A 115343-nucleotide genomic window follows, 5' to 3' on the forward strand; every position below is an offset into this window, starting at 1 on the left:
ACGACAACGACTGCAGGAGAGTCGAATTGAGGCCTTTAAAGAGTATAGAAGCGACGTGATTCAGGGCAAATACCCTGAACCCCGCCACGTGGTCGGATCGGATCCTGAAATCTCATTGCAGGTGGTTGAACTTTTGAAGAAAGACCGTTAAAGCCGAGAGTAAGTTAGTGGGCCTCCCATTTTTTACATGTGTCGATGTCCTGAAACATGGGGAGCACCCAACTGACAAGTCTACCAAAACGATAACAACAACATCGCTGGTACCTTTTGTCCGTAGTTGTTTCACCGCAATTTTTAGCGCAAAAAATTTCACCAAATTGGCCGAGATTAGTATGGCCTTAACTAAGGCATGATTTTAATTTCATAGGACATTTCTTTCGGAGATAGCTTTGTCATGCCCAAGTTTTCATTCTTTGGATCAAAGAGCGCCAAAAAAACTAATGAAAACTATGCTGAGCTTTGGGAGCTATTGAGCCGTTACGCTGGTGTCGGGTTGTGGGACGCAGTGCTTGTAGGTGGTGATCCCATGGCGCCTGAGAGTAAGTGGCGCTGGTCACGCGAGTTCAGAAGGCTTCTCGGATTTGGTCCAGACGACTTCAATGGATTTCCTGACATTGTAAGCTCTTGGGCGGACCGTTTGCATCCGGAAGACGTGGAGCCGACATTTGAAGCGTTTGGTGCATGTCTTTCCGACGCCTCCGGCAGTACCGGCTATGACGTCTCTTATCGCTTGCAAATGAAAAACGGCTCTTATCGTTGGTTTCGTGCCATTGGTGGTGTCGCTCGCGGGAACTCCGGTGTCGCAGAGCGCGCCTGTGGCGCGTTAATTGACATTCACGCAGAGAAGAATTTCTTGGAAAGATCTGCTCTTCTAGATCGCTTTTCTGGTGTAGGTCTTTGGGATGCGGTTTTGATGAACGGCGACCCAATGGCTGCGGAAAGCAAATGGCAGTGGTCAGAAGAGTTCCGGTCGCTTTTGGGCTATGATCCCCATGATGTTGAAGGATTTCCGAATGTGGTTGGGTCTTGGGCCAATCGATTGCACCCTGATGATGTTGAACCAACCTTTGATGCCTTCGGAGCGTGTTTGAATGACGCATCGGGTGGCACTACTTATGACACGACCTATCGTCTTAAGGTGAAAGACGGCTCCTATCGCTGGTTCCGAGCAATCGGCGGCGTTTCACGTGGCAACTCCGGGATTGCGGAGCGCGCTTGCGGCTCTCTTATCGATATCCATGAACAAAAAGCCGCCCAACTCGAAGCAGAGCGTCAAATGAAACTGCACGAGAAAGTCGGGCACGTTGCTGCATCATTGTCAGCGGAAGTTGGCTCTTCCGCAACCAATGCAGCGCGAGATGTTCAGGCAATTGCGTCTTCTACCGAAGAGCTCGCCGCATCGATTGCTGACATAGCAAATCGTGTTAAGCAATCTGCAGATGCATCAGCAAAAGCGTCGAGCAACGCGAGCGAAACAGCTGACATAGTTCAAGCGCTTGGAACGTCCGTAGAAAGAATTGGTGAAGTACTCCAACTCATCGACGGAATTGCAGAACAGACAAACCTTCTTGCCTTAAATGCCACTATCGAAGCCGCAAGAGCGGGCGAAGCAGGAAAAGGATTTGCTGTTGTAGCCAGCGAAGTAAAGCAGCTCGCAAGTCAATCTGCTCAAGCAACGCAGGAAATTGCCGGTCAGATAAATGAAATACAGGCTGAAGCAAGCAAAGCAGTGATCGCGATTAAAGATATTACAGAAGTCACTACATTTGCCCAAGAAATTGCATCGGGCATTTCTGACGCCGTTGCACAGCAAGATGAGGCAACTCAAGAAATCGCTCGAAGCGTACAGCTAGTTTCGGAGCAAACCAGCCAAGTATCGAGCACAATCGAGATTAAAACAGAAGATATTCAATCAAGCTTAAATGAACTAAGCAGCACAGCGACGGCGAGATAGGTTTAATAGGCTACGACCAGCTCTCCTGAATGACCGCGTTTTGCGTTAGAATTGTCCGCAATAATTCTCCTCGCTGGAACGGAGTAGAATGGGGAATTTGAGCAGGAAAGCGTCCGGATGAAGAAGTCTGTCGTGAACTTATCGCTCGACAAGGAGATGCTTCAGAACGTCGTCAACCGAAGTGTATGGTCCACCCTTTCATTGTAAGGACCTTTTATGGTGGCGACGCAGTGTATGTAAATGCATCCATCCTCTCACGCGTGGGCTTGTTTACTGATGCCCATGAGCGTTGGCTTTACTCCAGTGGAACATTGTTTAGGTACAAGTCCGAGCCACTATGAACGCGATGCATCACCTGTTGTACGACTTGATGGGCTTCATTGACCCCGACAAATCGCATCTTTGTCCCTGAAGTATCAGTCCGGTGTGACTGTTCTACCGGGGTTCGCTAATGAGGGATAGTGTCCGCCTAAGTTAATTGGACACTACGAGACCAAGATTAGCGAAGCGGCGTAAACGCAGCAAGTAGTCGCACGACGAGAAGCGCATGATCTGTGAGCAGACGTGTTTGCCAGGTGTTTCAGTGGTTCAGGTCGCGCGGCGGTAGGACGTAAACCCGAACCAGGTTTTCAACTGACTGAAAGGTCCGAGGCTGACACCAAACCCTAAGATCAGAACCAGACCTATTCTTGCCGATCGAGGTCGTGTAGCCTGTTAGCGCTGAGACGTTTTGCGATGCTGCGCATGGCGAAATGGTCTTTGAATTGGTGGGCAGTCACCGTCTTCGGATTACCGGTTGCTATGACCCCGATGCACTGGCCTAGTCGATCGGGCAGCTGAGCACATGATCCCAGTTCCCGCTCAAACCAAGGTCAGGCTTGCCGCCGAGGTCACTGACAAGCACAAAGGCTTCAACGGCCTGTCCGCCTTGGCTGAGAAGGTTCTTCGCGAAAATCCTTTTTCCAGCCATCTCTTTGTGTTTCGTGGTCGCCCGGCCGATCTGCTGAAGATTGCGTGGAGGAATGGCCAGAGTGCGAGCCTATTCTCAAAACGTCTTGAGAAAGGTCGGTTCGTGTGGCCGTCGCCCGCCGATGGCAAAGTTTCCGTCAACCCGGCGCAGCTCTCGATGTTGTTAGGGGGATCAATTGGCGGATGCCGAACCGGGCATCGCGACCGCTGACAGTGGGTAACATCTCTGCAAATCCAGCGCCAGAGGATTCACATCGCAAAGCTGATCGGGTATACACCGGGCCATGCTGGACGAACCCAAATCGCTGCCCTCTGATCCCGCTGAACTGCGTGTCACGGCGGAAGGTCTGGCCGAGTTGACCAAAGCGCAGGCCCTTAAAATCGCCAAGCTTGAAGATCAGCTTTCGGTTCATCGTCGTTACTGTTCTGACGCAACGTCCGCGACCGCCGATCAGCTCGCACTGGAACACCGCTTGGAGGAAGAGGAAACGGCGGCAGCGCAGATTACCCCTCCAGATAGTGAGGGTATTGCCGAGAAGAAGGCCAAGCCCTTACCCCCCAAAACTGCCACGCTTCGAAGAAGTGCTGTCGCAGGGTCAGGAATGCACCTGTGGGGGGTAAGCTTAGCAAAACTGACGAGGATGTAACGGAAGAGTTGGACTACATCCCCGGAGGCTTCATCATGAACCGTATCTCGCGCCCCCGCTTGGCCTGCAGTGGTTGCGAGACGATATGCCAATCACCTCTGGCCGAGGCCATTGGCCGACATGTTCGCGCCGGACAGGCCATCTTCGCGTATGATACGCCCACCAAGATGCAGGTGAAGGGCAAATGCGCGACGGCACGCATCTGGACCTACGTTCGGGATGAACGGCCATGGGGTGGCGATGATCCGCCCGCCGCATGGTAACGGTTCAGCACCGACCGCGAAGGCAAACACGCCGACGGTTACTCCGGATTCAACCAGCTCTATAAGTCCGGCAAAATCCAGGGAGTCGCCTGTATGGCGAATGTGCGGTGGAAGTTCGCAGATATCTTCAAGGCCAGCGGGCTGGAAGTTGCCGAAGAAGCGATCAATCGGATCGAGGAGCTAATTCCAAGGCGACAGGAAGAACGGAGTAAGAAGTAGTCGATGTCAGTTAGGGCATATCGCATGATCGGAGCTCCTTCATGGAGCTTGAATCACACTATCTGTCCTTCGTTCAATGTCTGCTTCGTTGCTAGAACCAGACCCTGTTCTCTCCGACCGGATCGTCTCAAGATGACACGAAGCCGCCATTCGATGCCGTTGGTACGAAGTAACGCTCAGCGAGACTGAGCGCTCTTTCGCTGCAATTTCACCAAGGTCTGCTCTAGCGACGGACAGATCCAAACGCGTTACCTTGCAAGTTTGTCAGCCCGATGTTTCGGCGACACATTTAAGTCGATATCAGGAACGAACTTCAAAGGTCTCTTAGAAATGATTGCACGCGACCTAGGCACGTTTCTGCGGCGTCGGCATCGTAGTCTAACAAGTTGCGATCCAAGAAATAGTGACCAACGCCCTTGTATCGGAACATGTCGCAGGCGGTCATTTCGTCGGCCAGCCAGCCTTCGAAGAACACTTCATCATCAAACGGGTCAGGCTGCGCGATATGTGCTTGAACCGGCAAACCGGCCTTAGGCGGTTTTGCCCACGGCGCAACGCCTGCAAAGAGTAGTGCGCCTTTCATATCTGGTCTCGACGCCGAAAGCTGCCCGACCAGGAACGCACCAAAAGACACGCCGGCCAGAACAGCGGTGGTGGGGGCGATCTTCAACGCCTCAAGTGCACGTTTCCGAATGAGCTTGTCGCCTACCGCTTCTTTAAGCACGAAACCATCCTCGTAGGCCTCAGTTGTCTGACCGCCAAAGAGGTCCGGCAACGACACGATATGACCGTCCGCTTCAATTGCTGCTGCGATCTCGCGTTCCGCGGATCTCAGTCCAAGAATGGAATGAAAAAGCACTACGTGAACCATATTGGTCCTCCTCGATTTTCACGAGCCTGCGGCAGGGCATCACATGATCTGAACGGGCACAGGTGCGAAGCTATCACAGATTGCGGTTTAATTCCTTTCTTGCTATATAGCGAAGTTCAAATATAATAAAAGCATGGAAACACTAGATACAGTCTTCAAGGCTCTCTCTGACCCTACCCGGCGCGCAATCTTGGCGCGCTTGGCCCACGGTGAAGCTACTGTCGATCAAATCAGCGAACCTTTCGAGATGTCGCAACCCTCGATTTCCAGGCACCTCAAGGTGTTGGAAACGGCCGGCCTGATCTCGTCACGCGTCGAAGGCACTGCGCGACCAAGAAAGATCGAGGCGAAACCATTCATGGCCATCAGCGATTGGCTGGAACAATACCAAACCGTCTGGGAAGCAAACTTCGCACGACTTGACACTTTGCTTTCTGAGCTTGTCGAGAAGGAGGCCGATCACTGAAACCGCTAAAGATGATCACTCCGACCGAAACGACAATCGAGATCATCCGCAGTTTCGCAGCTCCGAAACACCTTGTGTGGCGCGCGCATGTCGAGCCTGATCTTGTACGACAGTGGTTGACTGGTCCCCAGGGTCATACGATGCCTGAATGCGACATCGACCTGCGCGTCGGAGGGGCTTATCGCTATGTCTGGGAATGGCCCGATGGTCGAATGAGCGCCAACGGTATCTATCGCGAGATTGTGGATGGTCATCGAATCGTGTGCACAGAGGTCTTCGACTTCGTACCGGATAGCCAGACACTCGTCGAACAGACCTTCACAGAGGACAACGGACACACGACCGTCACGATGCTGCTGCACTATGAAAGCAAGGAAACGCGCGATCTCGTGCTGCAATCACCGATGGATGAAGGTCTTGAGGCAAGCTACACTAAACTCGACGTGATGCTGCCTGAGACTGTTTGAGGTTGTCGGTTTGACATGAGGGCTTCAGATGTCATCGCAGCGCTGGAGGAAGTGGCGGACAGCGCCAAGATCGACTATGTCGCCAAATTCTTCCGAGGAGACGACCCGGACACCCAGATTATGGGTGTTCCGATGCCCAAAGTATTTCCAATTGCGAAGGCGTACACCGATTTGCCGCTCACGGAAGTCGACGCGCTTTTGGATGACCCTCGCTACGAGGTCCGTATGGCGGCGGTCTCCGTCATGGATTTTCAGGCCCGAAAGAAGCGGTTGCCCGATGAAAACCGTAAAGCCCTGTTTGATCTCTACCTTCGTCGTCACGACCGGTTGAACAATTGGGACTTCGTGGATCGTGCCGCGCCGCATGTCATAGGAGGATACCTGCTCGACAAGGACCGGTCATTGCTTGACCGCTTGGCCCGATCCAAGAACCCACACGAGCGCCGCACAGCAATCGTCAGCACATTTGCCTTTATTCGCAGAGGGGATGTGTCTGATACCTTTCGCATCGCTGGACTACTCGTCGACGACGAAAACACGTATGTGCAAAAGGCCATTGGGTCTTGGACACGAGAGGCCGGAAAGAAAGACCCGGCCGCGTTGATGGCGTTCCTTGAAAAGTACAAAGATCGGTTGCCGAGAACAACGATGACCATCGCAGCCAAGCACCTGACGATTGAGCATCGGGTGTCCTTGGGAATGAAAGCTCGGAGATAGAGCATTGCCCTCCAAGTCTTCAGAACGGGTCATCAGGTTTGTCGATGCCTTACCCTTGTGCAGTGACATGCGCGTCCTTGAAATCGGATGCGGGCCCGGAGTTGCGGCTCGGGAGGTTGCACGGCGAGTCGGCGGCGGATTTGTGCTCGGCATTGATCGCTCCGAAAAGGCGATATCAACGGCGCGTCGCTTATCAGTCGAAGAAATCACTTCGGGGCATCTGGGGTTCAGAGTGAGTGCGATCGAGGCGTTCGAGCGCGGAGACAACGAGCCACGTTTTGATCTTTGCTTTGCAATGCGAGTAGGTGCGTTCGACGGACGTCATCCCGAAATCGGAGCTCAGGCAATGGTCCGGATAAAGTCGTCCCTGCGTACCGGCGGACGCTTCTTCATCGACACAGGAGATCCACTGAAGGAAGTAGATCTGTGATCCCGTTTTCTGGCCTAAGTGCTTTTGAGTGTGACTATTCTGCCAATCGCCGCGCATCCGACTGATCGAGCGCGTTAACGTTCATTTGCTCCTTTGCCGTCGATGATATTGTCGCGGAACTTCTTGATTCGACTGATCCGTGTATCCGATTTCTTTGCACCGTTCAGGCTAATGACATAGCTCTTCTGCCGTCCACGCGTCAGAGCGTGGAATGCTTCGGAAAGCTCAGGATCGGTGTCGAGCACATCAACCAGCTCCTCGGGAAGGTTTAGCTCGCTGTCATCCTTCGGAGGCTTTTTACCCGCTTCGGCAAAGTCCTTTGCTTCGTTCAGGTACGCGAAGACAACACTTTCAATTTCTGCTGGACCTTCGTTCGATGTGAAGCGGATCATGTCAGCATGTTGGGTGTTTGGTCCCTGCTTTTCCAATACGCCTGCGGGGTCTGCGAGCAGTGCTGCATTGAAGAAGCTGAGACGAAAATTGTGCCGAAATGCCCCAATGATTACAATGTTGCGATCCGCGTGCATGTAGCAGGGGTGACCCCATTTGACTGTCTCTTTCAGACCGGCCCGGAGGCAGATAGCGCGCAGTTTTGCGAGACCTTCTTTCCAAGCCTTTGTTGAACACGTTGAGGTATCGAAGCGCTCACACCGTCCGCAGCCCTTCTCAAAATAGTCTTCGATATCTGAGATCATCATCCACAAAGCATACCACAAACTACGTCCATACAGGCCGTCGTTCGCTGCACCCTCCAAAAGAAGAGCGGACTTACCCGACTATTGGAGACAGACAAGCTCCTGCATCTAGGTTAGCCTAGTTCAGGTGAGCGCGGTTTTACGCGGCAGCCGACCCTGGCCCGAGTCAAGTGCGGATCGATTTGCACCGACAACATTCAAAAACCGTGCAAATTTTGATACAGTCACCGCATGGATTCAGGGATGACACGAAGGTCAGTTGTCGCGCAGTTGGGCGCGGTCACCTCGCTGTTGAGCATCGGCAGCAGCACGTCCGCATTCGCAGGGTCGGCCGGTCGCGAAATCGAGCGTCTGGTTTCAAGGATTGACGAGCTATCGGGGTCACTGCGCGGTGCCCGGATGTCGATAGACGACTGGCGGTCCGGCATTGGTGAATTGCTGTCCGCAGTGCCCGAGACGGACCTCATGCAAGGGATAGATTTCGATCGCCTTGCGTCCAGAATCGGTTTTGCTGATCTGGGTGTCTCAACAGCTCGGATCGATTTTGGGACCCATGAGGCCAAAACATTGCATTTCCTGCCGAAGCTGTTCGCGGTCGATACGGGCAGGTCTATCATTCCGCACGGACATTCGAACATGGTCTCGGCCCATCTGCCACTGACAGGGAGATTTCGGCTGCGCCAGTACGACCAGGTGTCACGCGATGAACGCACCTTGAGCGTTCGACCAACAGTAGATCGGCTGATCCGTGCGGGCGATCTGTCCTCCATCGGTGAGGATGACGACAACGTGCACTGGTTCATCGCGGAAGAGCCGTCTTACACATTCGACGTCATTGTAACTGGCCTAGATGACAGGGCTGAACAACCTTACGAGATTTTCAATATCGACATGGAAACCGCAAAGCGCACCACGGACGGATTGCTCCGTGTACCCCGCATGTCTGTGTCCGACGCCCTGAGCAAGTACGGCTAAAGCCCACAAGTCGATGCTCGAACCGGCATCATGGCGAACTCGTACAGCTTCTTGATACAACGTGCCGGCCCTATCGCAATTCCGCGCAGCATGCTGCAGTCGAGGTATGGGCCGAAGCGGTGTTCATCCATTCGTTTGCCGGCATCGGCTTAAACCGATGCCGTCGCTTGCCGTCCAAGGTCTCAGCGTCAACACTCAGTCAAGTCATCAGACCAATCTGTTGCTGACCTCGACAAGATTGTCGTCCGGATCTCGAAAATACACCGACATCAACCGGCCGACGGCCCCCAGTTTCTCTGCAGGCCCTTCAACGATAGCGACGTCGCATGAGTTCAGTTTCTCGATAACGTCTTCGATGGGCGTATCGGTGATGAGGCAAAAGTTACCACTGCCGGGGACGGTCATTTTCGCCAACTTCGGTGCGGTGAGCGCGTCCTGAAGGCTGATCTTGCTCGACCCAAAGTGGAGAGACCACTTGCCCGGGCGTTCTTCGCGCGCCGTCATGCCGAGCACGTTTCGATAGAATTCAAGAGTTGTGTTCACGTCTCGGACGCACAGGACGATGTGATCGAAATCATAGATGTTCATGCGCAAATTCTACCTTTGTGCAATCTACCTGTACAGCTATGCCCCCTAACTCTAAGTAAGAAGCGATTTTTGAATAGCTGACATTCGCGCAGAGTGCAGCGTTGGTTAAGATGGACTCACTCGAGACCTTCACTGCACAACCAACCGATGACGGCTATTTAGGTCTGGCAACAATGTAGGATCGACAGCTAAAGTCCGGGCTACCGACAAAACCGGACATTACCGTTTATGAGTAAACGGCCTAAGCTATCGGCCCGAACCATGATTGGAAAGCTATGGCATTCGAATTGTACGCAGGCGGGTCACGCTTGAGCATCAGTCACTCTGAAGAGTACATTCTGCAATCGGCATATCAAGCACCTGAAAAGTACCCTGAACTTACAAAGATTTGGGATCAGTACTATGATGACCCGGTTATCGATCACAAGCGTTCTAATCGCATAGTCCACGAGCTTATCGAACTACTCTCAAGTGCGGTCGATCCTGATCCTGGATTGTCTCACAGCATACTGAGGTTTCTGCCTTTTTTTAGCAAAGCTTATACGCGCTCGCTCAAAATTCAGTGCAAGAGCGATTAGTAGTCTGGGCTGCAAGCGGCCAGTGAAGCTTCGGTGAACAGATCAATCTGTTTGCAATGCTTTTCGGAATTGAAAGTTTTATAAGGCTTGAAATCCGTCCCCCAATCGAGAGAGATGTGCCTTTTGACGAAAGCTTTGCGTCGTCAGAGAGTTAGCTATACCGCTCCTATTGCGATCGCCGATATGGTTTTCTTCTATTCTCGTTGTTGCTGAAACCAGCTAGTTTTTGCTGCTCAGTAACGAGTCAAACACCGGGATGTGATTTCGACATCAAATAAGTAAATCCATCTTCACGTAATTGTAAAATGTATTATTTTTTCGATTTTAGTTACTACATCGAGTTCACAGCGCTCGTGAAGGCAAATATCGTTAGTGTATTTAGACTACAAGAGGGCTGTATATAATTGTATAATCAGGTAAAAGGAGAAATGAAATGCGTAGTATAAAGAAAATTGCGTCCTCAGCTCTAACCGCAACTTTCGTGTCCGGTGCACTTATCGGCAACGCTTTCGCTGAATTCCCGGACCAGACCTTCGGCGATGGAAATGGCAACCAGCCTGTCTCTATTCAACAGATGAAAATCGCGAATGCAAAGGCCCTGCGCGCTGCCGGTCGTTTGAGCGTCAGCAAGAACACTGTCAATCATTCAGCTTTCGCTGACTTTCCTGATCAGACTGTTGGTGATTTGAACGGTGCAAACCCGGTTCCCGTTCGCAAGGTGTTTGCCGATACAGAACAACCTAACGTGCCGATCAGCCAATTTGAGGGCGACTGGAATGGTACTTCGAGAGTTGGCTTCCCGCGGCAGTAACAAATACGCGCTAACACGTGAGTTTTCTAAGAAAGGGCCGTGCTTTATGCACGGCCTTTCTTATGCCAGATTGAGGTAAATCTTAATAGATAGAGCGGTTGCCGCTCTACCCACCCAATGCGTTTTATTGGAGGGTCGCAGGGTTAATGTCCAAGGGGTAGAGAAGAAGGAGAGCTTGACTTAAGACGGTGATCGGGCTCGATCTGTCCAAGAATCTTGCTTAGTGCCCACGGAGCTTTTAAGTCCGTACAAATCAAGTTCCGGCGATGGTTTTGATGAAGGCTTGCGGGAGTGCGGCTTTAGCGCGGCGAAAAAACATCGCACATCATTACGTTCAGGAAAGGCCGGGCGCGAAACGCCTCCACCCTTGAGCGCGACCATTGCGACGGCATTTGGTGGGCGTCAGCTTTCCTTACAAGGTTTTTCGCCGCGCTAAAGTCGCGCGGGCTCAAGGATCAATACAAGACTCACTTGCGTTAGCATTTTTTTCAAGCGTGGTCGCCCTCCTGTCTCTTCCCGCGTTCGTGGCCTTTGATTCCGCAGCCCGTCTGGGCAATCTTCGCGCCGCTTCAGAGGAGCTTTATGCGTCGCCGACAATGAACGGCCTACATGTTCGCGGGCTGGAAGCGAAGCTGAACCTGACATTTTTCTCCTGATCGGGTCCCGGGTAGTTTTGACCAATGACCGGATGCGTTTGGCGGAAGAGGTGACAAAGGCGTTTGAGATCCTTCGGTGCGCGATTTTGAATGTGTCAAACGAAGTCCGATCATATCAAAATCCGCTTTGCCGTGAAGCCAAGCTTTGGCACCCGCTAGAGGCTGCCTTGTCTGAGAGCCCTCAATTCAGAGTTTCCGTCTGTTGAAATTGAACTGGCGCACACGCCGCTGATGGTTTCACCGCAGAATGTGGATGCGAATGTTTTTTGTCACCTGCGGAAATGGGTATTGGCCTGACATGATTGCCCATCGCCTCTTGGGAGTTAAGGTTACAACCGTGGCCAGCCCCGATCTTCTTGACAAAGTTGGGCGCCCGACGATGCCATCTGACCTGCTGGTTTTTCCTGATCCATCAACGCGACACTGTCGGTTGCACCGCCCGGCTATCGCATCACGGAGTGTTTTTAGATAGAGCCTCAGAGTGCGGGCGCCCATTTGTTCTAAACCCGGACATTTTACGACCACATCTAGGCCATGTCCATGGCTTTTGAGTAAAGCCACTCCGTAAAGTCTGCGCATTGCCTGTCATTGTCCACGGATACAATTAGGAAATAGTTGGCCGCAGAGGGCACGGCCACGTCAGATATCCGTTGCAGGCGCCCGCTACTAATATGGCTTTGCACAAACGGCGCAAACCCCAATGCGATGCCTCGGCCAAGCGCCGCCGCTTCCAAGACGATGTTTGGGTCTTCAAACACCTCGCCCTGCTTGGCGAAGTCTTCCGGGCCACCTGCGCGCGACAGCCAATCCGACCAGTTTCTCCGCGTTCGGTAGTGCAAAGGCGGAAGGCCCTGGTCCCAAACGGCCCCAACGTCCTGAGTGTGCGCCTTGGCCACGGGAACCATGGTTGACGAAAACAACTGCCTCGCATGCGCTCCCGCACGCTCAGGTTCGGTCCACCAAATGGCGATGTCGACGTCTCTAAAATCGGGCTTGCCGATCTGATGGACAAGTTCAATTCTCGCGCCTTGGTCAAGCGCTTCGAATTTGCCCAGCAGCGGCATCAGCCATGCCACCGAAAGGTAAGGCCCCACAGAGACGCGCAGTGTCCGCTGACACGTCGCAGTTTCAACAACGCGATCGAGCGTCCCAAATGCGTCTTGCGTCGCGGCGCGCAGTTCGTAGCCTGCCTGAGTGAGTACAACTTGCGTGCGATCGCGCGAGAACAAACGCCGACCCATTGCAATCTCAAGGCGCTTTATGCGGTGGCTGACCGCTGATGTGGTCACGCTAAGCTCTTGGGCTGCGCGAGAAAAGCTCAGATGCGCCGCAACCCGGTCAAAATAGACAAGCGCGGCTACGAACGAAGGATCGCGTAGCTTGGGTTGAATGATTCTCGCCCTCTGTTGAATACAATTTAACAGATGATGTTCAATTTCTCATTTGTCAACAATCCTCGTGCGGCTCATCTTTGGGTAAGCAGCCTGGGAGCGTTAAAATGCTAAAGCGACAGAACGCATGCAAAATCGAAGCCTTAAGTTTCACAGCGGACCGTTTGACTGTCACCTGGGGTGACGGGCATCAAAGTGTGTTCCCTTCGATCTGGTTGCTTCATGCCTGTGACAACCCAATTTGCGGCTCGAGCGAAACCGGCGTGCGCCTCGTGAAGCTGACTGATCAACCCGCACGACCGCAGATTTTGGCGGCGAGGAGTCAAGACGGCGAAGCCATAGTGGAGTGGGGCAAGGGCCATGTGTCACGTTTTGCACCAGTCTGGCTTCGAGGGCATTGCCTGTCCAATGCGGAGCGTCTACGCCGTCAACCGGCTGCGGAGCCGTGGGGCACGGAGATGAAGGATCGCCTGACCTATCTCAGCTATGGAGACGTGTCGGCTGACGCAGATACACATCTGACTTTCCTCGAAGCCCTGCGCGATGACGGGGTGGTGATCTTGCAGGACGTGCCCGTCGCACGTGAGCGCACCGAGGAAATTGCCGGGCTTGTGGGCAAGCTGCACCTGACAAACTACGGCATTTTTGAACTGGAAGCGAAACCCACGCCCGAGATCGTGGGCGACATGGCCGTGGCTCTGGAACTGCATACAGATGAACCTTATCGTATTGAGGTCCCCTCAATCACGTTCTTCCATGTGCTCAAACAGTCTGATGCTGGCGGCGAAAGTACCATGGCTGATGGCCTGTGGCTGGCCGCGCGTATGGCTGAGAAACACCCCGAGGAGTTTGAAATCCTCAAGACGGTCAATGCCCGCCACCACCGCATCCTGAAAGAAGGGCGCGTGTTTGATGTTCAGGCACCGATCTTTCCCACGGATGTCTATAGTCGCGTCAGCGGCATTCGGATCAATGATCGCGGCATGGCACCGGTTGACTGTCCACTAGGCCAGGTGGAACCTTTCTATGATGCGCTGCGTATCTTGCTGGAGATGATCTATTCAGGCGAAGGCCGAGTGACCACGAAGCTGAAGGAAGGCGAGATGATGGTTTTTAACAACCAACGCCTACTGCATGGCCGCGAACGCTTTGATCCGGCAAGATCGCATCGCCATGTGCGCAGCTGCCACGTTGACCTGGATGAGTTCCATTCGCGTCTGCGCGTGGCCTATCGGCTGCGTGATGACTGGAACGCCTGGCGCACCATGACGACCATGGCACACACGTGACATCGGATCCTTTTCGTCTGCTGTGCCTGCCGGGCGACGGGATCGGTCCAGAAGTCACCCAGGCAGCGCTTGCTGTGCTAGAGGCGGTTGCACCGGCGTTGGACAGACCCATTGACATCACCCACGAACTGGCGGGCGGTGCCTGTTATGAGGTGCACGGCGTTTTTCTTCGCAATGAGACCGCACAACAGGCGCATGAGGTCGATGCCATCCTCTTTGGTGCGGAGGGCGGTGTCGGTTGGGACAATCTCGATATTCCAGGCGGGCCAACGGCCCGCAGCAGCCTGTCGCGCCTGCGCAAAGAGCTTGACCTCTTCGCCAATATCCGGCCTGTGCGATCCTGGCCACTCGCCATCGCGCAAACGCCCTTCCGGCCAGAAGTTGTCGCAGAGGCCGATCTTCTGGTGGTGCGTGAAAACACGTCCGGCATCTATTTTGGTGAACCCCGCGGTATTTTTGACCGCGAGGGTGAGGCCCGCGCCATCGACACGCAAAGTTACACCCGCGCAGAGATAGACCGCTGCGCACACATGGCCTTTGCCCTGGCGGACAAGCGAAAAGGCAAAGTGACATCGGCGGACAAGGCCAATGTCATGGAAAGCGGCGTTTTGTGGCGCGAGCGGCTTGAGGCGGTTCACAAAGAGTATTGGGCCCACGTTACGCTTGAGCATCTATACGCTGATGCCTGTCTGTTCGACCTTGTGTGTCATCCTGGGCGGTTTGATGTCATCGTTGCCGACAATCTTTTCGGTGACCTGATTTCTGACTGTGCGGCCGCCATTTCAGGATCCTTGGGATTGTTGCCGTCCGCGTCGCTTGGTCCGTTGAAAGCGGACGGAAGGCGTGCGGCCTTGTTTGAACCAGTCCACGGCTCGGCCCCGGATATCGCAGGTCGAGGCATCGCAAATCCAATAGCGGCGATCCTGAGCGTGGCGATGATGCTGCAGTTGAGTTTTCAACGGTCGGACTTGGCGGCGAAAATCGAAAACTCGGTGGAACGAGTCTTGAGCGGCACCCGCATAACGCCGGATTTGGGCGGAGATGCCAGCACTTTAGATGTCGCAGATAATATCGTTGCGGACATAGATGGCTGGATGTCGACGCTGTAGCGTTTGGAAGCGGAGCAGTGTTTCGACTTTGCAGCCGATTAGTTCAACCACGTGGCGGATGTTCAAGAGTATTGAAAATTTGTAGAGATAGTCTTTCTCGCTGAAGCCACCACGCTTTGGACAAGAAATGGCTTCTCTTAAAACGCTTATAGTGTCATTTAGCCCGGTATCGCGATGGATAACTGTCAATACACATATCGACCCTTGGCCAGTACCGCAGTTTGAAAAGGCTGTTAACGATACCTACCGAAAAAGCTTTCTAGTCTCGGGTTGTTGCACTCAAGGCAGGGTCACTTTCGCTGTCCTTATCGCCCTGGCACGCGGCTATCACATCGCTCACGTCGCTGATCCCACTAGCGGACAATCATCAACCGAAGCATGTCTTGGGATCACAAGCATGAACCAGGCTGGTGCTGTTCCCTTAAGTTGGCGCCAACTTGCGCTTGGGTGGCAGTTGAATTGGGCCGATTCAGACACCCGAACACGACTGCTTCAATTTATCACGTCTTAGCTTGCTCTGGCGCCTCGCCGAGACCGGGCGCGGAAGAACACGCCATCCACGATCACGATGGTTTCGGCCCGATCACCTTGCATGAATACCCGTGGCACTGCTCAATCGATCGGCGGAATGACATCTGTGAAGAGGAGTTGGATCAACTGCTGGCCGTCCGGGGTTGACCAGTCCTTCGCAAGTTCGGCGAATAATGTGTTCGTGGCCGTGAGCACGACGCCGGCGCCTTCCATCCGACGGCGCGACATGTCTTCAGAGAGTTCGAACGGAGAGCCGGAGGCGTCCAGAACCGCCTGCACGCCATGCCCGCCCTTTGCGGCGTCGATAGCAGGAAAGACGAGGCAGACGTCGGTTGTGACGCCCGCCATGATCAGGTTCTTGCGTAAAGGGAAGGCCATATATGCCACGAAGGACGACCTTCCCGACAACACACGACTGAGCAACATGGCGTTGCTTAAGGCTCGCCTTTCAGACGCGATAGGCTTGAACAGTCAAGTCTCATCTGAGTAAAACGCGACCAGAACGAAGTGCATCATTTATTAGAAGTGTGTCCGCGTACTGCACCAAGCCAGCGAGTCTACCTTCTTCGTTAACGCGCCAGACGTGGAGAAATGGCGCTCGAGTAACCTTAGAACTGTTCTTGGGCGTTAAGACATACGTCCCGAAACTAAAGACTGAGGCCTCACTTGCTTCTATTCGGTCGATCTCAACCGAGATATTATCGAAAACCTGAAAGTAAAAAGGAGCCAACTGTTTTTCGACCTGGTCTCGAGAAGTAAGTATCTCGCCGCCAAAAAAACCAGGTGCGTGGCGCCAATCCAACTCATCGGCGAGCAAGTCGTAATTCATTGTCTGATACCAAGTTTGTACCAGCGAAATTCGATCTTTAGTCGACAACATTTGGTCAGCCTTTGTCGTCTCGGGTAGGCAAAGGAACAAAAGCAAGGCAAAAAATCCACCTACGAGGCGCTTTTTGTTAGGTGACAAGTCCTCAGACATAGTTCAACCCTCGAACTGCTTTCGCTTCTGAGAGTCGAAAAACTCTCTAAACAGTTTCATTTTGCCATCGACCACTTGCACGACAGCGATGTATTCATTGGAGTAGTTCAGACCGGTGTCAGTCCTGGTCAACTCCCCGTGGAACTCGACAACCAGCCATTGAGGGTCTGCGCCCGGGTAGAGAGCTTTTATGGTGAAACCACGCGGTTTTTTATAGCCGCCAGTCTGATGGAAATAGGCATCAAGATCCGCGAATCCTGAAATGCGTTTCTCTGGCGTGTTAGGATCAAATGGAAACTCAAGTTCTCCCTCCGAATGCCAGAGCTCCATAAGACCGTCCATATCTCCCTTTCCGAGACGATTAAGCCATTCCTCAGCCAGCCTTGCGGCCTCAAGATGCTCGGTTTTCACCATTTCGGGTCGCCCACGTAAGGTGATCATTGCTTCATTCCTTCCATTAATTTGTCTAGCCGAATAGGAAGCTCTCGGACACGAACTCCGCAGGCATTGTAAACGGCATTTGCGATTGCCGCGGCAGCGCCGACACAACCAAGCTCTCCAATACCGCGAGCGCCCAGCGGGTTAAACGCGTAGTCTGGCTCATCAATGAATCGCACATCAAGCTGCTGGACGTCTGCGTTCACAGGGACGTAATACTCACCGAGACTCGGGTTTAATACTCGTCCGTCGGGTCCAAACTCAGTTTCTTCCAAAAGCGCCATGCCAATGCCAAAAGTCATTCCACCAAACATTTGGCTCTCTGCCGTCTTAGAGTTGAGTACGCGGCCGGCATCGAAGACGCCAAGCATTCGGGGTAGTGTTACAATGCCGAAGTCTTTGTCGACGCGCGCTTCCACAAAAATCGCACCGAAAGAATAGAAGCTTAAATCCGTCTCCTGTCCGCCTGCGAAGCCAAACATGGTTTCGCTTCCACTTTCGACCGACAAACTTTCCTGGTTTGCGCTCATGAACAGGTCAAATAGGGGCGGATTTGCGCCTGCCGTATTCACTCCGACCTGCTCAAGTTCGTCGCGTAGAGCTTGGATGGCTGCATCGACGGCGGATGCTATGCTAGCCGTTGTCATAGAACCGCCAGCGAGCGGCCCTTCGGGCAAAGCCGTGTCTCCCAATCGAACGGTCACTCTTTCAATTGCAACGCCAAGCCCCTCAGCCACCATTTGCGCTATAATTGTGTATGCACCAGTACCGATGTCTTGCACGCCAGCTTCAACCAGCACTTGGCCAGATCTGTCCAGCTTGAGACGGGCTCGCGCAGGCATCCTGTATCCAGGATAACAAGCCGTTGCCATTCCGAAGCCAACGTACTCATTTCCTTCCACGCGAGATGCGGGTGCAGTTTGCCGCTCGGACCATCGAAATGCGGCCGCACCTTCGTCATAGCAGCGCAAGAGGTTCTTTGATGACCAAAGCCGTCCATTTCGTGGGTCGATTTCGGTATGATTTCGACGCCGCAGCTCGATCGGGTCTATGCCAACGGTTTCTGCAAGTTCGTCCATTGCACTTTCTAGAGCAAAGGTGCCTGAGGCTTCCCCAGGACCGCGCATTGGAGTTCCCGACGGCAGGTTTAGCTCAGCTACTTCGTGCACAACATCCATGCTCTTGCTAGCGTAGAGCATCGCGGTCGTAAGGCCGCATGGCTCAACATGATCACCAACCGGAGACCTGTATGAGCGTGTGGTATGCCGCGTGGCCAACAACTGGCCTTCAGCGTTTGCGCCCAAGACAATGTGCTGTTCGGTATTCGGGCGATGGCCACAAGAGGTGTACATGTCGCTGCGGGACAGCGAAAGCGACACGGGACACCCAGCGGCTCTCGCAGCGGCAGCGGCTATAAGCGTATGTGGCCACGCGAAACCCTTGCAGCCAAAACCGCCCCCAACGAACTGGTTAACGACACGCACATTGGATTCGCCGACACCCATTGCGTAAGCAACGTAGCGCGCACTATTTGTATTACCTTGGGTAGCATCATAAAGAACGAGAGAGTCACCGTCCCATTCAGCAACAGTTGAACTTGTCTCAATCGGGTTGTGATGCTCAGCTGGTGTGCCGTAGTGCTGATCAACAGTGTAAACCGCATTGCGCAATTCTGCCTTTGTATCGCCTCTTGTAATTTGGAGCTCTTCACCTGTGTTATAGAGAATGGGTCTTTCCCAGGTAACGTTTGATCCGTGCAAAGAAAGCTGCGCCGGACGTTGCTCGTAGTGAACTACAATTGTTGCAGCTGCTGCCTCTGCAACTTCTCGCGACTTTGCGAGAACTATCCCGATGTGCTGACCAACAAAGTGGATATCAGCGCTTAAGAACGGTGTAAGTAACTCACCGGGGAAAAACGGTGCATCTCCTCGAGACGCGATATCCCTTATCAAAGCGCCGTCAAGGTGGCTAATAAACCGCACAAAGCCAGGCATGGACGCTGCTTGTGAAGTCTCAAATGCGCTTATCTGCCCATTGGCAATTGTGCTTTTGAGAAGAACACCGTGAAGTGTCGACCGAATTGGACGATGGTCTGATGCATATTTGGCTTGACCCGTCGTCTTTAGCCTACCATCAACACGATCAATAGGGCGCCCGAGAATCGTCTCTGTCATAGGTTAGGCCTCCAGCAATTCACGCAAAACACGAACTATTGCCCGCTGTGCCAGCTCGATTTTGAAAGCATTTCCGCTTTGCGGAGTTGCTTCTTCAAACACTGCTTCAGCAGCATTTCGCAAATCCTTGTCCGACGGTGTTGTTCCGCAAAGTAATTGTTCTGCTGTTTTCGCGCGCCATGGAATTGAACCAACGCTGCCAAGCGCAAGCCTGATATTCTCAATATGGCCGTTGTTATGGGAAACGGCCGCGGCCACCGATACGAGAGCAAAAGCATAGCTCTTTCGGTCGCGAAGCTTTGCATAGGTTGAATGCTTGGCAAACGGTAATGCTGGTATTTGAATAGCCGTAATCAACTCGGCCTCACCAAGCTCATTTTCCACTGACGGAGTGTCACCCGGTCTCTTGTAAAATTCGGCAATCGGAATCTGGCGCGCTCCATTGGAAGAACTGGCGTGGATGACTGCGTCCAACGCGGTCAGCGCCACGCACAGGTCTGAAGGATGTGCGGCAATGCACTTATTGCTCACACCCAGTACAGCACACATTCGATTGGCGCCTTGAAGAGCTTCGCACCCCGAACCTGGATCTCTCTTGTTGCATCTAGCTCCAGTATCCGCGAAGTAGGGGCACCTGTTCTTCTGCAGAAGGTTGCCGCCAACAGTTGCCATGTTGCGAATTTGTGTAGTAGCTCCAGCCAGTATCGATTGAGAAATCATCGGTAGTCTGGATTGAATTTGGCTATGCCAAGCCAATTCGCTGTTGCTCGTCAGAGCACCTATTATCACGCCACCGTCATCGGTAAAGTCGATCCCATTGAGTTCTTTCATCCCGTTGATATCGACTAAGGTGCCTGGCCGCTCGACGCCAAGTTTCATGAGATCAACAAGATTAGTGCCACCTGCGATTACTTTTGCTTCAGGGTTTTCGGCAAGCACACTGAACAAAGACGGCAGGTCGTATGCGCGAACTATCTCGAATTCACGCATGCTCAGTCTCCATATCTTTTCTCACTTCTTGGATTGCCGAAATGATGTTTGGGTAAGCGGCGCATCTGCAGATATTTCCGCTCATGGCTTCCCTGACCTCATCGTCATCGGATGCCCATGGCTCGGCCAGCATTCCAATCGCGGACATGATCTGCCCCGACGTGCAGTATCCACACTGAAAACTATCGTGGCGGATAAAGGCATCCTGTACGGGGTGCAGTGCAGTTTCAGTGCCCAGACCTTCGATTGTCGTCACTTCAACTCCATTGGACAACCCGGCGAGCGTCAGACACGAAAGAACTCTTTTGCCGTCAACGAGCACGGTGCAAGCACCACATTGCCCGTGATTGCAGCCTTTTTTGGTCCCGGTAAGCTCCAGGTGATCGCGGAGCAGATCTAAGAGGGTGGTGCGAGCGTCGCACTCGCGCCTAACGCTCTCGCCATTTACTGTGAGATTTAATTCCACGTGTTTCGCACCCATTTTTGGGAACTCCTCTCCTACGAAAACCGCAGTTTGCCGATATGCGCAGATGCCCCATTTTCTGAGAAAAAACTGTGCCTGTGTTCCCGTTCCTGCCTGTTTCACAACGGGCGAAACATGGTGAGTACAAATTGCCTCAGTTTTGGAATGTCAGCTCGAGCCAATTAATCTTTATCGTTTCAAGATTTTACTTCTGAAAACCCTCCATTAACTGAAAATCTTGAGTGCTTATTTTAGGTGGTAGCCACGGTCATTCGACTACGAGAGCCGCAAACCCTGGCTTTCGTCGGCAACGTTGGTATCCGGCTCTCATCGTGAATGCAGGATAAGCCTACGTGTAATTACGTAGGTTATGGTCGAAGTCAGGCTGTCAGAATATTGACCTATTTTCACTCACCGATGCGCGGAATTCGGTTGGAGTAAAGCCAGTTTGCTTCCGAAATGCTGCACTGAACTGGCTATGGCTAGTGTATCCAATTGAAAGGGCAATCTCGGAAAGGTTGGTGTGGCTGGCTGCGATAAGCTCTTTTGCTTTAGAGATGCGAACTTCGGTCAAAAGCTGTATTGGCGTTTTGCCGATCGTAGTACGTAATGCCCGAATGAAGGGCGCTGGTCCGAGTCCGGCCACTGAGGCGAGTGTCTCAAGGCGTATTGTTTCTGATACATTCGCGTCGATGTAGTCCAGCACCCTCATCAATGCTCGCGTATCAAGCCCCCATACCTTTTTCGTTTTTGATCTGAGGCCTTTGGCAGTTAGAATCGAGTGTGTCAATGCTAGAGCCAAAACTTCAAACGCCATGGGTTCCGCCTGTTCAATAAGGGCTCGTTGCGACTCAGTACTGATGTTAAAGAAGCGAGCATCCGCAAGATTGTCTGCTGGTGGAATCTCGAAGTTAGAGTGTTCACCAAAAATCGAACTGGCTAAAAATGAAAAGTATTGCTTTTCGATATCAAATCTTAGGTATTGAATCTCCGTATCTTCGAGTATTGACCTACGTTCCATAAATTCTGGTACGATTGTCGTTAATCCTCGGCAATCACTTCCTTTATAGATTTGCTTTCCTGAGTGAAACACTTCGGTAAGTTTTGTTTTGCCGCTTAATATCGAGCAAAAGCGTGCGCGCTTCGTTGAGTAGGAAAACTCTTCAAAGCCAGGGCTGAATACGTCTACGATTGCGCAACTTAAGTTGTTCGATGAAAATGACAGTGACTTACGTGCAGCGGCGACTCTAGCTTCAACCTCCAGAGGAGGTGTTTGAGGCTCTGCCAAGTACCTATGCTTCACGTTCACCTGCCTTTGATGTCGAACATAATGAGATTTGATTTCCTTCCCATCCTTTCATTTGTTTGAGAGGTGTTAAATCTTACTAAAGTGTAAATTACTAAAAGACGACATGGGTCCTGATTCCTAGAACGCAGCCTATACTTTGGCGATGGTGCGCCTGCGCTGATCTTTCAAAAAATTGAATATTTGGTGTTATTTGAATGCCAGGGAGGACCCTTGATCGATAGAATATTTCACCACCGAGCTGGGTCAATTCGTCCATACCTTGCTCAGCCCAACTCACGCCGGCCCCAAAGGCGTCTCCTTCACGACCGAAAGGACGATCAACTATCAGTCCGATTGCGGCCAACTGTGAGATACCGCCAAAGTCTTTCGTTCTGAGCCCGTAGCGACTGCCGACACCAACTCGAGGTGTCAGTTGCCAATCGTAGGTGGCGACAAATCCCCAAACATCTTTGCTGCTCCTTGTTTCAGGCCGATGGTAGGTGGTGATCTGCAATAGGTGATTTGGAAACTCGGTTCCGCTTGCGGGTGTCCACGGCGACGAGAAGAGACTAAGTCCGAAGAAAAAGTAGGGGCCCTCAACATCGAAGTCCAACCCGTAGGGTTCTGGCTCAGCATCGAAGACACCAGCAGATAAGTTGAATAAACTCTCGTATTTTTGCCATCTTGCGTAAAAACCTACACTGTCGGACGGCCATGGTGTTGAGCGCGCAAGAGCCAAAGGGGCAGACTGAAACGTCGTTGCTTTGTTCGAAGTAAATCTGCTGCGCGACCACAACGCGCGTGTGCTCAGTTTGCCGACGCCAAGAATAAGTTGATTGTTGAACAATTCTTGTCTGTAAAAGAGTTGTCGGAGCCTTGTGAATGGCTGACTCGATATAGCATTTATGGGCCAAATTGACCCCTGCTGCCTCTCAAATTGCAAACCCGTTGTCGTGGAAAGATCGTGGCGATTTTCTATGTATGCAAAAAACGAACCCGAATTGTTAGATCCACGGTTAATCACTTCCCAACCAGAGGCAAATCCGAATAGGCCATTTGCGACAAACTCATCGAGATCAGGATCCCAATTGCTGTAAATCGTATAGCTAGCTTCCACTGTGACTCCAAACGCGTTTTCAATCCTTTCTCTTGGATCCGTTGACGTTTGGAATATTGAACCGAGAATACCGTTTGCGTTGCTCTGTGATTTGCGCTCAATCAGAAGAGACTCGATATCAACGCTATCTTCTGCTGCCTTGCAAGCAGTGGAGATCGAAAAAAGTGGCAAGTATAACGCGCCAAGCGTGAAAAAAATTATGTATTTATTTATTTCAAAAGAGACTAACTTAGAAGATGCAATCGAATAAGAGCCTGTATTATTTATTATAATATTGAAATATATTAAAATTTTATTGAAGAGCATCGCGATGAGCCCTGGATACAATTAGTTTCGCGTTCGGAAGGCGGGTCACAGGACGCGCACGATTACCTAACTATGCTGTGATGCAACGGTCTGTTTGACTGCTAAATTTGTGCTGTTTTTTTTCAAATTCGTGCTTTTCTTGCCTGCGCAGTGGCCGAAAGGTCGAAACCAAATGTAGGTTTGGAACCTTCACACTTGGTAGCGTCTTGGAGGTTTACGTATCGCACTGGGTTCGATGAATGGAGAACTAAGGTGCTCTTCGCGTATTTTCTTACGCAATCACACATTGACATCCTTATCAGCCACCTCACGTAAACCTTGTGACCGGACCTAAGCTGTGTCGGAGAACTTGGAAGCAGGCAATATTTGGGCTTTTGAGTTGAGCAATCTATCTAACCTGGGATCACACCATGGAAAGTTTTGCAGCTAGTTTGCGCGAAATGACACGAACTCCGCTTCACGACAGTCATGTGGAAGCTCTGCGTAAAATCGGCCAAAATGTTCAGTTCAGTGCCGGAGAAATGATCGCCGAAGTCGGGGATCCTATGGAAGATTTCTTGTACATCTTGAAAGGTCGCGTTGAAGTTGTCGATCCATTCACAAGAGAACCTTATTTACCGAACTCTCTCGGACCAACACAGTTTCTAGGTGATATCGCCTTTTTAAATGCGGGTACCTATACGCTTCCATTGCGCGCGAAAGAGGAGGCTGTTTTGCTCTCGGTCCCTCGACAGGAAATGCTCAGCGCTATGGCGCGCAATCCTGAAATGTCTGACATTATCCTTTCAGTTTTTGCCGCGCGAAGGCGTCGCCAAATTGAAGAGGGTGATTCCTCTTTGAAGCTCATAGGTGCTGACATTGATCGCAATGTGCGTCGTGTTGCTGAGTTCGCTGCACGGAACAAAATAGCTTTTCAGATGATTGATCTCGGTACGGACGATGCCAATGACATCGCCGAAAACTGCGATCTTCATAGAAATGAGCCGGCAGTTGTTTTTGGCGCTAATCGTGTGGTCGAAGAGCCAACACCAGCAAAAGTTGCTCGGCTTCTTGGGCTTCAACAGGATTTTGAGTGCCACGAAACGGTCGACGTTCTGATTGTTGGAGGAGGGCCCGCTGGTGTTGCTTCCGCCGTGTATGCTGGCGCAGAAGGTCTGTCGGCCGTACTTGTCGAAGACTTGGCGGTAGGTGGCCAAGCGGGCACTTCAAGCCGTATCGAAAACTATATGGGTTTTCCTACTGGAATTTCTGGTTCCGATCTTGTTTGGCGCGGTGAAGTTCAAGCAATGAAATTCGGTACGCGCTTTATGCGCCCTCGACGTGCAACTAGGTTGAAAAGGCAAGCCGATGGCCGGTTTTCTGTAACGTTAGACAACGACAAAGAGCTCTGTGCTCGCGCTATAGTAGTCGCAACAGGTGTACAATATAGGCGGCTACCTCTCAATCGGTTGGAGCATTTTGAAGGGGTAGGGATCTATTACGCAGCGACTGACATGGAGGCAAGATATTGCAAAGGCGCGAATGTAGTTGTTGTAGGCGGCGGTAACTCTGCGGGGCAAGCCGCGATGTATCTTTCTAGAAGTGCGCGGCATGTTCATGTATTGGTTCGAGGCGAAAGCCTTGCCAGTTCGATGTCCGATTACCTTTTGTCGCGCCTCGATGCTGACCAATCCATAACAATCCACTACAAGTCACAGATAAAGGCCTTGATTGGGCATGACGTCTTACAGAGCGTTGTGATTGATCAGAATGGTCTTGACTGGAACCTGGAATGCGCCGCAGCGTTCATAATGGTTGGTGCTGCGCCTAACACAGACTGGCTAAGTTCTATTTGCAATCTGGATTCACGCGGGTTTGTACTTACCGGTTCTGTAGCTGGAAGGGAACAGTCTTTTGCTACATCTTGCCCGGGTCTATTCGCAGTTGGTGATGTGCGAGCCGGTTCGGTTAAACGTGTTGCTTCAGCTGTAGGCGAGGGGTCCGTCGTGATTTCTCAAATATGGAAATACTTAAATGGATAGGGAAAGTGCATTGGCTATAGTCAAGCCCGAGCCGTCGCATCATAATGCCTTGAAGACGCATTACCTTGGTATCGCGGCAAGCTCAAAAAGTGGTGCCGTGGTTTCGAGGTCGACCCAAACTAAGTTGTTACTCCCCGAGCACCTCCAAAAGGAAAACGGGTTACTTTCGGCGACGCGTTCTCTGACGTGATGATGCTCGGAGTTCAGCTCGCAATGCACTTGGGGTGATTCCAAAACGGCGTTTTAAACACGTTGTCATATGGCCCTGATTTGAAAAGCCACATTGATACGCAATGTCAGCGATAGTGTGACTGGAGTGCTGTATCATTTCCATTGCGCGCTCACTGCGGCGCCGTTGCACAAATGTCCAAACTGGTTCGCCAGTGTGCGCTTTGAACGATCGGGAGAAATGTGCAGGCGAAAGACAGGCAACAGAGGCAACTTCGGCAACTGTAAGCGACCTACCCAGGTGCGCCTCAATGTACTCAATTGCGCGTGCGATACGGATGTCTTCAGGTCGTTCTTCACCAAGGGGGGAAAGGGTGCGAGACTGAGTTAGTTCAGCAACGAACTGAAGTACCAATCCGTCAAAATACAGATCGTCAGATGGCGAAGAGCCTAGAGAGACGCGCCACAGCTGGTTCATCAACGCATCGATGGAAGGCTGGGGGGTAAATTCCTTTCCTGTAAAATAGTGGTTAGAAAATGCATCGGAAGGTAACCTTGCCTCGAGCAAAATTGGGTCAAGAGTTTTCGCAGGGATCGAAAGCACGCGGATAGTATGAGAACTTGGTACAACGAAACGCACCTCGGTTCTTGGAGGCACCACATTTAGGCTTCCGCGCTGTACGTCCCGATATCTCAAAAGACCGTCGCCGATATCGACTTCCAACGTGGAGACATTAGACATGAGTAAGGCGAATCCGTATTCAGGGACCGGGGCGTCGACCATGTCGACTGCTTCTTGTTCAACTTGCATGAGGTTTGCAGAATAGGAGCCACCGCTACGATGCTGTTGTGGGTAAACAGCGTATTCCGATTGTTTATAGAACTCTGCGAGCGTCTGAAAACTCGTGTCTGGACCTAGCTCAGCTTTAGATCTCATATTAGTGTAATCCAAAGATCTGTGATTTGTTGATCTTGATTGTGTGGGTTTTGACAAAATCAGCTACCATTTTCCTCTTCCTCAGCGATAGTTTTGCGAGCCAGCCGCGTATGTTGATTGCTACTTCGTAAGCGCGGCACTCATCGAAATTGCTTGTTGCAAGTTCACGTCTTTTTTGACGTTTAGGTCCAGATCTAAGGTCAATCCGGGCCCGACAAAATGGTTAAAACGCGGGTTCGTCTTTTCCAAAAGTCGATTTGGGAGTTGCCTTCGGGAGGATCCGAGCTTGAAACAATATGCTTTTTCTTGCGCTTAGAACGACCTGATTTACGCACTGGAACTAATGACATCGCGACCTCATTGAGAGGCACTATCATTGTGAAACGGCACTCGCATATTAGCGTTTCTTTGCACATTCGTTCTCCTTGGCTTTCTATCAAAGACATCTAACATATTGATAATTATTGTTTAATAGACTCGCTTTCTAGAATCTTATCTAATATATCAGTTGATACTTGACTTGGTAGGCCAGATGATGAATGTCTATGAGAGGAGGGCATATCGTGCAAAAAAACAAACCAGCATTTGAGGTGAACGTATCGTTGGCGGACCAGGCCTACGCTGTGTTGCGAGATGCAATCCTGAAAAACCAGCTCGCTCCGGGGTACTTCGCTTCGGAGCGGGAAGTTAGCGAACGATTTGATCTCAGCCGCACTCCGGTTCGTGAAGCGCTCTTGCGTTTGCGCGACGAGGGGCTTGTCGAAGTTCAGCCACGAAGGGGGGTGCGAGTTCTACCCCTTAGCGTGAAGGACGTGCGAGAGATCCATCAGGTAGCGCGAGCGCTCGAACTTGAGGCAGCGCTTTTGCTTTGTGAACGAGACACGGATGAGGCCATTGTATCGTTGTATCAGCACACCGCAGATATGAGATCAGCGATAGATGCGGGCGACCGTGATGCATGGGTCGTTGCAGATACCCGCTTCCATCTGAGCATTGTGGCCAGCTCGGGAAATGATCGTCTTATCCAGCAGTACAACAGTCTGCGTGTCCTTACCGACCGTGCTCGCCTTTTCGTGCTGCATATCAGGGATCTGCCTGTCAAATCGACTGAAGAGCATATCGCCATGCTGAATGCAATTAAGGTCAGGCAAAAAGAGGAAGTGGCAACACTTTATCGAGCGCACTGGGAAAGAACAACGAATGAAATGATTGAAATCATTGAAAATTTAAACCGCGCTCGTTCTGGCGGTTTGGCGTCAAATGAGATTTTGGTGCCTTAGTTAAGTAACAGGGAGGAAGAGAATGAAACATGTATTGCTAACGGCAATCCTAGGTGCGTCAACAGCATTGGTGTCGCCTGCGCTGGCAGCCGACGTGACCGTTAAAATTGCTACTGTTGTCTCTGGCGATCACCCAGAAAACGTGGGCGCCCGCGAGATCAAGCGCCTTGTCGAAGAACGCTCAAACGGGGAAATAGAAGTACGGGTATTTACCGACGGTCAGCTAGGAAATCAGCGCGAACTCGTTGAACAGTTACGCAATGGAAACCTAGAAATCACATGGGTTACAACCGGTTTCTTTGGCTCTTGGGAACCGGTCATGAATACCTTGGAGATCGGATACTTGTTTGATGACCGCGAGCACGCATTCCGCGCGTTTGATGGCGAGCTCGGCGATCAAGTTGCCGCACTTATCGAAAAACATGATGTGAAGCACCTTGGTTTCTACGAAGCAGGAATGCGTCACGTTACAAATTCTGTGCGTCCGATTAACGCGCCCGAAGATCTTGAAGGCATGAAGCTGCGAACCCCCAACGCCAAGTACCATTTGACATCGGTGAAAATGATGGGTGCTAGCCCGACCCCGATGGCATTCGGTGAATTGTATGCTGCGATGGAGCAAAAGGTGGTTGACGGCCAGGAAAATCCGCTTTCCAACATCAGTGCGGCGGCATTTTATGAGGTCAATGACCATTTGGCACTGACCGGTCATCTGCATCTCACGCACATGGTCATGTACTCAAAAGACCAATGGGACAAGCTGTCGAAAGAACACCAAGACATCATTGAACAGGCAGTGATCGACAGTCAGCAGGTTCAACGAGACAAAGTTGCCGCCGACGATGCCAGCCTTCTCGCAGTGCTTGAAGAAAACGGAATGCAAGTTACGCGGCCGGACCGCGCGGCATTGGCAGAAAAGGTTGCGCCACTGCGTGAACAAGCAGTCGAAGAGTTTGGCGATCAAGCCAAGCAATGGATCGAGCTGATCGATCAGGCTAGGTAACTAAAAATCGCAGCATGGCAAAAAACCGAAAAAAAAGACTGCTGGACTCAGCGGCATTTCTTGAGCGCGTCATCTTTGCTGTGCTGCGCTACCTGCTGGTGATGATACTTGCGACCATGGTTGTCGCTGTGTTGGCGCAGGTGTTTTCCAGATACGCGCTTGATTTCTCCTTAACCTGGAGCGAAGAACTCGCGCGCATCTGTATGATAACAATGGTGTTTTTAGGAGCGGCGGTTCTCAGTCGTGACAATGAGCATCTAGCGGTAACGACAATCATTGAACTGCTACCAAAGCGCGTCTTTCATCTTTGTGTCTGTGGAGCTCAGGCTGTCGGGATTTATTGCACCTGGTACTTGGCAAATGGTGCATGGTCCGCGCTTTTAAGAGAATGGGCTCAGTTAACGCCCGCGCTGCAGGTGCCTTTTGGTTTTATCTATTCGGTGGTCTTTTTTGCGGTCGCAATGATGATCTTTTGGCTATCGATAAATCTTGTTCGAGAAGCACTCGCAGTTACAGCTTTACGTGACTTAGAAAGTACCAAATGACAGCACTTGCAATTCTTGCAGGCGTGTTCTTCTTGCTCTTGTTGCTTGGAGTTCCCATCGTTTTTGCCCTGATTGCTGCTTGTATCGTACTTTTGACTAGCGACGGGCTGATGTCAGCGCAGCTAGTCATGCAACGAGTTTATGCGGGAATCGACAGCTTTCCTTTACTTGCCATTCCTTTCTTCTTGCTTGCTGGCAAGCTCATGGAGGCAGGTGGTATTACACGAAGATTGATCGATTTCGCATTTCACCTTGTCGGATGGATTCGAGGTGGTCTCGCTCATGTGGCGGTGCTCGCGGCAACGATGTTTGCCGGCGTAAGCGGCTCGTCCGTAGCAGACACGGCAGCAATAGGTTCTACGATCATACCAAGAATGAAAGAACGCAACTACCCGCCAGAGTACTCGGCTTCGGTTGTTGCGGCGTCCGGGGTTATTGGATCAACAATTCCACCTTCGATTCCACTGGTGCTCTACGGCGTGATTTCAGGCGTTTCTATTGGCGGCCTTTTCATGGGCGGCATTGTTCCAGGTTTATTGATGTGTCTTGGTTTAATGGGCTACATTTATCTCAGTTCCAAACCGTCCGTGAGCGAAGACGCAATATCAGACACGGATGAGCAGGTTGCCTTCCGAAGTGTTTTACTTCAATCGCTGCCTGCGCTTTTTCTGCCGGGTCTCATTGTTGGCGGAATTAGAACAGGCGCCTTCAGTGCAACAGAAGCTGCTGCAGTCGCAGTCGCTTATGCATTCCTAATCGGCATTGCTTACCGAGAACTCAAACTCGCGCAAATTCCTGACATTCTCTATCGTACTGCTCGCGATACAACGTTAGTTATGGCGATAGTCGGCGCGGCAAGCCTCGTTGGCTACGTTCTTACCATTGAGCAGATTCCGACGGCTATCGCGACATGGTTCACACAGAACATAACAAGTGTTTTGGTTCTGTTGCTTCTAATCAATCTCCTACTTCTTATCGCCGGATGTTTTTTGGATGGTGGCTCTGCGATTATCGTTTTCACACCAGTGTTGCTGCCGGTAATCAAGGCCTTTGGTATCGATCCGCTTTTCTTCGGGGTCTTGATGTCGATCAATCTTATGATCGGTACCATTACTCCGCCGGTGGGTCTCTCCCTTTACGTCGCAGGCGGCATCGCGAACGTCAAGATCGGAAAAATGATGGTCGCGATCCTCCCATTCTTGTGCGTTCACTTGGCGCTTCTTTGCGTCCTTATGCTGTTTCCACAACTTGTCACTGCTATCCCGAGCTTGGTTTACGGCCGCTAGGGCAGGTGGCTTTTTAGCCAGAAGAAAGGCTTATCCATGGCATTCAAAAACTCAATTCTGCTCGGCACAATAGGCCGATACAGTGATCGATTCCATGAGTATCAAAAACATAGGAGTCTCGAAGAAAGGCTCGAACTAGCGCTAAAGATTCCGCTGACTGACGGAATTGAGCCAGTCTATCCTCAAGATCTTGGACATGATGGCGAAGCAGTTGGTTTGGTTGAAAAGAGCGGCCTGGAAGTCTCAGCAGTCAACGTGAATGTCAAAACCGAGGAGCTCTTCCGTCGTGGCTCATTCACATCTCGAGAGGCAAATGTGAGAGAGACTGCGACCGAGTACTTGAAAACCGCCATGGATATTTCCGCTGAGCTCGGTGCCAAAATGATTTCGGTTTGTCCCCTAATTGACGGCTGGGACTATCCGTTTGAAGTCAATTATCAGGACCAGTGGAGATGGCTTCTAAGAGCATTCGAAACAGCTTCTGCTTACCGCAGTGATGTGCGTATTTCTATTGAATACAAAGCGTTTGAGTCTCGCAATCGGATCGTGCTGCCAACAATGGCGCGATCGCTTGTGCTTTGCCAGAAGGTGAACGCTCCCAACCTCGGCGTCACTATGGATGTTGGTCACGCATTGATGGCAAACGAAACGCCGGCGGCGGAAGCTGCGCTAGGCAATGATCTCGACCGGCTCTTTTATGTCCACTTCAATGACAATGATCGTGGCGCCGATTGGGACATGCTTCCAGCATCTGTGAACCTCTGGGAGACTCTCGAGTTACTGTACTATTTGGAGCGCATGGGCTGGGACGGTTGGTTTGCGTATGACGTGTTCACCCGAAATGGAGACAATGTAGAAGCGATCGCAGCCACGTTTGAAATTATGGAGAGCCTGAAAAAGTTACTCGACAAGATTACCATTGATGAGTTGAACGGCATGGTGGCTGATGGGGTCCCAGCTCGTTCTATAAATCGGCTTATTGCGTCGTTACTGTGAGGCAGCCGTGATTGGACTAGGCAGTTTTTCGTACCGTTGGTCGTGCGGCTTTAAAGATCGAGTTCCTGAAAAACCTTTGGGGTTGCTCGATCTCTTGGGGCGAACGGAAAGACTTGGGCTTAAGCTTCTTCAGGTAGCCGACAATATCCCCCTACACAAGCGTGACGTTGGGGAAGTTCGAGAATTCATCTCCGCGACGAAGGAGATGAACATTGAAATTGAACTAGGTCTTGCAGGAATTTCTGATTCAACACTCTTGCCGAAGTACCTAGACTACGCAGCGCAATTGGATTGCAGACTGTTGCGTGCATCTTTGGACGCAAGTGATATCTCGATAGGAGAAGAAAAACTTTGCTCATATATCAAGAGCTTTGAAGACTCGCTTTCCGGGGTAGGGGCTAAACTTGCGCTTGAAAATCACTTCGCGCTTCCGTCCCGCGAACTTGTTTCCTTAGTCCAAAATCTAAACTCCGAACAGTTTGGCATTTGTCTAGATGTTGCAAATTCTATTTGCGCAGGCGAATGGCCAATTGAGACCATAAGGTTGCTGTCGCCGTACACAATAAATCTCCACTTGAAGGACTGCCGCTTCGCGATCGATCCCTACGGAGTTGGCTTCTCGATTGTTGGCACACCGCTCGGTACAGGTATTATAGATGTTCCGACCGTGCTGGATTTTGTCGGTCCAAATGAGCGTGGCATAAACATAATTCTTGAGCAATGGCTACCATGGAACGATGACCAAAATTCGCTTTATGCGCAAGAGGACGAGTGGGCACTGCTTAGCGTGAAGGCAGCAAGGCGCTTTATCACCGCACCAGCATTTAACGCTTAGGAATACTTCTCGATCTGTTGACTAGGTTTGGGAGCGTTCGTTTTCCTTGCTGCCACGGAGCATCGCTGAAATAGTAACCCGGAGCGGTCGGGTCCACCTTCCAGGTGTATGCAGCCAATAGTGGCAACTCTCCAGTCTGGATGTCGTGCCGCTGGTGCGGCGTCGCGAATACCAGATCACCAGGTTTGACGACTCATTCTTTGTTTGGATCGTCCAGGTGGACGTATTGTGTCGATTGTGCAGCCACCGCCGTCCCGGATTGAGAACGGAATCAAGAGCCAAATGCTCCAGGTTACGCCAGATAATCAGGTGTTCAGCCAGCTCGGTGAACTTTGTGTTAAAGCAAGTTTGTCCCGACCAAAAATCACAGCCTTCAAACTAGAAGAAGCTCCTCGAGCGCACGCAACCGGGGAACAAGGGGGCTTTGGGAAAACTCTGCTATTGCCGTAAATTCGACCATTCGTTCCACCTTTAAGTGATATCGCGTACTTAGGGATCCGCTGCGCAATTTGTGTGCTCATTTCGGACAAACTAGCTTTGTTTGCTCAAGGTCGGCGCGATAAATGCCTTCTGCTCCACCCATCGAAACGCGACGTAAAAGACGGGCGTGAACAAGAGACCGAAGAACGTGACGCCCAGCATTCCGAAAAAGACGACCGTTCCGAGCGCCTGCCGCATTTCAGACCCAGCACCCTGTGCGAGAAGCAGAGGCACAACACCGAGAATGAACGCAAACGACGTCATCAATATCGGCCGGAAGCGAAGACGCGCAGCCTCGACAGCGGCGTCGATCCGGGACAGACCGCGTTCTTCGGCCTGCCGTGCGAACTCAACGATCAGGATCGCGTTTTTCGAAGCAAGTCCGACCAAAACGACGAAGCCGATCTGCACCAGAATGTCGTTGTCGAGGCCTCGGAACATCACGCCTGTTATCCCGGCCAAAAGACACATCGGGACGATGAATATGACTGCAAGCGGCAGGAAGAGGCTTTCGTACAGCGCAGCCAGAAGCAGATAGACGAAGACAACGGCAAGGGCAAAGGCGATGATTGCGGTGTTTCCCGCCAGTTTTTCCTGCAGCGTGAGGCCGGTCCACTCATACCCGAACCCGTCCGGCAGGCGCTCATCCAGTATGGCTTCAAGTGTGGCGATCGCCTGCCCTGTTGACACACCGGGAAGCGTCGCCCCCTGCACGGAGGCTGCGGGAAAGAGATTGTAGCGCGCGACACGATAAGGCCCCGTCTGCTGTTCGAGAACCGAAACTGAACCGATCGGCACCATGCTGCCATTGTCGGACCGGGTTCGCAGATCCAGGACGTCCTGCGGGTCATCCCGGAAATGCCCCTCGGCCTGCGCCGTCACCCTGTAGGTCCTGCCGAGGAAATTGAAGTCGTTCACAAACGCAGATCCAAGATAAACCTGCAGTGTTTCAAACAAGCGATCAGGCGGTACGCCCAGCTCCTCTGCCTTGACGCGGTCGATATCGGCAAACAGCTTTGGTGTCGCGGTGTTGAAGAGCGAGAAAACCTGCGATAGGCCCGGGGTCTGGTTTGCTGTCTGCACCACGTCCTGCGTTACTGTTTCCAGCGCACGCAGGCCGCGGCCGCGCTCGTCTTGAAGGTAAAGGGTCCATCCACCCGCGTTGCCAATGCCCTGGATGGGTGGCGGCACGATGACAAAAAGGACCGCATCGGTGATGCTGGATAGTTCGGCAAACGCCTGGCCTATCAGCACGTCATTGGTCAGCCCCTTTGGCAGACGCTCTTCAAACGGATCAGTCACAACGAAAATCGCGCCCGCATTCGGCGCGTTCGTGAATGTCGCACCATCAAGACCGGCAAAGGCGACCGTGTGCGAAAACCCGTCCATGCCGCGCAGCAAGTCACTGGCCTCGCGAATGACGGCGTCCGTGCGTGTCAGCGAAGCCCCTGCAGGCAATTGCACGACGGTGATGAGGTAGCCCTGGTCCTGATCCGGAATGAACCCGGTTGGTGCCCTGTTGAATTGGAAATAGGCTGCGTACATCAGACCGGCATAGATCAAAAGCATCAGGATCGTGACCTTCACCAGACGGCACACGAGCCAGGCGTAAGCAGCTGCAAGTTTGTCAAAAACCCAGTTGAAGCCCCGTCCGAAGGCTCGAAACGGGATGCCGACAACTGACCAGATCCGCGCAAACACGCCCGACGGTGCCTTGGTTGTCTTGTCTTTCAAAAGGAGTGCCGACAACGCTGGCGACAGGGTCAGGGCAACCGTCACCGAAATCGCTGTAGCCGCAGCGATTGTGATGGCGAACTGGCGCATGAACTGGCCGGTGATACCTTCGATGAAGGCAGCCGGAATGAACACGGCAGAGAGCACAAGACCAATGGAAATCAGGGCACCGCTCACCTCCGACATTGTTTTATGGGCGGCCTCCCGCGCTGAAAGTCCCTCTTCAATGAATCTCTCGACATTTTCAACCACCACGATCGCGTCATCAACGACGATACCGATGGCCAGAACCAATCCGAACAGGGTCAGATTGTTCAGAGAAAACCCGAAAACCTGCATGACGAAGAAGGTGCCGATCAAAGACACGGGTATTGCCAGGATCGGGATGATCGACGCGCGAAGAGACTGAAGAAAGACAACGATCACCAGGACGACCAGAATGACCGCTTCTTCAATCGTCACATAGACCTGTTCGACGGACTCCTCGATATACTCAGTCGGGTTGTAGATGATGTCGAACTCAATGCCCGGCGGGAACTCTTCGGACAGCTCCTCGATCAGCCGGATCACTTCCTCGGCGGTCTCGAGTGCATTGGATCCGGGCCTTTGAAAAATACCGATCGGCAGAGCCGTGAATTCGTCGAGGTAACCGTTGGTGCTATAGTCTTGGGCGCCGAGTTCGACCCGGGCGACATCACGCACGCGGATCTTTCGCCCGTTCGCGTCAGAGCTGATGACTATGTTTTCAAACTGCTCAGGCTCGACGAGACGTCCAAGGGTTTCTATGTTGAGCTGGAAAGCTCCGGGATCTTCAACCGGCAGCTGGTTCAGGGCGCCGGACGCGACCTGAATGTTGTTTGTTCGAAGCGCGTTCACAACCTCGCCAACTGTCAGGTTGCGCGCGGCAATCTGGTCCGGGTCAAGCCAGATGCGCATCGAATATGCCCGTTCGCCAAACACCGTTGCCTGACCAACACCGTCAATCCTGAGCAGACGATCGACAATCTGGGTGCGGGCGTAGTTTGAGATGTAAAGCTGATCCCGGCTTCCGTCTGGCGAAAGCAGATGAACCACCATCATCAGGCTGGGAGAATTCTGCTGTGTCTGGATGCCGAGGCGCCGGACATCTTCAGGCAATCGCGGTTCAGCAATCGCAACACGATTTTGAACAAGCACCTGTGCCTGATCGATATCCGTCCCCAGCTCAAAGGTGATCGTCAGCACCATCCGGCCGTCACTGGTCGACTGGCTGAGCATGTAGAGCATGTTTTCGACACCGTTGATTTCCTGTTCCAGCGGCGTTGCGACCGTATCTGCAATGACTTCGGAAGAGGCTCCGGGATAAAGCGCCGTGACCTGGATCGTCGGAGGAACGACATCGGGATAGGCAGCGATCGGCAAACGCAAATAGGAAACGAAACCGATCAGTGCGATGAGGATGGAAATGACCGCTGCGAAAATCGGGCGATCGACGAAAAAGTTCTTCTTCTCCATCAGGACTACTCCGCTGCCGGAAGCGCAATCTGCTCAAGCACCGGGGCAACCTGACTGCCTGGCCGCACCCGTTGCAGACCCGAAATGACAACGTTGTCTTCGGCATTTAGTCCGGACCGGATGATCCGCAGGCCGGACCAGATTTCACCTCTGACGACCTGGCGTGTTTCGACGACATTGTTTTCGTTGACGACGTAAATGATGGAACGCGCCTGATCGGCGACGATCGCGGAGTCCGGTATCAGCAGTGCCTCGAATTCTCCCGACCCCAATAAACGGGCGCGACCGAACAGGCCGGGCTGCAGGAAGCCTTCCGGATTTTCGAACACGGCCCGGCCAAGAATGGTTCCGGAGTTCGGATCGAGCCGGTTGTCCACGAAGTCCATGGCACCGCCTCGAGTGAATGCGGTTTCGTCCTGTAGCCGCACGAAAATCGGATTGGGTGTCGTTCTTGACGTCCCCCGTTCGCCCGTCTCATTCAGGCGCGCGTATTTGAGGAAATCAGCCTCGGACGCGGTGAAAACGAATTCGATCGGATCAACGCTGACGATCGTCGTGAGAGCCGTCACGCCTGATGGCCCACCAATCACGAGGTCACCGATATCGATCTGTGTTTCCGCAATGCGACCGTTGATCGGCGAACGGATTTGCGTGAACTCCAGATCGAGTTGCGCAACTTCGAGCTCCGCTTCGGACAGCGCAACGTTTGCCAGAGCTTCCTGATAGGCGGCTGACGTTCGTTGTTCCTCGCTTTGCGGCCCAACGTTTCGATTGAACAACTCCCTCGCACGCTCGAACTCAAGCAATGCAAGGTCACGTGTTGCCTCCGCCGCTTGCAGACGCGCCTGTGCCTGTTTGACGGCCAGTTGAAACGGACGCTGATCGATCGTGTAGAGGAGTTGATTTTGCTCGACAAGTTGTCCGTCTTCAAAGTGGATGGCTGCAAGATAACCGGTCACGCGGGCTTGCAAGTCAACGGTTTGAACCGCCTGGAAGCGGCCTGTGTATTCGTCCCAGTCAAAGACCATTTCGGCAACAGGATTGGAAACGATGACTGCCGGAGGTTGGCCCTGCTGAGCCAAGGCAGGAGTTGGTAAAGCGGCACATATCAAAAAATAGCTGAAAACGACCTTGGATGTGTTGGAGAAAGCCAAATGCCACTCTTTGTAATAGATCATCATCTCTGCCTCAGTAGCGCTTTATGGCTCCACTTTGCGCAGAGAACTTTATGACTTTTGCGACACAAATCACGCCTGCACATTTTAACTCCCGCCCAACAACCAGTTCGCTAAACTACATGGATCGACGCTTAAGAAATCAAGATTAGGCTTTCGATTTCGGTCAATTGTTCGAGTTTTTGCTTGCGTTTATCATCTAAATTAGATTTAGAAGTGTAGCTCATGATTAAATTTAGATATTACATCTCTTTCTGTTATCAATTTACATTGCCCTATGGAGGTGATTGATTCGATCCTTTGCGGCATTCAGAAATTTTTCTCGAGATTTCCAAAAAACCAATCAAGCAGTAGGCAAGCTATTCGTCACTAGGAACCCTAGAGAGTTTGGGAGAGCTGAACTGTCAAAATATTGACCGATGCGTAACGGACGCTGGACACTTTCTTCACCGACGTACGATACAGGTAAGGATCCGCAGGTCTTGTGCAATTTGGTGCTGCTTTATTGGGCACGCTCTGAACTGAGCGAAGCGGTCGCATAAAAAGTGCAAAATCCCATTCATGATCTGCTGTTATTAGAGAGATCAGTCTCAGCGACAGCGTTTTGAAAGGTCATGGGTATGTCCAAAAAACTATATGTAGGGGTGGTCTTGCTGATGCTCGGCCTATCGGCAACGCTTTGGACCAATCCAGTCTTTTTTGCACGCCCGCAAATACCGCAGCTTTATGTGGCGCTATCTTGCGACGCAGAAAAAAATCCTTTTTCCGATAGTTATTCGCCCAACCTGCGGGTCGAGCAAACAGATGAAGGCTGGCAGTTAAAATTCCTTTTGCAGCCCTTTGGTTCACGCAGCTATTCGGGCGGACTATGCTCTTATGACTATTTTCGAGCTTCTGAGCCCTTTTCGATCAAAATCGAAGCATCTCAAGGAAAAAGCGCTATCCATACCGCGGCTAAACGCAGCGATGGCTTTCAGGGTAATGTATTTGAGATCGACTTTGAAAGGGATGTCGGCATCACTACCGATGACCCAGCGACGATAGTTTACAAGGCGGGTCTCGCTCGCCCACTCGACCGCGGTCGACTTGTAATTCAGACCACTGTTGGTATCGGTGTTGACGGTTCGGACAACGATCCTATCAGATCGACGCCAAACTATGTGCCGGTATATCTGACTGTGCCAGTCGATACACCTATCCTAGAGACCACTGGAAGAGTGAATTCAACTGAATTCTTACTTCAGGCCTTTCGCGGTGAAACACCAGTCATCACATACGCTTTCGATAGTCCAACGCCCTTTCGCGCCGTTGTTGAGTCACCTTACGGGCGATTTTGGAATGACGTGATTTTGCTATTCGCTGGTTTGATTATTGGCGCTGGCTTTACCATTGTGCTCGAGTCATCGTTAAGCAAACTCTCGCGGATCGGTGCAGGAAAAGACCAATCAAGCGACCTTGATGGCTTATCTTAGTGAGTGCCAATACGCAAAACCTATAAAATTTACCGCATAACCATCGCAGGTCTGAGGAAAGCGCGAGGTGTTGAAGCGTCAGTCAAAGAAGGGGCCTGATATGCTTCATGTGATTGCCCGCTCGGCATTGGTCGCAACGAGGCTTGAGATCAATTGCGAAGGTAGGACCCGTTTGGAGAGGCGTAACGCAGACGTGCAACAAACTGAGCTTCTTAGCCACAGTGTTAGGACTAAGAAGACTAAATCTATGCTCTTCGCACGTTTGATTTCGTTGGGTAGCCCAAGCGTGCTTTGGAAGAAGAGGCCGTTTTTGGCCGATGATGCAGCCATGGTTCCGAGCCTTCTTTGAAGGTATGATCATGGGTAGGTTTGAAGCGGACATAGCAGTTCCCCGGACCGGTCCCTCCACTCGATAACACTCGTGACATTCGAACAGATGATGACAAATGAAGTTGGTGGTTAATGCTTTGGCTGCTTTGAGCCCATTTTGACCAATGGTTCATTGTGCACCAAGGTCCGCTAAGTATACTCGAACGGTCTTTATTTGTGAGCCATCCATGAAGAATTGCTTGATTGTTGGAGCGGGAGAAGGCGTCAGCCGAGCTGTTGCAAAACGGTTTGGTACAGCTGGCTATCGGGTCGGGCTAATCTCACGAAATGCAACAAATCTCCAGCGTCTCGCTGCAGATCTAGCTTCAGATGGAGTTAAAGCTTTCGTTGCAACAGCAGATGCAGGACAGGCGACCGAACTGGTAGGGGCAATGGAAGCACTTATAGGCCAGATGGGCGCTTGCGATGTGTTAATCTACAACGCTGCCGTACTGAAGCCTGGCAACGCCTTGGACGTATCGACAGAGCAAATCGCAGCCGAACTTGAGGTAAACTTGCTCGGCGCGCACCGAGCTGTTTCCATTGTGGCGCCAGGAATGATTGAACGTCGCCAAGGCTCGATTTTGTTTACAGGCGGTGGGTTGTCACTTGAGCCTTTCCCGGAATGGACTTCTTTGGCATTGGGCAAGGCGGCGCTGCGCAGTTTGGCAATCTCTTTGTTCAAGGAGTTATCGCCAAAAGGTGTTCATGTGGCTGTTTTGGCAATTTGCGGGATCGTTGAGCCAGGTGGGCCATTCGATCCGGAAGAAATCGCCAACGAGTATTGGCGGGTCGCTACGAACCCGACAGGTTTGGCCGATAGAGAAATCGTTTTTCAGCCGGTTGGTACGGACCCCTTTTATAATGATCCCGACAGGGTCCACGCTGCCGTTTCGCTGCCGCCAAAGGTGTAAATACAACTACTCTTGCCCAATGCTCCACATGTAAACCGACATTGACGCAACTGCAGTGAAATGGCGATTTGTCCCGCATACTGCGAATACAGACTGAACTCGTTTTCGCAAGCGCAGCGAATGTCTCGTTCGCAAGACTGCAAAACCGCGCGCTAACGCAAGATGAACCTCAGCAACGGGCCGTCAATGCCTGCACCCGGTTTTAAATGCCATGTCCGATTTAGTGTTTCGACTATCGCCCGCCGGCTACCGAAACCGTAATCCAGATGGATCGTAGCCCCGTCACGCACTAACAGGCGAATTGGCGAACTCAAGTCGGTTGATCACGAGGTTTCTCTCCAATTTATCACCCATGCGGCAACAACGGCGAACAAGACGTGTCCGACAAGTGCCACCCAAGTGATGCCGCTAAAATTCAAGAAAGGCGGATTGCCAGCTACGAGGTGTGCCATGAAGTAGAGTGCAAACACCCAAAGCACAATGCCGTAAAGCGCGGAAGTTACTATCCAAGGCAGTATTGGAGTTATTCGCTCACTCATTGGGCGGGCAACTAGTATCCAACCAGAAGGATAGGCAACAACACCCGCAAAATAGTGCAGAAAATTTGCGCCCGGAGCCCAGGCGTCACCAGTTACTACTCTTATGACGCTGTTGGCCAACGGCACAGGTGAAAGTGTAGCAAAGCCGAGCATCGGGCTAAGACTTTTACCAAAAAAGTCGAAAGCGGTAGTGGCAGTGGCGCCAGCAAGTAACACAGTAACGAGGGTTGAGATCGTGAAGGGAGGCAGCGACTTCCGTTTGAATTCAGAGTGGGTCTTTGTAGTCATAGGTCAATCCGATTCGTTGGGTTCGAGTGCGCCGCATCGCAATTGTGTACGCTGCCGCAAACTTTATTTGGGGATTGTTCCCGTGCAAGAAACTGCTTTGACAAGAAGTTGAGCGAGTGTGACCTGCGACCTGAAACTCCACAAGTTACGCGATGAGCCCTTTTGACAATTGGAGTGCTACCCGACCTTCTGCCGGTGCGGGATGGAATCTTCCGCCTTTTGTCAGCATCACGGGCTGGCATCGTCTGCTGTATAAACCAGTGTTATCGGGGACATACCCGACTGTTCGTCATGAAGCAAAAGCACAAAAGCCTTGAACTCTACCGCCTGGAAAAGACTTTTTTCGGCAACAGAACCAGCAACGAACCAGCATCGCCTGCACTGTCCACGATCACTGAGGTTGCAGTGTTTGTTTGCGAAGAGCTGATTGTTTCTTCAAGCGCGCCGCTTTCTATCAACTTGATAAGCTTAGGCGAAGCTGCGAATGTGCTATGACCTCCGCCATCAATCTTTGACACATCCAATACCACGATCCCTTTTTCTTGAAGAGCCGCGTTGTTTCTGCCCTGTCCAACACGCGGATGGCCACCGCGCAATGTACTCGAAAGGCCGAGAGCCCCATCGTTTCCAGAAACGAGAATGACGAACTCGTTGGTTTCAAGCTTATGCAATGCAGCAAATTTCGCATCAAAAACATCAATATCAACGTCAGGCGCTGCAAGAATAACTGTATCAATGCTACGGAGCGTTTTGATATCCCTTGAAAGCGCGAGCACGTTGAGAGCTTCCAGTGTCAAAAGGGAACCCATTGAATGGGCCAGCAGAGTTATGTTGGTCGCGTTCGTAGATGCAGCGAGCTCAAGCGCTTCTGCCAAGCCTTCTCTTGCAAAAATTGCACTATCTCTGTCGTAAACATATCCATCAGTCCGCCCGGCAGATGGCCATGAATAGTGCAAGGCGACAGCGGGCACTCCAAAATCATGAGCCATTTGAGCATGTCTAAACACACCACTGGCAAAGTTGTTGTTGAACCCATGTACGAAAATTAGTAGCTCACGCTTATCTGTCGGCAACTGCTTCAATGCATCGTTCAATCTACCCCTGAATTGTGTAGAGTTTTCGATGTTCTGCCTGCCGGTAAGTGTAAAATGCCGTTTGGGATCTGGCGAGCGTCTTGAGCTTTCTACGCGTCCAGGTCGGTGAGTGTCCGGTATACCAACCTGCAGCTCAGCAAAATTCAGGACACTTGAACGGCTATCTGAAAACATCCGTTTTGCATCATCAGACGGTTTTCTTGTTGTCGCGACGAAAACCTCTGTCACGGAGGCGACTTCATGCGTTTCAAAGTCAGACAGGTTGAAGCTGTCGGGAACGCTGCCACATGCACTCAACAGAGCAAACACAATCGAGACGGCACTCCACCGCGCCCATAAGCCGATACTGTAAGCCATGGCTTTGACTTGACCTCACGGTGCCTTGGAAGACGCCCGTCACAAGAGGCATCCTCGTTTCAGTTTTTGACGAGTTGTTTCTGGGCTAAAGAATGTGCTGTTAGCTGGTCGTTCCGGTCTTGGTTCGCGAAGACTCCGGCTCACTCACCTGTCTGCTCTAACGCTTTATCCCAAGGGGCAAAATAGAGACCTCCCATGCAGCATAAAGCATGGCTTTGGCCTCAGACATCGCAGTTTTGCCGGCTTCGGCATCTTGCTGTGAAGCAATCACCGCAGCTGCCCCGCCAAACGAAATAATGAGCAGCAGAGCCAATTTTGCACGATCATACTCTTCTTCCCGAAACAGATGCTTGGACATCGCAAAGATGTGGTCACGGTTGGCGACCGTGTCGTCCTGTTCTGTCGCAAGGAATTCCTTGTCAGAGGCATAACCTGTCAAAATGTCACGAAAGACAGGATCTTCGCGCATAAGCGCGTAGTACTGATCCAAGAGTTCAGTAGTTACATGAGATAGCTGCACGAGAGACGACGGGGGCTCTGCCAGGATTTTTTCGTTTTTGGCCGTGTTCGCTTCCAAAACCCGTTCGGCAAGAGCTGCGACAATGGCGCTCTTGTTTGGGAAATACTGGTAAATCGATCCTATTGAGATGTTTGCGCGATCAGCGACATCACTCATCTTCAAACCGGCCGCCCCCTTTTCTTCGATAATGGAACGTGCAGCTTCCAAAATCATAGCCACCCGCTTCTGACTGCGGACTTGGACCGGTTCGCGAACTTGGTCTTTAACCTGTGTAGACATGCCTGAATTCCAATATGAGACTTTTTCATATATACAGGCGACAGGGGATACTTTCAATCGAAATTCTGCTGCAATATCGATAAATGTGAAAATTTTTTCTCTTTTGAAATCGCGAGTGAATGTACTCCCCCACTCTACAATCCATTTTAATTTATTGTTTTTATTAAACTATCTGAAAATCACTTAGCTCTCGTGGTTGACGTCGTGCACTCGCAATGAACTTTCGAGTCTTTCAACGCTCAAACATGAATCTGAATTTTTTTCTGTTTTTATCTTGAAGGTATCCGCCGCCCAGCTTATATCTGAAAAAGTTTCACATTGCAGGCGCGATACGGAGCCCCCATGACACACAAGACATTTGATACCACCGCTTCACTCATGCCGGTCAAACACCGGAGAACTCAAATCAGGAGCATTGAGAAGAATCAAATGAGCAGGAAATGGATCGGGCGCTTGGCGCTCAAAAGCGGAAAAGCTCTCGTTCTCGCTTCTGCAATTATGCTCGGCTTGCAACACCCCCAAGCCCATGCAAGTGACGAACCGGTACTGGTGAAAACGATGGTCACGCCTGAGATTTCAGAAGGCATTACACGCACATTCTTCGGCGAGATTTCTGCGAGCCAATCTGTGGATCTAGGCTTCCAAGTCGCTGGCCGGGTAGTGGAACTAAACGCGCCGGAAGGCGATGTCATCCCGAAAGGGAGCATTCTGGCTAAACTCGACAGGCGCCCATTCCAGATCGAAGTCGATCGCGCAAAGCTGGCATTGACGCAGGAAGAGCGGAAACTTGCCCGCTACGAAAAACTCAAGGGAAAAACGATCAGCGAGGTCCAGGTTCAGGACGCTCGCACGAATGTGGAAATGGCGCGTGCCGTTTTGGAAAACGCAGAGTATTCTCTGGAGCAAACAATCCTGACCGCACCTTTTGACGCCGTTGTGGCCTCCCGCAGCGTTTCCAACTTTTCAACGGTTGCTGCCGGCACACAAATCGTACGGCTACACGACCTATCCGAGGTTCGCGTGGATATCGAAGTGTCCGAGGTGCTCATCCAAAACCTGGGTGAAAATCCAAAGATGCGGCTTCACGCTCAGCTTCCTGGTAGCAACGCGACCTATCCGTTGACGTTCAAAGAAGTGAATGCGGAAACCTCCCAAGTCGGCCAGACTTTTCGGGTAACCTTGACCATGCAAATTCCGAACACGCGCCTGCTACTTCCAGGAGCATCAGTTACGGTTACAGCAGTCTTTCTCGATCAATCTGAAGGCCTTGAAATTCATCCATCCGCGATCGCCGTGGATCCAAAGGGCAAAACTTCCGTGTTCCTGGTGCACGGTGAGAATGAGAATCTCACCGTTTCTCAAACGCCCGTTGACCTATCAGTCGCCTCATCGGGTGCAATCGCAATCACACCACCCCTTCCTGCAGGTACGGAGATTGTCGTCGGTGGGGTGAATACCCTGCAAGACGGCCAGGCTATCCGCCGATTTGTAGCTGATTTTAACTGAGGAAAGACCGATGGACATTGCTCGCTTCAGTATCGACAAACCCATTTTTACGTGGATGCTGATCCTTACGTTTCTGTTTGGCGGTATCGGTTCGTTCTTCTCTCTTGGGCGCCTTGAGGATCCAGCATTCACAATCAAGGTCGCCGTTGTTGCAACAGGGTATCCTGGCGCGTCTGCTGAGGAAGTGGCCCGTGAAGTGACGGAACCATTGGAAAGCGCCATCCAGAAGATGGGCGAGGTAGGTCAGATTACTTCCCGCAACACACCTGGCCTGTCACTGATCGAAATCGAGATCGAAGATACAATCGATGGATCAGAGCTTCCGGCAATATGGACAAAACTGCGCGCCCGCGTGCGCGATGCTGCCTTGTCATTGCCTCGCGGGGCCACAAAACCTGTCGTCAACGACACATTCGGCGATGTTTTCGGGATGTATTACGCTGTCACAACAGAAGGTTTCAGCGATCAGGAAAAGCATGACCTCGCCCGCTACTTGCGAAGAGAAATTTTGGCCGTTGATGGTGTTGCGGATGTCGAACTCTCCGGCTTGCCGCAAGAGGTCATCTATGTGGAGCCGGATCTTGCCATACTGGCGAACCAGAACATTCCAGTAGAGGCCTTCCTGGAGGTTATCTCAAACTCCAATTCTGTCGTCGATGCTGGTGAATTTGGAAACACGGAACTGCGGATTGCGGCAGGCACGGATAGCGTCGGGGAAATCGCCGGACTGTCAGTCGGCCTAGACGGACAAGTGATCAACATCGCGGATTTGGCAAATGTCTCACGTCAACGTACTGACGATCCTTCTTTATTGATCCGCCACAATCAAGCTGAAGCGTTTACGATCGGAATCGCAGGGCTGGAAACAGAAAACATTGTCGCAGTTGGTGAACGTGTTGATGCGCGGTTTGCGGAAATCATGTCGCAAATGCCTGCCGGAGTGAACTTGCTCCCGATCTACGAACAGCACAAGGTGGTCGACGAGGCGTCCAACGCGTTCCTTGTGAACCTGGCAATGTCTGTTGCAATCGTCGTGATCGTCCTTGCGATCTTCATGGGACCGAGAGCGGCGCTCACCGTTGGCACAACGCTGTTCCTAACTGTACTTGGCACCCTTTTGTTCATGCTTCTGTTCTCGATCGAGATGGAACGGATCTCTCTTGGTGCTCTGATCATCGCCATGGGAATGCTTGTCGACAATGCCATCGTTGTGGCGGAGGGCATGCAATCGGCCATGAAGAGTGGAAAGTCTTCGCGCGACGCCGCCACAGAAGCCGCATCCAAGACACAAATTCCACTCCTGGGAGCCACTGTGATTGGTGCGCTGGCGTTTGCACCAATCGGTCTCAGCCCAGATTCGACAGGCGAATTCATGTTCTCCCTGTTCGCGGTCGTTGGCATTTCGCTCCTGCTGTCGTGGGGTCTTGCTCTGACAGTAACCCCGCTTCTTGGTCACTATGTTTTCAAGCAGGGCAAGGAAGGCGCGGGCGAAGCCTATAATGGACTGATCTTCAGAGGATATGGGGCAATTCTAAAAGGCGCGTTGCGCACCCGGTGGCTGGTTGCCGTCGGTCTGTTCGCCATTACCTTTGCCTGTTTTGCAGGATTTGCAAACGTCAAAGAGCAGTTCTTTCCCTACTCAAACAACCCCTTGTTTTTCGTAAACTACAAATTGCCACAAGGTGCTTCAATTGAAGAAACAGATCGTGACATAGAAGTCCTTGAATCGTGGCTCGCGGAACAAGACGACGTTGTGTCTTACACGGCTTACGTTGGTGACGGTGCTCTGCGCTTTATGCTCACCTATCCGACGGCCAAGGCAAATGAGACTTATGGCCATTTGATCGTAAGGGTCGATGACGTGCTCAAAATACCGGCACTTATGGGCGAATTGAGCGTGTTCGCATCAAGCGCATTGCCGATCGGAGAGTTTACAGCGAAGCAACTGGCGTTCGGGCCAGGCGAAGGTGATCCAATTCAGCTGCGCATTTCTGGTCCAGATCCTGATGTGCTGCGCAGCCTTAGCCTGGAAGTTGAGGCCAGAATGCGCTCAAGCTCTGGCAACTTTACAGCCTTGCGAACCAATTGGGGAGAACGTGAGCTCGTTGTTACACCTGTTTATGCAGAAGAACGTGCTCAGGCTGTCGGCATCACCCGTGAAAACATCGCAGATACAATGCGATTTGCGACAGATGGCGTTCTTGCGGGGCTGTACCGGGAAGATGAACGGCAGATCCCCATCTATGTTCGCGCGCCAAGAGATCAAGAAATTGGGCTCGTGGATCATCTGGTCTATTCGCCGAGCACCCAAACCCTGATCCCGATGGAACAAGTCATCGAAGGCATGCGGGTTGAGCCCGAAGACACCCTTTATCAAAGACGTGACCGCGTCCCAACCCTGACTGTTTCAGGGACAATTCATCAGGGCATATCAGCAGCAGAGGTTCTTGCAGAGATCCGAGGCAACGTTGAAGAAATCACCCTGCCTGCTGGATACAACATAGCCTGGGGCGGTGAATATGAGGATACGCTCGAAGCAAACACCAGTTTGGCGAACCAGCTTCCGTTTGCAATTATCATGATGGTTATGATCTCGATCATGCTCTTCAACGCGCTGAGGCAACCGTTGATCATCTGGTTGCTGGTACCGATGGCGGCAAATGGCGCTGTAATCGGACTTCTGGCAACGAACCTGCCCTTCAGCTTTACAGCGCTTTTGGGTCTCTTGAGTCTTTCTGGGATGTTGATCAAAAACGGCATCGTTCTGGTTGAAGAAATTGACCTGGTAAAAGCTGAAGGACTTCCATTGGAAGAAGCGATCATTTCGGCATCAAAATCGCGCCTCCGCCCGGTCATGCTGGCCGCCGCAACAACCATTTTGGGAATGGTGCCCTTGCTGGGAGATGCGTTTTTTGTCTCCATGTCGGTCACAATCATGGCGGGATTGGCTTTTGCTACAATCCTCACACTGATCGCTACACCTGTGTTCTACCGGCTAATGTTCTCAGACAAAAAGAGGCCAGCCCCACAACCTGCACCTGATCACAATCAGAAAGCGCTTCAGGCCGCATAGACAATCGCATGCGGGCAGTTACAAAGCTGCCCGCATGCGCTTTGCTCTGCGATCCAGGCTAGGTAGGCAAAATCAGGCCAGGTAAAATGTGTTTATCTCAAAAGAACCGCGCTGATCGTTAAGTCAGAAATCCGGACTTCATCACGGAGGCCAGTTCCTTATCGACATTTGTCGCTGTTGGAGCTCCCATGCGCATCCAACGCATCATCGCCCCCTCCACAAGGCCATGAGCCATGGCCGCCATCATTTCAACGTCGCCTTCGCGAAAGACCCCCTCATTCATAGCCTCCAGATACATGTCTTTGATCTGGCTCTGTATGAGCTCTCCAGGTAAATAGCCGTCTTCGTAGACCACGTCTGTTGTCATCGAGAAGAGCCGCAACAACTCACTTCGATCCTTGGCAACATCAAATAGTCCTTCACAGATCCGATCAAGACGCTGCGGGTATTTACCGCCCGCATTCCAATCAGACCTCATGCGGTCGACAAACTCGTCCTCAATCTCTCGGAGCATTGCTCTAAGCAGAGAGATCTTGTTTTCGTAGAACCGATAGACGGTGCCAACAGCGATGTTTGCGTCTTTCGCGATGCTGGCAATCGAGACATGCTCATAACCCCGATGAGTGAACTGATGCAGCGCAGCTTTATGCAAAGCTGCGCGCTTGCTCTCTGGGTCACGTGTTCGTTTCGATGGATTTCTTCGATTTTTCATAAATGAATTATATTCACTAGTGTTGACAGCGCAAGTCCTCGCGCCATATAGCCACTAGTGAACGTTATTCATTAACGCCTTGTATCCTTATCGGAACCTCTAAGCACGAGGATTGAAGAATGAAAAAAGCAATCTACAGACAACATGGAAACGCGGCCGAGGTCATTGAGATCATAGACGCAGAGCCACAAGCGCTGGAGCCAGGCCAATCGCGGGTCAAAATCCTCCGCTCCCCAATCAATCCCTCTGATATCGTACAGATCGCGGGCCAATACGGGATCCAGCCAGACATGCCTGCGGCCGCTGGCATGGAAGGGATCGGCGAAGTTGTTGAAGTCAACGGAGACGGTCACGAAATCGGAACGCTTGTGCTGCTTGCTGACCCTCCCGGCGCGTGGGCGAGCGAGCGTGTATTCCCGACAGAGGTATTGGTTCCGGTTCCGCGGGCAGATATCGATCAGCTCGCCATGCTGACGGTCAATCCGGCAACCGCTTACCTACTGCTCACAGAGTATGTCGACTTGAAAGAGGGCGACTGGATCATTCAAAGCGCGGCAAACTCTGCTGTCGGCCGATATGTAACACAGCTCGCAAAGTCACGTGGTATCAACGTAGCGTCCGTCGTCCGGCGTGAAACAGCAATTCCGGATGTGAAGGATGCCGGTTGCGATGCCGCTTTCGTCGACGGCCCTGACCTTGCTGAACGCGTGGAAGCTGAACTCGACAAAGCACCGGTACTTGCCATCGATGCTGTCGCCGGAGACGCATTTGGCCGCCTGATTGCAACTCTCGCACATGGGGGCACAGCTGTAAGTTACGGCGGTATGTCTGGCGAGCCACTCATCATTCCAGATGGCAACATTATTTTTAACAACGTCTCCGTTCGAGGCTTCTGGCTGGTTAACTGGTTTACCAATGCAGGTCCGGACGAAATCAAACGTGTCTATGGCGAACTGACCGAGCTTGTTCTCAGCGGCCAGCTGAATGCGCCAATCGACAAGATCTTTACGCTCGATCAAATCACCGACGCTCTTGCCCACACTGTCGCGGGCGGCCGTTCCGGCAAGGTTCTCCTGGCCCCCAACGGAATTTGACTTTCTGCTAGGCCCAAAAGGACAACGCCATGACACTCACACTGTTTCATACTCCCGGGACACGTTCCGTCCGCGCTCGATGGCTCATGGAGGAAATGGGAGTTCCCTATGAATTGAAAACATTGGCCTATGACGGGGAGTATTTCGCTTCTGAGGAGTTCCGGAAAATCAACCCCATGGGCAAGGTTCCAGCTTTTTACGACGGTGAAACGTTAATCATTGAGTCGGTCGCGATCATGCAATACGTCATGAACCGCTATGGCCCAACCGAGTTGGATATTCCTTCGGACGACCCTGAATACGCCACGTATCTTCAATGGTTGCACCTTGGTGAAAGCGGTATGTCCGGTTACATCGCTGTCTCATTTGGTCATGCTGCGCAGGTCGATCCCTACAAGGTATCTGAGGAATTCGACGCGTACTGTCGGTATCAGGTCGAAAAAGCGGTCGCAATGTTGGAGGCGCGATTGCAAGATCGTGAGTTTATTCTGGACCGCGGTTTTAGTGCTGCCGACATCTCGACCGGCTACGCCCTGATGTTCGCAGCGGTATGCACTGGAACGACCTACCCATCCAAGGTCTCGGACTATCTGAGCCGAATGATGGCGCGGCCGGCGATGCAGCGCGCTCTAAGCGACATTCCCGCAGAACAATTGTCTATGATCGTGTGAAGCCAAGGAACAGGGCCGTTCTAAAGGGCGGCCTTGTCCAAACCATCCTCGCCAAAATATCGAGAGTCGGCAGAAAAGTGGTGCTCTACGGCTCTGAAATGACAGCTTCATTTCCCTCTAACTGCCGACACTCCAAGCGAGCGCATAGGAGGAATCGAATAGGTTGATACTTTTAATGCTGATTTCGGAGCGACCATTCGAGGATTTTACGGCCAGGCAGAGATGTGAAACCTGGGTCTTTGGCTCCTGCAACGTCCCGAAAGCCAGCTTTCCTTAAAGCGGCGATTGAAGTCAAGTTATCGTCGGCAACGTCTGCGATTAACTGACGTCGTTTGAAATGCCGAAGCGATGCGTCTCGATATAAATTCAGCAGCCTTGTGCCGTATCCTTTGCCTTGAAAGGGCGCACCGAGCCAATAACTCAAGCCCATCCGGCTCGCGTCAATCTCATAAGAACCGATTGATCCAATAAGACTATTTGCGACAACGAGTTCGACTCCAAAAAGGCAAGGTGTTCGTCCTATGTGGTTTTCAAGAGATTGTTCAAACTTCTCATGAAGCTCTTCGATCGAGCAGTCTGACAAGAGCCTGATCCCAGATCCTGGGCGAATTTCTCCTCTGAGCGAACCCGATACTCTAAGATCCGACAAAAAGTGGCAGTAATTTGCCTTGTCTTCGACGCCCAAAGGTCGAATAGAAATGCATCCGTCAGAAACACGCATGCATTTAATCTAGTCTCCAACGGAGCTTGTTGAAAGCGAACATTGTCTCACTTCGTCGACGTTGAATCTCAGCACCCACCCCTTTTTCAGGCCTTGCAATCTTTCATTCAGCCGGCCCGATGCCGGCTGATCGCCCTACACTATTTGTCCGGTTGGTGACTTTTCTGGTTGGCAGAAATCGCGACAATTCTCGCTAGTGACAACACAATTTGTAAGTGGGGCACTTTCTATCCCGAACCGCAACAAAAGCGCTAAGTTGCCTGAGTTTCGAGAGCCGTGTTTTGAGCAGAACCTTCTCCCATTTGAGTTTTAAGGAACGCAACTACCTGGCATAACAGCGAGTTTGCCGATGGCTACTGGGCGAGGACCGCCAATCACATGGCATGCGATGACGACGACCCGCCGACACTGTCATCGACCTGTCTTGTCCCGAGAGTATGGGCTGCCCACCAACAACCATTGAGAGGCACAACATGCTAGAAACGGAGCGTCTTCTCCTTAGACGTCCGAATGCATCGGATTTTTCAGCTTGGACCGCCTTTCTTTCTGATGCCGAAGTGACCCGGTTTATCGGTGGACCACAGGACACCGCTGGGGCATGGCGGAACTTGTGCCTTTTTGCCGGCGCATGGAGTGTCCAAGGGTACAGCAATTTTTCTGTAGTAGAGAAAGCAACTGGCCAGTGAGTAGGTAGAGCGGGAGCTTGGTTCCCTCCAGGTTGGCCGGGCAAAGAGATTGAGTGGGCATTCAAACGCGATGTGTGGGGGAAAGGATATGCCACCGGGTTGCTGCCTCGGTGGCATATCCTTTCCCCCACACATGTCTAAACTTTATCAGGACTGGAAGATGGCGCCCGGGTCGGAAATTGGCGGATTTGTGTTTCTAACCGGGTTCAATGGTGCCGGATTGGACGGCAAGGTTTGGGCAGATGTCGCCACGCAAATAAACACTGCGCTTGACCAGGTGTTCGACGTATTGATTGAAGCAGGACTGAGCGCAGCCCATGTGGTGGAAGTCACGCGCTATCACGTGGGTCTGCGCGAATACCTATCCACGTTCCGGGCAATCTGGGCACAAAGAATGTCTGAGCCTTATCCGGCGTGGACAGCTATTGAAGTTGCCGGTTTCGCAACTGAAGGCGTCACTGTTGAACTACGGGTCATCGCGCATCGCAAAGCAGCCCCAAAAATAACCACCGTAACCCATATCCTGGCCGAGCCGTTGATAATGTAGTGCGTGTCCAGGTCGCGAGATACTCGCGATAGGCATCAAATGGCAAAGTAAGGTTAGGTCTGCTACGGCGCGGAGGGCCAGGATCGTGCGACAAGGAATACTGCCATTCGTACGGGTCGCAACGAAAGCTCGCAGTGAGCCCATTTTACCAAATGCTGCGCGGTGCACGAATGGCAGCTTTGAGCCCATTTTGCCCAATGCTGCATTCTGCACAAATGGCTCGCAGTAGCAGAAAACCAGACATTCCAATTCGGCGAGACTGATCATTGACCATTTCACCCGGAAAGCGTTAATTACATTTGATGGTTCTCAATGATCGTTGAGTCGGCGAGATGAAATGGGAACACGGTGAGGTGTAGCCAAAAGGCGCTAAATCCGTGACTGCCCCCGCAACTGTGAGCGGTGAGCGACCCCGACAAAGACCACTGGGCATCCGCCTGGGAAGGTTCGGGAGAGCGACGATCCGCAAGTCAGGAGACCTGCCATCGCGAGTTTAACTGACCCAGGCGGGGTGTCCTGGAGAGAGGCAAACATGTTCGACGCGACTGCGTACCTACATCGACGTATCTCATTGCCCCCGCTGAAGCGGAGGCCGCGATGCGCGAGGCAAACGAACCAGACCAGCCGGAGCTAACGCCATACCGGAAAAGCTTCTGTCTCACCAATTTGAGCACCGTCTCTTTGATCGGCTCTGCCCTAGCTGTGTCTTTTTTGCTTTGGCTGTGCATCTCGGCGGTGCTTTAAATGTCGGCGGTTCTGGAAATCCGCGATCTTGCGCTTGGCTATCCTGAACTGACGCTGTTCCGAGGATTGTCGATGGACGTAGAGCGTTGCTCGACGCTTGCGATTCTGGGTGCGAACGGCTCTGGCAAAAGCACTTTCATGAAGATGCTTCTGGGCTTGATCAGCCCTTTGTCTGGCAAGTTCCATTGGCCAAACGAGCAGCCGAAAGAGATCGGGTATCTGGCCCAAATGACTGAATTTGATCGCCTCTTTCCATTGCGGGTGCGGGATCTGGTGGCGATGGGGGCTTGGAAAGGCTTTGGACTTGGCGGTCGCTTGGATCGCGATACCAACGCCAAAGTCTCATCGGCACTAGATGCGGCAGGCGTGCTTGATATCGCAGATCGGTCTTTGCACACGCTGTCAGGGGGGCAACTACAACGTGCGCTTTTCGCGCGTGTGATCATGCAAAACGCCCCTCTCATCCTACTCGATGAACCATTTGCCGCTGTAGACCAGACCACAGAAGCACATCTTTTGACGCTCATCGACCGCTGGCGATACGAAGGCCGTGCTGTTGTGTTGGTGGTCCATGATCTGTCATCGGTTCTGGATCACTGCGACAACGCATTGCTCCTTGGGAATGGCGAAGCCTGTCATGGTTCAGTCGATGCGATCCTGACGCCAGAACGGCTTGTCGCGCAAAACTATCTCTCCAAAAGCCAGGCATCTTGGATGTTCCGCGCCTCTCGAGAGGATGCAGTGCGTGTTTGAGCTTTTCTCTGAGATGTGGAGCTTTGCCTTCATGCAACGCGCGTTCGTCGCTACTACCGCTCTTTCGGCTTCAGTCGCTCCCGTTGGCGCTTTCCTGGTTTTGCGCAGGCTTTCACTGGCTGGGGAAGCCATGGCCCATGCCATAACACCAGGTGTCGTGATCGGATTTGTCGTCGCCGGGCTGTCGGTGACGTCACTGCTTGTCGGCGGACTTGTCGCCGGGGTTGTGGCGGCTGCCTTGACGGCCTTGTTAGCGCGCAAAACAATCCTCAGAAGCGATGCGAGCCTCGCATCCATTTACCTGATCGCTTTGGCAGCCGGTATTTTCATCCTCTCGGCCGCTGGATCGGCAGTTCCTCTGAAGAGTTTCCTTTTTGGGTCCATCCTCGGCATCGACGACGCGTCTATGATCCTCGTCGGTGGCGTGGCGACCGTCACACTCGTGTCCTTCGCCGTTCTGCTGCGTCCCTTGATCATCAGCACATGTGACCCGACCTTTTTTGAGGCACAGACCAAACGGCCTTGGCTGATCGAGCAAGCCTTCATGCTGCTGCTTGTGCTGAACCTGCTGGCTGCGTTCAAAACACTGGGCACTTTAATGGCTGTCGGCTTGATGATTCTTCCCGCAACGTCAGCACGATATTGGTCAAGCACGATCACCGGGCAGCTTGGTCTATCTTTCTTCTTTGCACTCGCGAGTTGTTGGGTCGGCTTGACTCTTTCCTATCTTTTTCCGGAAACGCCCTCCGGCCCCGCCATCGTACTCACGGCTGGTGGATTCTTTCTGATTTCGGTCCTTCTGGGGCCCTTGGGTTTTGGGGGACGGCGGCGCAAACCGTCCGGCCAAACATCACTATCCCTTGCGCAGACCTCAAAAGAAGAGAAACTTCAATGAACTTCAAGACCACTCTTGCAGCGGGGCTTATTGCTGCCCTTACGGCCTTCCCAGCATTTGCGCACGACATCAAGGTCGTTGCCAGCTTCTCGATCCTCGGTGATATGGTTGAGCAGGTGGTGGGTGACCATGTCGAAGTTACAACCATTGTAGGACCCGATGCTGACGCACACGTCTACCAGCCTTCAGTTGCAGATGCTCGCTCTGTGGCCGAAGCCGATGTCATCTTCGTCAACGGAATGGGCTTTGAGACCTGGTCGGACACACTGATCGCAGAATCCGGTACAAAGGGGACCGTGTATGTCGCCACAGAAGGCATAACAGCGGTTCTAGTCGAAGGTGAGATTGACCCTCACGCCTGGAATGCGCTGACCAACGGTGTGATCTACGTCCAGAACATCGCAGACGCCATGTCAGAAGCGATGCCGGATCACGCGACAGAGTTTCAGGCGAATGCAGCTTCCTACATCTCAACACTCTACGCACTGCACGCAGAAACGCTGCAACGCCTAGCAGCACTCCCCGAAGATCGTCGGACAGTGGTCACCGCCCATGATGCGTTCGGCTATCTCGCCGATGCATATGGCATGAACTTCGTCGCGCCAATTGGGATCGACACCGAAGCCGAACCCTCGGCTCAAGAGCTCGCATCACTGATCACGCAGATTCGTGAAGATGGTGTTGCAGCCTTGTTTGTGGAGAACATCACTAGCCCGGCCCTTGTCCAGCAAATCGCGGATGAAACCGGCCTGAAAATCGGTGGTCAGCTTTTCTCTGATGCGCTCTCCGAGCGTGGCGGACCGGCAACCAGCTACCTCGCTATGTTCGAGCATAACCTTGGTCAATTGCTGGCCGCACTGGAAAGCAGCTAAGTTCCAGAACCTTCAGGGCATCCAACTCGGATGCCCTAACCTACCGAACGGTGTATTCTTATTTTTTGGGCTTCGGCGATCAGCTTTGAATATCCGCTATTCTCGATAGAGCGGTTGTTTGTGATCCTAGTCTAAAGTCAGGAATGTCCGCATAGCGCCAGTTCAAACCGGTCAAAGCGAACGGCAGGTTAACTAAAACGGCCTCCTATCGGAATGGAGCTCCTATTGAGTTTTGAAAAATATTGCTTTTACCCATTTTAGCTAATATGGTGATATTATCTAAATATTATAGGAGCTTGCCATGCGTGCATTCAGCTCAACCGAACTGGCTAACAAGACCGGTGATGTTCTTGCCGCCGCGGCACAAGAGCCCGTCGCCATTCAACGGCACGGCAAATCTCGCTTCGTGATGCTTTCAGCTGAGGAATTCGAGCGATTACAGCAAAAGAGAGAGACTAGAAAGTCTGTCCACGTATCGGAGCTGTCAGATGCCGACGCTAGCGAACTGGTTTCCGCATTGAACGACAGCATAGAGAATGACTGATCCAAAAGGCACTCCGAAAGTCGGAGACCTTTGGGAATATCCTTATCTCTGGGCTTGGCAGGCAGACCACGGAGAGACCGAAGGCCGAAAGGTCAGGCCGTGTGCACTGGCTCTCATCAATCGCAAGCAAGACAACCTGACCGAAGTGATCCTTGTGCCGGTTACCTCAAAGGAACCGGTCCCTGGATCCCATTTCGTTGAAGTGCCTCAAATGGAGAAGAAGCGAGCCAGCCTCGATGAACAATTAAGGCTTTGGGTCATCTGTGACGAATTTAACTCCGACATTCCCGAGCATTCATACTATTTCGAGCCGGGCGGCAAGATCGGAGCATTCAGTATCAAGTTTACGAAACAGGTCCAGGCGGAACTCGTGAGGGCGATCAAAGCCCGCAAATCAGTCCGCATCCTTCGCAGATAGTGAGATACTGCAGACAATTTTTTGTCCAAATGGTCAAAAATATTCCATAATACAAATTATGCGAACAGCCCCAAGTTTGAGACGTGGTGCATGCCTCTATACTTTTTGGCCGTTCTCAGCGCACCAAATACCACTACGTTGATCCGGCCAACCAAAGTTTGAACTTGAACACAATGGTGCCATGTCTCATGATTCCGGTCATGACAGTGAGCGCACTCAAAACCAAAGACCTCTCGGCTCGTCTCACGGACATCTCTTGCCTTAACGATGAAACGGGTCTTCCACGATATTGGGCCACCGTCTGGGCGTCGCATTTCGGAGCGGATCTGCAATCCGGGACATTGAGAAAGAATCTGTCCGCTATTGACGCCCTCTACCGATCTGCCGAACGCCAAATTGGCGAAGACTGCCTCGATCGTCTTCTGTTCGAATTGAACGTTCCGCTGATTGAAAACGTCGCTTCCGGATTTTTCAACGAAGAACGCAATCGTTCCATTCAGTACGGCATCGACACGTCACAGCGTTGGAACAGTGCAAATCGGTTCTTGTTCGACATAATGCAACTCGGCATCGGAGTTGAAAAAGACGACGCCCGGGTCGTATCTGCTCATGCATCACTGGTCCGCCTAGGCATACAACTGAAGAACCTTTCGCCGTCCCCTAAGGAAAAAAAGTACACATGCCCTTCGGGCGTTGCCGTCGGTCGTGATCGAAGAACTTTACGACGTCGCGAACCCGGAAAGCCCGCGCAATCCGTTTCGGACCGAAAAGGCACGTTGGCGGAATTTTTGTATTGTACTCGCAATGCTTCATCAGGGTCTGAGAACAGCGGAGGTCTTGCTTCAACCCGTTAGTGCAATCAAGCACCAGGTTCATCCGGGAACCGGCGAGATCGTTCATTGGCTTAATGTCGACACCAGATACGAGGATGAAGACCCTCGTTGGTCCCGACGCCCGAAAATCAAGACTGAAAATAGCATCAGGCAGATACCCGTCGCACCTGAACTGGCAGAGTACATCCAATATTACGAAAGCTCGTATCGTGGTCGCCAAAGGCGGCCAGGGTATGAACCAATTCGGCCGGGCCTTGGCTGAGCTGAATATCGAGATCCTGTGTGCTAATTCCAGCCAGGCGAAGGGCCGCGTCGAGCGGGCCAACCGCACCCTGCAGGACCGTTTGGTGAAGGCTCTGAGGCTTGCCAGAGTCAGCACGATCAAGGCTGCGAACGCTTTCCTGCCGGAGTTCATGGAGCGCTACAACGCGCAGTTTTCCAAGGTTCCGGCGCGGTCAGACAATCTTCATCGAACGCTCAATGTTGAACCGGATCGGCTCCAGGAGATCCTGTGCTGGAAGGAAAAACGTTATGTAACTGCACAGCTTGCGGTTTCTTACGAGCGCAAGCGGTTGATCCTGGAGGAGACCAAGGTAACACGCACCCTGCCCGGCAAATATGTCGAGACCCGGGAGTTTGCCGACGGTCGTCTTGAGGTACTTTGGAACGGTGTTTCCTTACCGTTCCGCATCTTCGACAAGGATCAGCGCGTGTCACACGCGGCGGTCACCGAGAACAAGCGTTTGGGCGACGTTCTAGCCTGGGTGAAGGAACAGCAAGAGGCCAATCTGCCTCCGCCGAAGGTCAAATCAAACAGCGAGAAAGGCGGATACAAGCGGCGTGGAAGGAAGCCGCCGGGGCGACCGAGTTTGTTTGATGATCCGAATTATGTTGCAAAACGGCGGAAAGCGCAGAAGCGAATTGAAGCTGCTGAATAGTTCAAATTGAATGGTGGTGAGCCCACTATCCGACTCATTCAAGCTGTAATGTTATCCTGCCACTTCGCGGAATGTGTATCGCTCTTACCTATTTAGGCAGCATTAATGAGACGTTTTCTGACCTTACTGTTATGTGTGCTTTCAACCTCCGCATCGGCTCAAAACTCAATAACGCCTTCAAATTCTTCATATGAAGCTAACACTCAAGCAGCGCATCTCTATGCACTGATGATCAAAACCAAAGATGAGCTGAAAATAGAGAGCGGTGAACGTTTGAAATATGCTCCAGAAAAACTATTTCGATCAGCCTCATTACTGCTAGAAGTAACTTCTAAATATTATAAATATAGAGCCTTAGAACTACGAATGGACGGGAGCGCGACACTTTTGGAAGAAAAGCCGTTCGAACAATTTATATCGTGCGCAAACGCCGCAATAAAGCTTGCGGATTTCACGAGCTATTCCGCAATAACTGATGTTGAATTACCCCGCTTAAAGGTACTCTATATCCAGTTTTCTGCGGATTTTGCAGTGTGTGAGCGTGTTCGGACGCCTAAATATTTCCACAACCGATCGGTTCGTTTTTAAGTCAATGCTTGAAGATCATTTTCGTGGCAAGGTCTCAAAAAACCTGCAACTCTACATCAGGCCCTGTCGGGAGGTGAACTCTTCACCTCCTCCCCGTAAGGCTTCCCCGCCCTGCGATATGTGGGGTCTCCGGGCGGTCAGCCTTGCTCCTGCCCTGCCCATTGCACAGCCCTTTGTGACCATTCTAGATAGTGACAACAAGCGTAATGAGGCATGCAGACTTGTCTTCCCACTATCAGCTCGGCTAATGCTACAGAACCATCAAAAGACTTAACCGCCTAATCCAGATACACGTTTTGGGCGCTGCCGTGGTACAAACCACTTATAATATCCGCGCCACCCCACATCGGTGGGCTTGGAAAGGGTCCTGGCATGCTTCGAGGCAGAGGATCATAAATCGTGTCGGTCCAGCTAATCACTGCTGTTTCTATCCAGCGTTGGTTCACAAACAAATCAATCGGATTACTAAAGTAGAGCAGCGTTGTTGTTGTTGAACCGGTTTTTGTCCCTACTGGCTTTGCTCCTTTTTTCACAGCACAATAGTACGTCCGGCAATGCTTGGTTGGCCTCTGTGTATGTGTGACGGTAGTGCTTTTGCCGTTCTGGCCTGTCGAAGTTTCGCGTTGGCGAACAATGTAAAATATGGACAATCGACGCACTGGAAGATCGACATAATCGGGGTCCTCGATTTTCGGCATGCTTGGCCAAGGTTCCATGTAAGGCGGCAGTCCTGGTGTGGACGGTACCGGCTCTGGTGGAGGCGGCGGCGGCTTAATGCGTTCGGCCAGCCTGAGCACAACCGCGCGTTCCGCCGAAGCCTCTGATGACGAAGCTTTGGATCGACTCTCACCGTAAGGTAAGTGTCCAAACCGGTGCGCTGCAACACCGTGCTCAGTTAGAAATCTCCGTACGCTCAGAGTACGGCGTTTCGACAACTCTTTATTGTAGGCCGCATCTCCGCTACGACTAGTATGTCCCTCCAATACGATAAGCTTTCGAGGCAGTTTTTTCACATATGGGACAACTTCTTCTCTGAGAACATTCCGATGGGTCTCCTTAAGGTCTGCACTGTCGATTCCAAATCCTTCAAAGCGCCATATTTTGTGTTCAGATCCCGGATTGTCACCATCATTTGAGGGTTCGATACGCGATATTACCTTGCTATCATCTTTGTTATGAGAAACGTGATTGAGCGCTGTCAAAGTTCGGAGCCCAAGGATCCCGTCAGGGACGAGCCCTGACTGTCTTTGAAACAATTTCAACGCGGCTTTGGTATTTGGACCCAGCAAGCCATCAACGATGAGGTTTGGAGAGGGCTTGACGTGGCGGTTTAGAGCGTGCTGCAGCGATTTAGTATCCATTTGGCAAAATTCCCAGTAATCATAAATGATGCATGATCTTCGGTTGCTAAAACCCTGTCAATAACGTATTTATTCAAGTACTTACAAATTATTATAGAAGTGGGTCTGTTTATTTAAGTAATTTCGAGCCGCTTCTGAAGTGGTTTGTGTTGGGGCGTTTCGGCCAACCAGCCAAAATCGCCGTCAATCCGCACCGAAACGGCTAACCGCCAAGCTGCACCTAAAAATATTCGGTTCTGCGGGCGACCAGCTGCATCAGGGTAATTTAATTTTCGCATGATGCAGTTTCGGATAATGCCAGCCGCTTCACGTAACACAATTACTAATAGTGTTACGTGAAGCAACTCAAGATCTTGCTCGAGAAAATAACTTTTGCTCGTCGTGGCTTGTTTCTCAGTCGACAGGAGACTTGCTGGAATTCTATGAGAAAAATCAATTTGTCCGTTCTCAGGGCTTGAGTGTCTATTCATTGAAATTTGAAACCAAGTAAATATTCCACCCCGCCCGCAAGGCTTCCCTGCCCTTCGATATGTGGGGTCTTCGGGCGCTCAGCCTCGCTTAAGCTGTGCCAGACCACACCACCCGTTGTGACCTTTCTGCCTGGCACAAATCGTGACCATTCTCGATTGTGACAACAATGGATATAGCAGCCATTTAGTAATGCGACACTTGGGCCAGTTAGAGATGCGACACTTCCCGTCCGTCTGACACTGGTCAATGTCAACGTTGGAAGGAAGACTGGCCTCGACACGCCTGAGCGCTGACGGAGCCGCAATGTCTTTGATCACCATGTCGCAGCAAGAACTGAACCGGCTCGAAGCCATCCAGAAGATTAAAGATCGACGCTTGAGCGTTGTGCAGGCTGCCGAGCTCCTGGGTCTCAGTCGCAGCCAGGTCCACCGCCTTTTGCAGGCTTATGACCGTGAAGGTCCTGCGGGTCTCGTTTCAAAGAAGCGCGGCCAACCGAGCAACCGGCGTCACAGCGACGAGTTCCGCAACATCGTCCTGGACCTAGTCCGTGAACATTATCACGACTTTGGTCCGACCTTGGCACGAGAGAAGCTGATTGAGCTTCACCAGATTTCTGTCGGCAAAGAGACATTACGGCGATGGATGACAGATGCCTGTCTATGGACATCGCGCCGAGAACGCAAGCAGCGGGTTTTTCAGCCACGCGGCCGGCGCGATTGCTTCGGTGAACTCGTCCTGATCGATGGTTCGCATCATTGGTGGTTTGAGAACCGCGGTCCTAAGTGCGCCTTGCTCGTTTACATCGATGACGCGACCGGCAAGCTTCTTCATCTGCGATTTGCGAAGTCTGAGAACACGTTCGACTACCTGCAAGCCACAAAGAATTATCTAACGCAATGGCGAAAGCCAGTCGCATTCTACAGCGACAAACATGGGGTTTTCCGAACCACTCATGCCTCAAGCGCGGACAGAACCAGCGGCCTCACCCAACTCGGCCGCGCGCTTTACGAGCTGAACATCTATATTATCTGTGCCAACACCCCACAGGCAAAAGGCCGTGTTGAGCGGGCCAATCGCACCCTTCAGGATCGTCTGGTGAAGGAACTGCGATTGCAAGGCATTGATTCCATTGAGGCTGCCAACGAATTTGCGCCGCAGTTTATCGAAGATTTTAATTCCCGTTTTGGCAAAGAACCTCATAATCCGAAGGACGTGCACCGTCCTCTTGCTGATCATGAGAACTTGGACGGCGCCATGTGCCGGAAGGAAGTCCGCACCGTTTCGCAATCTTTGACGTTGCGCTACGAGAAGGTGATTTTCATTCTGGAGCCGACGGACTACGCCAAGACCCTGCCCCGCCAGAAGGTCATCGTCTGTGATTATCCCGATGGCCGGCTGGAGATCATGCATGAAGGTACAATTCTTCCCTATAGAACGTTCGAGACCTTGCGCTCAGTTCATAGAAGCCGAGTTGTTAAGAACAAGCGGTTGGATGACATCCTGTCAGTCGTTGCCGAGATGCAGGACGAGCGCGAGCAACAACGACGAAGACAACATGGTCCGAGCCGCCAAGGGCAAAAGGACCATATGTTCGGCATCCCGGATGGCAGCGTGAGCAACGGCTACCAGAAACGCGGCCGTAAGCCCGGACGCCGGACGGATTTCACAAATGATCCGGAGTTAATTGCGAAGAGGAAGAAGGCGCTCGCCCGTATGGAGGCGGCTGAATGACTACTTCATCTCACTTCGATTAATCTATCTTTATTGCTTCAACCCAAAGAAAAGAGACATCTTCATTGTCTTGCTGCTCTACGGTGTATTCTCGAATATTGAGGCTATTTTTCCGAAAACAGTCTAGTGTTGTAGTTTCGGAGTTGTGATCGAAGAACATGGGAACGCCGAGCCATTCGCCGGTCCAAGACCCGGCATCTCCAGAACCAAAACTTCCTATGAACGTTGCTCCCGGCTTAAGCCAAAAAGAAATATTTGAGATGAGACGGCACTGCTCCTGCGCTGGTAAGTGCGTCATAGAATAAAATGCAGATATGCCATCGAATGATGATTCAGGAAAATCAAGCTCTGTCATGTCCGATTGTATGAATTCAGCGTCGGGTACATTGATCTTTGCTTTGGCTATTTGTTCTTTTGATCCATCAACACCTATCACGTTGTGACCCAACGAACATAAGTCGCGGGCGACTGGGATACCCGCTCCGCAGCCGAGGTCCAGTATGTTCGCTCCAGTGTTTGGAACACGGTCAACCAGTTGATCGAACCACTTCTGTCGAACTTTTGAAACGCCAAAAAGCTCAAGATACTTGTCGGCAATTCTATCGTATCCGGCCAAGACAAGGTTTTTTGAATAGCTACTCATGTTTCAAGCATAATGGAAAAAGAGATCAATGCCATCCGCGCCCTCACCTCCCTTGCAACCCGGCCCAGCCGGTCGGATCGGGCGCTGACCGCTGCGGCAAATGGCACTGTCGCATTTCTATCGGGCCAGCGATGTCGCACCTCTAAACAGCTTTGACATATCCATGGCAGACGGATAGCGTTCAACTCTTGGGCCAATCTTAGATTGTTAGGCGAGATATCAATCTTCTTTATTTTCCGCGCAATACCCACTTATCTTTTGCAGAATTCGAACAACACTCTCGCGCTCCTCAACTGTTAATTCCTGTAATACAACATCATTTACGCGCTGAACTATGTTGGGTAATTCCTCCGCTTTCGCTCGTCCAGCGTCGGTCAAATACACGAGCAATGACCTTCTACTCTCGGGATCCGGACGCCTCTCCGCATAACCTGCTTCAACCAAAGCATCTACGTTTCGGCTGGTGAAATACTCGGGGAAATTGAGTCGAGCTCCAATTTCCCGCTGATTGATCCCGTCCTGCTGACCAAGCATCATCAGATTGGCAAATATACGAATATCAACTCCGACTTCTTGTAGCTCCATTTTCATTTTTGCGTCGAGTGTCCTCGCAATAGTTTGGATTAAAAACCCAAAGCTATCCTGGCGTCGATGATCTTTTAGCGTGACTTGAGTCATCAGAAAATATCCTCTGACCATCGGCATATCTCCAAATCTTGCGCGCTGCAAGTATTGTGAATTTCGATTTTGCATTTACAAGACTTACATTTGCAAGTAATGCATATGCAAGCTGAATTCGCAGCCGACGAATGACACTCCTCAAAAGGATGCCGATTATGTTGAATCGAAAGGGGCCGATGGCGACCCTCGCCATTGTGCTTGTGTTCGCGGTCCTCCACCTCGCCTTCCCGGCGGCCAATCACAGCCCACGGGCGACAGGAACAACCATGCTGGGCGGCGTGGCATTCCTGCTGATGACCTGCTCCATCATCCTGTCAACGCGAGCCCGTTTCTTTGAAGACTGGTTTGGCGGTCTGGACCGTGTCTATCAGGTTCACAAAGTTTCCGGCGTCATCGCGGCGCTCTTCGTGCTGGTTCATTTCTTCGGTGTTCCAAAAGAACTGCCACCTGGAGCCGACCCGGCCATCAACGCGCTTGTTCCCTCCGCACCGCTTGGGATGCTGGCGCTCATAGCATTGGTCCTGTCGCTTGCGCTCGCGCTCAATCGGAAAATCTCGTACTCACGCTGGCGGCCTCTGCATAAGTTGATGGCGCTCGTTTATGTGCTTGCAGCGGGCCACTTTCTGACGGCACCTGCGGCCCTTTTTGATAGGTTCAGTATCTCGGGTTTCTACCTGACAGCATTTGCGATCCTTGGGGTAATCGCACTTCTCTACAGTCTGTTCGGTATGAACAGACGAACAGCTCATGTCTATGAGATCAGTTCTGTTAAACCGCTTGAACGGGCAACGGAAATCAGCCTGTCCGCACTTGGCAAACCGATCGACTTCAAGCCCGGTCAGTTCGCCTTCGTAGAGATTCAAGGGAAAGGTTGGTCGGAACCTCACCCTTTCACGATTTCCAGCGGTAAGGACGAAGAGGCCCTGAGGTTCACGATCAAGGTTCTTGGTGACTGGACCCGTAAAGTCCGTGAAGAACTGAAATCAGGAGCGAAAGTTAGCGTTCGCGGGCCCTATGGCAGGTTCGATACGGACGCTGCCGGCACCAAACAGATCTGGCTGGCCGGCGGCATCGGTATCACGCCTTTCTTGTCCACGCTCCGAAGCATGGAGCCCGGCGACAAGCGTCAAATCTACCTTGTCTATGCATCGCGGGACAAAAACGAAGCGATCTTCCTTGAAGAGCTCACCGAAAGAGCGGCGGAACTCGGCAACATTACGTTGGTCCCGCTGTTTTCCGATGAAGGCAATTTTGCGCGTGTCGACATCATGAAATCCAAGCTGCCTGACCCGCTGGATACCTACGAGTACTTCATGTGCGGCCCAAAACCGATGGTCAACGGTCTCATGAAAGATCTGAAAAAAGAGGGCGTCAAACGGGACCGCATTCACACGGAAGCGTTTGAGTTCAGGTGAGGCTTGGCTGATTGCCCAGGCTTGGCATTGCTTCATTTCAAATCGATTAGACCGGATATCACCATGCGTAAGCTTTTGAGTTTTCTTCACGAAATTGGCACGATCATGTATGTGGGCGGCATTCTCTCCCACATTGTGATTGGCATTCTTTTCGCACAGTCATCACCGGAAACGACAGTCGTCGTTTACACATACAAACTCCAGAGCGCCTATATCCTCATTCTTCCCGGTCTCGGGCTCAAGATTGCAACCGATCTGATCCTGTTCTTTTTCTTCCAAGAACGCGCTTGGTGGATGCGGATCAAACTTGGCATGACCGCTTTTTTGACAGTCAATGCATTCGTATTTCTCGTGCCCATGATGCCGGAACTCCTCGGACTTGCTGAGGCCTCCATCCCGGATGGGTCGCTGAGCCAAGCCTTCATCGACCTGGAGCACCGTGAACAGCTTGTCGGCATGTCGAACGTCCTTCCGCTGGTGACGGAAATGATCATGGGCGCCTTTCGCCCGCCGCTAACGCGTTCGGAAAGACAAGCTCAAACAACCTGACCTTAACCCCCGGGCAGCCGGTTCGCTCTTTTGCGTCCCGCACTGCCCGCTCACAAGAGGTGCGCAATGAAATACGCTTGGTGGCGCCGCATCCTGATCATCTTACCTTTGGCAGCCGGTGCGGGTGTGTTTTATCTGGTTGCTTCAAACAAAGAAGCGCCAAAACAGGCGGAGCCGATAGAACCTGCTGTTCTAACGCGTGTGATCACTGCTGAAGAACTGGATATAGCGCCAAAGGTCCAAGGCTTTGGGACGGTCGGCGCCGCACGCGTCTGGAACGCGGTTGCGCGCGTGGCTGGCGAAATCGAATATCTCAATCCGGATATGAAAGAGGGCGCGCTCTTAAAGGCAAATACGGAACTCATCCGCATTTCGCCCCGGGATTACGAACTGCAGATCAAGCAGGCCAAGGCCAACATACGCTTGACCGAGGCGAAGATCTCAGAACTCGAAACCAGTAGGGACAGCCTTGCCAGAAGCGTTGAAATCGAGCTGCAGGCTTTGAAACTCAAGGAGAACCAGCTTGAGCGGATGCGCGAACTCAGGGAACGGGGAACCGTCTCGGATGCAAGCCTGGAAGAGGAAGAAAACACCGTTCTCAGTCAACGGCAAAAAATTCAGGACCTCGCCAACTCGACTGACGTTATCCCATCGCAGATCGAAGCGCAGCGCGAACAGATCGCAGTTTACCAGTCCCAATTGGCTGTCGCCGAGTTGAACCTTGAGCGTGTTCATATCCGTCTTCCCTTTGATGCCCGCATCTCCAGCGTCGACGTCGAAGTGACGCAATATGTGCAAGTCGGCAAAGAGATGGGAACAGCCGATGGTATCGGCTCTGTCGAGATTGCCGCGCAGATCCCGGTCGGCCGGTTCCGTCAATTTATGGATGTCCTCACCGCCGAGCGGTTTGCCGGGGCGATCAGCGACAATACCTTCGCTGACATTGCCGAACGGTCCGGGCTCTATGCTGTTGTCAGGCTGCCTTTCGATCATCTGGAAGCATCCTGGCGTGGCCGGGTCGTGCGCGTGGATGACGGCATCGATCCTGAAACGCGGACGGTGGGCGTCGTCGTTGAAGTTGACAGACCCTACGAAAAAGTCATTCCGGGTCAACGCCCCTTGCTTGGCAAAGGCATGTTTGTGGAAGTCGAGTTGATCAGCGATGCGCTGGAAAACGTTTTCGCTGTTCCGCGCACGGCTATTCAGAATGACAAAGTGTTTGTCGTGGGGCCGGACAATCGTTTGGAATCCAGGCCAATTGAGATCAGCTTTGCTCAGGGTGAGATTGCTGTGATCGGCTCCGGTATGGAATCAGGCGATCAGGTCGTTACAAGCGATCTAGTCTATGCATCGGAAGGCATGCTTCTTGACCCAGTCGAAGATGATGCTCTGGTGGCCGTCCTACGCCGCGAGGCACAAGGAGCGGGTGCAGACCAATGATCCGTTTCTTTGCAGCGCATCCTACGGCCGGAAACCTTCTGATGATTGTTTTCATTCTGGCCGGCCTGCTCACAATTCCGTCTCTCAAGCGGGAAACCCTGCCAAGTGTCGAGCCACGTGAAGTCAGTGTGTCTGTCGCTTATCCTGGGGCCCGCCCGGAAGATGTGGAAGAAGCGCTGTGCCGCCGGATTGAAGACGCCGTCGAAAGCGTCGAAAACATCGCCAAAATCTCCTGCGAAGCCAAAGACAGCCTGGCGCAAGCAACCGTCGAAATGAAGGTTGGCGGCGACCTCGACAGGTTTATCGCAAAAGTCAGAACGCAAATTGACGCTATCGACGATTTTCCCGAGAAGGCAGAACTGCCAACTGTCAGCGAGCTTGGGACGACCGAATTCGTTGCGTCTGTGGCCCTTACCGGCCTTTTGCACCGGCCGGACCTCAAGGCATACGCCGTGGAAGTCAAGGAACGTATGTTGCAATGGGGCGGGATTTCACAGGTCAATATTCAGGGATTTTCAGAACACCAGATCCGGATTGAACTCTCGGAGATGAAGCTCAGGCAGATCGGTCTCAGCGCGTCGGCCGTTGCAGCCAAGATCGCCGAGCAGAGTGTCGATCTTCCGGCAGGTGACCTTGAAAGTTTTGCAGGGCGTGTTTCGCTCCGGTTCAATGACGAGCGCCGCCGGGCATATGATTTCGCCGGGATTGTGATTGCTTCAAGCCCTGATGGCGGCGTGGTGCGGTTGTCGGACATCGCCGTCATTACGGATCGTTTCAATCTCGACGAGGACGTGATCGAGTTCAATGGTCAGCCCGCTGCGCTTCTCGAAATCTCCAAAACACGATCGGAAGATATTCTCAACGTTGTCGGGGCAGTGAAATCGTTCATTGAGAGAGAGCAGGCCATCGCTCCGCCGGGCGTGCGCCTGATCCTTTCAAACGACAACTCGGCAATCGTTGAAGACCGTCTCCGGCTGCTCGTTGAAAACGGCCTTCAAGGCCTGGCGCTTGTCTTCCTGATGATGTGGCTCTTTTTCGGCTTTCGCTACTCGTTCTGGGTGACGATGGGCTTGCCGGTGTCCTTCCTGGGGGCCTTGGCGATCATGTATGTGTTCGACTTTTCTTTGAACATGATGTCCATGCTCGGGCTGCTGATCGCCACGGGATTGTTGATGGACGATGCCATCGTGATTTCCGAAAACATCGCCGCGCAACGTGAGAAGGGCAAATCAGCACTCGAAGCGGCGGTGGATGGCGCAACTCAGGTGTTTCCAAGCATCCTGTCCTCGTTCTTAACCACGGCGATGGTGCTTGGCTCTCTTATCTTCCTGAGCGGAGATACCGGAGAAGTTTTGAGGGTTGTTCCCATCGTAATGCTGTTCGTGCTGACGGTTTCCCTGGCCGAGGCGTTTTTGATCCTGCCGCGCCACTTGCTGCACTCTCTTGAGCAGAGCGGAACACAGACATCCCGGCTTCGGGTCTTCGTCGACAGATCGATGGAATGGCTGCGTGAAGGTCCCGTTGGCTTCCTCATCGACCTGTCGATGCGTTGGCGCTACGTCAGTGTCGGGAGCGCGCTTGCGCTGCTGATGATCGCCATCAGTATGTTCGCTGGAGGCATTTTGAAGTTCTCGGTCTTTCCGGACCTTGATGGAGATGTTGTCGAGGCGCGCATTCTTCTCCCGCAAGGAACACCTTTGCAACGAACCGAAGACGTTGTTGCTACGGCCAAAGAAGCGTTGAACCGGCTCAATGAGCGGCTTTCTCCAGGCCAGCCGGATGGGGTCGATCTGGTGCGCCACGTAACGGTTCAGTACAACAAGAATGTCGATGCCCATGAAACCGGAAGCCATATTGCGACCGTAACAGCAGATTTGCTCGGTGCGCAGGAGCGGACCGTTTCCTCGGATGATTTCGTTGCGATTTGGCGCGAGGAAGTCGGACAACTGCCCGATGTTCTCAGCCTTAAATTCACCGAGACTGTCATCGGGCCGGGCGGCCAAGCGATTGAGATACGCTTGCAGGGACGCGATCTTGAAGAACTGAAATCTGCCTCACGCGACCTGCAAGCCTGGATGAATTCTTATGCTGGGGTGACCAACCTCTCAGATGATTTGAGGCCGGGTAAGCAAGAAATCCGCATGCAAGCTACAAAGGAGGCCGCGTCTCTTGGCCTTTCCGCGCGGGAGATCGCTGATCAGTTGCGGACATCGTTTTTTGGCACAACCGTAACAGAAATCCAGGTGGGGCCTGAATCTTATGAAATTGACGTCAGGCTCGCACTGAGCGACCGGGACAGCCTCGCCGATTTGGACAATTTTCCGATCCGGACGGTAAGCGGCCAGATGGTCCCACTCAGAAATGTTGCCAAATTAACCAGCGGCCGCGGATACGCGCGCATCAATCGGCATCAAAGACTTCGCACCGTAACAGTTGAAGGGGATGTCGATCACCAAATTGCAAACGCAAATGCGATCTTGGCTGATGCAAAAGAAGCCTTCTTCCCCGAACTGCAAAAGCAATATCCCAATTTAGTAATCGAATTCGGCGGTCAGGATGAAGAAGGCGCCAAAACACAGCAATCGATGATGACGGGGTTCCTGATCGGCATGATCGGCGTCTTCATCATGCTGAGCTTTCAGTTTCGGAGCTATGTCGAGCCTATAGTCGTCATGATCATCATTCCGCTTTCGTTTACCGGCGTGATCTTCGGACATATTGCCATGGGGCTGGACTTCACCATGCCGAGCCTTTTGGGTTTTATCGCCATGGCCGGCGTTGTGGTCAACAACTCGATCCTGCTGGTGAATTTCATCAAGGATCATCATGAGGATCACGAAAGCGTTGCCGTAGCTGCCCCCATAGCCGCACGCGCCCGGTTCAGGGCGATCCTGATTACAACCCTGACAACGGTTGCAGGCATGCTGCCGCTGCTGACCGAAACAAGCCTGCAGGCGCAAATCCTAATCCCGATGGTCGCGAGCCTGACCTTCGGATTGATTGCGTCCGTCATAATGGTGTTGTTCGTCGTTCCGGCCATCTACGCGATTGTCGATGATTTCGGCCTGAGTTCTCTGGAGCCGCCAGTTGATCAGGACACAAACAGCAAATCGGAAATCGTGCACGATCCGATTTGATCCTTCGATGAAAACAGAGAAAACACTCAACGCTACGGGAGGGCCCCATGATCACCAATCTCCGTTTGTCGCAAAAGATCCCGGCACTGATTGTCGGCTGCGCTCTAATCGTCGGTCTTGGTGTTTCTGTAGCGAGCTATTTTACCGCCAAAGCAAGTATGCAGGATCTGACAAGATCCCGGCTTGAAGCTGCCGCTGACATCAGTTCAGAAAAAACGCTCTCTTATCTGAAAGGCATTGAGCAAGAGCTTGTCTTAACGGCCGGTCAGCCGGGAACGATACTGGCGCTTAGGGAGTTTTCCGCTGCCTGGAAAGAAATGGCCGGCAAGGGAACCGATCTGACAGGCGTTCTTCAGCAAGCATACATCACCGGCAATCCATATCCGAACGGACAGAAAGACAAACTGTATCAGGCAGAAACAAACACCGTCTATGACCTGGCTCATGCCAAATATCACCCTTGGTTTCATGAACTTCAAAAGACCAGAGGCTACTATGATGTGTTCCTTTTCGATGCCGATGGAAACCTTGTTTATTCAGTCTTCAAAGAACTCGACTATGCGACCAATTTTGCAGAAGGCGGGGGTAAGTGGACGGAAACCGGTCTTGGCGAAGTATTCCGCGCAGCCCTGTCACTGGAGGACAAAGGCGGGACTGTTTTTGAAGACTTCGCGCCGTATGAACCAAGCGCCGATGCCCCCGCAAGCTTCATGGCTCATCCCATTGTCGATCAAAACGGTGAAAGTGTAGGTGTGCTGGCATTTCAAATGCCAATCGACGAAATCAATCGTCTGATGACGAAAAATGTTGGCCTTCGGGCAAGTGGCGAAATTGCACTCATTGGTGAAAATGGGTTCATGCGCAACGACACCTCGTCCACGCCGGACACCAACGATATCCTCACCACGCGCTTGACCAGTGACCTGGTGGATACTGCCTTCTCGCAAGGCCAGGCTTTTGGCCAAGCTTCCCTTCATCGCGCTGAACAACTCGATGTGCAGATCAATAGGTTCGACTATGGAGGAGCAAAATTCGCCGTTGTCGCAATGGAGGCGGTCAGCGATGCATTTGAACCTATCGCCAACATGCGCACCCGGCTCATTCTTGCTGGTACCGTGCTGATTTTGCTTGTCGGCGCAATCGGATACACCGCGTCCAGAACCATTACCAGTCCCATCAATCAAATCGTCGGCGCTATGAGACTGCTGGCGAGTGGCCGAACTGACGTTGAGACCAGTGACGGCGGCCGTGTTGACGAAATCGGCGACATGTTCAAAGCGGTGGCTGTGTTCAAGGAAAATGCAATTCAGCGCATCCAGCTCGAGGCGGCGGCAAACGTGGATCGCGAGAAGGAAAGCGAGCGCCAAGCATATCTTGAAAACCTTATCCAGGAATTCAAAACGATCATGTCATCCCGGCTGGAAACAGTATCGGAACAAATGTCGCTGATGCGAAACGCTGCAAAATCGCTTGATGAACTAGCAATCAACGCCCGCAATGAATCCGGTGTCGCGGGAAGTGCATCTGCTAGCGCCTCGGAAAATGTTGCTGCCGTTGCAGCTGCGACTGAAGAGATGACAGCAACGGTTCAGGAAATAGCGAACCAAACAGAGGCAACCAATCGCATTGTCCTTGAAGCGGTGGATGCTGCAAACAAGACGAACGAGAGTGTTCGGACCCTCTCTGAAGCGGCAGAACATATCGGCAGCGTTGTCAGCCTCATCCGCGACATTGCGGAACAAACAAACTTGCTCGCATTGAATGCCACCATCGAAGCCGCCAGTGCCGGTGAAGCAGGACGTGGATTTGCTGTTGTGGCATCTGAGGTGAAAAAACTTGCCGAACAGACTTCAAAGGCCACCGACGATATCTCAGAACAAGTCAGCGGTATTCAAGATTCGGTGCGTGACGCGGCAGGTGCAATTGAGAACATAACTCTCAAAGTATCTGAAATACAGTCATTAACCGGCTCGGTTGCCGGGTCGATCGAGGAACAAAGGGCGGCAAATCTGGAAATTGCACGCTCAGCCAAATCAGCCAGCGACAGTACTGGTACTGTCGCGGAAAGTGTGACTGTGGTCGCCAGCGCAATTCAGAAAACATCCGACGAGGCATCGACTGTCAACAATGCTTCGGATTTGGTTTCGGAAGCTAGCGGAAGTCTGGCGCGCGAAGTTGAGCAGTTTCTTAAAAACGTCGCTCAAGACAGCGAAGACTTGCGGCAGGAAGCTTAGCTCCATATCGGAAATACGATGCTCAATATCGTCATGGCTAGCCGCCCCCGGATCAAACAGTGTTTGGTGGGCGCATAGCCGCGGCGGGAAAGAACTTCATGTCCGGTCTTACCCCAACAGATCTGCCCGTTGCCGGTGACGAAATACGATCCGAAATGCGAGAGGTTGTGGATTGGCTCCTGACCGATGGTCGGGAATTATCGGATATTGGAGACCTGCTTGAAAAGCTTGCGACACGCTTGCAGCACAAAAAGTTACCGCTCTTCAAGATGTTTATCGGGATACAGCAGCTTCACCCCGAGCTTTTTGCGGAAACCTTTGTTTGGGAAGACACAAAGGGCGTTGTCAGAATTGACCGGCCGCACGGCGATCAAAAACAGACGCAATTCAAAGAAGGGCCAATTCCGCTGATATTGGCGGGAGCGGAGATGGTGCGGGTCGACTTAAAGGAAAACGGGTTAGATCTAGAGTATTTACAAGGTCGCTCCCTTCGCCAGGAAGGCGCAACAGATGTCGTTTTCTTTGGACTTCCCTTTAGTGGCGATCGTCCCCAAGTGCTCTGTCTCGCGACAACTTTCGCGGAAGGCTTTTCAGAAGACCATATTGCCAAAGCCAGCTCTATCCTGACTGCATTGGCAACGGTCACGGAATTGATGACGGCTGAGGCAACAAGCCGGCGTCTCTTGGATCTATATGTTGGGCAGGATGCTGGTCAGCGTGTTTTGAACGGAGAAATACGGCGTGGTGCCGGACAGACAATCAGCGGAGTTATCTGGTTCTGTGACCTTGCAGGGTTTACTGCTATGAGCGAGGTGTTGCCTCGCGACGAATTGATCCAGACGCTTAACCAGTTCTTCGATGCCATGGCACCGCCCATCGAAGTGAAGGGCGGGACAGTCTTAAAATTTATGGGAGATGGCATGCTGGCCTTTTTCCAGCTGCCGTCCGCAAAGCCCGCCCAAACCGAGATCTGCACGGCGATCGCAACCGCAGCTCAGGAAGCATCAAACAACGTAATTGTTCTCAATGACAGCAGGATTAGAGAAGGCTTGAACCCGCTCTCTTTCGGTATCGCACTGCATGCCGGAGATGTCATGTATGGCAATGTGGGCTCCGCCCACCGGCTTGATTTTACCGTCATAGGTCCAGCCGTGAACTATGCGGCGCGCATAGAAGCAATTTCCCGAACTGTAGAGCCCAAGATCATTGTCTCTGCAGAATTCCATAATCTTCTCAATCAAGCTCTCCCGAGCTTGGGATTGCATCGGTTTCGAGGGCTTGAAGGCGAGCATGAAGTGTTTTCCCTTCCAAACGCAACCCTCTGAATTTTGCGATTGTTGGCGGTTGGGAGACTAATTCTTCATTCGAATTACAAAGCTGTTTCGCAACCAATACAAACAATAGGAGGTCACTCTCTTGCAAGTTAATCAAGACTATCGTCTAGAGGCAATACAATTGCTCCTTGAAAAAAAGCAGTCTTATATAGATCTAAGCCATGAACTTGACTGGTTTCGGGCATTATACGTCGATATGGCTATCGAATACACTACAAACATGCAAAAAAAATGCGAAGCTATCCAGCAACGAAATACGTAGCAAAACATGAGACATCCTGAAACAAATTATCGACATGTCCGCTTCAGATCAACACCATGGCTTTCAGCCGAGGGCAAAGCTGCGCAATGCCCGTTCGGCCGCATTGTTCATCAGGCAGATCCGGCCGCCGTGAAGGAAGGTACCCCAAAACTCCCGCGTTGTTTCACGTTCAAAAAACCCATCCAGCTACCTGACCTTGAACAAACTGGCATCCAAATTCTCAATCCATGAATTATCGGATATGAGCAACAATAAAATTTGATCAAATGGTCAAAAATTTTCCATAACAAAGCTAATCGGAATCCGACGTATAGCAGCCATTTAGTAATGTGACACATGGGCCAGTTAGAGATGCGACACTTCCCGTCTGTCTGACGCTGGTCAATGTCAACGTTGGAAGGAAGACTGGCCTCGACACGCCTGAGCGCTGACGGAGCCGCAATGTCTTTGATCACCATGTCGCAGCAAGAATTGAATCGGCTCGAAGCCATCCAGAAGAATATCGATCGACGCTTGAGCGTTGTGCAAGCTGCCGAGCTCTTGGGCCTTAGCCGCAGTCAGATACATCACCTTTTGCAGGCTTAGGACTGTGAAGGACCAGCATTTCCATAAAAGCCATATTTAACAACAATTTAATCAAATACTCTCAATAGCCATAGGCAAGCTCATAAAAATCAAGATACACGTTTTAATTTAAAAAAAATAGGATACTATCTTCAAAAATGCCAAGAAAAATTCATCCACTTGGCATCCACCAAACCTCGAGAAGACGGCTATTCCAACATGCTCAACCAGAAAAAGATTATTTGGCTTGGCGCACTATGTTTAGCCGTTGGATCCGTTGCGTCCATAGTTGCGATTACACGAGAAGCCGAAGCCAATTGTATCGCGCTGGATGAGCGGAAAATTAGATCAAGTGCGGTCGAATATTATCTGTCAAACTATAAAGTAGGCAATGTTTCCGTCCAAGATGAAGACGGAAAATACAAAGATTATCCTTATCTAAGTTACCAGAATGTAAGCGATTACTTATCTCAATATCCAGACTGCTGCCACTACAATCCTGGAAAATATGATGGCCGATCGCTGTTATTTATCGAACGTGTCGTGGAAGGAAAGTGTGGCTTTGTCTCTATGGCCGTTCACACGCGCTACAAAAAAGAAGACGGCTCAATTGGTGTAACAACGCCGTCCTCCCGTGTTTGGATAGTTGACAAAAACTACCAAATCTATGAATATTTTAGGGATCGTTAGTATGCCGTTACCTACACTGGAAGAAGTAATTAATAGCTACAATTATGGATCCACAACAACGCCGGCCGACTTTACAGATGAAACCTTAATTCGCAATACTTCTGGAACATCTACGATTGTCGTCGACGTTCTTGACTACATGAACATGAGTTCGGGTCCAGGTCGCTTCGCGCTTGCTTCTAATTTTACCCTGCTGAAACAGTTTTTTACTGCTCCGATTGTTGTCCGAGAATACTTATTTGATCTCGGCGCTTCACAAGGAGCCAATGTAGTAAGACTTTCTAAGTCAGATATGTTGAATTACTACGGGCTAGCCGACATTGGGCTTTCTGTTGATCAGAAAGACTGGGACGATGGTTCTGGGGACTATGTTGACCGCACCTATATTTGGGGGAATACAAGTTTCCAAATAAATAATGACGTGGAATTTGTCATAACAAAAACTACAAATAGTAACGGCATTGTTCTTTTTGAAATGTCTCTCGAAAATTTTTATATCGAGCCACGTAGAGAACTCCAAGGCCAAGGAAACTATCGACCTGAAGATTTTGATTTTATTTCAGACCCAAATGATACGACCACTGCCGAGACCCAAGAGGCTTCGGAACGAGCAATAGACCCTTCGGGTATTGGTCGAACCGTATCGCTTGAGTTCAATACCGGAGTATTTACTCCAAGAAATTATGACTATTACGATTTCTTAGCTGACGAACTTAAGACTGATCAATACTATCAAAAGTTCGAATTTTCACTCGAGAGACAAGACTTACTCGCTGCCGGGGTGCAAAATAACTTTGATGATTTGTTTCAAAATGGCGAAACTACCACGTTATTCAACGACAAACTAATCATTTACGGTACTGTTGATGATGACCTGATGTATAACTCCATAACTAGGCTCGGTTACGATGTAACTGATGAGACGAAAATAGTTTCAAAGTTCTTCGGTCTCAGAAGTTTTGAATTTGAGCTTCCTCAACATAACAAAACCGGAAATGGCTTTGTTTTTGTTAGTGGTGCTGGTGCCGATGACCTCTACGGCGCTGAAAAAAACGATCATCTCTTTGGCGGAAGCGGATTTGATCAATTGTTCGGCGGCGAAGGACGTGATGAACTGTTTGGTGGAAACGATGCAGATGAACTGTCGGGCGGTACGAAGGATGGTGTGTTAACCGGTCTAGTGCTAGCAGGCGGAACTGATATCTCTACACTGTTTTTTGATGATGAAGAGCAAGATGTACTTGAAGGAGGAGCGGGTGATGATGCATATTTTATTCATCGCGCTGAACACGCAACAAACGCAGATAACGTAGATCCACTTACATACTTCGACTTCATCGAAGGTTGGGACGTTGGTTACAATGTTCGTAGTGGAATTCATTTTGATGATACTCTTGCGCGATTCGACACTGTTGACAGGATTAAGGATGTTGATGGAGACGGAGAGCTTCAGATTCAGGACCGCCTTGGCAGCTCCGTTCATCTAAATTCGTTCAATTGGAACTTCGAACACATTGCTTATCAGGGCGTAGATTTCTACGCGGACACTTTTCAGTCAATCGCGGCATTCGTGAATGATGGCGATCTTTATTTCATGCGAAGCTACTATCAGGCGGAGTTTGGTGACCAGATCGACGCCTATTGGTCTGGCTATGTAGCAACCGTCATCATTGAAGATTTTCAAAACGGTCAATTTAACTTCACCCTTCCAACCGGTGATCAAGGTACAAACGGTAACAACGCGCCAACATTAACCCCTCCTGCACCAGGTGAAGGAGCCTTTTACAATGGTCTTGATGGTGACGATATCATTGTTGGCACTGCATTTGACGACGCGTTGCGTGGAGACGCTGGAAACGACCAGGTGTCCGGTGGCGACGGCAATGATGACGTTAGCGGCGGTGAGGGCAACGACACTGTTTCTGGTGACGATGGCAATGACTTTGTGAGCGGTGGAGCTGGCAATGACAATATTTCTGGTGGTTCCGGAGACGACTGGATAAGGGGTGGTGCAGGCCGGGATACAATTTCGGGCGGCGCTGGAAACGATACTATTTATTTCGATAATGGTGACTATTTCTGGACCTCGGGCGTTCCCATCGACATTGGCGGTTCAGGAATTGACACTTTGATTATCGAAACCGGTTCAAAGTTTAATACTGCAGGCCTTTCTTGGTATGGCTTTGAGCGCTTCCAAGGCGCTGAGAAAGATGACCGTGTTGATGGAAACGATTCTTCTGTTGACTATTGGCTTGATGGAGGTGCCGGCAACGACCTGCTGACTGGAAACGCAGGTAACGATACACTTCTCGGCGGCGACGGCGACGATACGTTGCGTGGTGGCGCTGGCCAAGATGAGTATCTTGGTGGTGCAGGCAATGACACGATCTATTACGCCTCAGGTGACTTGTTTTGGGATAGCGGCACGCCAAAGGACATTGGTGGTGCAGGAGTCGACAAGCTTATCATTGAACAAGGGTCCAAATTCAATACGTCCGGCCTGTCTTGGTATGGCTTCGAACAATTCGAAGGTGCTGAAAAAGACGATGTCGTTAAAGGGAATGACGCGTCAGTAGAGTATTTTCTTGACGGCGGCGCGGGAAGTGACGAGCTCAGAGGGCACAACAGTTCCGACACTCTGATTGGCGGTGTTGGTGATGACGAGCTATGGGGAAGAGCAGGTAGCGATACATTTGTTTTCCGAGATGGTGAAACAGGCCATGATACCATCTCTGACTTTACTGCAGGCGCGATGACCGATGACATCATTGAATTTAGTTCGTCAGTTTTCAACTCTTTTGTGGACGTAATTGCGGCTACTACAGACGACGGTACATCCTCGACAATCACCATCGATGCAAACACGAGCATCATCTTGACAAATGTGCTTGTAAGTGAGCTTCACCAAGACGACTTTAATTTCGTCTAGGACGACGAATATTTGCTGCTTGCAAGTCAAAATACCCGCGTCAGAGGTAACCGAAATCTATGTTCCTGCCCTTTCCATTGCGCCTCTATGGTGTGACCCTTCTGCCTGGCACAAATCATGACCATTCTCGCTAGTGACAACACGAGCTATAGCAGCCACTTAGTAATGCGACACATGGCCAGTTAGAGATGCGAAACTTCCCGTCCGTCTAGCGCTGGTCAATGTCAACGTTGGAAGGAAGACTGGCCACGACACGCCTGAGTGCTGACGGAGCCGCAATGTCTTTGATCACCATGTCACAGCAAGAATTGAAACGGCTCGAAGCCATCCAGAAGATTAGAGATCGACGCTTGAGCGTTGTGCAGGCTGCCGAGCTCTTGGCTCTCAGCCGAAGCCAGGTACACCGCCTTTTGCAGGCTTATGACCGTGAAGGTCCTGCGGGTCTCGTGTCAAAGAAGCGCGGCCAACCCAGCAATCGGCGTCACAGTGATGAGTTTCGTAACATCGTCCTGGACTTGGTCCGTGAGCATTATCACGACTTTGGCCCGACTCTGGCACGCGAGAAGCTGATTGAGCTTCACCAGATTTCTTGCGGCAAAGAGACACTACGGCAATGGATGACGGATGCTGGTCTAAGGCACAATTCTTCCCGATCGAACCTTTGACAACTTGCGATCGGTTCGTAGAAGGCCAGTGGTCGAGAACAAGCGGTTAGATGACATTCTTTCGAATGTGGCGGAGATGCAGGGTGGGCGCGAGCAGCAATGGCGGAGGCTGCATGGTCCGAGCCGCCAAGGGCAAAAAGATCATATGTTAGGCATCCCGGATGGCAGCGTGAGCAACGGTTATCAGAAGCGTGGGCGCAAACCAGGTCGACGGACGGATTTCACGAACGATCCGGAAGTGAATGCCAAAAGGAAAAAGGCTCTGGAAAGGATGCAAGCCGCGGAATAAGCACACCATTCGGCTAGTTCGGTTACTGAGTCTCAGCTTTCTGACCAGTGCAGATGACAAGGAAATGGCTTTGACGCTTACAAGTAAGATGACGGCTTATGATGTAGAATGGCCAAGTATGTTCATTGCGGAACGAGATCGTATTGCCATTGCTTTTGGTGCAGAACTTGTTGCTGTGCATCATGTTGGCAGTACAGCAGTTCCCGGGTTGGCTGCAAAACCGGAAATCGATCTTTTGGTTGAAGTGCACACTCATCAAGACACCCACCAAGTCGACAACTTTATGCGGTCATGTGGCTATATTCGTGGCAAGGACTTAACAGCAGAACATCATTTTTACCGGAAAGACGAGAACGGTGTTCGTACGCACAAGGTTCATGTGTGTACAACGGGTCATTGGCAAATCGCGAGGATGCTACGTTTCCGAGATCGACTTCGTCGCGATGCTGACTTGAGACGTCAGTATCAGGACCTAAAGCTCAATCTAGAGTCTGAAAACACTGATGGTATCAGAGAATACTTAGCCAAAAAGGCTCCATTTATAGACGCTGTCGTTGGCCCCAAGCCAACAAGCTAGGTGTAAACACCTTTCAATTGATCATATCTCACAAAACCTAAGCTAATAAAGTCTTGTCACCCGCTCCCTCACCTCGCTTGCAACCTGGCCCAGCCGGTCGGGTCGGGCGCTGACCGCTGCGGCAAATGGCACTGTCGCATTTCAATCGGGCCAGCGATGTCGCGCCTCTAAACAGCTTTGACATGAGCTATAGCAGGGGCACATTCTATCCCGAACTGCAACAAAGGCGGTAAGCTGCCTGCTTTTCGGGAGCGACGTTGTGAGCCGTACTTTTTCGCATTTGAGTATTGAAGAACGCAAAACGATTTCCAGGATGTTGGATCAGAAATTCAGCCAATCAGAGATTGCCAGACGCCTGGGCCGTAACCGTGCAACGATCTCCCGAGAGATCAAACGCAACTACCAGCATGACAATGAGTTCCCCGATGCCCATGGATACTGGGCGATGACGGCCAACGACATGGCCCGTGATCGGCGCCGGCGGACCGGTAAACTCTTTCGCCGCGCAGAATTGCGGATCGCAGTGGTAGGAAAGCTGGAAGCCGGCTGATCGCCGGAACAGATTGCCGGACGATTGAAGATCGAACCGAAGGCCAAAGCCCGCATCTGTCACGAAACAATCTACCGCTATGTATATTCGTCAGAAGGAGAGCGGCAACAGCTTGCTCGGCTGCTTCCAGAACGCCGGAGAAAGTGTCGGCCGAGATACGCGCACAAGCCGCAGAATCCGGTCTTTCCGGAAGCGCGCTCAATAAAGAATCGACCGAAAGCCATCAACGATCGCAAGGAGTTTGGTCACTAGGAGGCTGATTTAATAATCTTCCAGAGGAGCCTCGGAGAGGACAACATCACGACGGTTGTCGAGCGAACAAGCCGCTTCACCGTACTGTTCAAGAACAATGACCGCCAGTCCAAAACTATCATGGACCGGCTTATCAACGCGCTCAGTCCCCTACCCAGGCATGCCTGGCAAAGCCTTACATTCGATCGCGGCTTTGAATTCGTCTCCTGGCGACGGCTCAAGCAAGGCATGGGCGTTGATGCCTGGTTCTGCGATCCGTCCGCGCCTTGGCAGAAAGGCTCTGTCGAAAACATGCACCGGCGGGTCCGGCGCTATCTGCCGCGAGATACCGCGGTCTTGTAAGTTCCTGAGGAAATGATACGATCACTGATCGATCAGTTGAACAGCACCCCGAGGAAATGTCTTGGTTTCCGCACCCCTGCTGAAGTGTTCAGGTGTGAAGTCGACAAATTACAGATCAGGTTCCGTCTCACCAGTTTGTTTAAATATCTGGCAAGTCTGGCCATCGCGTCACGACAATCTTTATGCAATTTTTAGTAGTTTTTATTACCCAACGCTCGCAATAAGATTTTACTGTGCGAATGGTGCTTCTTGGTGAATAGTTCAGAAATAACGTTGAGAGTTATGCTTCATTTCATTCGCCGTTTTACAACATACAGCCTCTTTCTCTTGCTAAATGTTTTCTGCGTAGTGGTGTCAGTTGTTGCTAACGATGGCTGCACAAAATGCCCAATAGAAACCAACGAACAAAGATGGTCTTTTGCCATTTCCGCGTTTTGGGTCTGGGTATGGCCCTTCTTGTTTCTGATGGTTTGGATCGGAGCTAAATGGTTTTTGACGAACGCAGACGATAGGGGTCATGTACTCCTGATTATAGCGGCAATTGCAGGTCTCGTCTTTTACGCCAGTGCGTACGTCGGCGATGTCGGTCTTGATCTGAAATGTGGCAAGGATTGTTTGCCAGCTCCCCCTGTCGCAGACGTTTTTCTAAGTCTATTTCCTTGGGGAAATGCAATTGGATTGATCGGACTATTTGGAAGCTACCTTTGGTATAAACGGTCAAACACAGAAATTCCTCGCTAAAATCTATTTCAACATCCGATAGTGACGCATGATGTCGCCATCCGCCCCCGGACAGGCATTGCAACCCCGACTAGCAAGCCTGACCGGGGGCTGATCTCCCTGCCCTGTGGCGGTTTTTAGGCCATTGTTGCATTCACACTAGAAGTTACATCGCAAACACGCAGCTATTGCACGCTGACTGTCAATGACATCGCACCAGGCCGCCGGCGGCCGATTGAAAGGCTCATTCGACGCGAGGATCAGCTGGCCGTTGTAGCCCGACATGCTAAAGCCGGTTGATTGTCGAAATGAATTGCTGGACCAGAAAAAACGCCGTCAACCAGCGCCATTGTGAATAACTCGGACAAACCGTCTGTCTTCCATCAACAAAGGAGCCAGCCCCTCGCTTAGACAAGTCGGTTATCTGTCCGCTAATCGTTAGTGGCACTCACTAAGTAATCTTGAAATCAACAACCTCGCGACCCTGTATTTTACACTCCGCGGACCTGGACGAATATGAGGCTCCCGGTTCATCTAGTTCAAAACTTACTCGTATCGTTTGTCTGTATCCGCCGCTGATATTGTGTACGGTTTGATTTCTGATGACCGGATACGGCATTCTTTCTTTTGCGTAATCGACACAAATTTGGTTGGCCACGCTTGCACTGACAGTGTCACGTTTCTCCCTTTCCTTTTGACGTTCATTTTCAACGTCTTCAGCGGTTTGCCGAGCGATTTTTGCCGTCGCCAAACACTGTGAAAATTCAATCGTTCCTGGTGTGAAACCTGAATCGATACAAATCAACTCGTCCTTGCTAGGTCGAGATGATGTTGGAGAATCGTCTGTCACGCACCCAACGAGGACAAGAAATGGTAACAAATACAATACTTTAGTCATTCTCGCCTCAAAGACTTGCGGGAACCTGGAAGACCCAAAACAATGTAGGAGAAGCACTTAAGACACATTGCTACTTTTAGAGGAGTTGAGTGGATACTCAACGAAGGTTTGTGTCAATATCTTTCTCGTCCCATTTTGCGCTCCGACTGACCCTATGAAGAGAGGTATTTTTGATAGAAGCCGGGTGGTTGAAAACAAGCGGTTGGACGACATTCTAAGTGCCCTGGCAGAGATGCAGGATGGACGCGAGCAACAACGGCGGAGGCTGCATGGTCCGAGCCGCCAAGGGCAAAAGGATCCTTTGTTCGGCGTAACGGATGGCAGCGTGAGCAACGGCTACCAGAAGCGCGGGCGCAAGCCCGGTCGGCGGACGGATTTCACAAACGATCCGGAGGTCAATGCAAAAAGAAGCAAAGCACTTGTTCGTATAGCTGCGACAGAATGATGACCTAGCGACAAGGCGACGAAGTGCGGAATCTTGGACCGAAGAATAAGACACAGCTTACCAAGGTATTGTGTATCAACCTGCGTTGTCCGGGACATGCGTTTGAATTAGATTTCCCTTCGATTGAATAGATCGGAGATGTTGCCAGTGGGATGGGAAGCACTTGGACTATGGGGCAAAGACGCAACCCGTATAGAACCACTTGCTGGTGGTGTCGCAAACGATGTTTGGAGCGTAAGAATCCGTGGATGCCTCGCGGTCGCCCGTCTCGGCACTAGGAACAACGCTGATCTTGCTTGGGAAACCAAGCTTCTTCAACACCTCGATGGTGAAGGTCTGACAGTACCACTGCCGATTCCGACAATGGACGGTCGATTTCACGCAGACAGTTTAGTGGTAATGGAATACCTAGAAGGTGGACCACCGGAAACGAAAGCCGACTGGTCTCGAGTTGCTAAAACGCTTCGACGGCTTCACCAGTTAACGCAGGATTGGCCGCAACGCCCAGGCTGGCGGTCATCGATTGAACTGCTTCACACTGACACTGGCACGAAGATTAACCTCAACAAAATGCCGCCAGAGGGGGTTGCTCGATGCAGAGCCGCATGGGCACGGCTCAACGGACATCACACTTGTGTTGTACACGGCAACCCCGCCAACCCCAGCAACATCCGTATGACGGCGGATCGTGTCGGACTGATCGACTGGGACGAGGCGCATGTTGACGTCCCCGATCTTGACCTAGTGCTGCCTCACAATGCTGGCGATCTAGTCGGGGTTAACCGCGAAATTGCAGAGCGAGCGTCGGCCGCCTGGGAAGCCACGGTTTGTTGGGACGACGACTACGCAAAAAAACGACTTGCCGAAGTTCAAGGGGATTGAGCCAAACTAGTCTACCAGCCAAAGTCTATGTTTGAGGTCTTCCACCCGCGCCCTCGCCTCGCTTGCAACCCGGCCCAGCCGGTCGGTTTGGGCGCTGACCGTTGCGGCAAATGGCACTGTCGCATTTCTAACAGGCCAGCCCTGTCAAACCGACCGGTCACAAATGCAACATATCTGCAAGAAAGCCTCCGGACTTGAGCGTTCGGCTCTCAACCTCGCTTTGAACGTCGACAGAAACGGCAATCGATTGCGTTCCCTTGTTATCGCCGGAAAAGACCACCTCTCATTGCTTGGTTTCCAAATCGAGCGTGAGGTCAAAAACGTCTGAAGCGGACAGCTCCAAATCGAAGACGGATATGCCATCTGCGAACAACAGCGGCAGAATGCCCATGTTGATTAGTTTTGCCCGGTGGATACGTTCGAAACTTTCGGCAATGACGGCACGGACACCACCGAGCCAGGGTGCTTTGGTAGCAGTGTCACGACTTGATCCTGCACCATAGGATTCTCCGGCAAATACCAAAAGTTCGGTTTGGTTAGATTTATAGAGTTCGATCGTCTCGAAGATCGACACGATTTCTCCTGACGGCAAACTACCTTTCGCTTCTAGAAAATGTGGGCTTCAAGCGAGGTGCAAAAACTAACTTTGAGATACGCCGAACATAGTCCGCTTAGCGCTCAAACAGCGCAAAAGCCTATTATTCTGGAGGATTGTGTGATCCAGCAAGGTGGGGTCCAGTTAGCGCTTACACTCAGCTTATTTGGGAACCCACCTTGTCAACGGAGCCTAATTGATTTCGATGGTGTGGAGTCTCGTTTTGGCATGACAACGGGCAACAGCAACAAAACTCCTCCCACCAGAAATTTGGCGCGTTGTGTGACTATTTTGGCGCGTGATGCCGTCGAACTCTCTGAGCCGATGCGCTATTGTGTTCTAAAGTATACAAGTGAAGCTCTATGTCTGCTAACGATCTCATAAAGGTCCCAAATTCGCTATGGCATGCTCTCAAGAGCATACCGATCAAGCGCGCTGCAATCCTACAACGAGCAAAACTTCCAGCCAGCGTTGTTACGCAAGAAAGGAAGATCAACACCGAACAGCTCTTTGATTTGTGGGATGCCTTGGAGAGTATAGTAGGCCCAGACATTGGTCTTGAGCTGACAAAGACTGTTAATGTCACAACACTACCACCGTCGTTTCTGGTGGCATATCACGCAAAAGATGTGGGCGAGGCGCTTTACCGAGTGGCTCGGTTTATCGGTCTGTCGACTTGCGTGGACGTGCGGATCGCTATAGACGGCGACGACTGCTGCGTCACATGCAATTGGCCCCACGCCAAAAGGGCAGAGCCGAACGCACTTACAGATTCTACATATTCATTCCTCGTGAACATGGTCAGGGTGGGAACAGGGCAAAGGATTACGCCTAGATGTATGGACCTGTGCCGTAGCCAAAGCACTGACATCCAGGACTGGTTCGACTGCCCTATCAATTGGAACGCGCAAGAGGCGCGTTTGGTGTTTGATCGCAAAGATCTGAGCATTTCATTCGTCAGCTACAATCGAGAATTAGTTGAAATGTTGGACGCTGTTCTCGATGCCGATCTGCAGCAATCCAAACAGAGCAAATCTCTCACCGAACAAGTCCGCTGGCACCTCAAACGTGCCTTGGCTGCTGGCCAACCAGGGCTACGGAGTATCGCACGGGATCTGGCCATCAGCGAGCGTTCTCTGCAACGGCACCTAAAGGACGAAGGCCAAAGCTTCAAATCACTGCTGTCTGACACCCGCCACTTACTGGCGTGCGAATACTTGTCCGAAAAAGATCGCGATATCAGAGAGGTAGCGTACTTGCTTGGATACGACAATCAACGCTCGTTTTTCCGCGCATTCCGAAAGTGGGAACGTAAAACACCCACAGAATGGCGTTCTGCGTTAGTGAGCGGGCCGGAGAAAGTGCCGATAGACCACTAGAACACATCAAACTTCAAGACCTGACAAGACAAACACGACGCCGTGCGTAGTCGGCGCGGACAGCCTCATCAACTGAATTGCGCATGGGAGGACCTAAATGGAAAAATGCATCCTTCAACTCGTTGACCCTGAAATGCGTGCGCGTTTGGAACAGATGCCCGAATTTGCCGTCAACGCGGAAACCCTCTCAGTGATGCGTCAGGGCCTGCTCAGTTTTGTCTCAAGATCTGTCGAACTGAGTGTTTTTTGATGGCGAATATCACGGTTTTGAAATGGCCCGGGCGACCATCGGCAAAGCTGCGCTTCACTAAAGCCCCCGTTCGAAAAAGCCACGCAAAGCGACGTCGCTTGATATGCGTCGATCGAACCCTCACTAACGGTGTGAAACGCATCAAGTGACGATCGTTTAGCCCTAACAGTCTTACGTCTCTCAACTGCGACCGCGAAATCAACGATAAAAGGGAGAAGCACAATGAACCATGCTGGTGATCCTGATGCCCTACGCCGCGACTGGATGCAGATGTCCAACATAGAGGGCAAGGTCGCTCTAGTCGCCGGCGGTGGCAGCGGGATCGGCGAGGCGATTGCCATAGCCTTTGCTGCAAACGGGGTCCGCGTCGTGGTCTCTGATCTTCGCGTGGATATGGCGGAGAACGTCGCAGCCTTAATCAAATCAAGTGGTGGCGATGCCATTGCTCTTGCGATGGATGTCTCGCAGCAAGCGGATATCGATAGAGCTATGAATAAGACAATATCCATCTACGGTCAGATTGACATGCTGGTGAACTCCGCCGGGTTTATTTCGCCGCAACCGCTTACGGAGGCGGGAATTGACGTCTGGCGAAAATCCTTCGAGGTCAATGTGGAGGGTGCGCTTTTGCTGGCCCGCACAGCCCTCCCTCATCTAAGGAAGAGTGACATAGCCTCGGTGGTGAACATTTCGTCTTTGGCTGGAGCCAGTGCCTTTCCAAACGGCGGATCATATGGGAGCAGCAAGGCCGCCTTGATCCAGTTGTCGCAGACTATGGGTATCGAGTGGGCAGAACATGGTGTCCGGGTCAATGTGATCAACCCTGGTGCCATTCGGACACCTCTGTTGATCGAAGCCTTGCCAGAGGCAACTCAGAAGTCTGTTGTGCAGCGCATTCCTATGAAACGCATGGGCGTGCCACGCGAGATCGCCGATCTTGCGTTGTTCCTTTGCTCACCAGCCGCCTCCTACATCACGGCGCAGCAGATTTGTTGCGATGGTGGCAGGTCCCAAGCCCTGATGGCAGATCTAGATTGAGAACCAATAAAAATCTCTGAAAAGGTGCGGACTGCAGGAACAATGAAAGGAACCGACATGACAAACCGAATGGATCAAATGATCGACGAGTTTGAAGTGCGACGAGTTGTTGAGGGGTACATGCACGCGGTCGATAGCAACGACTACGGCGGGATCGCGGCTTGCTTCATGGAGGACGCGGCTCTTACCTATGCGATGGACCCGTTCAAATTCATCGGAGGGAAAGCAGTAGCTGATTGGATGCGCTCTTTCGATGAGATTCCAACAACCCATACGGTCAGCAATTGTCGCATCGTCGTCGATGGCGACACGGCGTCTTCGGACATGTTCGCCACCGCAGTGATTGTTATCGGCGAGTCTGGGCCGGGCTCAATTCAAACGGTTGGGGTCCGTTACACAGATGATCTCCAGCGAACGGCTGCGGGCTGGAAGATCTCCAAACGAACGCATGCGATCATTTGGCAAATCAACAATGAAGCGGTGCCCGTCGGGCTGGACGTTGAATCTTGATCCCGTCGTGCACGGACCATTGAAGTCAGTCTTGCTGATCTCAGCCAAGAAATAGATGGAGCAATCGCCTGTGACACCGAGCGGACCTTTCAGGAGTTGAGCTCGCACCTAGAGAACCCTGGCTATATGAGCCAGCCACGCTTTCACGAAGAAAAAATTAAAAGGGTTTAAAATGGACACTCTTTCATCATCCGATCTCAAGGTCATCATCACCGGCGGCAGCGGCGGCCTTGGCGCGGCGACCGCGACACTTCTTGCAGAAGGCGGTGCTCATGTGATGATCGCTGACATCAAGGATAACGAAGGCACGGCGTTAGCCAGCACACTCGGTGACAAGGTGCATTACCATCATCTGGATGTGACAAATCCTGAAGGCTGGGCCGACACCGTCGAAGCCGCCGAAACCGCGCTCGGCGGCGTTAACGCGCTGTTCAACAATGCGGGCATCGTCGGCTACGGTGCCGTTCAAGACAGTTCGCCCGACGAATTCCGCAAAATGATGGATGTCAATCTTTTCGGCGCGTTCCTGGGTATCCGGCACTGCGCGCCAGCGATGGCTCGGGCTAGCGGGGGCGTAATCGTCAACACCTCGTCGATGGTAGCAATGATGGGCTTTGCTGGCGTGGCCAGCTATACCACAAGCAAATGGGGCGTGCGCGGTCTGACCAAGGCAGCCGCACTCGATCTCGCCCCCCGACAGAATCCGCGTCGTCTCGATCCATCCCGGCGTGATGCGCACCAGTATGAATGCCGACCGGCCCGAAGAGATGATGGCAACGCAGCCTATGACGCGCTTTGGCGAACCCGAAGAGGTCGCCCGCATGGGCCAGTTCCTGATGTGCGAAGCGACCTATTCAACCGGCAGCGAATTCCTGGTCGATGGCGGAATGGTCACAGGCCAGCGGGCGATCGCAAAAGCCAACTAACCATTTGTGTAGCTTCTCGCTGCACCGGAACCTTTCAGCATACTGATCAGCCTGTCCTGAGTAGTTCATTCTGATTTTTAGTGCATAACTGGATTGGAGTTCCCCCCGGTTCTATTCCGGGTTTCACGCGAATTTTCGAGCTTCGTTCAGTTGGGCGGATCAGGCGCTGACCGCTGCGGTAAATGGCACTGTCGCATTTCTATCGGCCCAGTGAACGGTCTTCCAACCTGCTGCTTTAGCTGCATCAACGTTTTCCTGTTTGTCGTTGACCACAAGCAGCTCTTCTGGCAAATACCCGGTCGTCTGCTTAGCAAAAGAATAGAAACCGGCATGAGGCCTTTGATAACCAGCTATTGTGGAATAAACGACACCATCCACATCAAGCATCAGACATTTGGCCTTTATCAGGTACCATCCAAAACTTGCTTTCTTTTTGCTCAAACTAACATCGTTGCTTCAAGCTCGTAAGCTGCATTGACGATAAGCATTTATCGCAGACAGCGGCTTCGTTGGCACAGCAGCCTTTGAACATCGTCTCATCATCCCCCGGACTGGGGCCGACCTCCCTGTCCGGTGGCGAACTCAAAGCGGTTGTTGCATTTACCTTTGAAATCACTCCCATGGATCATGGTTTTCGCGCATCAGGCGCTCCTCCAATGTCCCACGCTCCACACTGATTTGGCTGAGGAATGCTTCTAACACCTTAGCCTCAGCTCGAACGGCCAGAACGGTTTCGCCTGGCGAGATCGCCGAAAACTTGATGAACAGACCGGCACGGTCCTGATGGAACGCGGTGTTCACGGGTCACACGGGCACACGGGCACACGGATTCATTGGCAATCACTAAGTCTTCTGAGTTGTGAAATTTTGGATATGTCCCATCCATCTAGTGAATGCATCAATCATTTTGAAACGTGAGTGTTTCTAGAATCTTAGAATCGTATGAAAAAACGCCATAGGTAGTACCTAGTTGTCGCGAGCTGCTCTCCATCCGAAGAGAAGTTGGACAGATCTAGGCAAGCAAAGCACCAGCGTTCGAAATTCAATCAGCAAAGCTCTTGAAATCGTAGACTACGAACTTTTCTGTTGTCTCCGTTACAAACGAAAATCTACTTTTCATTTGGCCAGTCTTTTCAAAGCCCAGCTTTTCCAGCAGCCTCATTGAGCCTTGGTTTGAAGCATGAACTTCGGCAAAGAGGGGTCGGCTTGAGCCGCTGCTGAGATGGCGCTCGACAGCCCACTTCACCGCGCTGCTTGCCAGCCCCAATCTCCAATACTTGCGGGCTACCCAGAATGTCAGCTGGGTGGACAGCGAGATCAATCCGGCAAATTCGCCATCAATCTCCAACACCCTTGAAACCTGATCGGGGCCAGTCAGAAAATCCAGGTAGTCCTGCAACGACCGGTCATCCAACGGACAAGGCAATGCGGCGAGGTACCGAGATACTCGTTCGTCAGAAAGCTCTTTGGAGATCGCCTCACCATCCTGGATACACGGCGGCCTTAGACGGAGTAGGCCGCTGCTCAGAACAATTTCAACAGATTTCGGAAAAACTGTAAAATTTTGTGACACTTCTTCAATCACTACTTGCACGCTCCAGGACACGATTTCCTCTGCCTTTCAATGCAATTTTTAAAATTTTCTTTCAAAAACAATATACTATATAAGAATTAGCAAGAGTGTCCGGACAATGAAACCACTTTCATTGAAACTCACAAGTAGTATATTTCTTTTTGTTCCAAAATAAAAAAAATAAAAAAAATTAAGTGCTTTTTGGAACAAATAATGGACACATACATATTTTAAAAGTAAAATAGAGAGCAATCAAGATGATGTCTGCAGCAAAGTATATTTAATACTCGCGGCAGTTGCCGATCAGCGGTCGTTGAACAGGGAGAGCGATACGTTTTTTTTGACACCGCATTGCGGAACCATCTCACGTAGCCAATCCGAAAAATTATCCGTCTCACCGAATTCCCATTTGCGTATGTGCACTGAAATTTGGTGTCAGACCGAAACAAAAAGCTGCCTTGCGGTAGCAACGTCCTTGGTAGCGAATATCGACCTGCAAATCCGGTGCTAAGGATAAATAGGGAGAGAATAAGTTGGTTGAGATCATCTCCAAGAAAGAAGGGCCTAGGCGCGAGGATGTCGCTGCGAAGCGCTTGATTAACGAAAACAGAACAACCATACACCGGCTTGCCGATCAGATTAGCAACGGCGGCTTTAGCCGTTCACGCAAACAGCTGAACCAATCGAGAGAAGCGCCGAAGCCGGATGGTCTCGTTTTCCATTTCATGGATAACTCCCCAACGCAGGTAGAGCCTGAACCCCGGTTGCGCAGAAGCCCAAACGGCCGTGTTTTTGTGATGGATACAAAAACCGGAAAACAGATGATGTTTCTGGGAGAGATCAGAGAACGTGGCTCAGTTCGCTATTTCGCCCTTGCAACCAAACAAAACGGGTTCATCTCTCCCGTCGAAGAAGCCGTCGAAGACATATTGGCCGAGCTCGACGGGATCGTCATCGAAACCCCGGAGATCGAAGACAAAATTCTCGGGGTAATCCGCGACAGGCTTCAGGTTCCCTAACGTACGGTTTGAGATGTAACAACTAATAATCACGCTCAAAATAGCTACTTGTCAGGGACGCGAGACAACATGCCAACGAGCTATTTCACAACTCAGAACCAGGTCAGTTTCAGAAAACGCCGGATCAGTTCGAGCGGCGCAGAACGCCAGACCATGCGCTCCTGGGAGCAATATGTTGAAGGCCGACTGGATACTAACGATATCGAACGTGGCCTCGCAGGGGTTAGGCCGGAGATCCTGAAATCCTGGGACCGCAGCAAGGGACTGGGTATCAGTGCTCTGTCCCAAGGTTCTCCCAAAAAGCTCACTGCCGAAAACATTAACTCGTTGACGCAGAAGAACCAGACACTGGTGACGGCAGCCAAGTCCGCATTTGCGCGCCTGTCACCTCATCTGGCGGAATCCGGCGCCATTCTCATTCTCACAGACAAAAACGGCACGATCATAGAAGCGATCGGAGATCCGCAGACGATCGATGCAGGTCGCGACATCAAACTGGAAATTGGAGGTGTTTGGGCGGAAGGCGTTATCGGCACGAATGGGATCGGCACGGCCCTCAGCACGGGCACGCCGGCATATGTTCATGCGTCGGAACATTTCTGCCTGGGTATCAAAGCATGGACCTGTGCCGCAGCGCCCATATTCGACCCTCTGGACAAAAGCATCGCGGGGGTTCTGGATCTGTCGGGGCCACCGGCGATTTTCCGGCCTCACAATCTCGCCCTTGTCGTGGCGGCCGCGCGAGAGATCGAAATTGCGCTGGCCGAAGGACTGCGTGAAGAAAGAACAATCCTGCTCGAAGCGCTCATTGACTCATCGGCAACCCACAGCAGCACTGACGGGATCGTGCTTCTCAATCGGGCCGGACGGATTGTCTACAATCGGAACACGGACCGGATCCCATCAAGGCGAAAGCAGGAATTTATGATTGGCCGGAAACTGTTGGCCATGAACCCTGAAATGACCGGTGGCCAGCTTGCCCAGGCAATACCCAGGGAACTGGTTATCAAAGGGGTCGAGCTCCTGAAATCAGGAGGGGAAACGCGCGGAGCTGTTGTCATTCTGCCGGGTCAGTCAGCCTCCCGTGAACCTTTGACAAAGCACCGGAGCATCAAGATTGCCCCGAGGACGGGCGTCGAAGAAGATGAAATCGAGATTGTCGGCAACTGCCCGAAGATGCTTGAAGCGATGGACTTTGCACGCCGCGCGGCCGAAGCCAATGTGACGGTTCTCGTCCAGGGTGAAACCGGTGTCGGCAAGGAACTGTTCGCGCGCCTGATTCACAGTCATCACAAAAAGAAAAATGCCCCTTATGTCGCGGTGAATTGCGCAGCTATTTCCAATGATTTGATTGGCGGCGAACTGTTTGGACATGTGGCCGGCGCTTTCACCGGTGCCCTGCGCGAAGGCAAAGTCGGCAAGTTCGAGCTGGCCAATGGCGGCGTGATTTGCCTTGATGAGATTGGTGACATGCCGCTGGAGCTACAATCATATCTTCTGCGAACGCTGGAACAGCGCGCAGTCTATCGCATCGGCTGCAACACCCGCAGAGCGATTGACGTCCAGCTGGTCGCGATGACCAATCGGAACCTGCGCCACGACATTGAAGAAGGCAACTTCCGCCGGGACCTGTTTTACCGGATAAGTGCCATTGTCATCGAGGTTCCACCTCTTCGCGAAAGGGGGGACGACATTTTCCTGCTCATCGACCAGTTTAACAGGACTTTGTCCCGCAAGTTCGGACGCTCACCGCTTGTTTTCGACGACAGTGCGAGAACTGCCCTGAGCACCTATCGCTGGCCTGGAAACGTTCGTGAACTTCGAAACACCATTGAGCGGCTCTGTCTTTTGTCGACAAGCGAACGTATTTCGATGTGGGACCTTCCTTCGGACATTACATCACCGGACGATGACCTGATCCTGCCTGGCGGCCGGGCAGCGGTTCCCGCAGACAAACTTAATCTCGACGACATTGAATCCATCGCAATTCAACGGGCGATCGAACTTGAAAACGGAAATCTTTCCAAGGTTGCTGCGTCGCTGGGTATTTCCCGGCCAACGCTGTATCGAAAGATAAAGCTTTATGGTCTTGATCGCGGGAAATAGACTTACCTTTGCCGAGTTCGGGAAATTTAGAATGAAATTACATAGGCTTATACAATAGCTTACATATGAAAGGGTGGTGCACGCAAGTCGTGCACCACCCTTTTTCATTCTTGCATTTTCGACACTCAGAACAGTCCGACTGCCGTTTAGAACATTACTTCACCACCATTTGGCGAAATGCAGCTTCCATGGAAGAAGCTCCCCTCCGGGGCGGCGAGAAGCACAACGGCCGGAGCAATTTCTTCAACTTCGGCGAACCTTTCCAGCGGAATGGCGGCCTTCAGGGTATCCAGCAACTCGTCGGCAAGTGGTGTCAAAAGGTCGGTGTTTGTAACACCTGGTGCGACAGCATTTACGAGCACGCCGGTCCCCGCGGACTCAAGAGCGAGCGCGCGCGTCAAAGTGGCATTCGCGCCCTTGGCGGCACAATAGTGCGTCAATGTTGGTGCGCCTTTGTAAGCCAGTTGAGACGTAATGTTTATGATCCGGCCGGTCCCGCGCTTCACCATGTCGCGATAGACTGTCTGAGCCATAAAAAACGTACCCTTCACATGCACGTCCAACATACGGTCGAAGCTGTCCTCGCTTATCTCCTCAAATGGTTCGGTAATGTTGTGGCCTGCATTATTGACAAGTATGTCGATGTCACCCAACGCGGCTTTCGCGTTCGCATAGAATTCCCGTATCCCGGAAACCGAAGAAACGTCACATTCGGCGGCAAAGGCCTTTCGTCCCAAAGACTCAATCGCTGCGACGGTCTCACTGGCCTTGGCATCGTCTCTAAAGTGGCAAAAGGCAACGTTGGCTCCCTCAGCTGCCAACGCCAGCGCAATACCGCGTCCAATCCCCCGCGAACCGCCGGATACGATCGCGTTTTTTCCCAAAAGCTTTTGTGTTGTCATGGCTTCCTCCTGTTTTCAAATCTGCTTTTCGCCATTGCAGGCGCTTGTTCACCAAGCGCCTGTGTTTGCGTTTTCAGGCGCGTCCGAGATGTTCCGCTCCGCCGCCCAAGGCCGGACCGGCCGTTGGATCGGCTTCGCCTTCTTCAAGATCGCCAATGAGCGTTTCGGTGGTCAGGATCAGGGTTGCGACAGAGGTCGCGTTCACGAGAGCACTTGCGGTGACGCGCACAGGATCGATGACACCTGCGTCGAACATGTCCTGGAACTCTCCAACCGCCGCATTGAACCCATGCCCGGGAGCCGCCGAGGTAACGGAAGCCACAACAGAATCGGGATCCGCACCGGCGTTGCTGGCAATCCTTGCTGCTGGCCGCGTCAACACGGAGCGGACAAGTTCCACACCGGCCCGGATATCGGCTTCGTTTTCCGAAGCCAGATCTTTCAGGACCCAGTCGATTTGAGCCAGTGCAGTGCCGCCACCTGCAACGACACCATCTTCCGAAGCTGCTCGAACCGCAGACAGGGCATCGTCAATCAGCTGTATTTTCCGCTTTTGCTCAACCGGCGTGAAGCCGCCGGCGTAGATCACTGCCGTTCCGCCGGTCAGTTTGGACAGGCGTTCGCGCAGCTTGTCCTGCTCGATATTGGGCGGTGCGACGTCGATCTGCCTTTGAACCTGTGTCCTGCGGGCAGCGACAAGGTCCGGGTCTCCCTCACCCTGGATGATGCTGGTGAGTGAAGACGACACTTTCACTTTTTTCGCTCCGCCAAGCTGCTTCAGCGAAGCGTCCTCGATCTTCTTGCCGAGGCCCTTTGAAATCACTTCGCCGCCGGTGAGGATCGCAAGATCGTCCATCATCGCCGTGCGCCAGTGGCCGTATTCCGGCGGGTGCACGATCAGGTATGTCCCCGGACCGCCGTCATCCAGCAGGCTGATAACAACTTCCGGTGCGATCTCCTCCGCGATGATGAGAAGTGGCCGCCCCTCCGTCCTGGCAATTTCCCGCACCTCAAACAACACATCAGGCGTCGGGATCTTGTGATCCGTCATCAGTATCAGCGGGTTCTCCAGAACAGCTTCCATCTGTTCCTGATCAGTCACCATATGATGCGAGATGTAGCCGCGATCGAAGGATATCCCTTCGATTATCTCCAGCGTGGTATCGATAGTCACGCCGAAATCGGCCGTGATGATGCCGTTGTTTCCAACGCGCTCAAATGCCTCCGCAACCAGGGCTCCGAGCTCGGGATCGGATGCCGAGACCCGCGCAACGGCCTTCAGGTATTCCGGGTTCTCGTCACAGGATCTGGACGACTCGTCGAGCCCGTCGATGATCTTGGAAACAGCGCGTTCAATTCCCTTGCAAAGGTCGACAGGCTTGACACCGTTGGAGGTGATTTCGACGCCTTTCTGGATCAACGCGTTCGCCAGCACGATTGCGGTCGTCGTACCGTCGCCGGCGACTTCGTTCGTTTGCATGGACACTTCGCGAACGACCTGGGCGCCCATGTTTTCGAACCTGTCGGTCAGCTCGATTTCAGACGCGATCGTCACACCGTCCCTGGACACGATTGGCGTACCGACCGGACGGTCAATCATCGCGTTTAATCCCTTCGGACCAAGCGTTGGTTCAACTGCGGCGGCCAGTTTCGCCACGCCTTTTGCCAAAGCAGCGCGCGCACTTCCATTGTGGATGAGTAGCTTTGCCATCATCTGTCTCCTCGATTTATTGACGCCGCAAGCGGCGCGTTCCGCTTCGCCTGGCTTCAGACAGACTCAACATTTCTGGGGGGAACTCGTCCTTGGATGAAATCGACGAGGGTTGGCCCGTCGGCACCGATCTCGACTTCCTTGTATCGGCTGTTGCTCAGACCGCGGCAAAGCGCACCGTTGAACTCCATGTTGATCCGGACGGATCGCAGTTCGCTCAGGTGCTGGCGCAAATTGCGTGGTTCGATCGGTTCGCCGGCCCAGGTCACGAACGCAAGGTCTTCCGAAACGGATGCCAGGTTCCGTGAAATCAGCAAGGTTCTGTATCGCGGTTTCTGCCGGGATTCTTCCTCGCCCTTGAAGTCGATGCGATCGAATTCCCCAAGCTTCATCGTGACAATTGTCTCGGCGGAATATCCGGCCTGCTGCAAGGCAAGCAAAACGGTTTCCTGCCTGCGAATGAAAGCCTTTTCTACGAACTTGAGCTTGACGTTTTCAAGCTCCTCGCCATTGGAGTACTCCGAAAAGACTTCGTCGAAACTACAGCTTCCGTTGACACCAGCATTCACTTGCGCGTCGAAACAGTGATCCATGAGCGTGACCGTGACCACACGTACCCAGCTCAGTTTTTCAACTTCCTGACGGATACCGAATGCCATCAGGAAGGCGAAATTCGGAGAGCACCAGTAGGTAGGAAGCCGAAAGTCGACTTCCACCTTTTCCGAAGCGAAGACCTCAACACGCTCGACAAAACCCATGTCCGTGATGGGTTCATCGAGTTCCGGATCGGAGACGTTTTCAAGCTGTTCCCAGACCGCCGTCGCCAATTCGGATTGTTGGATTTCGTTCAGCATTGCTTCACTCCGCCGCTACTTGGATCGGCGAGGCACTCAGTTGCTGGATTTTGGCTGCAACGTCGATGCCGTAGAGCTTTGCAGCGTTCAAACCAAGGATCTTCTCCTTGACGTCGTCCGTAAGCTGGACGCCGCCGCGCTCTGCTGAAATGTCTTCCGGGATCTGGTAATTCCAGAACTGGTCAACGAGCCATGCTGGTGTCCAGATGGCATAGTCGGACCCGAACAGAAGTTTGTCTTCACCGACCCACCACAGCAGCTCGGCCATGACCTCGCCGAAGTATCGCGGGCGGGAATGGATGAACGGCAACGCAACGGCAAGACCCGCATAGACATTCGTTTCCTGGGTCGCGATCCAGCAGAAATCATCCAGCCTCGGCAGCCCGCAATGCTCGATGATCCAGTTCAGATTCTGGAAATCGGTTGCAGCGTAGTCGACATCGTGAACGTCAAAGGCATCCTTGTTCAGGGGAATGATTGTCGGTCCCTTGTGAACGTGGATGTTGCGGATCCCGAGCTTGTCGCAAAGTTCGAAGCACCTGTAAGCGGCCGGGTCATTCAGCGCCCAGCCCTTGCTGTCTCCGTTCCATTCAGCGGTGTACATTTTCACACCCTGAATATCGAAGTTCTCCTTCATGTAGTGGATGTATTCCAGCGCCTTTTCACCATCGCGCGGGTCGAAGGTTCCATTGACGATAAACCGCTCCGGGTGGCGGGACGCCATCTCGGAACTGCGCTCAATGCTTGAAAACCCGTTCTTGTAAAAATCGCTCAGGTAAGTCGACTGGATGATCGCCATGTCGTCCGGCCCCTCTATGAAGAGATCGCGGTAGACATCGTCAGCCGAATATTTTTCGAACTTGCCCTTCTCCCAGAGTTCTTCAGCAGGGCTCAGGTTTGTGTGATAGGCATAAAAGCAATCGATGAATTGCTTGCCGTGAACATTGGCCTGGTTTTCAGGACTTCCGTCCCAAAAGTGGGTGTGGCCGTCGAGAACGAAAATCTCTTTCCCGTCTTTGGTCTTATACATCATGCTCCTCCGTCAATTTGCTTTGTTTCAAGACACAAGGGGAGACGTGCGCCACGGTTCCGTACCGATGCGCACGGCAGTTGCGTCACTCGATGTATTCGAAGACCTCGTCCATGTTTCCGAACAGGACCACCGTGTTGTCGTCAACACGGACCATGCGGCCGTAGTGGGTAGAGGTGTTGACTTCAAAAATCTCGGCGGTCATTTCGCGGCCGAGATATTCGCCGATTTCATCCATCTTGAAGATCAGCTTGCCTTCTCCGTCGATGCGGATCGTCGCCGGGTTGTAAGTCACGGTGACCTTCGGGTCTTCGCCCATGAACTCGGCAATGGCGCGTGCTTCCACGCTATCGTTCATCGTGACGCCGCACTGATGTGAAATCGTCTGCTCGAACTTGATTTCGTCCATCGACTTGAAAATGTTCTGCTTGGACGCGTCACGGGCAATATTCGACATAGTGAAAACTCCTTTGATTAGCGGCTGAGGCCGAGTTCGCCGAGGATCTGATCGATGCGCTCGTGCGAAACGGCTCTCACGTCTTCAAACGCGACCGGTTTTGAGTGGGGTTGCGACCAGATCGGCTGCAGGTTTTGCACGGCCTTGTCGGCAAGAGCGCCGTGTTTGGCGATCCAGGACTGGAACAGTTTCCTGTTGTGTCCCGCATGCTTCTCGTCATTGGCGAGCAGAAACATCAGGTCGATCGCGTTCGCCAGGTTGCGCTCGTAGTCCGCTTCTGCCGCGGAAATAACCGGAGGCGTGATGAAATCGTTGTTGGCGGCCGCCACCTGCATGAAGAAACCGGAGCGGACAAGTTCACCGACAAGAGGTTCAAAGATGATGTTGATCGCGAAGTACTGCTCAAGGTAGTCCTCGCAGCCCATGATGGCTTCGATCGCTTCGCGGGTCGGTTGCCAGATCGGGTCTTCAAGCCAGGATTTTTTGCCAAGCTCGTCGTCCCAACCGTCGATATCCATGCCGATCTCGGCGAGATACAAGGTGATGTCCTGAGCGAGGCGCAGCTTGTAGCTCGAGTTGGTCAGCGTCGCGTTGTTGATCATCTGGGTGTAGCCATAGCGCTGCGCCTGCATCAGGGATGTGCCGAGGCCGAATTCAGCGTGTTTCCAGGCACCAAGATGCGCTTGCAGGACACGGATCCAGGTCTGGTCGAACGCTGCAGGCGCTCCTGCCTTGCGCGCATTCGAGATGACGTTTTGAACCATCGTCACGGTCTTGGACTGGCGCTGATAGTGGGTGCGCTCCCATTCCTGGTCAGGCGCCCTGAATGCATGCCAGTTGGAGCTGAGCGCTGCGGTGTTGTCTTTCTGGTAGGCACCGCCGCCCTTGCCGCCTTCAAACTCGATGATCCAGTCCTGGATCAGGTACCGTTCCGGATCGGGCTGCACATCGACCGTGACGTCCTCATAGTGTGTGGCCCGTTTGCCGCGCGGCTCGAAGTAGTTGTATTTTCTGCTGTTGGAACCCACGAATGTCGCAGCGCCTGCGGCTCCGGATCCGACTGAACTTGATATAGCAACCATCGAAGTATTCCTCCCTTGATTGGTCCTTCAACTAACGACCGGCCCGAAAGATCAGTGGGCCGATGAACCGGAAGTTGGAGTGAATTTGTCGAAGAAAATTCGATCGGTTTCGAAGTCGAGCATGAAGAGGACTGGGGTCAGCGCATCGATCATTGGCGGCGGGCCACAGGCATAGACGTCGCCTTCACCGTCGATACCCAGCTCCTTCAGATGACGGTCGACACACTCGTGAACGAACCCGCGTTCGCCAGTCCAGGTAGCGTCGTCATCGGCATGACTGAGAACCGGAATGAAACTGACCGAAGGATTTGCATCCGTGATTTTCGAGATATCCTCGAGCTTGAAGAGATCGTTCCTGGTACGCGCTCCATAGAAGAAATAAACCGGACGATCTTCGCCGCTGGCCAGATGATCGTTAAGGATCGACCAGACCGGGGACATGCCGGATCCGGCTCCGACTAGGACAAGCGGTCCGTCTCGTCCTTCTCGGCGGAAACACATCCCGTAGGGTCCTGTGATCTGGACTCGGGCTCCGGCTTTGATTCCGCCTTCGTCCAGTTCGTTGGAGAACTTTCCGTCTGGATATTTTTTGATGATGAACGAGAGGTTTTCGGTTTCGCTCGGCGGATTTGCCATGGAGAACGAGCGTGTAATCGTCTCCCCCGCTTCCGTGGTGACCGTGATGTCGACATACTGCCCGGCCCAGAACTTGAGCGGCGCATGCAGTTTGATCTGGACGCCGCGGATATCATGCGTCAGTTTATGGAAATCGACGATCTCGCCTGAATACTCTTTGACAGGTATCGACTTAGAGAGAACCTCTTCGTCGTAATTCAGCAATTCAATTTCGATATCGCTGTAGGCCAACGTGCGGCACATCAAAACGTGACCGCTGTCGCGCTCCATGTCGTTTAACGCAAAGGTCGAATATTTGAGCATCTCGCTTTCGCCGTCGAGCTGCACACATTTGCATGCCGAACACTGGCCTTCCTTGCAGCCATGCGGCAGCGCTATTCCTTGACGAAACGCAGCGTCGAGAATGGTTTCATTCTCTTCGACTTCGAATTCCACACCTACGGGTTCCAGCCGGACATTGTAGGTTTCTGACATCAGCTCAATCTCCATATTCCAAAGTGCCGTGACGTGTTCAACGGCGCAGGAGAGCGGAGGCCATTGCTGGCCTCCGCACGTGTCTTAGTTGCAGGGATTGATGGTGAAGCCCTTGCGGTACTCAGCAACGTGTGCATCACGCTCGGCGTCGGACATTGCCCGCAATGCGTTGAGCGGCGAAGCCAGTTGATGGCCACGGACGTGCTCAAGCTTCCACTGTTCCTTGTCGTCGAAACGCAGGTGCGGCTGCGCCACCAGTGTTTCGCCGTCGTCGCGAACGAAGTTGAGATCCTTGATAGCATCGGCCAGGTCCCAGCCGTCGTAAACGGTTTCCCATTCACGCTTGCCGGAGAATTTGCCCATCGCAGGTGTCGGGCGCCCCTGATACTCGTCAGAGAAAGCTTCGACAGCGGTCCAACGATCCAGTTCATGAGCGAACGTGTGCCATTTGCCGTCGATCTGATCGATCACCATGTCTTCGCGAATGAGGCACGGAACCAGGCAGGACCAGCAGCGATGCGGATAAACATATCCGGTCTCTTCGTTGAAGGTGATAACCTTTTCACCCGGTTTGCTAAGCTTGTCGTACCATTTCCAGAAATCACCGAACTCGGCGTACCAGCCCGGATACTTGTGCTCGAACCATTCGAAATCTTTTTCCGTCTGGGCTTCGATCCGCCAGAAATTCACCGGCCAGCCGACAGCGAAGAACTGCGCGACTTTGTGGACGTATTTCTTGTCGGTGATACGCTTCCAAGCTTCCTGGACATCGTCGTGATGGATCTTCACACCGTACTTCTCGAGCGGGAGCATGTAGGTCCGGTAGTAGTCCTCGAAGATCCAGCGGTGCCACATTTCCGCGTAGGACTCTTTTTCCTTGTCGCGGTTGGTGGTGCCGTATTCGATGAACGTTCCGATCGCCGCGTCGACAATGGCGTGGTTCTGCCAGAACGCGTACCGCAGGTCGCGCTCCAGAAGCAGGTGATTTTCCGGCTCCTTGAGAGCTGCCATCAACAGAGAGTGGCCGTTTCCGATGTGGCGACTCTCGTCTGACTGCACGGACAGGAAGACTGTCGGCAGAGCATAGTCACCATTTCTGGCAGCCTCGGACGGCATGGCCACGAACAGGGTGTTTGTGAACGCAGTTTCAGCGACAACCGTCAGGTACATGCACGCGGCGGTCATGGTGTCGCCAGTGATGAAGCCCTCACCGAACTGGCGTCCGATCGTTGTTGCGTAACACTTGCCGAAAGCTTCTTCGGTAATATCGAACCCTGCCGGATCGATATAGTTTTCCATGTACCACTTTTTCAGATTCATCTGGATCGTGGAGTGACGGAACTCGTCGACCATCTGCATGGTGAAGCCGGTGCGCAGGTCCTCACCGGGCGCAAGACGTGCCACCATGGCCATGGACCGTGCTGCCGAAATTTCCGGGAAGGGAATGATCGCGAGGAAAAGCTTCATCCACTCAATCCAGCGCGGCTCCACATTGCGGAACATGTCGCCGCGAAGTGCGGCATCAAGAGCGCCGTAAACACGATTGTCCTTTTCCTCTTCCATGGGGAAGTAGGACCGAAGCACTTGCTTCATCGGATCGCGCGGCGCCTTGGTGATCTTGTAGTCAGTCGGAAACGTTGCAGCTTCCTGCACATAAGTGGGATTCCAACCAAGGTCAGAAATCTTCTTGGTGGCTTCACCCACCGAGATTCCCCGCTGAGACGTAATCTTGTTCAACGTAATTGCCATTCCTGGAGCCTCCTAAGCTCTTACCGGAAAACCGGTCCGTGGATGGCAGCAGACAGCTGCCTGACTGCCCGATCCGAAACATGCAAACGCTGGGGATAACGCGCCCCGACCGCATGGGATCAGACTGATGACGGCAAAGGTTGAGTAGATTCACGCGGAACCGCGCGTCCCCATGGAAACACGCCAAAAGTGCCGGCTGCTGGCCCTTTGGCGCTTAACCTCCCTATTCCTTCGTTCTTTGTGCGCCCTGTTGAACAGGAGCGCTGTTTTGTGCGTTAGGAATTGCAAGGATGATTCCAGTTTAGGAGAAGGAGGAGATTTTCTTGAAAGATCTCGCAGGTATTTTCTGGTAAAGGATTGATTTGCAGGAATAAATTTTTTCGCAAAAAAACATGATTTCACAAAAACCTTCTTCGGAATTTTTTAGAACTCAAAATTCACGTGCGTAAAAGTGTTTAATAACTTTACGCCCCTTTACATGTTTATCCGCTCCAACTGACACTCTACTTTTTTCGATGGAAAAAACTTCAGCCCGACAACTGAATATTGATTGTCTTCCCGGCAGAACAACGTAGAAATAGTTGACGTCCTATTCGATGGATTGAGTTAACCGGTTCGTCGTGCACAGACTTTCAAATGCATCGGCGCCAGATGTGAACGCCATGAGACCCGAGAAAATTTCATTTTTGAGCTGTTATCCGGGAGCGTCGCCTCAACTGATAGCCCGCACACAGCAAATGTGGTCCGCCAAGGGGTTGGATCTTGAACGCATATGGCTTCAGACCGTCGGCTCACTGAGAGGATTTCACGTTGCAGATTTTCGGCTAGAAGATGAAAGCAGCGCACCCATGGATGCGTTTCTTCTTTTCGATCAATCTGTAGTCTGGGTCGCATCGCTGAACGCCGCGGCGAATTGTGCAGCATCGTTACCCGAACCCCGGCTTGACCGGGCGCAGTGGTCCAGTCTGCAAGCCGTCTCCTTTCGGCTTATGGAACAACTCGACGCCATTCGAATGCTGTTTCTGGCGGATCTCCTGGTCCCCTCCATGCAGATCGCACGGTCAATTTCCGAAGATGCCGATATGGCGTTGGCTTTCCTGGTCCGCCGCCGCCTGGCCCAGCGCTTCACGACCTGCCGAACGACAGAGGAAGCCAACGAGTTCTGGCGACGCCATATCTCAGGAGGGCGTGCCTTCCGTCTCGTCGCGGACCGTCTATATGACGTGGGTCTGGATTTCGGGCAGCAGGGCGATTATTCCGATTGGCGCCGCAACACCTTGGCTGTTTTGGGAACCGCGACGCATACCTCGTTTGTCCGACACTCGAGAGCTGAAGACCCCGAAAACGGCTACGGCCTTTTCCGCGATACGCTCGACTGCCTCGAATTCGTAACCCTGCGCATTCAGGAGATGTGCGCTTACTCAAGCGTTTTGCAGGAGCGGCTGTCAAAGGATTTGAAGGGCCTCAGCCAACAACAGCCACAATCGCATCGAAATCATTCACTGGCCTCTTCAGCCGCGGCCATCGGCGATATCACGGTCGAGCACTGGCGACGAACGGTCACCAAAGAGCCCTTCGAACTTTCCCTCGCCGAGGATGGCTAGAGCGGTGCAAGCTAAGCTGGAACCGCTCTAGTGCCGGCTTTCCGCACTGCCTTTGGTTTCGCCACGGGCTATCCATTGTGCCGCCATGACAAAAGTTCCCATGGCAAAGTCCTTGCCGTGCGCTTCGATCATTTCCTCGGATATCTCCGAGACCCGTTTGAAGAATTCGTCTTTGCTTTCTTCTTCGGGCGTCAGCTCTTTCTTCACGTCCTGCATTTTTTCCTCCTTGATTTTATTTGAACATTTGCTCCGGGAAATTGACGATGCTGCATTCGCCTGCTGCGTTGCCAACGGCCAGATTTTCGCCGTCCGGCGACCAGCTCATGGTGGCGATTGCGGTGTTTGATGCATTTTTCAGAAGGAGTTCTTCCGGCTCACCTATACTGGTGAGGGCAATTACGCCGTTTTCAAAACCGGCGGCAACCATGCCCTTCGTCGGATGCGATGCGATGGATTCAAGCAACACGAAACCGGCTTTGCCCGAGGACAAGGGCGTTCCCGGACCTCCGGTTTGGGGTAGATCGTTTTCTTTCCACCCCGCAAGACGAAATGCTCCCGAGGCGACAAGCGCTGCACCCGTTTCGTTGAATTCGGCTGTCCGGACTTCTGAAGGGAAGTTTTCGATACGGTGCGTTGATTTCGCAAGACAGTCAATCGTTAGCACGGCTTTGTCCGCGCACCCGCAAGCCAGTTGCGTTGATTTCGAGTTCCAGCTCATCGATACGACTTCACCGGTACATTCCAGGCTCCAGAGGGTTTGCAAACTTTCCGAAAACTTCAAGATCGAGACCGTGCCATTGCCCCAGGCCGCGAGCTTTCCATCACCGGAAAAAGCTGAAAGACAAGACACAAGGTGATCCAGTTTCACGGATGCCAGTAGCGCTTCGCCCTCGGTTCCGGTCACGAAAACCTCGTTTCCGCGCGCGAACACAACACAGCTGCCGGTCTTGTCTCCGTTGAACGCGGTGATCGGACCGCTACCTGACGTTACCCGTTCGATGACAAGCCCGCGCGGCGTTGCCTGGCGCACGGTTCCATCTTTGCAGGCAACCGCAAAACCCTGTGATCCAAAGCGTGCGATGGGAAGGTCTGCGAGCGCAGCGGTGTCCAATACAGTCGGCGGAATTGGATCCACGTTTCGGGGGCGTATGGTGGTTCTGCCGGTTGCCTCTTCTATTGACGTCCTTTTACTGGGCGATTCCGCGTCCGAGGTCCGCACAATTGCAAGCTTGCCGGACGCCAACAGGAATGCGGCAAAGTTGCCGTCATGACAAAAAATCGAATGAACCGGCTTTTCCTTCAGAGACCAGGACATGGACAAAAGATCAAAGGCCGAGAGCCCCTTGGAGGTTTGCTCATTCATGACGCTTCCCCTTCGTATTTGCTTTTTCGAGTAGTTTGTCGATTTGCTCGAGCTTCGCGTTGAGGTCATCCAACAGGGCAGCATTGGCATCCAGAGCCGGAGCCGCCGGATTTTGCGGTTTGTCCTCATCCAGCTCATCGGGCGTGTGCAGCGTCAGAAAATCAGCGCCACCGGAAAGCTGCAAAAGCCGGTGGTGTTCGGCGTTAGCAGCCGCCAGCTGCTGAACGACAGACAGACGCTGACGGAGGAGATCAGACATTTCCTGCAATTGACCCGACATCTGCGCCTCCTACATCCTGAGTTGCGTAAGAAATCGGCTCGGGAGGCGAGAATGATGCAATACACGGCGACCAAACAATTCATATCTGCACTCGCCAGCGTCGGCAGTGAGATCCTGGGGGACGATCACGCGTTGCTCTCCAAAATAAAGTCCGCTGGTCCTGCTCCCGACGGACGCACTGTCGAAGAAATTCAGAACGCAATCTCCGCCCTTCCGGAGGAGACCTGCGATGCACTGATGAGTGCGGTTCACAAGCACATGCGGGAAGATATTTCGGCAATCTGGTCGCAGCTTCCGCATGCGTCGGAGGACAAGCCCCACTAAGGTCAAGCCGCTCGTCCGATGTCGCGCAATTGAGCGCCGCCGGGGACTGATATTCACTTTCATGGTTATGTCTTGAGGGGAGTGATCTGTATCGCTCCACCCATCCTTCTGTATCCGCGACCCATTCCGCTTCCGGACGCACCAACCTTACCGAAGTCACCTTCTTAACTTTCACAGAAATAAAAAGTATAATACATAGCAATCAAAAGCAAAAAATATAGAAAAATAAACATAAAAAAATAAATACCGTAATTTTTATTTACATTACTTCGTCTATCTTGTAACAAAACATTACATTTTTGCACCAGAGCGAAGCGACGGTAGATTTCAAAAACCAAACTCGACTACCTGCATGGTGTGATCGCAAGTCTTTGTCTTAAAAGGTTTTATGCGCCCATATTAGAAAATGAGCAGGATTTTGCCGGATATGATTTGGTGCGCTTGCTACTTAATGTAGGATCTTGAAACGCGTCAGGTCTGCGGCCTTAAGTGCCATCCGACCCTTCTGCGACAGGCACCTGATCGCCCGGACGGGATCTGCTCATGTCCATATGCTCGCGCCGAATAGCGTTGCCGGCCGGGTCATCGAAACGGTTTTGCATTTCGGATGAATCACACTCGAAATCATAGAGCTCACCTACACTCGGTTTTAGATCCACCGACACGCGATAACGATGACTGCGCTGGAGTGCGGCCCAACGTGCCCCTGGGACGGGCTTGAGTTTTCCGGGCTAAATCAGGAACGCGGGCTGGCTATGTATTCTGATTTCATTAATTCCACCAGAACTTAGTCGAGCGACAGGTCCGCAACGAACTTCTTTAACCGCTTAGTCTCCGACGGCATCAGACCCGCATACTTCTTGCACCAGTTGACATACGTCACCAAGCTGATCCCAGCTTCACGATAGATCTCAGCAACTGGAACACCTTTTTCCTCGCGCTTTACGATGAACGCTTTCTGCGTATCCTAAAACTTCGATGCCTTCATCATTTCCGCTCCTTCCCAGCCAAGGTAAATCATCTCGGAAAACTCTAAATCGAAGGAATTTAGCTGGACACATCATCGAAAAAAGTCGGAGCATAGCTGTGGCTTGATCCGCACAACGAATGGTTTTCATGTGTCCAATATCATCGGCATTGAGGGCTACTCGGCCTTGATCTATAGATCGCAAATTAACGTAATTTGACGCAGTTTACTCAAGCCAGCCGACGCATCAATTCACTGAGCGATTAACCAACACTACAATTTTTGATAGATTTTTCAGTGCTTTTTTCAATATTCAACCGCAAGGGTTGCAATCGACATGGAAAAAGTCGCGTCGGTCAAAATGCCCGGAAAATGAATTGCAGGCAACGAGGTATACCATGCGAAGCATTGTGCTTTCGAATGGCGGTTCAATTGGGTTTAGGCAACGTCTGAAACACTTCTTTTGGCAAATGATTCAAGTCTTACCGGATCGCGGTTTCATACTACTGAAGTTTTTCTCCATGAGTGGTCGATTTCCGAACTTAGACCTTCCTCAAACCTTTACCGACAAGGTACAGGTCAGAAAACTGTATGATCGCGACCCGCTCTTTCCCGTTATGGTAGACAAACACGCTGTTAAGAGACTCGTCTCCGACCGGGTCGGAGATGACTACACAATCAAGACGCTGTGGGTCGGAAGTGACCTTTCCGAGGTCGATTGGAACTTGATCAAGCTTCCTGTTGTCGTGAAGCCAACCCACGGAAGTGGGCAGGGCGCTTTCCTTGAAAAACCGGAAGATATCAATGCGTTGCTCAGAAGCAATCTCCCCGCAAAATGGTTGGCAACCGAACACCATCTTTATAACCGAGAATGGGCATACGGGGAATTTAAGCCGCAGCTAATCGTTGAAGAAATGCTTCAAGGCTTAACTGATGCGCCGGACGACTACCGCTTCTTCGTGTTTTCGGGTGAAGTACGCATGATTGAAGCCCGGCTCCGGCGCGAAGGCGTAGCGTATGAGGCCTATTTCGCACCTGACGGGACACGACTTGATCTAGAGTCAGGATATATTCCGCCCGCTCCCGGCCACGTGGAACTGCCTACCAGCCTCGCAAAGATGACATCGATTGCAAAGCAACTAGCCAGTGGCACCGACTTCGTCAGAGTTGACCTTTATGCATGCAAGGAGCGCATTTTTGTTGGAGAGCTTACACTTTATCCGGGTGGTGGGTTTCCGGGGTGCGTTCCAGAAGCTTGGGATAAAAAACTCGGTGATATGTGGGATTTGCGTGCAAAGCCCCCAAAGCTTAGCAAAAGAAAACCGGTCGGTGTGAGACTACTTAGGCTCTCATGACAACGCTGGTGATTGTTGTGGTCGACAGAAGCCTCGATTTTCTGTTCCAGATCCCCCCGGGCATGAAGTAGTTTTCAAGCAGGATCCGGTTTTTCAAGGTCTGGTACCATCTTTCAATCATGCCTTGAGTTTGGGGAAGGTTGGGCGCTCTAGGCGTATGCTCCATGTTCTAGCCTTCCAATCACCGCGCTAGGTCACCGCGAAGTGGCACGGGCCATCGTCAGACAAGAGCCTCGGTTGCTGCCCGACTTCGCCCTGCGGCATGAAAATCTGGAAAGTGCTCTAGTGCCGAAGATATCTATCGATCGATGATCAACACAATATCCATACGCTCTTCATGCAAATTACTAAGTTTTTGCACCTGATTTTAAAAGCTGGCTTTTGACTAAGTGGAATGACTGACTGTGTTGCAAAAGCTTGAGGCTGTTTGGTTCAGTCGCTTGAATAACTGCTAAGACTCTTGAAACTGTTCTCTAAAATGGCGCGTCGCAATGGAGCACGCTATTATTGCGTCCAAAGTCTTGTAAGAAGAGAGTTATGCTGGGTAAGCGAAAAACGGGCGACAAACTAGGTGACATCAGACGAGCGACGATTGCCGAAGTTGTCGAGCGAGGGTCATCTGCAGCCTCAGTGAACGCTATTGCAAAACGCGCCGGGCTCGCCGTTGGCACGGTCTACCGATATTATGAGAGTAAAGAGCAGCTACTTCGTACAGTTCAAATGACAATCAAAACTGAGTTGCATGAGCAAGTCATGAACGCCGCGAAGTCTGAGAATGGCGCTAAGGCTAAAGTACGGGCCATGTGGTTTAGCATTTTGGAATATGCGCACGAGAATCCGGACTCATTTCTCTTCTCAGAAGTCCTCATGAACTCGGCCCTTCTTACTGACAAGGAACGCGGCCGGATCGAGGCCATGCTTTTGGAAGGTACTCAGGTGATTGAGCGAGGAATAACTGAGGGTATCATCCAATCCGGTGATTTACGGGCGATTAGAACGATTATTATTGCGCCTGCTCTTCATCTTGGGCGGGCCACAGCACGCGTAGGCGAAGCGCCAAACTCTGCCTGTGCAGAAGAAACCTTCGATTTGTGCTGGAAAGCCATCTCGACCTGATCTAATAAAATGAATAGATACTCATTTTAGAAAGATTGAAGTCTAACATGTCCCGTCTTCCCGCTCTGCTAACCGCTGCTGCGCTCACTCTTGTTTCTACGCCAGGTGTCGCTCAAATGACTGAAAACGAAATCCGTCAGGGCTACAAGGAACATGCGGCACTCACCCAATATTACCGATGGTATCAGTTTTATGAGCGGCCCGAAGGCGGTGTCGCCAATGCTTTGGATATTCTCACAGAGGACGTGAAAGTAACGTCAGGTTTGGGAACTGCGAACGGGCACGCTGAATATGAAACCCGTGTGACACGACTACCGGATGCGTGGAACAACTCCCATCATGTCCGGTCCACGAAGATCACTCACGGTGAAAATGGAAACATGACTCTGACGGCCCAAGTCACCTACCAAAATGTCGGAATGCTGGAAGACGGCGGCGTTAGGCAGGCCGATCTAATTTACTCTGTGGAACTCGTCCCGGGTGAAACAGTGCTTCCGCTTTTGTCGAACGTCCTGATCGAACAGAAGCGTGAGACAGAAGCAGGCGAATTCAAGGATGCTTATGCTGAAAACCGTGTCAAAAGCCTTATGCATTACTGGTTGGCGCTTATTGAGGACCCAGAGCGTAATCCCGAGCCAGTGCGCGAAATCCTAGCAGAAGATTTCACTTTAAACTTTTCCAGCGGCGCGATCACCGATTTCGACGCTTTCGCGGCATGGCTGGCTGGGCCGGGCTCTCAAATTGAAGCGAGCACACACGTTCTAAGCAACTTCTCAGTCGAAGAGACTGAGACGGGCACTTATGCGATGACGGTCGATTTCAACTGGTCTGGTATCGCACCGAACGGAACTATTTTAGTTGCCAAGACTCAGCATAGCTGGACTGTCACCAATGATCCTACTGAACGGTTTGCTCGAATAAAGTCCATTGATGTCGAGGTGCTAGAAAACTTCCAGCCGCGAGAAAACTAGTTTGAGCTCCGAAAAATACCCTACTGAGGTGTGGGCTGATTTGATCCGTGCTTGCAGGTACCAAACTTGGAATAGTTGCCTTAGGCTTTATGATCCTTGTTCCTGAAACTTCCTGGTCGCTTGCTAAGTATTTCGCCCTCCTATCAAAAGGGGGCAAATCACACCCGTATTAGGCCGTGGACTCATAAACGCGTAGCCAAAGGCGGATCGCCGCGAGCTTCACAAAGGTAAGGAAGTTGGCGGCCCGCTTCTGGTAACGTGTGGCAATGCGGCGGCAGTTCTTGATCGGATTGAAGAACCGTTCGACCAGATTTCGATCCCTCTGGAGGTACGGGCTGAAGCAGATTGGCTCTCGCCGGTTACGGCGCGGCGGAATGTTTGTCTACCCTCCACGCGCCGCGACAAGCAACCTGATGGTGTCTGAATCATACGCCTTGTCGGCCAGTAGCACTGCACCTTCCGGCATATCGCTGAACATGTCGTTCGCGCCCAGGATGTCGTGTTGATGACCGGGTGCAATCGCCAATCTGAGCGGCAAGCTCTTCGCATCAACAACGGCATGGATATTGGTCGTCAGCCCTCAGCGAGAGCGACCGAGACCTTCTGTTTCCCCATGCTTGATGCTTGATGCATATTGCGTGCTGATGAGCAAGGACGATTGTGCCGTCGTTCATCTGCACCTGTGCATCGTCTCGATGTGATATCGCAGTCGAGATGCGATCCCATACACCGGCGCGACGCCACCGCACGAACCGATTGTAGCAGATGGTTTACGGCCCATAGCAGTCGGGAAGATCCCGCCAAGGGGCGCCCGACTTCAATACCCAAATATACCTTTCAGGACACGCCTGTCGTCCCCCCGCAGAACACCCCTTTGATTTACAGGGCAGAATAGGTTCGATGACGCGCCACTCGGCGTCAGGCAGGGCATATCGCATGATCGGGGCTCCTTCATTGAGCTTGAATCACACTGACGTCCTTCGTTCAATGTCTGCTTAGTTGCTAGAAATAGACCCTGCTTTCTCCGACCAGATCGTCTCAAGATGACCCGAAGCCGTCATTCGATGCCGTTGGTGCGAAATGGCGCTCAGCGGACGGTGCGGTCATTCGCCGCGGCTGCGCCAAAGTCCGCTTTTAATAGTGAGGCGGTGTCATAGCCCAAACAACTGTCGTTACCTCAGCACTTGGATTCCGGTACCGATGTGGTCGGTCGGAATCGAAGTGAAAGCTGTCTCCAGCCTCCAGCACGTAGACCTTATCCTCGATGGTCAGCTCCAACTTGCCGCCAACGACATAGCCCGCTTCTTCTCCGTTGTGGCTGTAGAGTTCGTCGTCTGAAGTAGCGCCGGGTTGGAGGGTGCAGAGCAGCATTTCCAGCTTGCCTGTCAGCGTCGGGCAGAGAAGTTCGTCCTTGATACCCGTGTCGAACCGAATGGACCGCCTGCGGCCTGATCTGACGATGATATCGGCGTCGGGGTCCTGCTCGTCTTCGGGATCGGGGAAAAACCAGTGTATGCTCACATCCAGCGCTTGCGCCAACGCGTTCAGCGCGCGAACGGACGGTGACGCCTGATTGCGCTCAAGCTGGCTCAAGAAACCGACCGACAGACCTGCCTTGTCGGCCAAGGCTTGCAATGTCATGGACCGTGCCTTGCGGAGCTCTCTGAGCCTCCCGCCAAGAATTGTCGCGGTCTCTCGTGGACTGGCAGCTTTCGCATCCGCTGGCATCGTTTTGCTAACCATCTCTTGTCGCCTTGGCTTGACTCATCAAAATTTTAGTAGCATTTTTTTGATGAAAACAAAAATCGTGTGAGACCTCTATGACAAAAACCGTAAGCCAAGTCATCGCCAAAGCGTTGAAAACCTACGAGGTGCCCTTTGTCGCTGGCATACCAGGCCATGGGAACTGGTCCTTGACGAATGCGTTTCACCACTCAGAAGAGGCACCACGGTTTGTGCAGGTGATGCACGAACAGTCGGCAGCCCATATGGCTGATGCCTGCTTTCGGCTGACAGGCGAGCCTGGAGCTGTGACGGCCTCGGTTGGGCCTGGCGCAGCTAATACGTTGATGGGCTTGGCGACGGCATATGCGGACTCCAGCGCATGTCTGGCCCTGACTGGCTCAGGTGCCACCCATATGCGCGGACATGGCGTGATGCAGACACTGGACCGCAAACATGCTCCCGATTTTCCCAAAATGGCTGAACCGGCCACGAAGGCGCAGTTTGAAATCCATTCTGCCGACGCGACCGCGTCTGTCTTGCACAGAAGCTTCAACGCGATGCGGACGGGACGACCGGGACCAGTCAGCATCGACATTCCGATGGACGTTCAAGTGGCGTCCACCGACATCGACGTGAGCGAGCTCTCCAAGCGCCTACCCACGGGAGCGCCCCGGCCAGATTCCGATGCACTCGACGCGGCGCTTGCACTACTTCAATCGGCTGAAAGGCCAGTCGTTGTTCTGGGTGGAGGCGTCTTAATTGCAGGGGCCACATCTCAGCTCCCCGCGTTTCTCGAACTGGCCTGCCTCCCGGCAGTTCACACATGGAATGGAAAGGGGGCGCTGGTCGATGACCATCCGCTGAACGTAGGACCAATCGGTGTAGGAGGTTCGAAGGCTGCAAATGAGATCGCAGCAACTGCGGATGTCGTGCTGGCGCTTGGGTGCCGGTTCTCGGATTGGTCATCGTCATCCTTCCGCAAAGGGGTCACCTTCTCGATCCCTGATAGCAAGCTCATTCATATCGACATTGACCCGCAAACCATCGGCAGAACCTATCCCGCCGACGTTGGTATCGTGGCTGACCTCAAGCAAGCGCTTGGTGACCTACACGCCGGTCTTTCCAAGTTACAGAGCCAGGCCGCATGGGAGAGGCGCGCACCATGGCTCGACCGGATTGCAGCGAACAAGAAGGACTGGGAAGAAACAGTCGCCAAACGTGTTGATGCAGAAGGCATTCCAGCGTCGATGCTGGCTGTGTTCAAGCGGCTGCGGCGCGCTTTGCCGAGGGAGGCCGTCGTCACAGTTGGTTCTGGCCATTGTCAGGCGGCGGTTCGGCAGGGCTTCCAATGTCTTGAACCCCATACCCATGTAACCTCGGGTGGATATTCAACCATGGGCTTTGCCGTCCCGGCAGCGATAGCCTCAGCTATCGTGCGACCAGACGCACCAGTCGTTGCAATTCTTGGCGACGGAGACTTTTTGATGTCTGCCCACGAGCTTGCAACGTGCGTTATGCAGGGCCTGCCTGTCATCATCCTCTTGTTGAACAACGCAGGGTTCATCTCAATCCGTGATGGACAGGATGCGATCTTCGGGCGCAACGTGGCCTCCGAGTTTCATGAAATCTCTGCAAGCCCTTCTGGATACTCCCCTGACTTCGCAGCACTCGCCAAATCGTTCCACTTGGATACCTCTGTCCGTGTCGAACGGCTGGACGACATCGAGCCAGCGATCAAGCGCGCGATTGCGTCCCAAGGGCCTGCGCTGATCGAAGTGCCAATCACACGTGACCCGGCATTGGCAGGCGCTGAAGGAGCAGGTTGGTGGGACTTCCCGCACACAGTAGATGCCTTGGTAGAAATACAAGAGGACTACGGTTTTGGTCGTGCAGCTCAGCAACATTTGGGGGCCGATACGAGCGAAACGGAACTCCGTCTGCCACTTGCCATTTATGGATGAGTTGGAGATTGCCGAAGCCGACATTTGCACATCGCCTCGCATCAAGAACTTTGGGCTCGAAGTAGATCTTTGCTGCACAACTAACCGATGACGGCTATGTCGGATCGACAGCTAAAATCCGGGCTACCGTCAAAACCAGACATTGCCGTTTATGAGTACACGGCCTAGTCTTTTCCGCTCCTGACAACTTGAACTTTTATTTCTCAACCAGATCGACAACCCGTTCCTTGGCCTAGATTGCAAGGTGGCGTTCGTAAGCACACGCGTCGTCAATCTCGGGCGTATCGATGTTTTCGATCCACACATTCTCAGCGCCATGCCGCCTACCGATCAGGAAAGAAGCCCCACCCCAAATGCGAAGCATTTCAGGCTGACAACCAGCTGCGCAAAGAAGAACCGTGACTGCAACAAGTGATACCAACGCTATGCTCTTTCAATATTTTCTTGCTGAACGCTGCCGATGAGATTCAATAATTTGTTTTGTTCGTTCAAAAGCGCATCAGCTCGTTTTTCTGTTAAGTCCGAACTCCCGTCTGTCTCACTTTTCAAGCGCTTGAGCCTTGATCCGGACACGTTGGATGCCTCCGGCGTTTCTTGATCCGCAGATTGCAGATTAAAAACTTGCGCTCTGGGCTTGGAGGCAGCGACAATAATCGGCGGTTCCGGCAACCGGCCTGATTGTGCCTCAAAGAGCTTCTTCAGCTCCCGGTCTTCGAAATATCGGACTTTCTTCGCCCGAACCGCATTCTGGCCCTGGATGAGCAACACAACCTCGTCATCTCCGAGCCGGCGCAGATCTTCCGGGCGAAGCAAGCGGGCACCCTCCTCCCGCTCGGAAATGTTCGAACCGCCGAACTCGTTCATGCGCCAGGACTTCGACCGGCTCTTGCGGGTGAAATCGCCAATCGACTTGGACACATACTCAGGAGTTTCCGCATCGGCCGGAGCCATGAAGAGCTGCAGCCGGCAATTGGCAAGGAAGTTCTGGGCGCCATCGTTGCCGTAAGCTGCTTTCAGGTTAGAGATCGATTGCGCCACGACCATCATCCGGCCGCCATAGGATCGCAGCGTCGTGATCCCTTGGCTAAGAGAACCCATTTTGCCAAGTGCTGGAAACTCGTCCATCAGAAGCAGAACCGGATAAGGTTCATCTTCGCCGGGCTCCGATCGCTGTAAAATCGAAACCGTCTGCTGGAACATCATCCGGATCAACGGTGAGAGCACTTGAAGGTCGTTCGGACCGACGACCAGGAAGATGCTTGCCGGACGGCGGCGCAGCTCCGATATGGAAAAATCACTGGCCTCCGTCGCACGCCGTACATGATATTCGGCCCACTGACCGAGGCCTCCATCAAAGAGCACGGACATATAGGCTGAGACGGTCTTATAGTCCGTTCCAGCCATGCGGTTGTAAATCGCCTTGGCCTCTTCAACACCGGTCTCATCTGCGAGCTGCTTGAAGAGCGCTGCAAAGTCCGCCTCGCCCTCCCCGTCCTCCCGTTTGCCCTGGGACAAAAGATCATAGACCGTGCCGAGGTTTGCTGAGTTGTGCTCAATCGCGAC

General features: G+C 52.2%; 103 protein-coding genes, 9 pseudogenes and 1 riboswitch (2 of these 113 cut by a window edge). Of the genes and pseudogenes, 67 read left to right on the forward strand and 45 right to left on the reverse strand.

Annotated elements, in window-relative coordinates; translation table 11 throughout:
- The 6 genes and pseudogenes from ABVF61_RS30750 to ABVF61_RS32140 all read left to right on the forward strand — a co-directional run.
- Positions 1-151: the 3' portion of a 3-methyl-2-oxobutanoate hydroxymethyltransferase gene (locus ABVF61_RS30750; RefSeq protein WP_502950039.1), read on the forward strand. Its footprint begins 656 nt before the window's first position; 151 of the gene's 807 nt are visible here — the last part of the coding sequence; the start codon falls outside the window, past its left edge; it ends in the stop codon at positions 149-151.
- A gap of 243 nt (positions 152-394) precedes the next feature.
- The gene (locus ABVF61_RS30755) at positions 395-1954 is read left to right on the forward strand and encodes a methyl-accepting chemotaxis protein (protein WP_353997434.1); all 1560 of its coding nucleotides are present in this window, start codon (positions 395-397) and stop codon (positions 1952-1954) included.
- Between the two features lie 844 nt (positions 1955-2798).
- On the forward strand, positions 2799-3134 hold the full coding sequence (tnpB, locus tag ABVF61_RS30760; protein WP_353997435.1) for an IS66 family insertion sequence element accessory protein TnpB: 336 nt from the start codon (positions 2799-2801) through the stop codon (positions 3132-3134).
- Between the two features lie 73 nt (positions 3135-3207).
- Positions 3208-3570, forward strand: coding sequence for a hypothetical protein (locus ABVF61_RS30765; protein ID WP_353997436.1), 363 nt, complete (start codon positions 3208-3210; stop codon positions 3568-3570).
- Between the two features lie 35 nt (positions 3571-3605).
- A complete protein-coding gene (locus tag ABVF61_RS32135) occupies positions 3606-3833 on the forward strand; it encodes a hypothetical protein (RefSeq protein WP_502950044.1) in 228 nt (75 codons plus the stop codon).
- Positions 3834-3872: 39 nt separating this feature from the next.
- Positions 3873-4052, forward strand: a pseudogene (locus ABVF61_RS32140) (IS66 family transposase); the annotation flags it as partial.
- Between the two features lie 313 nt (positions 4053-4365).
- On the opposite strand, the gene ABVF61_RS30775 reads toward ABVF61_RS32140, so the two are convergent.
- Positions 4366-4923 carry a dienelactone hydrolase family protein gene (locus ABVF61_RS30775; RefSeq protein ID WP_353997437.1) on the reverse strand — a complete coding sequence of 186 codons (558 nt, stop codon included), beginning with the start codon at positions 4921-4923 and terminating at the stop codon, positions 4366-4368.
- A gap of 133 nt (positions 4924-5056) precedes the next feature.
- On the opposite strand from ABVF61_RS30775, the gene ABVF61_RS30780 reads away from it, so the two are divergent.
- Genes ABVF61_RS30780 through ABVF61_RS30795 form a run of 4 tightly spaced genes read left to right on the forward strand, consistent with a single transcriptional unit; the run spans position 5057 to position 7003 of the window.
- A complete protein-coding gene (locus ABVF61_RS30780; RefSeq protein WP_353997438.1) occupies positions 5057-5389 on the forward strand; it encodes an ArsR/SmtB family transcription factor in 333 nt (110 codons plus the stop codon).
- Between the two features lie 11 nt (positions 5390-5400).
- Positions 5401-5856 carry an SRPBCC family protein gene (locus ABVF61_RS30785; protein WP_353997439.1) on the forward strand — a complete coding sequence of 152 codons (456 nt, stop codon included), beginning with the start codon at positions 5401-5403 and terminating at the stop codon, positions 5854-5856.
- A gap of 15 nt (positions 5857-5871) precedes the next feature.
- Positions 5872-6573, forward strand: coding sequence for a DNA alkylation repair protein (locus ABVF61_RS30790; RefSeq protein WP_353997440.1), 702 nt, complete (start codon positions 5872-5874; stop codon positions 6571-6573).
- Between the two features lie 4 nt (positions 6574-6577).
- Positions 6578-7003 (forward strand): class I SAM-dependent methyltransferase, encoded by a 426-nt coding sequence (locus ABVF61_RS30795; protein ID WP_353997441.1) that lies wholly within the window; start codon positions 6578-6580, stop codon positions 7001-7003.
- Positions 7004-7077: 74 nt separating this feature from the next.
- On the opposite strand, the gene ABVF61_RS30800 is transcribed toward ABVF61_RS30795, so the two are convergent.
- Positions 7078-7758, reverse strand: a complete 681-nt coding sequence (locus ABVF61_RS30800; RefSeq protein WP_353997442.1) for a YdeI/OmpD-associated family protein — start codon at positions 7756-7758, stop codon at positions 7078-7080.
- 183 nt (positions 7759-7941) lie between these two features.
- On the opposite strand from ABVF61_RS30800, the gene ABVF61_RS30805 reads away from it, so the two are divergent.
- Complete coding sequence (locus tag ABVF61_RS30805; protein WP_353997443.1) at positions 7942-8673, forward strand: hypothetical protein; 732 nt, start codon at positions 7942-7944, stop codon at positions 8671-8673.
- Positions 8674-8880: 207 nt separating this feature from the next.
- Here ABVF61_RS30805 and ABVF61_RS30810 read toward each other — a convergent pair whose 3' ends face one another.
- On the reverse strand, positions 8881-9261 hold the full coding sequence (locus ABVF61_RS30810; protein ID WP_353997444.1) for a VOC family protein: 381 nt from the start codon (positions 9259-9261) through the stop codon (positions 8881-8883).
- Positions 9262-10272: 1011 nt separating this feature from the next.
- Here ABVF61_RS30810 and ABVF61_RS30815 point away from each other — a divergent pair.
- Positions 10273-10650 (forward strand): hypothetical protein, encoded by a 378-nt coding sequence (locus tag ABVF61_RS30815; protein ID WP_353997445.1) that lies wholly within the window; start codon positions 10273-10275, stop codon positions 10648-10650.
- Between the two features lie 1183 nt (positions 10651-11833).
- On the opposite strand, the gene ABVF61_RS30820 is transcribed toward ABVF61_RS30815, so the two are convergent.
- Complete coding sequence (locus tag ABVF61_RS30820) at positions 11834-12742, reverse strand: LysR family transcriptional regulator (protein WP_353997588.1); 909 nt, start codon at positions 12740-12742, stop codon at positions 11834-11836.
- Positions 12743-12804: 62 nt separating this feature from the next.
- Here ABVF61_RS30820 and ABVF61_RS30825 point away from each other — a divergent pair, with 62 nt between their 5' ends.
- From ABVF61_RS30825 to ABVF61_RS30835, 3 genes are all read left to right on the forward strand, one after another.
- The gene (locus tag ABVF61_RS30825; protein WP_353997446.1) at positions 12805-13986 is read left to right on the forward strand and encodes a TauD/TfdA family dioxygenase; all 1182 of its coding nucleotides are present in this window, start codon (positions 12805-12807) and stop codon (positions 13984-13986) included.
- On the forward strand, positions 13983-15095 hold the full coding sequence (leuB, locus tag ABVF61_RS30830) for a 3-isopropylmalate dehydrogenase (protein WP_353997447.1): 1113 nt from the start codon (positions 13983-13985) through the stop codon (positions 15093-15095). The genes ABVF61_RS30825 and leuB overlap by 4 nt, the downstream gene beginning before the upstream one ends.
- Positions 15096-15222: 127 nt before the next feature.
- On the forward strand, positions 15223-15606 hold the full coding sequence (locus ABVF61_RS30835; RefSeq protein WP_353997448.1) for an isochorismatase family protein: 384 nt from the start codon (positions 15223-15225) through the stop codon (positions 15604-15606).
- Between the two features lie 101 nt (positions 15607-15707).
- Here the strand turns inward: ABVF61_RS30835 and ABVF61_RS30840 are convergent, their stop codons facing one another.
- From ABVF61_RS30840 to ABVF61_RS30875, 8 genes are all read right to left on the reverse strand, one after another.
- The gene (locus ABVF61_RS30840) at positions 15708-16004 is read right to left on the reverse strand and encodes an isochorismatase family protein (RefSeq protein WP_353997589.1); all 297 of its coding nucleotides are present in this window, start codon (positions 16002-16004) and stop codon (positions 15708-15710) included.
- A 100-nt stretch (positions 16005-16104) separates the two neighbouring features.
- On the reverse strand, positions 16105-16605 hold the full coding sequence (locus ABVF61_RS30845) for a nuclear transport factor 2 family protein (RefSeq protein ID WP_353997449.1): 501 nt from the start codon (positions 16603-16605) through the stop codon (positions 16105-16107).
- A gap of 3 nt (positions 16606-16608) precedes the next feature.
- Complete coding sequence (locus ABVF61_RS30850) at positions 16609-17046, reverse strand: nuclear transport factor 2 family protein (RefSeq protein ID WP_353997450.1); 438 nt, start codon at positions 17044-17046, stop codon at positions 16609-16611.
- Positions 17043-19217 carry a xanthine dehydrogenase family protein molybdopterin-binding subunit gene (locus ABVF61_RS30855; RefSeq protein ID WP_353997451.1) on the reverse strand — a complete coding sequence of 725 codons (2175 nt, stop codon included), beginning with the start codon at positions 19215-19217 and terminating at the stop codon, positions 17043-17045. Before ABVF61_RS30855 ends, ABVF61_RS30850 begins: the two co-directional genes overlap by 4 nt.
- 3 nt (positions 19218-19220) lie before the next feature.
- On the reverse strand, positions 19221-20207 hold the full coding sequence (locus ABVF61_RS30860; protein WP_353997452.1) for an FAD binding domain-containing protein: 987 nt from the start codon (positions 20205-20207) through the stop codon (positions 19221-19223).
- Positions 20200-20688: a (2Fe-2S)-binding protein gene (locus tag ABVF61_RS30865; protein WP_353997453.1), complete on the reverse strand. Its 489-nt coding sequence runs from the start codon at positions 20686-20688 to the stop codon at positions 20200-20202. The genes ABVF61_RS30860 and ABVF61_RS30865 overlap by 8 nt, the downstream gene beginning before the upstream one ends.
- A 370-nt stretch (positions 20689-21058) precedes the next feature.
- A complete protein-coding gene (locus ABVF61_RS30870; RefSeq protein WP_353997454.1) occupies positions 21059-21958 on the reverse strand; it encodes a helix-turn-helix domain-containing protein in 900 nt (299 codons plus the stop codon).
- A 112-nt stretch (positions 21959-22070) separates the two neighbouring features.
- Positions 22071-23381 carry a carbohydrate porin gene (locus ABVF61_RS30875; protein ID WP_353997455.1) on the reverse strand — a complete coding sequence of 437 codons (1311 nt, stop codon included), beginning with the start codon at positions 23379-23381 and terminating at the stop codon, positions 22071-22073.
- 410 nt (positions 23382-23791) lie between these two features.
- On the opposite strand from ABVF61_RS30875, the gene ABVF61_RS30880 reads away from it, so the two are divergent.
- Entirely contained in the window at positions 23792-25402 is a 1611-nt protein-coding gene (locus ABVF61_RS30880) for an FAD-dependent oxidoreductase (protein WP_353997456.1), read from the forward strand.
- A gap of 160 nt (positions 25403-25562) precedes the next feature.
- Here the strand turns inward: ABVF61_RS30880 and ABVF61_RS30885 are convergent, their stop codons facing one another.
- On the reverse strand, positions 25563-26507 hold the full coding sequence (locus tag ABVF61_RS30885; RefSeq protein ID WP_353997457.1) for a helix-turn-helix domain-containing protein: 945 nt from the start codon (positions 26505-26507) through the stop codon (positions 25563-25565).
- 563 nt (positions 26508-27070) lie between these two features.
- Here ABVF61_RS30885 and ABVF61_RS30890 point away from each other — a divergent pair.
- Genes ABVF61_RS30890 through ABVF61_RS30915 form a run of 6 tightly spaced genes read left to right on the forward strand, consistent with a single transcriptional unit; the run spans position 27071 to position 32452 of the window.
- The gene (locus ABVF61_RS30890; protein WP_353997458.1) at positions 27071-27787 is read left to right on the forward strand and encodes a GntR family transcriptional regulator; all 717 of its coding nucleotides are present in this window, start codon (positions 27071-27073) and stop codon (positions 27785-27787) included.
- Between the two features lie 22 nt (positions 27788-27809).
- Positions 27810-28790 (forward strand): TRAP transporter substrate-binding protein, encoded by a 981-nt coding sequence (locus ABVF61_RS30895; RefSeq protein ID WP_353997459.1) that lies wholly within the window; start codon positions 27810-27812, stop codon positions 28788-28790.
- A 14-nt stretch (positions 28791-28804) separates the two neighbouring features.
- A complete protein-coding gene (locus ABVF61_RS30900; protein WP_353997460.1) occupies positions 28805-29335 on the forward strand; it encodes a TRAP transporter small permease in 531 nt (176 codons plus the stop codon).
- Positions 29332-30621 carry a TRAP transporter large permease gene (locus tag ABVF61_RS30905; RefSeq protein WP_353997461.1) on the forward strand — a complete coding sequence of 430 codons (1290 nt, stop codon included), beginning with the start codon at positions 29332-29334 and terminating at the stop codon, positions 30619-30621. Before ABVF61_RS30900 ends, ABVF61_RS30905 begins: the two co-directional genes overlap by 4 nt.
- A gap of 36 nt (positions 30622-30657) precedes the next feature.
- Positions 30658-31617, forward strand: coding sequence for a sugar phosphate isomerase/epimerase family protein (locus ABVF61_RS30910; protein WP_353997462.1), 960 nt, complete (start codon positions 30658-30660; stop codon positions 31615-31617).
- Positions 31618-31624: 7 nt separating this feature from the next.
- Positions 31625-32452: a sugar phosphate isomerase/epimerase family protein gene (locus ABVF61_RS30915; RefSeq protein ID WP_353997463.1), complete on the forward strand. Its 828-nt coding sequence runs from the start codon at positions 31625-31627 to the stop codon at positions 32450-32452.
- Between the two features lie 531 nt (positions 32453-32983).
- Here the strand turns inward: ABVF61_RS30915 and ABVF61_RS30920 are convergent.
- Together ABVF61_RS30920 and ABVF61_RS30925 are read right to left on the reverse strand one after the other, a co-directional pair.
- Positions 32984-36160 carry an efflux RND transporter permease subunit gene (locus tag ABVF61_RS30920; protein ID WP_353997464.1) on the reverse strand — a complete coding sequence of 1059 codons (3177 nt, stop codon included), beginning with the start codon at positions 36158-36160 and terminating at the stop codon, positions 32984-32986.
- A gap of 5 nt (positions 36161-36165) precedes the next feature.
- On the reverse strand, positions 36166-37341 hold the full coding sequence (locus ABVF61_RS30925; protein ID WP_353997465.1) for an efflux RND transporter periplasmic adaptor subunit: 1176 nt from the start codon (positions 37339-37341) through the stop codon (positions 36166-36168).
- Between the two features lie 614 nt (positions 37342-37955).
- On the opposite strand from ABVF61_RS30925, the gene ABVF61_RS30930 reads away from it, so the two are divergent.
- Positions 37956-38807: a hypothetical protein gene (locus tag ABVF61_RS30930; protein WP_353997466.1), complete on the forward strand. Its 852-nt coding sequence runs from the start codon at positions 37956-37958 to the stop codon at positions 38805-38807.
- Between the two features lie 557 nt (positions 38808-39364).
- Positions 39365-40090 carry an SDR family NAD(P)-dependent oxidoreductase gene (locus tag ABVF61_RS30935; protein WP_353997467.1) on the forward strand — a complete coding sequence of 242 codons (726 nt, stop codon included), beginning with the start codon at positions 39365-39367 and terminating at the stop codon, positions 40088-40090.
- 323 nt (positions 40091-40413) lie between these two features.
- On the opposite strand, the gene ABVF61_RS30940 is transcribed toward ABVF61_RS30935, so the two are convergent.
- The 3 genes from ABVF61_RS30940 to ABVF61_RS30950 form a co-directional block, all read right to left on the reverse strand.
- Positions 40414-40917, reverse strand: coding sequence for a hypothetical protein (locus tag ABVF61_RS30940; protein ID WP_353997468.1), 504 nt, complete (start codon positions 40915-40917; stop codon positions 40414-40416).
- A gap of 320 nt (positions 40918-41237) precedes the next feature.
- Positions 41238-42368: an alpha/beta hydrolase gene (locus ABVF61_RS30945; protein ID WP_353997469.1), complete on the reverse strand. Its 1131-nt coding sequence runs from the start codon at positions 42366-42368 to the stop codon at positions 41238-41240.
- A 157-nt stretch (positions 42369-42525) separates the two neighbouring features.
- Positions 42526-43167 carry a TetR/AcrR family transcriptional regulator gene (locus tag ABVF61_RS30950; protein WP_353997470.1) on the reverse strand — a complete coding sequence of 214 codons (642 nt, stop codon included), beginning with the start codon at positions 43165-43167 and terminating at the stop codon, positions 42526-42528.
- A gap of 342 nt (positions 43168-43509) precedes the next feature.
- On the opposite strand from ABVF61_RS30950, the gene ABVF61_RS30955 reads away from it, so the two are divergent.
- Entirely contained in the window at positions 43510-44673 is a 1164-nt protein-coding gene (locus ABVF61_RS30955; RefSeq protein WP_353997471.1) for an efflux RND transporter periplasmic adaptor subunit, read from the forward strand.
- Positions 44674-44683: 10 nt separating this feature from the next.
- Entirely contained in the window at positions 44684-47746 is a 3063-nt protein-coding gene (locus tag ABVF61_RS30960) for an efflux RND transporter permease subunit (protein WP_353997472.1), read from the forward strand.
- A 118-nt stretch (positions 47747-47864) separates the two neighbouring features.
- On the opposite strand, the gene ABVF61_RS30965 is transcribed toward ABVF61_RS30960, so the two are convergent.
- Positions 47865-48398 (reverse strand): TetR/AcrR family transcriptional regulator, encoded by a 534-nt coding sequence (locus ABVF61_RS30965; protein ID WP_353997473.1) that lies wholly within the window; start codon positions 48396-48398, stop codon positions 47865-47867.
- A 179-nt stretch (positions 48399-48577) separates the two neighbouring features.
- Here ABVF61_RS30965 and ABVF61_RS30970 point away from each other — a divergent pair, with 179 nt between their 5' ends.
- Positions 48578-49552 (forward strand): zinc-dependent alcohol dehydrogenase family protein, encoded by a 975-nt coding sequence (locus tag ABVF61_RS30970; protein ID WP_353997474.1) that lies wholly within the window; start codon positions 48578-48580, stop codon positions 49550-49552.
- A gap of 29 nt (positions 49553-49581) precedes the next feature.
- Complete coding sequence (locus ABVF61_RS30975) at positions 49582-50223, forward strand: glutathione S-transferase family protein (protein ID WP_353997475.1); 642 nt, start codon at positions 49582-49584, stop codon at positions 50221-50223.
- Positions 50224-50395: 172 nt separating this feature from the next.
- Here ABVF61_RS30975 and ABVF61_RS30980 read toward each other — a convergent pair whose 3' ends face one another.
- Positions 50396-50944, reverse strand: a complete 549-nt coding sequence (locus ABVF61_RS30980; protein WP_353997476.1) for a GNAT family N-acetyltransferase — start codon at positions 50942-50944, stop codon at positions 50396-50398.
- 473 nt (positions 50945-51417) lie between these two features.
- Between ABVF61_RS30980 and ABVF61_RS30985 the strand changes: the two genes are divergently transcribed.
- The 10 genes and pseudogenes from ABVF61_RS30985 (at position 51418) to ABVF61_RS31030 (ending at position 58762) form a co-directional block, all read left to right on the forward strand.
- The gene (locus tag ABVF61_RS30985; RefSeq protein WP_353997477.1) at positions 51418-51630 is read left to right on the forward strand and encodes a GNAT family N-acetyltransferase; all 213 of its coding nucleotides are present in this window, start codon (positions 51418-51420) and stop codon (positions 51628-51630) included.
- Between the two features lie 160 nt (positions 51631-51790).
- The gene (locus ABVF61_RS30990) at positions 51791-52177 is read left to right on the forward strand and encodes a Rid family hydrolase (RefSeq protein ID WP_353997478.1); all 387 of its coding nucleotides are present in this window, start codon (positions 51791-51793) and stop codon (positions 52175-52177) included.
- 286 nt (positions 52178-52463) lie between these two features.
- Positions 52464-52678: riboswitch (cobalamin riboswitch) on the forward strand.
- Positions 52679-52921: 243 nt separating this feature from the next.
- Complete coding sequence (locus ABVF61_RS30995) at positions 52922-53674, forward strand: metal ABC transporter ATP-binding protein (protein ID WP_353997479.1); 753 nt, start codon at positions 52922-52924, stop codon at positions 53672-53674.
- Positions 53667-54569, forward strand: coding sequence for a metal ABC transporter permease (locus ABVF61_RS31000; protein WP_353997480.1), 903 nt, complete (start codon positions 53667-53669; stop codon positions 54567-54569). The genes ABVF61_RS30995 and ABVF61_RS31000 overlap by 8 nt, the downstream gene beginning before the upstream one ends.
- A complete protein-coding gene (locus ABVF61_RS31005; RefSeq protein WP_353997481.1) occupies positions 54566-55441 on the forward strand; it encodes a metal ABC transporter solute-binding protein, Zn/Mn family in 876 nt (291 codons plus the stop codon). The genes ABVF61_RS31000 and ABVF61_RS31005 overlap by 4 nt, the downstream gene beginning before the upstream one ends.
- Positions 55442-55742: 301 nt before the next feature.
- On the forward strand, positions 55743-55985 hold the full coding sequence (locus ABVF61_RS31010) for a type II toxin-antitoxin system Phd/YefM family antitoxin (RefSeq protein WP_353997482.1): 243 nt from the start codon (positions 55743-55745) through the stop codon (positions 55983-55985).
- A complete protein-coding gene (locus tag ABVF61_RS31015; RefSeq protein WP_353997483.1) occupies positions 55978-56403 on the forward strand; it encodes a hypothetical protein in 426 nt (141 codons plus the stop codon). The genes ABVF61_RS31010 and ABVF61_RS31015 overlap by 8 nt, the downstream gene beginning before the upstream one ends.
- A gap of 188 nt (positions 56404-56591) precedes the next feature.
- Positions 56592-57257: a hypothetical protein gene (locus ABVF61_RS31020; RefSeq protein WP_353997484.1), complete on the forward strand. Its 666-nt coding sequence runs from the start codon at positions 56592-56594 to the stop codon at positions 57255-57257.
- A 194-nt stretch (positions 57258-57451) separates the two neighbouring features.
- Positions 57452-58174, forward strand: a pseudogene (locus ABVF61_RS31025) (transposase family protein); the annotation flags it as partial.
- 105 nt (positions 58175-58279) lie between these two features.
- Entirely contained in the window at positions 58280-58762 is a 483-nt protein-coding gene (locus tag ABVF61_RS31030; RefSeq protein WP_353997485.1) for a hypothetical protein, read from the forward strand.
- A gap of 278 nt (positions 58763-59040) precedes the next feature.
- On the opposite strand, the gene ABVF61_RS31035 is transcribed toward ABVF61_RS31030, so the two are convergent.
- Positions 59041-60123 (reverse strand): OmpA family protein, encoded by a 1083-nt coding sequence (locus ABVF61_RS31035; RefSeq protein WP_353997486.1) that lies wholly within the window; start codon positions 60121-60123, stop codon positions 59041-59043.
- Between the two features lie 774 nt (positions 60124-60897).
- Between ABVF61_RS31035 and ABVF61_RS31040 the strand changes: the two genes are divergently transcribed.
- The gene (locus tag ABVF61_RS31040) at positions 60898-62325 is read left to right on the forward strand and encodes an ISNCY family transposase (protein WP_353997487.1); all 1428 of its coding nucleotides are present in this window, start codon (positions 60898-60900) and stop codon (positions 62323-62325) included.
- A gap of 19 nt (positions 62326-62344) precedes the next feature.
- Here the strand turns inward: ABVF61_RS31040 and ABVF61_RS31045 are convergent, their stop codons facing one another.
- Both ABVF61_RS31045 and ABVF61_RS31050 read right to left on the reverse strand, forming a co-directional pair.
- Positions 62345-62968 carry a class I SAM-dependent methyltransferase gene (locus tag ABVF61_RS31045; RefSeq protein WP_353997488.1) on the reverse strand — a complete coding sequence of 208 codons (624 nt, stop codon included), beginning with the start codon at positions 62966-62968 and terminating at the stop codon, positions 62345-62347.
- A 219-nt stretch (positions 62969-63187) separates the two neighbouring features.
- Complete coding sequence (locus ABVF61_RS31050) at positions 63188-63646, reverse strand: MarR family winged helix-turn-helix transcriptional regulator (RefSeq protein ID WP_353997489.1); 459 nt, start codon at positions 63644-63646, stop codon at positions 63188-63190.
- 158 nt (positions 63647-63804) lie between these two features.
- Here ABVF61_RS31050 and ABVF61_RS31055 point away from each other — a divergent pair, with 158 nt between their 5' ends.
- The 13 genes and pseudogenes from ABVF61_RS31055 to ABVF61_RS31110 all read left to right on the forward strand — a co-directional run.
- Positions 63805-65064, forward strand: coding sequence for a ferredoxin reductase family protein (locus tag ABVF61_RS31055; protein WP_353997490.1), 1260 nt, complete (start codon positions 63805-63807; stop codon positions 65062-65064).
- 63 nt (positions 65065-65127) lie between these two features.
- Entirely contained in the window at positions 65128-65613 is a 486-nt protein-coding gene (locus ABVF61_RS31060; protein WP_353997491.1) for a hypothetical protein, read from the forward strand.
- 66 nt (positions 65614-65679) lie between these two features.
- On the forward strand, positions 65680-67053 hold the full coding sequence (locus ABVF61_RS31065) for an efflux RND transporter periplasmic adaptor subunit (protein WP_353997492.1): 1374 nt from the start codon (positions 65680-65682) through the stop codon (positions 67051-67053).
- Positions 67050-70190, forward strand: coding sequence for an efflux RND transporter permease subunit (locus tag ABVF61_RS31070; RefSeq protein ID WP_353997493.1), 3141 nt, complete (start codon positions 67050-67052; stop codon positions 70188-70190). Before ABVF61_RS31065 ends, ABVF61_RS31070 begins: the two co-directional genes overlap by 4 nt.
- Positions 70191-70237: 47 nt before the next feature.
- Positions 70238-72415, forward strand: a pseudogene (locus ABVF61_RS31075) (methyl-accepting chemotaxis protein); the annotation flags it as partial.
- A gap of 107 nt (positions 72416-72522) precedes the next feature.
- Positions 72523-73749 carry an adenylate/guanylate cyclase domain-containing protein gene (locus tag ABVF61_RS31080; RefSeq protein ID WP_353997495.1) on the forward strand — a complete coding sequence of 409 codons (1227 nt, stop codon included), beginning with the start codon at positions 72523-72525 and terminating at the stop codon, positions 73747-73749.
- 712 nt (positions 73750-74461) lie between these two features.
- Positions 74462-74602: pseudogene (locus ABVF61_RS31085) on the forward strand (helix-turn-helix domain-containing protein); the annotation flags it as partial.
- 162 nt (positions 74603-74764) lie between these two features.
- The gene (locus ABVF61_RS31090; protein WP_353997496.1) at positions 74765-75274 is read left to right on the forward strand and encodes a hypothetical protein; all 510 of its coding nucleotides are present in this window, start codon (positions 74765-74767) and stop codon (positions 75272-75274) included.
- 1 nt (position 75275) lies between these two features.
- Positions 75276-78203, forward strand: coding sequence for a calcium-binding protein (locus ABVF61_RS31095; RefSeq protein WP_353997497.1), 2928 nt, complete (start codon positions 75276-75278; stop codon positions 78201-78203).
- A gap of 278 nt (positions 78204-78481) precedes the next feature.
- Positions 78482-78838 (forward strand): annotated as a pseudogene (locus ABVF61_RS32145) (helix-turn-helix domain-containing protein); the annotation flags it as partial.
- A gap of 58 nt (positions 78839-78896) precedes the next feature.
- The gene (locus tag ABVF61_RS32150; protein ID WP_502950040.1) at positions 78897-79157 is read left to right on the forward strand and encodes a hypothetical protein; all 261 of its coding nucleotides are present in this window, start codon (positions 78897-78899) and stop codon (positions 79155-79157) included.
- Positions 79158-79221: 64 nt separating this feature from the next.
- A complete protein-coding gene (locus ABVF61_RS31105; RefSeq protein WP_353997498.1) occupies positions 79222-79734 on the forward strand; it encodes a GrpB family protein in 513 nt (170 codons plus the stop codon).
- A gap of 259 nt (positions 79735-79993) precedes the next feature.
- Positions 79994-80968, forward strand: a pseudogene (locus ABVF61_RS31110) (IS30 family transposase); the annotation flags it as partial.
- A 1081-nt stretch (positions 80969-82049) separates the two neighbouring features.
- On the opposite strand, the gene ABVF61_RS31115 reads toward ABVF61_RS31110, so the two are convergent.
- Complete coding sequence (locus tag ABVF61_RS31115; RefSeq protein ID WP_353997499.1) at positions 82050-82496, reverse strand: hypothetical protein; 447 nt, start codon at positions 82494-82496, stop codon at positions 82050-82052.
- 175 nt (positions 82497-82671) lie between these two features.
- On the opposite strand from ABVF61_RS31115, the pseudogene ABVF61_RS31120 reads away from it, so the two are divergent.
- Both ABVF61_RS31120 and ABVF61_RS31125 read left to right on the forward strand, forming a co-directional pair.
- Positions 82672-82941: pseudogene (locus ABVF61_RS31120) on the forward strand (ISNCY family transposase); the annotation flags it as partial.
- Between the two features lie 147 nt (positions 82942-83088).
- The gene (locus tag ABVF61_RS31125; protein ID WP_353997500.1) at positions 83089-83823 is read left to right on the forward strand and encodes a phosphotransferase enzyme family protein; all 735 of its coding nucleotides are present in this window, start codon (positions 83089-83091) and stop codon (positions 83821-83823) included.
- A gap of 283 nt (positions 83824-84106) precedes the next feature.
- On the opposite strand, the gene ABVF61_RS31130 is transcribed toward ABVF61_RS31125, so the two are convergent.
- Complete coding sequence (locus tag ABVF61_RS31130; protein ID WP_353997501.1) at positions 84107-84415, reverse strand: 3-isopropylmalate dehydratase small subunit; 309 nt, start codon at positions 84413-84415, stop codon at positions 84107-84109.
- 365 nt (positions 84416-84780) lie between these two features.
- Here ABVF61_RS31130 and ABVF61_RS31135 point away from each other — a divergent pair, with 365 nt between their 5' ends.
- The 5 genes from ABVF61_RS31135 (at position 84781) to ABVF61_RS32155 (ending at position 88595) form a co-directional block, all read left to right on the forward strand.
- On the forward strand, positions 84781-85797 hold the full coding sequence (locus ABVF61_RS31135; protein WP_353997502.1) for an AraC family transcriptional regulator: 1017 nt from the start codon (positions 84781-84783) through the stop codon (positions 85795-85797).
- Between the two features lie 97 nt (positions 85798-85894).
- Positions 85895-86047, forward strand: coding sequence for a hypothetical protein (locus tag ABVF61_RS31140; protein WP_353997503.1), 153 nt, complete (start codon positions 85895-85897; stop codon positions 86045-86047).
- Between the two features lie 222 nt (positions 86048-86269).
- The gene (locus ABVF61_RS31145; protein ID WP_353997504.1) at positions 86270-87085 is read left to right on the forward strand and encodes an SDR family NAD(P)-dependent oxidoreductase; all 816 of its coding nucleotides are present in this window, start codon (positions 86270-86272) and stop codon (positions 87083-87085) included.
- A gap of 42 nt (positions 87086-87127) precedes the next feature.
- The gene (locus tag ABVF61_RS31150) at positions 87128-87595 is read left to right on the forward strand and encodes a nuclear transport factor 2 family protein (RefSeq protein WP_353997505.1); all 468 of its coding nucleotides are present in this window, start codon (positions 87128-87130) and stop codon (positions 87593-87595) included.
- 172 nt (positions 87596-87767) lie between these two features.
- Complete coding sequence (locus tag ABVF61_RS32155) at positions 87768-88595, forward strand: SDR family NAD(P)-dependent oxidoreductase (RefSeq protein WP_502950041.1); 828 nt, start codon at positions 87768-87770, stop codon at positions 88593-88595.
- Positions 88596-88680: 85 nt separating this feature from the next.
- Here ABVF61_RS32155 and ABVF61_RS31165 read toward each other — a convergent pair whose 3' ends face one another.
- The 3 genes from ABVF61_RS31165 to ABVF61_RS31175 form a co-directional block, all read right to left on the reverse strand.
- Positions 88681-88962 carry an HAD-IA family hydrolase gene (locus tag ABVF61_RS31165; RefSeq protein WP_353997506.1) on the reverse strand — a complete coding sequence of 94 codons (282 nt, stop codon included), beginning with the start codon at positions 88960-88962 and terminating at the stop codon, positions 88681-88683.
- Between the two features lie 171 nt (positions 88963-89133).
- On the reverse strand, positions 89134-89322 hold the full coding sequence (locus ABVF61_RS31170) for a hypothetical protein (protein ID WP_353997507.1): 189 nt from the start codon (positions 89320-89322) through the stop codon (positions 89134-89136).
- A 241-nt stretch (positions 89323-89563) separates the two neighbouring features.
- Positions 89564-90127, reverse strand: a complete 564-nt coding sequence (locus ABVF61_RS31175; RefSeq protein WP_353997508.1) for a GNAT family N-acetyltransferase — start codon at positions 90125-90127, stop codon at positions 89564-89566.
- A gap of 500 nt (positions 90128-90627) precedes the next feature.
- Here ABVF61_RS31175 and ABVF61_RS31180 point away from each other — a divergent pair, with 500 nt between their 5' ends.
- Together ABVF61_RS31180 and ABVF61_RS31185 are read left to right on the forward strand one after the other, a co-directional pair.
- Positions 90628-91113, forward strand: coding sequence for a hypothetical protein (locus ABVF61_RS31180; RefSeq protein WP_353997509.1), 486 nt, complete (start codon positions 90628-90630; stop codon positions 91111-91113).
- Positions 91114-91182: 69 nt separating this feature from the next.
- Entirely contained in the window at positions 91183-93219 is a 2037-nt protein-coding gene (locus ABVF61_RS31185; RefSeq protein ID WP_353997510.1) for a sigma-54-dependent Fis family transcriptional regulator, read from the forward strand.
- A 146-nt stretch (positions 93220-93365) separates the two neighbouring features.
- Here the strand turns inward: ABVF61_RS31185 and ABVF61_RS31190 are convergent, their stop codons facing one another.
- From ABVF61_RS31190 to ABVF61_RS31225, 8 genes are all read right to left on the reverse strand, one after another.
- On the reverse strand, positions 93366-94121 hold the full coding sequence (locus ABVF61_RS31190) for an SDR family NAD(P)-dependent oxidoreductase (RefSeq protein ID WP_353997511.1): 756 nt from the start codon (positions 94119-94121) through the stop codon (positions 93366-93368).
- Between the two features lie 73 nt (positions 94122-94194).
- Positions 94195-95832 carry a molecular chaperone GroEL gene (locus ABVF61_RS31195; protein ID WP_353997512.1) on the reverse strand — a complete coding sequence of 546 codons (1638 nt, stop codon included), beginning with the start codon at positions 95830-95832 and terminating at the stop codon, positions 94195-94197.
- Between the two features lie 56 nt (positions 95833-95888).
- Complete coding sequence (locus ABVF61_RS31200; protein WP_353997513.1) at positions 95889-96686, reverse strand: iron-sulfur cluster assembly protein; 798 nt, start codon at positions 96684-96686, stop codon at positions 95889-95891.
- Between the two features lie 4 nt (positions 96687-96690).
- The gene (locus tag ABVF61_RS31205; protein WP_353997514.1) at positions 96691-97716 is read right to left on the reverse strand and encodes an amidohydrolase family protein; all 1026 of its coding nucleotides are present in this window, start codon (positions 97714-97716) and stop codon (positions 96691-96693) included.
- Positions 97717-97801: 85 nt separating this feature from the next.
- On the reverse strand, positions 97802-98173 hold the full coding sequence (locus ABVF61_RS31210) for an MmoB/DmpM family protein (RefSeq protein ID WP_353997515.1): 372 nt from the start codon (positions 98171-98173) through the stop codon (positions 97802-97804).
- A 17-nt stretch (positions 98174-98190) separates the two neighbouring features.
- Complete coding sequence (locus ABVF61_RS31215; RefSeq protein ID WP_353997516.1) at positions 98191-99255, reverse strand: aromatic/alkene monooxygenase hydroxylase subunit beta; 1065 nt, start codon at positions 99253-99255, stop codon at positions 98191-98193.
- 51 nt (positions 99256-99306) lie between these two features.
- A complete protein-coding gene (locus tag ABVF61_RS31220) occupies positions 99307-100365 on the reverse strand; it encodes an NADH:ubiquinone reductase (Na(+)-transporting) subunit F (RefSeq protein WP_353997517.1) in 1059 nt (352 codons plus the stop codon).
- Between the two features lie 84 nt (positions 100366-100449).
- Complete coding sequence (locus ABVF61_RS31225) at positions 100450-102114, reverse strand: aromatic/alkene/methane monooxygenase hydroxylase/oxygenase subunit alpha (protein WP_353997518.1); 1665 nt, start codon at positions 102112-102114, stop codon at positions 100450-100452.
- 848 nt (positions 102115-102962) lie between these two features.
- Between ABVF61_RS31225 and ABVF61_RS31230 the strand changes: the two genes are divergently transcribed.
- On the forward strand, positions 102963-103718 hold the full coding sequence (locus ABVF61_RS31230) for a hypothetical protein (RefSeq protein WP_353997519.1): 756 nt from the start codon (positions 102963-102965) through the stop codon (positions 103716-103718).
- A gap of 27 nt (positions 103719-103745) precedes the next feature.
- On the opposite strand, the gene ABVF61_RS31235 is transcribed toward ABVF61_RS31230, so the two are convergent.
- From ABVF61_RS31235 to ABVF61_RS31245, 3 genes are read right to left on the reverse strand one after another with little or no spacing between them, the layout of a single operon-like run.
- A complete protein-coding gene (locus tag ABVF61_RS31235) occupies positions 103746-103934 on the reverse strand; it encodes a hypothetical protein (protein WP_353997520.1) in 189 nt (62 codons plus the stop codon).
- A 16-nt stretch (positions 103935-103950) separates the two neighbouring features.
- Positions 103951-105081, reverse strand: coding sequence for a WD40 repeat domain-containing protein (locus ABVF61_RS31240; RefSeq protein WP_353997521.1), 1131 nt, complete (start codon positions 105079-105081; stop codon positions 103951-103953).
- Positions 105074-105361 carry a hypothetical protein gene (locus ABVF61_RS31245; protein WP_353997522.1) on the reverse strand — a complete coding sequence of 96 codons (288 nt, stop codon included), beginning with the start codon at positions 105359-105361 and terminating at the stop codon, positions 105074-105076. The genes ABVF61_RS31240 and ABVF61_RS31245 overlap by 8 nt, the downstream gene beginning before the upstream one ends.
- Positions 105362-105412: 51 nt before the next feature.
- On the opposite strand from ABVF61_RS31245, the gene ABVF61_RS31250 reads away from it, so the two are divergent.
- The gene (locus ABVF61_RS31250; protein WP_353997523.1) at positions 105413-105685 is read left to right on the forward strand and encodes a hypothetical protein; all 273 of its coding nucleotides are present in this window, start codon (positions 105413-105415) and stop codon (positions 105683-105685) included.
- Between the two features lie 790 nt (positions 105686-106475).
- Here ABVF61_RS31250 and ABVF61_RS31255 read toward each other — a convergent pair.
- A pseudogene (locus tag ABVF61_RS31255) lies at positions 106476-106673 on the reverse strand (transposase); the annotation flags it as partial.
- 500 nt (positions 106674-107173) lie between these two features.
- On the opposite strand from ABVF61_RS31255, the gene ABVF61_RS31260 reads away from it, so the two are divergent.
- Positions 107174-108007: an ATP-grasp fold amidoligase family protein gene (locus tag ABVF61_RS31260; RefSeq protein WP_353997591.1), complete on the forward strand. Its 834-nt coding sequence runs from the start codon at positions 107174-107176 to the stop codon at positions 108005-108007.
- On the opposite strand, the pseudogene ABVF61_RS31265 reads toward ABVF61_RS31260, so the two are convergent.
- A pseudogene (locus ABVF61_RS31265) lies at positions 107980-108173 on the reverse strand (integrase core domain-containing protein); the annotation flags it as partial. The gene ABVF61_RS31260 and the pseudogene ABVF61_RS31265 overlap by 28 nt on opposite strands.
- A 371-nt stretch (positions 108174-108544) precedes the next feature.
- On the opposite strand from ABVF61_RS31265, the gene ABVF61_RS31270 reads away from it, so the two are divergent.
- Together ABVF61_RS31270 and ABVF61_RS31275 are read left to right on the forward strand one after the other, a co-directional pair.
- Positions 108545-109123: a TetR/AcrR family transcriptional regulator gene (locus ABVF61_RS31270; protein WP_353997524.1), complete on the forward strand. Its 579-nt coding sequence runs from the start codon at positions 108545-108547 to the stop codon at positions 109121-109123.
- A gap of 47 nt (positions 109124-109170) precedes the next feature.
- Positions 109171-110094: a hypothetical protein gene (locus ABVF61_RS31275; RefSeq protein ID WP_353997525.1), complete on the forward strand. Its 924-nt coding sequence runs from the start codon at positions 109171-109173 to the stop codon at positions 110092-110094.
- Positions 110095-110476: 382 nt separating this feature from the next.
- Here ABVF61_RS31275 and ABVF61_RS32160 read toward each other — a convergent pair whose 3' ends face one another.
- From ABVF61_RS32160 to ABVF61_RS31285, 3 genes are all read right to left on the reverse strand, one after another.
- On the reverse strand, positions 110477-110632 hold the full coding sequence (locus ABVF61_RS32160; protein WP_502950042.1) for a hypothetical protein: 156 nt from the start codon (positions 110630-110632) through the stop codon (positions 110477-110479).
- 232 nt (positions 110633-110864) lie between these two features.
- Entirely contained in the window at positions 110865-111032 is a 168-nt protein-coding gene (locus tag ABVF61_RS32165) for a transposase (RefSeq protein WP_502950043.1), read from the reverse strand.
- A gap of 196 nt (positions 111033-111228) precedes the next feature.
- The gene (locus ABVF61_RS31285) at positions 111229-111837 is read right to left on the reverse strand and encodes a helix-turn-helix domain-containing protein (protein WP_353997526.1); all 609 of its coding nucleotides are present in this window, start codon (positions 111835-111837) and stop codon (positions 111229-111231) included.
- 77 nt (positions 111838-111914) lie between these two features.
- Between ABVF61_RS31285 and ABVF61_RS31290 the strand changes: the two genes are divergently transcribed.
- Complete coding sequence (locus tag ABVF61_RS31290; protein WP_353997527.1) at positions 111915-113780, forward strand: thiamine pyrophosphate-binding protein; 1866 nt, start codon at positions 111915-111917, stop codon at positions 113778-113780.
- Positions 113781-114203: 423 nt separating this feature from the next.
- On the opposite strand, the gene virD4 is transcribed toward ABVF61_RS31290, so the two are convergent.
- Positions 114204-115343 carry the 3' portion of a type IV secretion system ATPase VirD4 gene (gene virD4, locus ABVF61_RS31295; RefSeq protein WP_353997528.1) on the reverse strand. 765 nt of this gene lie beyond the right edge of the window, so the window shows 1140 of its 1905 coding nt (coding positions 766-1905); its start codon lies off the right edge, out of view; it ends in the stop codon at positions 114204-114206.

Origin of the sequence: Roseibium sp. HPY-6 (assembly GCF_040530035.1) — a bacterium.
Lineage (GTDB): Bacteria > Pseudomonadota > Alphaproteobacteria > Rhizobiales > Stappiaceae > Roseibium.

Coding starts and splice junctions, on each gene's coding strand:
- ABVF61_RS30755 (WP_353997434.1), top strand. CDS start 395: ATGCCCAAGTTTTCATTCTTTGGATCAAAGAGCGCCAAAAAAACTAAT.
- tnpB (WP_353997435.1), top strand. CDS start 2,799: ATGATCCCAGTTCCCGCTCAAACCAAGGTCAGGCTTGCCGCCGAGGTC.
- ABVF61_RS30765 (WP_353997436.1), top strand. CDS start 3,208: ATGCTGGACGAACCCAAATCGCTGCCCTCTGATCCCGCTGAACTGCGT.
- ABVF61_RS32135 (WP_502950044.1), top strand. CDS start 3,606: ATGAACCGTATCTCGCGCCCCCGCTTGGCCTGCAGTGGTTGCGAGACG.
- ABVF61_RS30775 (WP_353997437.1), bottom strand. CDS start 4,923: ATGGTTCACGTAGTGCTTTTTCATTCCATTCTTGGACTGAGATCCGCG.
- ABVF61_RS30780 (WP_353997438.1), top strand. CDS start 5,057: ATGGAAACACTAGATACAGTCTTCAAGGCTCTCTCTGACCCTACCCGG.
- ABVF61_RS30785 (WP_353997439.1), top strand. CDS start 5,401: ATGATCACTCCGACCGAAACGACAATCGAGATCATCCGCAGTTTCGCA.
- ABVF61_RS30790 (WP_353997440.1), top strand. CDS start 5,872: ATGAGGGCTTCAGATGTCATCGCAGCGCTGGAGGAAGTGGCGGACAGC.
- ABVF61_RS30805 (WP_353997443.1), top strand. CDS start 7,942: ATGACACGAAGGTCAGTTGTCGCGCAGTTGGGCGCGGTCACCTCGCTG.
- ABVF61_RS30810 (WP_353997444.1), bottom strand. CDS start 9,261: ATGAACATCTATGATTTCGATCACATCGTCCTGTGCGTCCGAGACGTG.
- ABVF61_RS30815 (WP_353997445.1), top strand. CDS start 10,273: ATGCGTAGTATAAAGAAAATTGCGTCCTCAGCTCTAACCGCAACTTTC.
- ABVF61_RS30825 (WP_353997446.1), top strand. CDS start 12,805: ATGCTAAAGCGACAGAACGCATGCAAAATCGAAGCCTTAAGTTTCACA.
- ABVF61_RS30835 (WP_353997448.1), top strand. CDS start 15,223: ATGGCTTCTCTTAAAACGCTTATAGTGTCATTTAGCCCGGTATCGCGA.
- ABVF61_RS30840 (WP_353997589.1), bottom strand. CDS start 16,004: ATGGCCTTCCCTTTACGCAAGAACCTGATCATGGCGGGCGTCACAACC.
- ABVF61_RS30845 (WP_353997449.1), bottom strand. CDS start 16,605: ATGTCTGAGGACTTGTCACCTAACAAAAAGCGCCTCGTAGGTGGATTT.
- ABVF61_RS30850 (WP_353997450.1), bottom strand. CDS start 17,046: ATGATCACCTTACGTGGGCGACCCGAAATGGTGAAAACCGAGCATCTT.
- ABVF61_RS30855 (WP_353997451.1), bottom strand. CDS start 19,217: ATGACAGAGACGATTCTCGGGCGCCCTATTGATCGTGTTGATGGTAGG.
- ABVF61_RS30860 (WP_353997452.1), bottom strand. CDS start 20,207: ATGCGTGAATTCGAGATAGTTCGCGCATACGACCTGCCGTCTTTGTTC.
- ABVF61_RS30865 (WP_353997453.1), bottom strand. CDS start 20,688: ATGGGTGCGAAACACGTGGAATTAAATCTCACAGTAAATGGCGAGAGC.
- ABVF61_RS30875 (WP_353997455.1), bottom strand. CDS start 23,381: ATGCTCTTCAATAAAATTTTAATATATTTCAATATTATAATAAATAAT.
- ABVF61_RS30880 (WP_353997456.1), top strand. CDS start 23,792: ATGGAAAGTTTTGCAGCTAGTTTGCGCGAAATGACACGAACTCCGCTT.
- ABVF61_RS30885 (WP_353997457.1), bottom strand. CDS start 26,507: ATGAGATCTAAAGCTGAGCTAGGTCCAGACACGAGTTTTCAGACGCTC.
- ABVF61_RS30895 (WP_353997459.1), top strand. CDS start 27,810: ATGAAACATGTATTGCTAACGGCAATCCTAGGTGCGTCAACAGCATTG.
- ABVF61_RS30900 (WP_353997460.1), top strand. CDS start 28,805: ATGGCAAAAAACCGAAAAAAAAGACTGCTGGACTCAGCGGCATTTCTT.
- ABVF61_RS30905 (WP_353997461.1), top strand. CDS start 29,332: ATGACAGCACTTGCAATTCTTGCAGGCGTGTTCTTCTTGCTCTTGTTG.
- ABVF61_RS30910 (WP_353997462.1), top strand. CDS start 30,658: ATGGCATTCAAAAACTCAATTCTGCTCGGCACAATAGGCCGATACAGT.
- ABVF61_RS30920 (WP_353997464.1), bottom strand. CDS start 36,160: ATGGAGAAGAAGAACTTTTTCGTCGATCGCCCGATTTTCGCAGCGGTC.
- ABVF61_RS30925 (WP_353997465.1), bottom strand. CDS start 37,341: ATGATGATCTATTACAAAGAGTGGCATTTGGCTTTCTCCAACACATCC.
- ABVF61_RS30930 (WP_353997466.1), top strand. CDS start 37,956: ATGTCCAAAAAACTATATGTAGGGGTGGTCTTGCTGATGCTCGGCCTA.
- ABVF61_RS30935 (WP_353997467.1), top strand. CDS start 39,365: ATGAAGAATTGCTTGATTGTTGGAGCGGGAGAAGGCGTCAGCCGAGCT.
- ABVF61_RS30940 (WP_353997468.1), bottom strand. CDS start 40,917: ATGACTACAAAGACCCACTCTGAATTCAAACGGAAGTCGCTGCCTCCC.
- ABVF61_RS30945 (WP_353997469.1), bottom strand. CDS start 42,368: ATGGCTTACAGTATCGGCTTATGGGCGCGGTGGAGTGCCGTCTCGATT.
- ABVF61_RS30950 (WP_353997470.1), bottom strand. CDS start 43,167: ATGTCTACACAGGTTAAAGACCAAGTTCGCGAACCGGTCCAAGTCCGC.
- ABVF61_RS30955 (WP_353997471.1), top strand. CDS start 43,510: ATGACACACAAGACATTTGATACCACCGCTTCACTCATGCCGGTCAAA.
- ABVF61_RS30960 (WP_353997472.1), top strand. CDS start 44,684: ATGGACATTGCTCGCTTCAGTATCGACAAACCCATTTTTACGTGGATG.
- ABVF61_RS30970 (WP_353997474.1), top strand. CDS start 48,578: ATGAAAAAAGCAATCTACAGACAACATGGAAACGCGGCCGAGGTCATT.
- ABVF61_RS30975 (WP_353997475.1), top strand. CDS start 49,582: ATGACACTCACACTGTTTCATACTCCCGGGACACGTTCCGTCCGCGCT.
- ABVF61_RS30980 (WP_353997476.1), bottom strand. CDS start 50,944: ATGCGTGTTTCTGACGGATGCATTTCTATTCGACCTTTGGGCGTCGAA.
- ABVF61_RS30985 (WP_353997477.1), top strand. CDS start 51,418: ATGCTAGAAACGGAGCGTCTTCTCCTTAGACGTCCGAATGCATCGGAT.
- ABVF61_RS30990 (WP_353997478.1), top strand. CDS start 51,791: ATGGCGCCCGGGTCGGAAATTGGCGGATTTGTGTTTCTAACCGGGTTC.
- ABVF61_RS30995 (WP_353997479.1), top strand. CDS start 52,922: ATGTCGGCGGTTCTGGAAATCCGCGATCTTGCGCTTGGCTATCCTGAA.
- ABVF61_RS31005 (WP_353997481.1), top strand. CDS start 54,566: ATGAACTTCAAGACCACTCTTGCAGCGGGGCTTATTGCTGCCCTTACG.
- ABVF61_RS31010 (WP_353997482.1), top strand. CDS start 55,743: ATGCGTGCATTCAGCTCAACCGAACTGGCTAACAAGACCGGTGATGTT.
- ABVF61_RS31015 (WP_353997483.1), top strand. CDS start 55,978: ATGACTGATCCAAAAGGCACTCCGAAAGTCGGAGACCTTTGGGAATAT.
- ABVF61_RS31020 (WP_353997484.1), top strand. CDS start 56,592: ATGATTCCGGTCATGACAGTGAGCGCACTCAAAACCAAAGACCTCTCG.
- ABVF61_RS31030 (WP_353997485.1), top strand. CDS start 58,280: ATGAGACGTTTTCTGACCTTACTGTTATGTGTGCTTTCAACCTCCGCA.
- ABVF61_RS31035 (WP_353997486.1), bottom strand. CDS start 60,123: ATGGATACTAAATCGCTGCAGCACGCTCTAAACCGCCACGTCAAGCCC.
- ABVF61_RS31040 (WP_353997487.1), top strand. CDS start 60,898: ATGTCTTTGATCACCATGTCGCAGCAAGAACTGAACCGGCTCGAAGCC.
- ABVF61_RS31045 (WP_353997488.1), bottom strand. CDS start 62,968: ATGAGTAGCTATTCAAAAAACCTTGTCTTGGCCGGATACGATAGAATT.
- ABVF61_RS31050 (WP_353997489.1), bottom strand. CDS start 63,646: ATGACTCAAGTCACGCTAAAAGATCATCGACGCCAGGATAGCTTTGGG.
- ABVF61_RS31055 (WP_353997490.1), top strand. CDS start 63,805: ATGTTGAATCGAAAGGGGCCGATGGCGACCCTCGCCATTGTGCTTGTG.
- ABVF61_RS31060 (WP_353997491.1), top strand. CDS start 65,128: ATGCGTAAGCTTTTGAGTTTTCTTCACGAAATTGGCACGATCATGTAT.
- ABVF61_RS31065 (WP_353997492.1), top strand. CDS start 65,680: ATGAAATACGCTTGGTGGCGCCGCATCCTGATCATCTTACCTTTGGCA.
- ABVF61_RS31070 (WP_353997493.1), top strand. CDS start 67,050: ATGATCCGTTTCTTTGCAGCGCATCCTACGGCCGGAAACCTTCTGATG.
- ABVF61_RS31080 (WP_353997495.1), top strand. CDS start 72,523: ATGTCCGGTCTTACCCCAACAGATCTGCCCGTTGCCGGTGACGAAATA.
- ABVF61_RS31095 (WP_353997497.1), top strand. CDS start 75,276: ATGCCGTTACCTACACTGGAAGAAGTAATTAATAGCTACAATTATGGA.
- ABVF61_RS31105 (WP_353997498.1), top strand. CDS start 79,222: ATGGCTTTGACGCTTACAAGTAAGATGACGGCTTATGATGTAGAATGG.
- ABVF61_RS31115 (WP_353997499.1), bottom strand. CDS start 82,496: ATGACTAAAGTATTGTATTTGTTACCATTTCTTGTCCTCGTTGGGTGC.
- ABVF61_RS31135 (WP_353997502.1), top strand. CDS start 84,781: ATGTCTGCTAACGATCTCATAAAGGTCCCAAATTCGCTATGGCATGCT.
- ABVF61_RS31140 (WP_353997503.1), top strand. CDS start 85,895: ATGGAAAAATGCATCCTTCAACTCGTTGACCCTGAAATGCGTGCGCGT.
- ABVF61_RS31145 (WP_353997504.1), top strand. CDS start 86,270: ATGAACCATGCTGGTGATCCTGATGCCCTACGCCGCGACTGGATGCAG.
- ABVF61_RS31150 (WP_353997505.1), top strand. CDS start 87,128: ATGAAAGGAACCGACATGACAAACCGAATGGATCAAATGATCGACGAG.
- ABVF61_RS32155 (WP_502950041.1), top strand. CDS start 87,768: ATGGACACTCTTTCATCATCCGATCTCAAGGTCATCATCACCGGCGGC.
- ABVF61_RS31185 (WP_353997510.1), top strand. CDS start 91,183: ATGCCAACGAGCTATTTCACAACTCAGAACCAGGTCAGTTTCAGAAAA.
- ABVF61_RS31190 (WP_353997511.1), bottom strand. CDS start 94,121: ATGACAACACAAAAGCTTTTGGGAAAAAACGCGATCGTATCCGGCGGT.
- ABVF61_RS31195 (WP_353997512.1), bottom strand. CDS start 95,832: ATGGCAAAGCTACTCATCCACAATGGAAGTGCGCGCGCTGCTTTGGCA.
- ABVF61_RS31200 (WP_353997513.1), bottom strand. CDS start 96,686: ATGCTGAACGAAATCCAACAATCCGAATTGGCGACGGCGGTCTGGGAA.
- ABVF61_RS31205 (WP_353997514.1), bottom strand. CDS start 97,716: ATGTATAAGACCAAAGACGGGAAAGAGATTTTCGTTCTCGACGGCCAC.
- ABVF61_RS31210 (WP_353997515.1), bottom strand. CDS start 98,173: ATGTCGAATATTGCCCGTGACGCGTCCAAGCAGAACATTTTCAAGTCG.
- ABVF61_RS31215 (WP_353997516.1), bottom strand. CDS start 99,255: ATGGTTGCTATATCAAGTTCAGTCGGATCCGGAGCCGCAGGCGCTGCG.
- ABVF61_RS31220 (WP_353997517.1), bottom strand. CDS start 100,365: ATGTCAGAAACCTACAATGTCCGGCTGGAACCCGTAGGTGTGGAATTC.
- ABVF61_RS31225 (WP_353997518.1), bottom strand. CDS start 102,114: ATGGCAATTACGTTGAACAAGATTACGTCTCAGCGGGGAATCTCGGTG.
- ABVF61_RS31230 (WP_353997519.1), top strand. CDS start 102,963: ATGGATGCGTTTCTTCTTTTCGATCAATCTGTAGTCTGGGTCGCATCG.
- ABVF61_RS31235 (WP_353997520.1), bottom strand. CDS start 103,934: ATGCAGGACGTGAAGAAAGAGCTGACGCCCGAAGAAGAAAGCAAAGAC.
- ABVF61_RS31240 (WP_353997521.1), bottom strand. CDS start 105,081: ATGAATGAGCAAACCTCCAAGGGGCTCTCGGCCTTTGATCTTTTGTCC.
- ABVF61_RS31245 (WP_353997522.1), bottom strand. CDS start 105,361: ATGTCGGGTCAATTGCAGGAAATGTCTGATCTCCTCCGTCAGCGTCTG.
- ABVF61_RS31250 (WP_353997523.1), top strand. CDS start 105,413: ATGATGCAATACACGGCGACCAAACAATTCATATCTGCACTCGCCAGC.
- ABVF61_RS31260 (WP_353997591.1), top strand. CDS start 107,174: ATGAGTGGTCGATTTCCGAACTTAGACCTTCCTCAAACCTTTACCGAC.
- ABVF61_RS31270 (WP_353997524.1), top strand. CDS start 108,545: ATGCTGGGTAAGCGAAAAACGGGCGACAAACTAGGTGACATCAGACGA.
- ABVF61_RS31275 (WP_353997525.1), top strand. CDS start 109,171: ATGTCCCGTCTTCCCGCTCTGCTAACCGCTGCTGCGCTCACTCTTGTT.
- ABVF61_RS32165 (WP_502950043.1), bottom strand. CDS start 111,032: ATGCGATATGCCCTGCCTGACGCCGAGTGGCGCGTCATCGAACCTATT.
- ABVF61_RS31285 (WP_353997526.1), bottom strand. CDS start 111,837: ATGGTTAGCAAAACGATGCCAGCGGATGCGAAAGCTGCCAGTCCACGA.
- ABVF61_RS31290 (WP_353997527.1), top strand. CDS start 111,915: ATGACAAAAACCGTAAGCCAAGTCATCGCCAAAGCGTTGAAAACCTAC.